At 73.9% G+C, this 113,828-nt stretch carries 101 protein-coding genes (1 of these 101 cut by a window edge); 52 read left to right on the forward strand and 49 right to left on the reverse strand.

The features are described from left to right. Nucleotides 1-153: 153 nt before the first annotated feature. Nucleotides 154-3,357, forward strand: a complete 3,204-nt coding sequence (locus ACFOVU_RS16045; protein ID WP_378534416.1) for a serine/threonine-protein kinase — start codon at nt 154-156, stop codon at nt 3,355-3,357. A gap of 25 nt (nt 3,358-3,382) precedes the next feature. On the opposite strand, the gene ACFOVU_RS16050 is transcribed toward ACFOVU_RS16045, so the two are convergent. The 10 genes from ACFOVU_RS16050 to ACFOVU_RS16095 form a co-directional block, all read right to left on the reverse strand. Beyond that, the gene (locus tag ACFOVU_RS16050) at nt 3,383-4,756 is read right to left on the reverse strand and encodes a DUF1254 domain-containing protein (RefSeq protein WP_378534418.1); all 1,374 of its coding nucleotides are present in this window, start codon (nt 4,754-4,756) and stop codon (nt 3,383-3,385) included. Nucleotides 4,757-4,926: 170 nt separating this feature from the next. Next, nucleotides 4,927-5,658, reverse strand: a complete 732-nt coding sequence (locus ACFOVU_RS16055; protein ID WP_378534921.1) for a hypothetical protein — start codon at nt 5,656-5,658, stop codon at nt 4,927-4,929. A gap of 490 nt (nt 5,659-6,148) precedes the next feature. Then, nucleotides 6,149-8,269, reverse strand: coding sequence for a 3-hydroxybutyrate oligomer hydrolase family protein (locus tag ACFOVU_RS16060; RefSeq protein ID WP_378534420.1), 2,121 nt, complete (start codon nt 8,267-8,269; stop codon nt 6,149-6,151). Between the two features lie 269 nt (nt 8,270-8,538). Beyond that, entirely contained in the window at nt 8,539-11,019 is a 2,481-nt protein-coding gene (locus ACFOVU_RS16065; protein ID WP_378534422.1) for a glycoside hydrolase family 2 protein, read from the reverse strand. A gap of 57 nt (nt 11,020-11,076) precedes the next feature. Continuing rightward, entirely contained in the window at nt 11,077-12,399 is a 1,323-nt protein-coding gene (locus tag ACFOVU_RS16070) for an RNA-guided endonuclease InsQ/TnpB family protein (RefSeq protein ID WP_378534424.1), read from the reverse strand. A 406-nt stretch (nt 12,400-12,805) separates the two neighbouring features. Beyond that, nucleotides 12,806-13,831 carry an NAD(P)-dependent oxidoreductase gene (locus tag ACFOVU_RS16075; RefSeq protein WP_378534426.1) on the reverse strand — a complete coding sequence of 342 codons (1,026 nt, stop codon included), beginning with the start codon at nt 13,829-13,831 and terminating at the stop codon, nt 12,806-12,808. Then, entirely contained in the window at nt 13,828-15,300 is a 1,473-nt protein-coding gene (locus tag ACFOVU_RS16080) for an FGGY family carbohydrate kinase (RefSeq protein WP_378534428.1), read from the reverse strand. Before ACFOVU_RS16080 ends, ACFOVU_RS16075 begins: the two co-directional genes overlap by 4 nt. A gap of 91 nt (nt 15,301-15,391) precedes the next feature. Then, complete coding sequence (locus tag ACFOVU_RS16085; RefSeq protein ID WP_378534430.1) at nt 15,392-16,195, reverse strand: DeoR/GlpR family DNA-binding transcription regulator; 804 nt, start codon at nt 16,193-16,195, stop codon at nt 15,392-15,394. A gap of 52 nt (nt 16,196-16,247) precedes the next feature. Next, on the reverse strand, nt 16,248-16,889 hold the full coding sequence (locus ACFOVU_RS16090; RefSeq protein WP_378534432.1) for a histidine phosphatase family protein: 642 nt from the start codon (nt 16,887-16,889) through the stop codon (nt 16,248-16,250). Beyond that, nucleotides 16,886-18,388: an FGGY-family carbohydrate kinase gene (locus ACFOVU_RS16095; protein WP_378534433.1), complete on the reverse strand. Its 1,503-nt coding sequence runs from the start codon at nt 18,386-18,388 to the stop codon at nt 16,886-16,888. The genes ACFOVU_RS16090 and ACFOVU_RS16095 overlap by 4 nt, the downstream gene beginning before the upstream one ends. 464 nt (nt 18,389-18,852) lie before the next feature. Between ACFOVU_RS16095 and ACFOVU_RS16100 the strand changes: the two genes are divergently transcribed. The 4 genes from ACFOVU_RS16100 to ACFOVU_RS16115 all read left to right on the forward strand — a co-directional run bounded on the left by ACFOVU_RS16100 (nt 18,853) and on the right by ACFOVU_RS16115 (nt 22,869). Then, nucleotides 18,853-19,776 (forward strand): carbohydrate ABC transporter permease, encoded by a 924-nt coding sequence (locus ACFOVU_RS16100; protein ID WP_378534435.1) that lies wholly within the window; start codon nt 18,853-18,855, stop codon nt 19,774-19,776. Then, a complete protein-coding gene (locus ACFOVU_RS16105; protein WP_378534437.1) occupies nt 19,773-20,684 on the forward strand; it encodes a carbohydrate ABC transporter permease in 912 nt (303 codons plus the stop codon). The genes ACFOVU_RS16100 and ACFOVU_RS16105 overlap by 4 nt, the downstream gene beginning before the upstream one ends. A gap of 68 nt (nt 20,685-20,752) precedes the next feature. Next, nucleotides 20,753-22,096 (forward strand): ABC transporter substrate-binding protein, encoded by a 1,344-nt coding sequence (locus ACFOVU_RS16110; RefSeq protein ID WP_378534439.1) that lies wholly within the window; start codon nt 20,753-20,755, stop codon nt 22,094-22,096. Nucleotides 22,097-22,173: 77 nt separating this feature from the next. Further along, nucleotides 22,174-22,869: a glycerophosphodiester phosphodiesterase gene (locus ACFOVU_RS16115; protein ID WP_378534441.1), complete on the forward strand. Its 696-nt coding sequence runs from the start codon at nt 22,174-22,176 to the stop codon at nt 22,867-22,869. A 63-nt stretch (nt 22,870-22,932) separates the two neighbouring features. Here the strand turns inward: ACFOVU_RS16115 and ACFOVU_RS16120 are convergent, their stop codons facing one another. The 3 genes from ACFOVU_RS16120 to ACFOVU_RS16130 are packed head-to-tail and all read right to left on the reverse strand — an operon-like array spanning nt 22,933 to nt 24,544. Next, a complete protein-coding gene (locus tag ACFOVU_RS16120) occupies nt 22,933-23,916 on the reverse strand; it encodes an NAD-dependent epimerase/dehydratase family protein (RefSeq protein ID WP_378534443.1) in 984 nt (327 codons plus the stop codon). After that, nucleotides 23,913-24,257: an FCD domain-containing protein gene (locus ACFOVU_RS16125; protein WP_378534897.1), complete on the reverse strand. Its 345-nt coding sequence runs from the start codon at nt 24,255-24,257 to the stop codon at nt 23,913-23,915. The genes ACFOVU_RS16120 and ACFOVU_RS16125 overlap by 4 nt, the downstream gene beginning before the upstream one ends. Further along, nucleotides 24,254-24,544 carry a hypothetical protein gene (locus ACFOVU_RS16130; RefSeq protein WP_378534923.1) on the reverse strand — a complete coding sequence of 97 codons (291 nt, stop codon included), beginning with the start codon at nt 24,542-24,544 and terminating at the stop codon, nt 24,254-24,256. The genes ACFOVU_RS16125 and ACFOVU_RS16130 overlap by 4 nt, the downstream gene beginning before the upstream one ends. A gap of 76 nt (nt 24,545-24,620) precedes the next feature. Between ACFOVU_RS16130 and ACFOVU_RS16135 the strand changes: the two genes are divergently transcribed. Continuing rightward, nucleotides 24,621-26,180 carry a BCCT family transporter gene (locus ACFOVU_RS16135; RefSeq protein WP_378534445.1) on the forward strand — a complete coding sequence of 520 codons (1,560 nt, stop codon included), beginning with the start codon at nt 24,621-24,623 and terminating at the stop codon, nt 26,178-26,180. A gap of 72 nt (nt 26,181-26,252) precedes the next feature. Here ACFOVU_RS16135 and aztD read toward each other — a convergent pair whose 3' ends face one another. From aztD to aztB, 4 genes are all read right to left on the reverse strand, one after another. Then, complete coding sequence (gene aztD, locus ACFOVU_RS16140) at nt 26,253-27,446, reverse strand: zinc metallochaperone AztD (protein ID WP_378534447.1); 1,194 nt, start codon at nt 27,444-27,446, stop codon at nt 26,253-26,255. 98 nt (nt 27,447-27,544) lie between these two features. Continuing rightward, nucleotides 27,545-28,507 carry a zinc ABC transporter substrate-binding protein AztC gene (gene aztC, locus ACFOVU_RS16145; protein WP_378534449.1) on the reverse strand — a complete coding sequence of 321 codons (963 nt, stop codon included), beginning with the start codon at nt 28,505-28,507 and terminating at the stop codon, nt 27,545-27,547. A gap of 5 nt (nt 28,508-28,512) precedes the next feature. Next, complete coding sequence (locus ACFOVU_RS16150; protein WP_378534451.1) at nt 28,513-29,751, reverse strand: ABC transporter; 1,239 nt, start codon at nt 29,749-29,751, stop codon at nt 28,513-28,515. Further along, nucleotides 29,748-30,638 carry a zinc ABC transporter permease AztB gene (gene aztB / locus ACFOVU_RS16155; RefSeq protein WP_378534452.1) on the reverse strand — a complete coding sequence of 297 codons (891 nt, stop codon included), beginning with the start codon at nt 30,636-30,638 and terminating at the stop codon, nt 29,748-29,750. The genes ACFOVU_RS16150 and aztB overlap by 4 nt, the downstream gene beginning before the upstream one ends. Before the next feature lie 78 nt (nt 30,639-30,716). Here aztB and aztA point away from each other — a divergent pair, with 78 nt between their 5' ends. Then, nucleotides 30,717-31,436: a zinc ABC transporter ATP-binding protein AztA gene (aztA, locus tag ACFOVU_RS16160; protein WP_378534454.1), complete on the forward strand. Its 720-nt coding sequence runs from the start codon at nt 30,717-30,719 to the stop codon at nt 31,434-31,436. Between the two features lie 101 nt (nt 31,437-31,537). Here aztA and ACFOVU_RS16165 read toward each other — a convergent pair whose 3' ends face one another. Then, complete coding sequence (locus ACFOVU_RS16165; protein ID WP_378534456.1) at nt 31,538-32,173, reverse strand: histone deacetylase; 636 nt, start codon at nt 32,171-32,173, stop codon at nt 31,538-31,540. A 27-nt stretch (nt 32,174-32,200) separates the two neighbouring features. Next, nucleotides 32,201-32,686, reverse strand: coding sequence for a GNAT family N-acetyltransferase (locus ACFOVU_RS16170; RefSeq protein ID WP_378534458.1), 486 nt, complete (start codon nt 32,684-32,686; stop codon nt 32,201-32,203). A 156-nt stretch (nt 32,687-32,842) separates the two neighbouring features. On the opposite strand from ACFOVU_RS16170, the gene ACFOVU_RS16175 reads away from it, so the two are divergent. After that, on the forward strand, nt 32,843-33,631 hold the full coding sequence (locus ACFOVU_RS16175; RefSeq protein ID WP_378534899.1) for an APH(3') family aminoglycoside O-phosphotransferase: 789 nt from the start codon (nt 32,843-32,845) through the stop codon (nt 33,629-33,631). 98 nt (nt 33,632-33,729) lie between these two features. Here the strand turns inward: ACFOVU_RS16175 and ACFOVU_RS16180 are convergent, their stop codons facing one another. Further along, nucleotides 33,730-34,290: a TIGR03086 family metal-binding protein gene (locus ACFOVU_RS16180; protein WP_378534460.1), complete on the reverse strand. Its 561-nt coding sequence runs from the start codon at nt 34,288-34,290 to the stop codon at nt 33,730-33,732. A gap of 381 nt (nt 34,291-34,671) precedes the next feature. Between ACFOVU_RS16180 and ACFOVU_RS16185 the strand changes: the two genes are divergently transcribed. The 3 genes from ACFOVU_RS16185 to ACFOVU_RS16195 all read left to right on the forward strand — a co-directional run bounded on the left by ACFOVU_RS16185 (nt 34,672) and on the right by ACFOVU_RS16195 (nt 38,903). Next, entirely contained in the window at nt 34,672-36,000 is a 1,329-nt protein-coding gene (locus tag ACFOVU_RS16185) for a sugar porter family MFS transporter (protein ID WP_378534901.1), read from the forward strand. Nucleotides 36,001-36,098: 98 nt separating this feature from the next. After that, nucleotides 36,099-36,602 (forward strand): glutathione peroxidase, encoded by a 504-nt coding sequence (locus ACFOVU_RS16190; protein ID WP_378534462.1) that lies wholly within the window; start codon nt 36,099-36,101, stop codon nt 36,600-36,602. 144 nt (nt 36,603-36,746) lie between these two features. Next, the gene (locus tag ACFOVU_RS16195) at nt 36,747-38,903 is read left to right on the forward strand and encodes a chorismate-binding protein (RefSeq protein ID WP_378534903.1); all 2,157 of its coding nucleotides are present in this window, start codon (nt 36,747-36,749) and stop codon (nt 38,901-38,903) included. 29 nt (nt 38,904-38,932) lie between these two features. Here the strand turns inward: ACFOVU_RS16195 and ACFOVU_RS16200 are convergent, their stop codons facing one another. Continuing rightward, nucleotides 38,933-39,187, reverse strand: a complete 255-nt coding sequence (locus tag ACFOVU_RS16200; RefSeq protein ID WP_378534464.1) for an aldo/keto reductase — start codon at nt 39,185-39,187, stop codon at nt 38,933-38,935. Between the two features lie 18 nt (nt 39,188-39,205). Then, nucleotides 39,206-40,402 carry an RNA-guided endonuclease InsQ/TnpB family protein gene (locus ACFOVU_RS16205; protein ID WP_378534466.1) on the reverse strand — a complete coding sequence of 399 codons (1,197 nt, stop codon included), beginning with the start codon at nt 40,400-40,402 and terminating at the stop codon, nt 39,206-39,208. A gap of 48 nt (nt 40,403-40,450) precedes the next feature. Between ACFOVU_RS16205 and ACFOVU_RS16210 the strand changes: the two genes are divergently transcribed. Next, nucleotides 40,451-40,639: a hypothetical protein gene (locus ACFOVU_RS16210; RefSeq protein ID WP_378534468.1), complete on the forward strand. Its 189-nt coding sequence runs from the start codon at nt 40,451-40,453 to the stop codon at nt 40,637-40,639. Nucleotides 40,640-40,692: 53 nt separating this feature from the next. On the opposite strand, the gene ACFOVU_RS16215 is transcribed toward ACFOVU_RS16210, so the two are convergent. The 5 genes from ACFOVU_RS16215 to edd all read right to left on the reverse strand — a co-directional run bounded on the left by ACFOVU_RS16215 (nt 40,693) and on the right by edd (nt 45,162). Further along, entirely contained in the window at nt 40,693-41,172 is a 480-nt protein-coding gene (locus ACFOVU_RS16215) for an SRPBCC family protein (protein ID WP_378534469.1), read from the reverse strand. After that, a complete protein-coding gene (locus ACFOVU_RS16220; RefSeq protein WP_378534471.1) occupies nt 41,169-41,543 on the reverse strand; it encodes an ArsR/SmtB family transcription factor in 375 nt (124 codons plus the stop codon). The genes ACFOVU_RS16215 and ACFOVU_RS16220 overlap by 4 nt, the downstream gene beginning before the upstream one ends. Nucleotides 41,544-41,696: 153 nt before the next feature. Further along, entirely contained in the window at nt 41,697-42,335 is a 639-nt protein-coding gene (gene eda, locus ACFOVU_RS16225; RefSeq protein ID WP_378534473.1) for a bifunctional 4-hydroxy-2-oxoglutarate aldolase/2-dehydro-3-deoxy-phosphogluconate aldolase, read from the reverse strand. Beyond that, on the reverse strand, nt 42,332-43,348 hold the full coding sequence (gene glk, locus ACFOVU_RS16230; protein WP_378534475.1) for a glucokinase: 1,017 nt from the start codon (nt 43,346-43,348) through the stop codon (nt 42,332-42,334). Before glk ends, eda begins: the two co-directional genes overlap by 4 nt. Next, nucleotides 43,345-45,162 carry a phosphogluconate dehydratase gene (edd, locus tag ACFOVU_RS16235; RefSeq protein WP_378534477.1) on the reverse strand — a complete coding sequence of 606 codons (1,818 nt, stop codon included), beginning with the start codon at nt 45,160-45,162 and terminating at the stop codon, nt 43,345-43,347. Before edd ends, glk begins: the two co-directional genes overlap by 4 nt. Before the next feature lie 240 nt (nt 45,163-45,402). On the opposite strand from edd, the gene ACFOVU_RS16240 reads away from it, so the two are divergent. After that, a complete protein-coding gene (locus ACFOVU_RS16240) occupies nt 45,403-46,593 on the forward strand; it encodes an ROK family transcriptional regulator (RefSeq protein WP_378534479.1) in 1,191 nt (396 codons plus the stop codon). 98 nt (nt 46,594-46,691) lie between these two features. Here ACFOVU_RS16240 and ACFOVU_RS16245 read toward each other — a convergent pair whose 3' ends face one another. From ACFOVU_RS16245 to ACFOVU_RS16265, 5 genes are all read right to left on the reverse strand, one after another. Then, nucleotides 46,692-46,952 (reverse strand): hypothetical protein, encoded by a 261-nt coding sequence (locus tag ACFOVU_RS16245; RefSeq protein WP_378534481.1) that lies wholly within the window; start codon nt 46,950-46,952, stop codon nt 46,692-46,694. Then, nucleotides 46,949-47,587 (reverse strand): hypothetical protein, encoded by a 639-nt coding sequence (locus ACFOVU_RS16250; protein WP_378534483.1) that lies wholly within the window; start codon nt 47,585-47,587, stop codon nt 46,949-46,951. The genes ACFOVU_RS16245 and ACFOVU_RS16250 overlap by 4 nt, the downstream gene beginning before the upstream one ends. A 91-nt stretch (nt 47,588-47,678) precedes the next feature. Beyond that, entirely contained in the window at nt 47,679-51,092 is a 3,414-nt protein-coding gene (locus ACFOVU_RS16255; RefSeq protein ID WP_378534485.1) for a DNA polymerase III subunit alpha, read from the reverse strand. A 256-nt stretch (nt 51,093-51,348) separates the two neighbouring features. After that, nucleotides 51,349-51,900 (reverse strand): flavoprotein, encoded by a 552-nt coding sequence (locus ACFOVU_RS16260; protein ID WP_378534487.1) that lies wholly within the window; start codon nt 51,898-51,900, stop codon nt 51,349-51,351. Nucleotides 51,901-52,018: 118 nt separating this feature from the next. Further along, nucleotides 52,019-52,990, reverse strand: coding sequence for an aldo/keto reductase (locus ACFOVU_RS16265; RefSeq protein ID WP_378534488.1), 972 nt, complete (start codon nt 52,988-52,990; stop codon nt 52,019-52,021). Nucleotides 52,991-53,099: 109 nt separating this feature from the next. On the opposite strand from ACFOVU_RS16265, the gene ACFOVU_RS16270 reads away from it, so the two are divergent. Next, entirely contained in the window at nt 53,100-53,681 is a 582-nt protein-coding gene (locus ACFOVU_RS16270; protein ID WP_378534490.1) for a TetR/AcrR family transcriptional regulator, read from the forward strand. 39 nt (nt 53,682-53,720) lie between these two features. Here the strand turns inward: ACFOVU_RS16270 and ACFOVU_RS16275 are convergent, their stop codons facing one another. Then, nucleotides 53,721-54,413 carry a metal-dependent transcriptional regulator gene (locus ACFOVU_RS16275; RefSeq protein ID WP_378534492.1) on the reverse strand — a complete coding sequence of 231 codons (693 nt, stop codon included), beginning with the start codon at nt 54,411-54,413 and terminating at the stop codon, nt 53,721-53,723. A gap of 608 nt (nt 54,414-55,021) precedes the next feature. On the opposite strand from ACFOVU_RS16275, the gene ACFOVU_RS16280 reads away from it, so the two are divergent. Continuing rightward, on the forward strand, nt 55,022-55,726 hold the full coding sequence (locus ACFOVU_RS16280; protein WP_378534494.1) for an alpha/beta fold hydrolase: 705 nt from the start codon (nt 55,022-55,024) through the stop codon (nt 55,724-55,726). Then, nucleotides 55,723-56,562, forward strand: a complete 840-nt coding sequence (locus tag ACFOVU_RS16285; protein ID WP_378534496.1) for a TIGR03619 family F420-dependent LLM class oxidoreductase — start codon at nt 55,723-55,725, stop codon at nt 56,560-56,562. The genes ACFOVU_RS16280 and ACFOVU_RS16285 overlap by 4 nt, the downstream gene beginning before the upstream one ends. 85 nt (nt 56,563-56,647) lie before the next feature. Here ACFOVU_RS16285 and ACFOVU_RS16290 read toward each other — a convergent pair whose 3' ends face one another. Then, nucleotides 56,648-57,283 (reverse strand): helix-turn-helix domain-containing protein, encoded by a 636-nt coding sequence (locus ACFOVU_RS16290; protein WP_378534498.1) that lies wholly within the window; start codon nt 57,281-57,283, stop codon nt 56,648-56,650. Nucleotides 57,284-57,749: 466 nt separating this feature from the next. Here ACFOVU_RS16290 and ACFOVU_RS16295 point away from each other — a divergent pair, with 466 nt between their 5' ends. Next, nucleotides 57,750-59,231 carry an NCS1 family nucleobase:cation symporter-1 gene (locus ACFOVU_RS16295; protein WP_378534500.1) on the forward strand — a complete coding sequence of 494 codons (1,482 nt, stop codon included), beginning with the start codon at nt 57,750-57,752 and terminating at the stop codon, nt 59,229-59,231. A gap of 88 nt (nt 59,232-59,319) precedes the next feature. Continuing rightward, nucleotides 59,320-59,967, forward strand: coding sequence for an aspartate/glutamate racemase family protein (locus ACFOVU_RS16300; protein WP_378534502.1), 648 nt, complete (start codon nt 59,320-59,322; stop codon nt 59,965-59,967). A 105-nt stretch (nt 59,968-60,072) separates the two neighbouring features. On the opposite strand, the gene ACFOVU_RS16305 is transcribed toward ACFOVU_RS16300, so the two are convergent. Further along, nucleotides 60,073-60,933, reverse strand: coding sequence for an IucA/IucC family C-terminal-domain containing protein (locus tag ACFOVU_RS16305; protein ID WP_378534504.1), 861 nt, complete (start codon nt 60,931-60,933; stop codon nt 60,073-60,075). A 163-nt stretch (nt 60,934-61,096) separates the two neighbouring features. Here ACFOVU_RS16305 and ACFOVU_RS16310 point away from each other — a divergent pair, with 163 nt between their 5' ends. Continuing rightward, complete coding sequence (locus ACFOVU_RS16310) at nt 61,097-63,397, forward strand: ATP-binding cassette domain-containing protein (protein ID WP_378534506.1); 2,301 nt, start codon at nt 61,097-61,099, stop codon at nt 63,395-63,397. Nucleotides 63,398-63,458: 61 nt separating this feature from the next. On the opposite strand, the gene ACFOVU_RS16315 is transcribed toward ACFOVU_RS16310, so the two are convergent. After that, nucleotides 63,459-63,635, reverse strand: coding sequence for a hypothetical protein (locus ACFOVU_RS16315; protein WP_378534508.1), 177 nt, complete (start codon nt 63,633-63,635; stop codon nt 63,459-63,461). Nucleotides 63,636-63,645: 10 nt separating this feature from the next. Between ACFOVU_RS16315 and ACFOVU_RS16320 the strand changes: the two genes are divergently transcribed. The 4 genes from ACFOVU_RS16320 (at nt 63,646) to ACFOVU_RS16335 (ending at nt 67,415) form a co-directional block, all read left to right on the forward strand. Continuing rightward, nucleotides 63,646-64,767, forward strand: a complete 1,122-nt coding sequence (locus ACFOVU_RS16320; RefSeq protein ID WP_378534510.1) for an RNA-guided endonuclease InsQ/TnpB family protein — start codon at nt 63,646-63,648, stop codon at nt 64,765-64,767. Between the two features lie 82 nt (nt 64,768-64,849). Continuing rightward, nucleotides 64,850-65,800, forward strand: coding sequence for a metal ABC transporter substrate-binding protein (locus ACFOVU_RS16325; protein ID WP_378534512.1), 951 nt, complete (start codon nt 64,850-64,852; stop codon nt 65,798-65,800). After that, entirely contained in the window at nt 65,797-66,555 is a 759-nt protein-coding gene (locus ACFOVU_RS16330; protein WP_378534514.1) for a metal ABC transporter ATP-binding protein, read from the forward strand. The genes ACFOVU_RS16325 and ACFOVU_RS16330 overlap by 4 nt, the downstream gene beginning before the upstream one ends. Beyond that, the gene (locus tag ACFOVU_RS16335) at nt 66,555-67,415 is read left to right on the forward strand and encodes a metal ABC transporter permease (RefSeq protein ID WP_378534516.1); all 861 of its coding nucleotides are present in this window, start codon (nt 66,555-66,557) and stop codon (nt 67,413-67,415) included. The genes ACFOVU_RS16330 and ACFOVU_RS16335 overlap by 1 nt, the downstream gene beginning before the upstream one ends. 77 nt (nt 67,416-67,492) lie before the next feature. On the opposite strand, the gene ACFOVU_RS16340 is transcribed toward ACFOVU_RS16335, so the two are convergent. Further along, the gene (locus tag ACFOVU_RS16340) at nt 67,493-67,858 is read right to left on the reverse strand and encodes a hypothetical protein (RefSeq protein WP_378534518.1); all 366 of its coding nucleotides are present in this window, start codon (nt 67,856-67,858) and stop codon (nt 67,493-67,495) included. A 192-nt stretch (nt 67,859-68,050) separates the two neighbouring features. Here ACFOVU_RS16340 and ACFOVU_RS16345 point away from each other — a divergent pair, with 192 nt between their 5' ends. Both ACFOVU_RS16345 and ACFOVU_RS16350 read left to right on the forward strand, forming a co-directional pair. Further along, entirely contained in the window at nt 68,051-68,821 is a 771-nt protein-coding gene (locus ACFOVU_RS16345) for a GntR family transcriptional regulator (protein WP_378534520.1), read from the forward strand. Next, nucleotides 68,818-69,249 carry an NUDIX domain-containing protein gene (locus tag ACFOVU_RS16350; protein WP_378534522.1) on the forward strand — a complete coding sequence of 144 codons (432 nt, stop codon included), beginning with the start codon at nt 68,818-68,820 and terminating at the stop codon, nt 69,247-69,249. The genes ACFOVU_RS16345 and ACFOVU_RS16350 overlap by 4 nt, the downstream gene beginning before the upstream one ends. Before the next feature lie 30 nt (nt 69,250-69,279). Here ACFOVU_RS16350 and ACFOVU_RS16355 read toward each other — a convergent pair whose 3' ends face one another. Next, entirely contained in the window at nt 69,280-71,538 is a 2,259-nt protein-coding gene (locus tag ACFOVU_RS16355; protein ID WP_378534524.1) for an APC family permease, read from the reverse strand. Between the two features lie 458 nt (nt 71,539-71,996). Between ACFOVU_RS16355 and ACFOVU_RS16360 the strand changes: the two genes are divergently transcribed. From ACFOVU_RS16360 to ACFOVU_RS16380, 5 genes are all read left to right on the forward strand, one after another. Next, entirely contained in the window at nt 71,997-72,890 is an 894-nt protein-coding gene (locus tag ACFOVU_RS16360) for an SDR family NAD(P)-dependent oxidoreductase (protein ID WP_378534526.1), read from the forward strand. A 152-nt stretch (nt 72,891-73,042) separates the two neighbouring features. After that, nucleotides 73,043-74,431 (forward strand): MFS transporter, encoded by a 1,389-nt coding sequence (locus ACFOVU_RS16365; protein ID WP_378534528.1) that lies wholly within the window; start codon nt 73,043-73,045, stop codon nt 74,429-74,431. Further along, nucleotides 74,428-76,563, forward strand: a complete 2,136-nt coding sequence (locus ACFOVU_RS16370) for a molybdopterin oxidoreductase family protein (RefSeq protein ID WP_378534530.1) — start codon at nt 74,428-74,430, stop codon at nt 76,561-76,563. Before ACFOVU_RS16365 ends, ACFOVU_RS16370 begins: the two co-directional genes overlap by 4 nt. After that, a complete protein-coding gene (locus tag ACFOVU_RS16375; RefSeq protein ID WP_378534531.1) occupies nt 76,560-77,993 on the forward strand; it encodes an FAD-dependent oxidoreductase in 1,434 nt (477 codons plus the stop codon). The genes ACFOVU_RS16370 and ACFOVU_RS16375 overlap by 4 nt, the downstream gene beginning before the upstream one ends. Nucleotides 77,994-78,139: 146 nt before the next feature. Beyond that, a complete protein-coding gene (locus ACFOVU_RS16380; protein ID WP_378534533.1) occupies nt 78,140-78,382 on the forward strand; it encodes a hypothetical protein in 243 nt (80 codons plus the stop codon). A 91-nt stretch (nt 78,383-78,473) separates the two neighbouring features. Here the strand turns inward: ACFOVU_RS16380 and ACFOVU_RS16385 are convergent, their stop codons facing one another. Beyond that, the gene (locus ACFOVU_RS16385; RefSeq protein ID WP_378534535.1) at nt 78,474-79,094 is read right to left on the reverse strand and encodes a pyridoxamine 5'-phosphate oxidase family protein; all 621 of its coding nucleotides are present in this window, start codon (nt 79,092-79,094) and stop codon (nt 78,474-78,476) included. Nucleotides 79,095-79,383: 289 nt separating this feature from the next. On the opposite strand from ACFOVU_RS16385, the gene nirB reads away from it, so the two are divergent. The 14 genes from nirB (at nt 79,384) to ACFOVU_RS16455 (ending at nt 97,790) form a co-directional block, all read left to right on the forward strand. Beyond that, a complete protein-coding gene (gene nirB / locus ACFOVU_RS16390; protein WP_378534537.1) occupies nt 79,384-81,906 on the forward strand; it encodes a nitrite reductase large subunit NirB in 2,523 nt (840 codons plus the stop codon). Then, on the forward strand, nt 81,903-82,298 hold the full coding sequence (gene nirD / locus ACFOVU_RS16395) for a nitrite reductase small subunit NirD (RefSeq protein ID WP_378534905.1): 396 nt from the start codon (nt 81,903-81,905) through the stop codon (nt 82,296-82,298). Before nirB ends, nirD begins: the two co-directional genes overlap by 4 nt. Beyond that, nucleotides 82,295-83,479, forward strand: coding sequence for a uroporphyrinogen-III synthase (locus ACFOVU_RS16400; protein WP_378534539.1), 1,185 nt, complete (start codon nt 82,295-82,297; stop codon nt 83,477-83,479). The genes nirD and ACFOVU_RS16400 overlap by 4 nt, the downstream gene beginning before the upstream one ends. A gap of 535 nt (nt 83,480-84,014) precedes the next feature. Further along, on the forward strand, nt 84,015-84,704 hold the full coding sequence (locus ACFOVU_RS16405; protein ID WP_378534541.1) for a sirohydrochlorin chelatase: 690 nt from the start codon (nt 84,015-84,017) through the stop codon (nt 84,702-84,704). A gap of 562 nt (nt 84,705-85,266) precedes the next feature. Further along, complete coding sequence (locus tag ACFOVU_RS16410) at nt 85,267-86,487, forward strand: dual specificity protein phosphatase family protein (protein ID WP_378534543.1); 1,221 nt, start codon at nt 85,267-85,269, stop codon at nt 86,485-86,487. Between the two features lie 369 nt (nt 86,488-86,856). Next, a complete protein-coding gene (locus ACFOVU_RS16415) occupies nt 86,857-87,864 on the forward strand; it encodes a TauD/TfdA family dioxygenase (protein WP_378534545.1) in 1,008 nt (335 codons plus the stop codon). Between the two features lie 164 nt (nt 87,865-88,028). Continuing rightward, nucleotides 88,029-88,166 carry a hypothetical protein gene (locus tag ACFOVU_RS16420; protein ID WP_378534546.1) on the forward strand — a complete coding sequence of 46 codons (138 nt, stop codon included), beginning with the start codon at nt 88,029-88,031 and terminating at the stop codon, nt 88,164-88,166. 360 nt (nt 88,167-88,526) lie between these two features. Beyond that, nucleotides 88,527-89,207 carry a septal ring lytic transglycosylase RlpA family protein gene (locus tag ACFOVU_RS16425; protein WP_378534548.1) on the forward strand — a complete coding sequence of 227 codons (681 nt, stop codon included), beginning with the start codon at nt 88,527-88,529 and terminating at the stop codon, nt 89,205-89,207. A 201-nt stretch (nt 89,208-89,408) separates the two neighbouring features. Next, nucleotides 89,409-92,990: a TM0106 family RecB-like putative nuclease gene (locus tag ACFOVU_RS16430; RefSeq protein ID WP_378534550.1), complete on the forward strand. Its 3,582-nt coding sequence runs from the start codon at nt 89,409-89,411 to the stop codon at nt 92,988-92,990. A 109-nt stretch (nt 92,991-93,099) separates the two neighbouring features. Further along, a complete protein-coding gene (locus ACFOVU_RS16435) occupies nt 93,100-93,729 on the forward strand; it encodes a hypothetical protein (protein ID WP_378534552.1) in 630 nt (209 codons plus the stop codon). 105 nt (nt 93,730-93,834) lie between these two features. Then, nucleotides 93,835-94,149 carry a hypothetical protein gene (locus ACFOVU_RS16440; RefSeq protein ID WP_378534554.1) on the forward strand — a complete coding sequence of 105 codons (315 nt, stop codon included), beginning with the start codon at nt 93,835-93,837 and terminating at the stop codon, nt 94,147-94,149. A gap of 83 nt (nt 94,150-94,232) precedes the next feature. After that, nucleotides 94,233-94,715, forward strand: coding sequence for a hypothetical protein (locus ACFOVU_RS16445; RefSeq protein WP_378534556.1), 483 nt, complete (start codon nt 94,233-94,235; stop codon nt 94,713-94,715). An 88-nt stretch (nt 94,716-94,803) separates the two neighbouring features. Beyond that, a complete protein-coding gene (locus ACFOVU_RS16450) occupies nt 94,804-96,003 on the forward strand; it encodes a site-specific integrase (protein ID WP_378534907.1) in 1,200 nt (399 codons plus the stop codon). A 137-nt stretch (nt 96,004-96,140) separates the two neighbouring features. Then, complete coding sequence (locus tag ACFOVU_RS16455; protein ID WP_378534557.1) at nt 96,141-97,790, forward strand: hypothetical protein; 1,650 nt, start codon at nt 96,141-96,143, stop codon at nt 97,788-97,790. A 303-nt stretch (nt 97,791-98,093) separates the two neighbouring features. On the opposite strand, the gene ACFOVU_RS16460 is transcribed toward ACFOVU_RS16455, so the two are convergent. Then, nucleotides 98,094-98,624: a hypothetical protein gene (locus ACFOVU_RS16460; RefSeq protein WP_378534559.1), complete on the reverse strand. Its 531-nt coding sequence runs from the start codon at nt 98,622-98,624 to the stop codon at nt 98,094-98,096. 226 nt (nt 98,625-98,850) lie between these two features. On the opposite strand from ACFOVU_RS16460, the gene ACFOVU_RS16465 reads away from it, so the two are divergent. Next, nucleotides 98,851-99,264, forward strand: a complete 414-nt coding sequence (locus tag ACFOVU_RS16465) for an ankyrin repeat domain-containing protein (protein ID WP_378534561.1) — start codon at nt 98,851-98,853, stop codon at nt 99,262-99,264. A gap of 354 nt (nt 99,265-99,618) precedes the next feature. After that, nucleotides 99,619-100,593 carry an EamA family transporter gene (locus ACFOVU_RS16470; protein WP_378534563.1) on the forward strand — a complete coding sequence of 325 codons (975 nt, stop codon included), beginning with the start codon at nt 99,619-99,621 and terminating at the stop codon, nt 100,591-100,593. 67 nt (nt 100,594-100,660) lie between these two features. Here ACFOVU_RS16470 and ACFOVU_RS16475 read toward each other — a convergent pair whose 3' ends face one another. Further along, on the reverse strand, nt 100,661-102,001 hold the full coding sequence (locus ACFOVU_RS16475) for an amino acid permease (RefSeq protein WP_378534909.1): 1,341 nt from the start codon (nt 101,999-102,001) through the stop codon (nt 100,661-100,663). Nucleotides 102,002-102,196: 195 nt separating this feature from the next. On the opposite strand from ACFOVU_RS16475, the gene ACFOVU_RS16480 reads away from it, so the two are divergent. The 4 genes from ACFOVU_RS16480 (at nt 102,197) to ACFOVU_RS16495 (ending at nt 105,681) form a co-directional block, all read left to right on the forward strand. Continuing rightward, nucleotides 102,197-102,883 (forward strand): DNA alkylation repair protein, encoded by a 687-nt coding sequence (locus ACFOVU_RS16480; protein WP_378534565.1) that lies wholly within the window; start codon nt 102,197-102,199, stop codon nt 102,881-102,883. 91 nt (nt 102,884-102,974) lie between these two features. Continuing rightward, complete coding sequence (locus tag ACFOVU_RS16485) at nt 102,975-104,216, forward strand: helix-turn-helix domain-containing protein (RefSeq protein WP_378534566.1); 1,242 nt, start codon at nt 102,975-102,977, stop codon at nt 104,214-104,216. Between the two features lie 57 nt (nt 104,217-104,273). Then, entirely contained in the window at nt 104,274-104,633 is a 360-nt protein-coding gene (locus tag ACFOVU_RS16490; RefSeq protein WP_378534568.1) for a hypothetical protein, read from the forward strand. 100 nt (nt 104,634-104,733) lie between these two features. Next, nucleotides 104,734-105,681, forward strand: coding sequence for an ATP-dependent DNA ligase (locus ACFOVU_RS16495; protein WP_378534911.1), 948 nt, complete (start codon nt 104,734-104,736; stop codon nt 105,679-105,681). A gap of 42 nt (nt 105,682-105,723) precedes the next feature. Here the strand turns inward: ACFOVU_RS16495 and ACFOVU_RS16500 are convergent, their stop codons facing one another. Then, nucleotides 105,724-106,323 (reverse strand): hypothetical protein, encoded by a 600-nt coding sequence (locus ACFOVU_RS16500; RefSeq protein WP_378534570.1) that lies wholly within the window; start codon nt 106,321-106,323, stop codon nt 105,724-105,726. 217 nt (nt 106,324-106,540) lie between these two features. Beyond that, entirely contained in the window at nt 106,541-107,116 is a 576-nt protein-coding gene (locus ACFOVU_RS16505; RefSeq protein WP_378534572.1) for a TetR/AcrR family transcriptional regulator, read from the reverse strand. A 104-nt stretch (nt 107,117-107,220) separates the two neighbouring features. Between ACFOVU_RS16505 and ACFOVU_RS16510 the strand changes: the two genes are divergently transcribed. After that, nucleotides 107,221-108,051, forward strand: a complete 831-nt coding sequence (locus ACFOVU_RS16510; RefSeq protein ID WP_378534574.1) for an oxidoreductase — start codon at nt 107,221-107,223, stop codon at nt 108,049-108,051. 257 nt (nt 108,052-108,308) lie between these two features. Here ACFOVU_RS16510 and ACFOVU_RS16515 read toward each other — a convergent pair whose 3' ends face one another. The 4 genes from ACFOVU_RS16515 to ACFOVU_RS16530 form a co-directional block, all read right to left on the reverse strand. Further along, nucleotides 108,309-108,641 (reverse strand): hypothetical protein, encoded by a 333-nt coding sequence (locus tag ACFOVU_RS16515; RefSeq protein ID WP_378534576.1) that lies wholly within the window; start codon nt 108,639-108,641, stop codon nt 108,309-108,311. Nucleotides 108,642-108,967: 326 nt separating this feature from the next. Then, complete coding sequence (locus ACFOVU_RS16520; protein ID WP_378534578.1) at nt 108,968-109,597, reverse strand: DJ-1/PfpI family protein; 630 nt, start codon at nt 109,595-109,597, stop codon at nt 108,968-108,970. A gap of 84 nt (nt 109,598-109,681) precedes the next feature. Further along, nucleotides 109,682-110,674 (reverse strand): GlxA family transcriptional regulator, encoded by a 993-nt coding sequence (locus ACFOVU_RS16525; protein WP_378534580.1) that lies wholly within the window; start codon nt 110,672-110,674, stop codon nt 109,682-109,684. Between the two features lie 194 nt (nt 110,675-110,868). Continuing rightward, a complete protein-coding gene (locus tag ACFOVU_RS16530; protein WP_378534582.1) occupies nt 110,869-111,657 on the reverse strand; it encodes a hypothetical protein in 789 nt (262 codons plus the stop codon). 328 nt (nt 111,658-111,985) lie between these two features. Here ACFOVU_RS16530 and ACFOVU_RS16535 point away from each other — a divergent pair, with 328 nt between their 5' ends. Further along, nucleotides 111,986-112,786: an SDR family NAD(P)-dependent oxidoreductase gene (locus ACFOVU_RS16535; protein WP_378534584.1), complete on the forward strand. Its 801-nt coding sequence runs from the start codon at nt 111,986-111,988 to the stop codon at nt 112,784-112,786. 167 nt (nt 112,787-112,953) lie between these two features. Here ACFOVU_RS16535 and ACFOVU_RS16540 read toward each other — a convergent pair whose 3' ends face one another. Beyond that, nucleotides 112,954-113,322, reverse strand: a complete 369-nt coding sequence (locus ACFOVU_RS16540; protein ID WP_378534586.1) for a hypothetical protein — start codon at nt 113,320-113,322, stop codon at nt 112,954-112,956. Between the two features lie 349 nt (nt 113,323-113,671). Continuing rightward, nucleotides 113,672-113,828 carry the final stretch of a TetR/AcrR family transcriptional regulator gene (locus tag ACFOVU_RS16545; RefSeq protein WP_378534587.1) on the reverse strand. It continues 449 nt past the right edge of the window, so only the last 157 of its 606 coding nucleotides appear in the window; its start codon lies beyond the right edge, outside the window; its stop codon occupies nt 113,672-113,674.

Below are 113,828 nucleotides of genomic sequence, written 5' to 3' on the forward strand. Positions count from 1 at the left end.
CGCCCCCGCGGGCGCCGCGCGCCCCCGTCACCTGCGGCGCTCCGGTCTTCCGGTGTGCGGCATGCGGTGCGCCATCCGGTATAACCGATAAGCCCCCGGTACGCTGGGCGGCTCGTCCCCAGGACCTTCGACGACATGCCGTGGAGCACCACGATGACAACCGATGGAGCCCGGCTGGCTCCCCTCGTCCTCGACGACCCCGTCGAGATCGGCGCCTTCCGCCTCATCGGACGCCTGGGAGCGGGCGGCATGGGCGTCGTCTACTTCGCCCGCGACGCGTCCGGCTACCCCGCTGCGGTCAAGACCGTCCGCGCCGAGTACGCCGCCGACCCCGGCTACCGGGCGCGCTTCGCCCGCGAGGTCGACCTCGCCAAACGGGTGCACGGACGCTGCATCGCTCCCCTGCTCGCGGCCGGGCCCGACGACGAGCGCCCCTGGCTCGCGGTCTCCTACGTCCCCGGCCCGACCCTGGGCTCCTACCTGGCCGAGCACGGACCGCTGCGCGGCGGCGACCTCACGGCGTTCGCCGCCGGCATGGCCGAAGCGCTCGCGGCGATCCACCGCGAAGGCATCGTCCACCGCGACCTCAAGCCCGAGAACGTCATCCTCTCGCCCGAGGGCCCCAAGGTGCTGGACTTCGGCATCGCCCAGGCGCTGGACGAGGTGTCCATGACGCGCATGGACGTCGTCGTGGGGACACCGGGGTGGATCAGCCCCGAGCGCTACGACGGCCACCGCGCCGGACCCGCGTCGGACATGTTCTGCTGGGGCGGGCTCGTGTCGATGGCCGCCAGCGGCCGCCCCCCGTTCGGCACCGGCCCCGTCGAGGTGCTGCGCTACCGCACGGTCAACGAAGAGGCCGACACGGCCGAAGACCACCTGCCCGAGGCGCTCCACGCCGTCGTCGCCCGCGCCCTGCACCGCGACCCCGCCGAGCGCCCCGACGCTGATGCGGCGTTCGCCGCCATCACCGGGGAGGCCGTCGACTCCGCCGCCCCCGCCGCCCAGGAGCACATGACGCGAGTCGCCACCCGCGTCATCGACGACGCATGGAGCGTGCCGGTCGCCGACACCGGCGCCGCCCTGCCCGCCGAACCGGTGCGCGCCACCTCGGCACGCCGCCCCATCACCTTCGCCGGGATGAGCGTGCACGAGCCTCGGGAGCTCGCCGTGCTGTTCCGCGAGCACAGCGCCCGCGCCGAGCAGTGGCTGCGCTCGGACGGCGCCGGCAAGCTCCGCGACTGGCTCGACGACATCGGCGACACCGTCTACGACCGCGACTACCTGCGCTCACTCGGCTCCGCCGAACAGGCCGGGGTGGCGCTCACCGCGTTCGCCGCCGGATACCTGCGCGACGAGGTCCCGCTGTACCGGGGGCGCGAGGTCAGCGCCGAAGGGCTGCGCCGCCTCGCCGCGGGCGGGCCGGGCGACCACCAGCTCCTCAGCGAGATCATCCTGAACGAGATCCCGCTCATCGCCGCCGCGCACCGCTGCGGCCACCCCGGCTGCGCCCAGCGCTGCGCGCGGCTGGAGAACATCGGGCTGCGCACCCGCCCCGTCGTCGACGCCGCGCTGTCCACAGCGGCCGGCCTGGGCCTGCGCCCGCCGCCGGCCGAGCGCGACCGCGCCGTGGCCGCCGCCATCGAGGTCGTCGACGAGCCCGCCCGCGGCCCCGCGGTCCAGGCCGTGCTGCGGGTCTGGAGTGCCGCGGCCGTACCGTGGTGGCGCCAGGTCGCGCTGCGCGCGCTGCGCGCCGACCCCGGCACCGAACAGGGCCGCAGCGACCTCGTCCTGGCCCGGCTGGCCGCGCCCTACGCCCACGCCGCGGCACCGGCGTGGCGCCGCCGCGCGCTGTCCCCGGGCAACTGGCTGGGCTCGGGAGCGCTCCGGGTGTTCGTGCTGTCGTTCCTGCTGTGGATCGCGGGCGCGACGGCATGGGCCGGTATCCTGCACCTCGGCGAGCTCCCGCAGCCCACCCACCCCGCCCACCCCGACGCATCGGAGTACGGGACCCTCCTCGCCCACCAGGCCGTCGTCTGGCCGGTGTTCCTGCTGATGGCCTTCGGGCTGGCCGCGCTGCCCGCACGGCGCAGAGCGGGCGCGGTCCTTGCCGGCTCGGCCATCGCGCTCATCTACGGCACCATGGCGCCGCTGCTGCCCGGCCTGCCGATCCTGCTCCCCGGCTTCATCGTGGGGCCGATGGTCGACGCGGTGACCGGCATGGGCGAGACCGGATGGGCGCCCCTGCTCATCGCAGGGCTGGCCGTGCCCGTGCTGTTCATCTGGCTGCTGGTGGCGCTGCCCCGCGACCGCGCACCCCGCATCGCCCCTCCGCTCCTGGCCGGCAGCGGCACCCTCGCCCGGACCGCCGCCGCCATCGTCGGCATCGGCCTGGCGGTCTGGCTGCCCCTGTGGTCGCTCACGCTGGTGGCGGCGGCACTGAACGAATTCGGCGCCGAGGCGACCGGTACGGCCGACGAGGTGCGCGAGGTCTTCTCGATGCTCAGCATGGCCGCCCTGCCCGCGGCGCTGGCCTACGGTGCGGTCGCCTACCTGCTGTGGCGGCCGATGGGCGGGCACCTCATCTACATCGGGGTGATCGGCGAGCTGATGCTGATGCCCGGGCTCGAATCCGCCTTCACGTCGGCCGGTATCTCGGGGCTCGGCGGGATCTCGGAGTGGCTGGCGCTGGAGCACCCGGTGGCGGCGACGTGGATCGGGCTGCTGCTGGTGCCCGGCTCCTACGCGTTCGCCGCCTGGCTGTGCGAGCGGCTGGCCTACCGCCGTGTCCGGACCACGGCCATGGTCGCCCCGGCCGCCTACCCGGGCTATGGCCACCCGACCCCGATGCCGCCGCACGCCACCCCCTACCCGGGGCCCGTGGCGGGGATGCCCCCTCACGCCACCCCGTACCCCGGTCACGTGGCGGGGCCGCAGGCCACGCCCTACCCGGGCCCGCCGGCGCCCGTCCCGGGGGCGTGGACCCCGCCGCCGCCCGGGTACCCGGTGCCCGGCCATCCGGTGCCCGGTCACCCGACCGGCGGCGCCGCTCCCCAGGGGCCCGGCCTGCCCCCGACCCGGATCCAGCCCGATCCGACCCGGGTCCAGGCGCCGCCCACGCGCGCCGACCCCGACGCCACCCGACTCGGCGTCGACCGCACCCGCATCCAGCCCGACGCCACATCGGCCGGCACCGGAACCGACCCCACCCGGGCGCAGCCGCCCGCCGACGCCGGCCCGACCGTCGTGCGCCCGCCCTCGGCCGACGACACCGCCACCCGGATCGTGCCGCCCCAGCCCGGCGCCGACGCGCCCACGCAGATCACGCCCGGTTCCGACACCCCGCCCCAGGGGTGACGGACCGGCCACCGCGGCCGGCCGGTCAGAAAGGGCGCGGCCGGCCCACGTGCCTGCCGCGGCGGTAGGGCCGCGTCGGGGTGAGGGCGGGCAGGCGGTAGCCGCCGTCCAGGACCGACGCGTGCGGCTGGTAGAGGCGGATCACCGGGCGGAAGGGGCCCTCGGGGGTGGGCAGCCAGTTGTCGGCCTCCAGGCCCGAGGGGCGGTCGTGCCGCAGGTGCAGGGTGAGCGACCCGTCACGCGCGGTGCGCAGCCCCGGGGTGCGGTCGCCGATCGAGTAGCGCTGGATGGGGTTGTCGACCAGGTGCCCCTCCGGCTCGGTGTAGACCGTGAGCGACCAGAACGCCTCGACCGGCGGCGGGACCTCGAACCGCAGCGTGTAGGGGTTGCGCCCGTCCAGCGGCAGGCCCTCGGAGTCGGTGAGCGTGTGGGCGTGGACCGACTCGTAGCCGTGGTTGCCCCACAGATCGGTGTGCGCGGCCACCGCGCGCACCAGGCGGGCGCGGTCGCGGTCGGCGATGCGCCACTGCGGGCCGTCGATGGTGCCCGGCCCCAGGAGCTCGCAGTTGTAGTCGAACAGGTGCAGACCCGATCGCCACGCCCCCGGTTCCTCACCCGGTGCGGGGCGGGTGGCCTCCTCCACGCGGCGCTGCCCGTCGCGCAGGCCCGCGCGCAGCACGGCGGCGCGCGTGGCATCGGGGGAGACGAACGGCGATCGGCTGTCGCACAGGCCGAGGGGGACGAACCGGCGCTCGTAGGCCTGATCGGACTTGGGCGGCGGGAACGCGGCCGTCCAGGTCCGCAGCCGCTCGAAGAACTCCAGGCCCGGCGCCACGCCCCGGGTGATCGGCGGGATCCCCTTCGGCCTGCTGTTGCCCCTCAGCGGGGTCAGGGTCAGGCGCTGCTGGAGGGCGGTCACGCGCGCCAGGTCCTCGTCGCCGTTGCAGGCGAACCTGCCCACGATGCTCGCGATCGCCGTCGGCGCCTCGATGACCTCGGTGCCTTCGGGCGGTTCCCCCTGCCATCCCGGTGGGACCAGGAGGTAGTCGGCTTCCCACGTGCCGGAGGCCCGCCGCCCGACGTAGGCGAAGCTGTTGGTCCAGGCGTCGACGAATTGCAGCACGTAGTAGGCGCCCCCGGTCGGGGGCACGTGCAGCTTCAGCGGGCCGCCCGAGAGGTCGAGCTGGGCGACGGAGTGGACGACGTCGTTGTTCACGGAGACGAAGGCGTCCTCGGGGCCGGTGAGGGTGCGGGCGTGGGCGAAGGTGTTGAACCGCGCGGGCGGCAGCGTGCCCACGCCGTCGCGGACCAGCCTCGTGACCTGCGTGAGGTCGAAGACCAGCGGAAAACCGTAAACATAGGCGTCGGCCGCCAGGTCCTGTAGCGCGCTCCTCGGCATCGTGTGGCTCCCGGTGTCGTGCCCGCTGCGGCTGCGCGATGCGGGCTACCCCCTCCCCACATTCGCAGCCGCAGCGCCCGCGGTCAGCCGACCGGAGCCCGTCTTGACGACACCTTTGGGCGTCTGTGACCCGGGGGGAGACCGCGGATGGCCCGCCCTGCGCCGCGTCGTCAGTAGTCGACCGGGAAGACGTCCTCAGGCCCTGTGGGGCGCCAGCCGGAGGAGGGGTCCGGGTTGGCCACGCCGCCGATATAGCTCGCCTCGTAGTCGTCCCACTCCGAGGCCCAGCCGCTGACCCAGAACGGTTCGCCGCCGGCGTCGATGACCTCGGTGGAGCGCCGGCCGTCGCCCGCCAGCACGTCGACCTCGATGCGGAACTCACAGGACCCGTCCAGCCGTCTCGCGTGCATCTCGAAGACGACGTCTTCGCCGGGGGCGAGGCGGTAGGTGTCCTCGGCGAAGTAGTCCTCGCCGGTGGGCTCGTCGTCGACCATCTTCTGGGCGAAGGGGTCGCTGGAGTCGAGGTCGAAGTAGACGACCTCCTTGCCGTCCAGTCCGGCGGAGGGGGAGTAGAAGAGGGTTCCGGTGGCCGGATCCGGCGAGCACTCCTTGGCGGCCCGCATCCCCATGATGCGCATCCCGTCGGGGTCGGCGCCTCGGAGGACGACCTCGATCCGGTTCGTCACCAGGTCCTGGAGGCCGTATCCGAACATCCGCTCGCGGTAGGCATCCTGGTCCTCGTAGAGGAGAGTGTCGAGTTCCGCGAGCTCGGCGTCGCCGAGGTGCACCGCTTCGCGGCCCACCCAGGTGTCGCCCTCGTTCGCGTGGAGCAGCTCGACCGAGGCGATGTCAAGGGGAGCGCCCCCGCTTTCCCCGTCCGGTGTCTCCCCCTGTGTCGACACCGAGGGAGAGGCGGTAGGGGAGGAGGAGGGGGCAGAGGGGATCACATAAGGCGCCAGTCGCATCTGCGTGAGGCCCGCGATGACCGGCCCGAGAATGACGGTGAAAACGATAACGGCCAGCGACGTCCACGAGATCGACCGCCACTTCCGGGCGGCGGATCCGCGAATTCGCCCTAGGAATACGCGGACGGCCGTCCGCGCCCGTCGCGTCGGCGGCGTCGCCCGTTCGGCCGGCCTCCGGAAAGGCCGACGATCGGGATCCGGATCTCTGTTCTTCTCCTCCGTCACATTGCCACCTCGGGTCCCAGGGGTGGGAGATTCGTATCGCCTACTCCGAATCCGCCATTCTATGCACGTAGGAAGATCGATTCATCGGCCGATTCCGGCCGCTGGAAGAACGCATTGGAAACGGCGACTGCGCATTAGCCGGCGGGTGATCGCAATGGTCGGCCGGTCCACCGGGCCTTCAGACCCGGGAGGAGGTCAGCCGTCAGTCGGGTACCCGGACCGAGGCGCCCCGGACGTCGATACGGTCGTCTGCCCCGGGGGAGGGGAGGATGGGCGGCACGTTGGCCTCGGTGAGTGCGGGTGCCTCGCCGGGGGCGCCGCCGCGGGGGACGGTGCGGATCACCTGGCTGGGCGGCAGGGGCCGGTCGTCGGCCAGGCGTGCCCACATCAGGTCGAGCGCCTGCTGGTAGTAGTAGCCCAGCGGCACGTAGCGGTTGTCGTACCCCGGCGCCGTGCTGTCGGAGTGGTGGGCGTGGGCGACCTCGATGTAGGACAGGCCGCCCCTCCCATGCTCGGCGCGGGCGTTCAGCCCCAGGTAGGGGCGGGAGCTGTGGTTGACCGGAACGCGAGTGTCGTCGCGGCCCTGCACGATGAGGGCGGGCTTGCCCTGGAGGTCGCCGTCGCGCCGGGTCTCGTCCAGCCCATCGGCGACGCGCTCGTTCCACGCCTGCTCGGCCGGGTCGGCGGCCGCGCCAGGGAAGGCCAGCCGGTAGGCGCACTGCTGGCCGTCGAGGTTGTAGTCGGGCCGCCCGTCGGGTCCGAGGGAGCGCCGGTCCTCGGCGGCGCCGCCGAGGGAGTCGTCGTCGATCAGGGTGCCCGGGGAGGGCGCCCTGCCGCCGCTGGTGGCGAACGCCATGGCGAGTTCGCCCGGGGTGTAGGGGGCGGGGCGGCCTGAGTCGTCGGTCCGGGCCCAGCTGTAGCCGCACAGCGCGTCGGAGGCCCGGGCGCGGGCGAAGCTCATCTCGTAGGAGACGGGGGTCTGGGGGTCGTAGTGCGACGGGTGGAGGTAGGACGACTCCGGCTGGAAGCCGGCCCGGACCAGCGCCTCCTGCGCGAGGCCGGGCAGTCCTTCGGGCCCGGCCCGGTCCGCGTCGTCGCGCGGGATCAGCCGCGGGTCGTCGCCCACGAGCGCGGAGCAGCGCCGCTGTGCGGTCTCGGGGTCGAAGGACGCATACCCCGGAGCAGAGGGCTCGGCGAGGGCTGCGCACGGCTGGAGGAGCGCGGCGAGGGAGCCGTACTGCACCAGGGGAAGGCCGGCGTCGGCGACCTCGCGCCCGCCCTGTTCGACGGTGATGCCGCGCAGGGGGTCCAGGTTCATCTGTGGCTCCGAGGCGACGACCGCGTCGATCAGCCCGTCCCGGTCGTCTTCGCCCGCGGCGATGGCCGCGCCGCCTCCGTTGGACACACCGGCCGCGATCACCGTGGTGGTGTCCGGGGTGTATCCGGCGGCGGGGGCGCCGTCGCCCCAGTCGCGGTTGAGCAGGGCGAGGGTGAGTTCCACGGAGCGCAGGACGTCGCGGCCCCAGGTGGCCTGCGGGTTCTGCCGGGAATGGGCCTGCTTGAAGGCGACCCGGTAGGGGCTCTGGGCATCGTAGTCCTGGCGTTCGGCGTCGCTCAGCCCGGAGGTGAAGGCCGCGGCATCGCCGATCTGCGCGGTGGTGCCGGTGGTGCCGTCGGCGGACATGACGGTGTCGGAGTGCAGGTCGTGGAAGCCCGGCCCCATCCCCTTGTCGGTGTAGGCGACGGCGCAGCCGCGGTGCAGCCCCCAGGCGCCGACGCTCCCGACGGCGTTGTAGACGTTGGCCAGCCCGGTGGCGGGCGCGGCGATGACACAGGGCCGCGCACGGTCGAACTCGGCGGGGACCTGCACGACGAAGCTCACGCTCTGCGCGCTGGTCCCGGCCACGGCGGTGTACTCGGTCCCGGTGACCTTGCCCTCGCCGGGTATCGCCGAGCCGTCGGGGCCGATGTTGGGCCCGTACAGGCGGCCGAGCCCGCCCCCGTCGTCGCCGGAGAGCCCTGCCGCCGCCCAGATCGTCCGCCGCCGGAGCTCGGCCGCGGTGGGGCGCTCGGGGTCGGCGATCGCCGGCGGTGTGGGGTGGCGCAGGCCGGAGAAGCCCAGACCGGCGGTGAGCAGGTCGTCGTCGTGCCCGTCATAGGTGCGGGCGGTCAGGTCGGTGATGTAGGCGGGCACACCGCTGTCGGCGGACACCGGGGGCGCGCCCCCGGCCGCCAGCGCGCCGGCCACGAGGGAGGCGGCGAGGACGAGCGGCACGGTGCCGCACCGGGCTGCGCGGCGGCGGGAGGAGGGGGATGGGGGCATGCTCGGGCCTCCGGTCGAAGGCGGGACTCCGTCGGGAAACTCGGGGGGAGTTCGTGTGGAGGGGGAGACCACCGGTGACGGGAGCGGTGCGGCAACGGTGGTACCCGAGGGCGGGTCGGGCGCTGGCGTGTTACGTGAGAGTTTCCGATGACCCGGGACGGCTGTCCAACATCAATCCGAGATAGATTCATGCCCCCTGCGCATTGATCGGGGTGTGCGGCCCCGACAGAGCCGCCGCCCGCTCCCCGGCGGCGCGTCCCGGCCGTCGCCTACGCGTGGTCGCCGATCGTGCGCAGGACGGGGAAGCTCGTGAGCGCGCCGTGGTCGAGCGGTTCCGGCGTGGTGATGCGGATGGTGCGGGTCTCGCCGGGCAGCAGGGTCTCCAGGCAGAGGTCGGCCTCGGCCTCGGGGTGCAGCCGGTCGGCGAACACGGCCAGGTCGCGCAGCAGGGTGCGGGCGGTGACGGTGACCTCGTGGCCCTCGGCGGTGTCGCGCACCGCCGCGTCGTAGGACGGGGCAGGGTGGCGCAGGTGGCGGTCCTCGGTGAAGAACCACAGGGCGCGCCGCCCCCCGGCATCGGCGACCAGGAACTCGGTGGCGGGGTCGGCCGATGTGAAGGCGGCGGGGAGCGCCACCGCCGCGGTGGCGCGCGCGGGCGCCTCCAGCTCCAGCACCGCCTCAAGGGCCTGTGCGCCGTCCGGCGACATCCGGCGCAGCCGAACCCGCGCCGCCCACGGCTCCGCGGAGTCGTTGACCGCGACCACCGTCAGCCCGCCGCCGCGGGGCTGGATGGTCAGCAGCCGGTCGGCGTAGGCCGCGCGCAGCGCGTACCACAGGGGTTTGCGGCGCTCCGCGGAGTCGACCGCCGACCACGAGGTCACCGGCCAGCAGTCGTTGAGCTGCCACACGATGGTGCCCATGCAGCGGGGCCGGTGGCTGCGCCAGTGCTCGATCCCGGTGCGGATGGCCCGCGCCTGGACGACCTGGGTCAGGTAGTGCCAGTCGTCGATGCCGGTGACGGCCCCGAAGTGCGTGGCCAGCCCTCGTTGCAGTTTCCCGTTGCCGTCCTGCGCCTTCTGGTGGTGCCGCACGCCGGGGGAGCCGGGGGCCAGGGGGGAGTCGTGCACCGCCGCGGTCAGCGTCGCCCACGCCGGCGGCGCCTGCCACCCGAACTCCGAGACGAACCGCGGCACGTGCTCGCGGTAGGTGGTGAAGTCGCGCCGGTTCCACTGCTCCCACAGGTGGACGCAGCCGTGGTCGTCGTCGAGGGAGTCGTGCTCCGGCCCGGTGGAGAACGGGGTGCCGGGCACGTAGGGCCGGGTGGGGTCGAGTTCGGCGACGACGGCGGGCAGCAGTTCCTCGTAGTAGTGCGCGCCCCAGGCCCGCCCGGCCAGGGCCTCCTCCCAGCCCCAGTGGTGGCGGCCCATGTAGTTCTCGTTGTTGCCGCACCACACGGCGAGGCTGGGGTGGGCCGCCAGCCGGGTCACGTTGTCGCGCGCCTCGGCCCCGACCTCGGCGCGGGTGCCGGCGTCCTCCGGGTAGGCGCCGCAGGCGAACAGGAAGTCCTGCCACACCAGCACGCCCTTGCGGTCGCACGCGGCGTAGAAGTCGTCGCTCTCGTAGATCCCGCCGCCCCAGACCCGCAGCAGGTCGATGCCGGCCCCGCGCGCCTGGGCCACCCGCCGCTCATAGCGTGCGGCGTCCACGCGCGTGGGGAAGCAGTCGTCGGGGATCCAGTTCGCGCCGCGGACGAACATCGGGGTGCCGTTGACCACCAGGGTGAACTCCGACCCGATGGCGTCGGCGCCCCGGCGCAGCTCGATGTCGCGGAACCCGATCTCGCGGCTCCAGGTGTCGAGCACCGCGCCGTCGCCGGTCTCCAGCCACACGTCCAGCCGCGACAGCGGCTGCGCGCCAAGGCTGTGCGGCCACCACAGCCGGGGGTCGGGGACGCGCAGCGCGACCGCCGCCTCGGCGTGCCCGTTGCCGTCGCCGGCGGGGGGCACCGGCACCGAGGCCTCCACGCCTTCGACCCGGGCGTGCAGCACGAGCGGGGCGCCGTCGGCATCCGATCCCGCGCGCGCCACCCCGGCCCGCACCTCCACGGTGCCCGCGCCGTCGGCGACGCCGACCAGCGGGCGCACCCCCGACAGGTGCGCGGTGTCCCACACGTGCAGGCCGCACCGCTTCCATAGCCCGGCGGTGACCAGCGCGGGCCCCCAGTCCCAGCCGAAGTTGCACGCCGTCTTGCGGATGAAGGTGTAGGGCTGGTCGTTGCCGCTGGAGGGGAGGTCGCCCAGCTCGGCGCGGCGGTCCTGGGCGTGCCGGATCGCCGAGCGGAACGTGATGGCGAGCGTGTTGCGGCCCTCGCGCAGCCGGGCGCCGACGTCGAACCGGTAGGCGCGGTGCATGTTGGCGGTCGCCGCCAGCGGCTCGCCGTTCAGGTCGATCTCGGCCACCGTGTCCAGGCCGGCGAAGACGAGTTCGGCGACCGCGTCGTCGGAGAACGCCGCCTCAGGGGCGTCGAAGGCGGTCGCATAGTGCCAGTCGGTGTGCCCGATCCAGGCGACGTCGTCCTCGTTGCGGTCGAGGTAGGGGTCGGGGATCAGCCCGGCGCGCAGCAGGTCGGTGTGCACGCAGCCGGGCACCGCCGCCGGCACGCCCTCGGCCAGCGCGGCGGCGATGCCGGGGGGCACCGCGGATTCACCCGAGGGGCGGACGGTCCAGCCGGAGTGCAGGTCGAACCACACGTGGAGGGGTCCTTTCGTCTTGACATCCTCCCCTTCCTGAAAGGGAGGGGATTCCAGCTACCAGCTCAATGCGAGCTGAAGTTGCTGAGGTTCACGGACGCTCGCGGGCTCGGGCCCGGTCATCCCTCCGGCACGGACCCGCCGGGGTCCGGGGCTCGCGCCCTGCCCTGCCGCGATGTTCTTGGAAGCGTTCAGGTCGGCGTTGCAGGTGAAACCACAGAAGGAACAGACGAAACGCGCTTGGCTCTCGCGCGAGTCCTTATCGATCCAACCGCAGTCGCTACAGCGCAGACTGGTATAAGCCGGGGGAACGTCCTCGACGCGCCCGCGTGCCTTGTGCCCGGTCCGCTGCCGCAGGAGTCCCCACCCCTGGGCCAGGATCGCCCGGTTCAGCCCCGCCTTCTGGGCGACCCGCCGGCCGGGCTCCTCCACCGTCCCGCGCGCGGAGGCGGTCATGTTCCGGATGCGCAGTCCCTCGAACCGGATGGTGTCGAACCCGAGCGCAAGGCGGGTGGAGGTCTTCTCCACCCAGTCCTTGCGCCGGTCGGCTTCCTTCCTCCGGTACCGGTTGGCTTTCGCGTTCTCGGCGGCGCGTTGCGGGCTGCCCTTGGCCGCTCGTGAGACGCGCCGTTCGTGCTTGCGGCGCTGCGCTTGTTCCTTCGCCGACAGCCCGGGGCAGTTCAGCATCTCACCGGTGGACAGGGCGGCGGTGATCGCCACACCCCGGTCCACGCCCACCACGGACGCGTCCGCCGGTCCCAGAACGGGATCGGGGACCACAGGGAAGGACACATGCCACTGGCCGTGACGGCAGGTGACCCGGAACGATTTCGCGTCGGGTAGGCCGGGGAGGCTGTTGCGGAACCTCACCCACCCGCACCCGGGGACACGGACCTGGGCCCAGGCCCGGTTCAGCTTCTGTACGGCCACGCGGCGGTGCATGACCTGCTTGCCCTTGGCGTTGAGCACGGGTTCACCGTCGGGACCGAACGCGGGAACGCGGCCGGTGCCGATGACCCGGAACCCCTCCCCGGCGCCCTTCCTGCGCCAGGTGGGGTAGCCGTGGGTGCCGTTGAGGAAGTTGGCCAGGGCCTGGTCGAAGTCCCTCAGGGCCTGCTGCTGGATCTCGGCGTTGCCCGAGGCCACCCACGCGAAGTAGCCGGCCTCCTCATCGCTCATGCCGGCGGTGTCGGTGCGGCGCACCTCGGTGAGCATCGCCGCCATACCCACGTACCGGGGCGGGCGCGCGATCCGGGATCCGCCCTTGCGGTAGGCGGAGGTGACCTCCAGAGCCAGGTTCCAGGCATGCCGGGCCTGCGCGCAGTGCCCCCACATGAGGGCTTCCTGCGCGCGGGTCGGATACAACCGGAACCGCGACATGCGGTCACTTTACCTGCACTTTGAGTGATCATGTGTAGGGGGTTGCGATCCGCCCCCCGGCGAAGTGAACGAACCGCTCAAGGCGGCGGAAGACCGCCCTGTGACCTCCGACCTCGATGCTCTGATCCGCAACCCCACGAGAAGGGGCGGGGCGACGAACCGCCCTGGGGGCGGTTCGTCGCCCTCGGAGCCACTGTGCGGCGGGCCGCATCCACCCCGGCCTAAAGGCCGGGGTCCCCTGCGGACATACCGATGGACCACCCGGCCCGCCGGGGGGACCGACGATGCTGAAGGGCTCAAGCCATCATCGGTACCCCGCCGTGTCCCGTCAACACCGTTTCCACTCGCGCGGTCACGCAGCGTCTCCATCGTGGTGGAGCATCCCGAGCGGGCCCGCCCCGGTGCCTCAGCTCGCTGCGGTGTCCACCAGGCCCGCGGGGGTGCGGCCCGCCAGGAAGTCGGCGACGGCCTCGGCCGCGAGGGTCGCGGCGCGTTGCGCCGTCTGGCGGGTGGCTCCCGCCAGGTGGGGGGTGAGGACGACGTTGGGGGAGGACCGCAGCGGGGAGTCCGCGGCCAAGGGCTCCTCGGGGAAGACGTCGAACCCGGCGGCGGCGAGGTGGCCGGAGGCCAGGGCCCCGGTCACCGCCCCGTAGTCCAGCAGGCCGCCGCGCGCGGTGTTCACCAGGACCGCGCCCCGGGGCAGGGCCGCGATCTCCGCCGCCCCGATGAGGCCGCGGGTGCCGGGGGTGAGGCGGGCGTGCAGGCTCAGGGCATCGGCGCGCGGCAGCAGCTCCGCCAGGGGGACCGGCTCGACGAAGGGGTCCATCGCAGCGGGGTCGGCGTAGGGGTCGGCCACCAGCACGTGCGCGTCGAAGGCGTGCAGGACCCGCGCGACCCGCCGCCCGATCGCCCCGTAGCCGACCAGCCCGACCGTCGCCCCGCCCAGCTCCCGGCCGCACTCCTCGAACGCGTACAGGTCGCTGCGCCACTCGCCCGCCACCACCCCGGCGTGGGTGCGCGGGATCGCCCGCATGGCCGCCAGCAGCAGCGCGACGGCGTGCTCGGCCGCGGCGACCGCGTTGCGCCCGGGGGTCGCGACGACCGCGATGCCCCGCTCGGCGGCGGCCGCGGTGTTGATGTTCACCGGTCCGCCGCGGCAGCACACGATCAGCTTGAGGGCGTCGGCCGCATCCAGCACCCGCTCGGTGAAGGGCCCCATCTGGGTTATGGCGACCTCGACACCGGGCAGCGCCGCGATCAGCTCGTCCTCGGCATCGGAGGCCTCGTCGACCTCGGCCACCCTCCCGAACGGGGTGAGCGGCCACGGCAGGGTGACCTCCGACAGCTCCAGGGGCGCGTCGACCCGGGCGCGCAGGGCGCCGGCCAGCAGCGAGTTGAGGACGAAATGGTCGCCCGCGGTGAGGACCTTCACCGGATCCGGTCTCCGTTCGTGGTGGGTGTGGCGTGCTCGGCGCTCCAGCGCTCGCGCGCCGCGGCCACACGGGTGAGGTAGTGGGCATAGCCCTCGTCGTAGAACGCGGCGAGTGCGGGGTCGGGGTCGTGGACGCGCGCGGTCGCGGTCCAGCCGTCGAGGTCGGCGGGGTGGCCCAGGGCGGCCATCGCGCCCAGCACCGCGCCGCGGGCGCCGACCTCGGCGCCCGGTGCGGCGTGCAGCGGCCGGCCCAGGACCGACGCGAAGATCGCCGCCCAGCCGTCGGTGCGCGCCCCGCCGCCGCACACCACGACCCGGCCCGTCCAGCCCGCCGCCTCCAGGCAGTGCCGGCCGGCGTAGGCGACCGCCTCGCACACCGCGCGCACCAGGTCGGCCGGTGAGGTGGCGAGGTCGATGCCGTCGAAGGAGCCGCGCGCCGCGGGCTCGACGAACGGGGCGCGCTCCCCGGCCGGCGACCAGAACGGCAGGGCGGTGACGCCGCGGGCGCCGGGCGGGCTCTGCGCGAGCAGATCCGACAGGTCCGCCGGGCGCGCCCCGACCAGGGCGAGGACCCGGTCCAGGGCGGCGGTGCCGACCATGGCGGGCATCGCCCGCAGCCAGCGCCCCGGTGTCCACGTGCCCAGGAGCAGCCCGGCGGGGACGCCGTCGGGGGCGGGGTCGGCGGTGACGACCTGGCAGGCCAGGGTGGTCCCGATCGTGATCAGCGCGTCGCCGGGCGCGACCACCCCGGCGCCCATCGCCGCCGCGGGCAGGTCGTAGGGCCCGCAGGAGACGGGCGTGCCCTCGGGCAGCGCGGTCAGGCCGCCGTCGGACAGTGGGGCCAGCGGGCCGTGGGCGGGGGCGACCGGCGCAAGGAGGCGGTCCCATCCGCCCAGGCCGCACGCCTCCAGGACGGCCGGGTCGTAGGCGCGGGTGCGCGGGTCCAGGAACGGCATGGAGGCGTCGGAGACGTCGGTGGCGCGCACCCCGGTCAGCCGCTGCATGACGACGTCCTTGCAGTAGCCGGCGGTGGCCGCCCGGCGCAGGGTCTCGGGCTCGGTTTCGGCGAGCGCGGCCAGCAGCGGCGCCGCCGCCCCGGGGAACACCATGCCGCCGCAGCGGGCGTAGACCTCGGCGGCGGTGCCGTCGGCCATCCAGCGGCGCACGACCGGGGTGGCGCGGGCGTCCATCCAGGAGATCGCGGGGCGCACCGCGTCGCCCGCCTCGTCGGTCAGCCACAGCCCGTCGCCCTGCGCGGTGATCCCGACGGCCCGCGGGGCGGTGCCGCCGGCGACCTCGGCCGCGACGCGGCCCACGCCCTGCACGATCTCCTCGACGTCGTGCTCGTAGTGGCCGGGGGAGGGGGTGCGCAGCCGGGTGGGCGAGGTGGCGACCGCGGTCTCGGTGCCGTCCTCGTCGAAGGCGACGGCCTTGGTGATGGTCGTTCCGATGTCGATGCCGACGAACATGCGGTGTCCTATCCGGCCGGTGGAACCTGGGGTGGGGTGGTGGGGAGGCGGGCGGGGCGCGCCCGCGGTGGGACGGGGGTGTCGGCGGAGGTCACAGGGGTGCGACCGCCACCTCGGCGCCGTGGTCGCGCAGCGCCCGCAGCCTGCTCTCGGGCGTGCGCTCGTCGACCACGATGAGGTCGAAGTCGCTGAGGGGGGCGAGCCGGTGCAGCGCGGTGCGTTCGAGCTTGCCGTGGTCCAGCAGCAGGACCGAGCGCCGGGCCGAGCGCATCATCGCGCGCTTGACGAGGACGATCTCCTGCTCCTGGTGGAAGGCGTGGGTGGGGGAGACGGCGGAGGTCGACGCGAAGAGCAGGTCGACCTGGAGCGCCTCGATGGCCTCGATGCAGGGCACGCCGAGGAAGGAGTCGTGGGAGCGGTGGTACTCCCCGCCCAGCGCCAGCAGCCGGATCTCCTCGGCCGCGCTGACCAGCTTGATGGCCTCCAGGAAGTTGGTCGCGACGGTCAGCGGGCCCGCATCGGGCAGCAGGCGGGCCAGCGCCAGCGTGGTGGTGGAGTCGTCCAGCATCACGGCCATGCCCGGTTCCACGAGGGTGCGCGCGTAGGCGGCGAGGGCCTGCTTCTCCGCCTGGGCGGTGCGCATCCGGTAGGCGACGTTGCTCTCGAACACGCTGGAGGGCTGCGCGCTGGCCCCGCCCCGGAATTTGCGCACGACCCCCTGGCGCTCCAGCTCGTCGAGGTCGCGGTGGACGGTCATCACGCTCACCCCGAACACCTCGGCCAGCTCCGCGGCCGGGACCGACCCCTGGTGCAGGATGTACTCGGCGACCTCCGCGCGCCTGCGGGCCGGCCGGGTGCGCTCGCCCGGCTCGGCGCCGCTCTCCTCCGCCGTCATCGTTCCTCCCTCGTTTCCTGCGCCGCGCTCCGCCCGTTCGCGCACCGCGGCCTCAGGTGAGAGTCTTCCGCTCCGCGGCGCCGGCTGCCACCGCGGCGGCCGGGGGGACGTTGTAGGCCTCCAGGGCGAGCCCGGCCTCGCCGGCCCGCAGCCGGACCAGGCCGGTGGAGTCGAGCTTGGGCAGCACCCGGCGGTAGCCGCGCAGCGGGGCGCCCATGACGTGGCAGACCAGCAGCCGCAGCAGCGTGTTGTGCGCGATGGCCAGCACCCGGCCGCCGTCGTGGGCGAGCGCGGTCTCCTGCACCCACGCGGCGGCGCGCGCGGCGGCCGCACGGGGGTCCTCCCCATCGGGGAAGGCGTGGGCGACCGGGTCCGCCCGGAACCGGGCGACGACCTGGGGGTCCAGCTCGTCCAGGGTGCGCCCCTCGGCGACGCCGAACGCGACCTCGCGGATCCGGTCGTCGGTGCGCGCGGTCAGGCCCGTGGCCTCGGCAACGGGCGCGGCCGTCTGGCGGGCGCGCAGCAGCGGGGAGCAGTACAGGGCGTCGGGCGCGAAGCCGGCCGCCCATTGCGCCAGGACGGCGGCCTGGCCGCGCCCGACGTCGTCGATGGGGACGTCGCTGGAGCCGGCGTAGCGGTTGTCGGCGTGCCAGGGGGTGCGCCCGTGGCGGGCCAGGACGACGGTGGTGCTCACGTGCGGCTCCGGTGGTCGTGTTCCCGGCCGGCGCCGGGGGTGAGGTGCGGGGGCAGGTAGCCCCGGCCGGTGAGTTCGGCCAGCATCCGCTGGTAGCCCTCGTCGGCGGCGGCGAGGCGGTCCGGGCGGGGGTCGACGGCCTCGCGCGTGCGCACCATGGCGCGCGCGGAGCGGCGCACCGACCCGCGCGCCGCGGCCAGCACCGCCATCCCGAACGCCGGCTCCGACTGCTCCGGCAGGCGCACCGGCATCCCCAGGACGTCGGCGCGGATCTGGGTCCACAGGCGGCTGCGGGCGCCGCCGCCGGTCAGCGAGACCGCCTCCACGCGTGCGCCCAGGCTGCGCAGGTGGTCCAGGCTCAGGCGCTCCACGTAGGCCACGCCGTAGAGCACCGCGAGGTGGCGCTCGGCGTCATCGGCGAAGGTCCCGGCCTCGAAGCCCTCGGCATCGGGGCGCAGGAACGGGAACCGCTCGCCCCGGCCGCGCAGCGGGTACAGCGGCGCCGGGACCCCGGTGCGGGCGGCGGCGAGCGCGTCCAGTTCCCGCGGGTCGCGGCCGGGGAAGCGGTCGGCGATCGCGCCCGCTCCGACGCTGGAGGCGCCGCCGGGCAGCCAGCCGCCATCGGGGTGGCGGTGGCTGTAGACCGCGCCGGAGGGGTCGTGCAGCAGGTCGTCGGTGACGCCCTTGAGGACCAGCGTGGTGCCCAGGACGGAGTTCCACTGGCCGGGCTCCAGCGCCCCGGCGGCGATCTGCGCCGCGCAGCCGTCGGTCATCCCGGCCACCACGGGGACGCCGGCGGGCAGCCCGGTGTGCTCCGCGCCCGCTGTGCCGATGCGGCCCAGCGTGGTCCCCGGGGCCACGACATCGGGCAGGACCTGCTCGGGGACGCCGAGCAGGTCCAGGACGGCGCCGGGCCAGCCGCCGTCGGCGGGGGAGTAGCCGGTCTTCAGCGCGTGGCTGGAGTCGGTGGCGACACGGTGCCCCACCAGCCGCGACACCAGGTGGTCGGGCTGGTGGGCCAGGCGGACGGCGCCGCCGCCGGCCCCGGGCAGGCCCGCGCGCAGCGCCCACACGAGCTTGGGCAGCGCCCACGAGGGCTGCATGGTGTAGCCCAGCCGGGCCCACGTCCGGGCGCCGGCGGCCTGCACTTCGGCGGCCTCGTCGCGGGCGCGGGCGTCGTCGTACATGAAGGCGGGGGTGAGCGGCCGGCCGGCATCGTCGGTGAGCAGGAAGGACCCGGAGGTGCCGCACACCGCGACGGCGGCGATGCGGCCGGGGCGCAGGCCGGCGACCGCGCTGCGGGAGGCGGCGCCCAGCGCCGTCCACCACGCGCCGGGGTCCTGCTCGTGGCGGCCCTGGGGGGTGCGGGTGCCGCGCAGCGGGGCGGTGCCGCTCGCGGCCACGTCCCCGTCTTCGGTGACGGCGAGGACGCGCACGCTCTGCGTCCCGATGTCGACGCCGACCCACACGCGTTCCCCGCCGGCCTCGTCCTTCAGCACACCCGCTCCGTCCCCTCCTCGACACCGATGACGCTACGACGCCCTACTTCTTAACAGAGAGAATGTGAAGTAATCAAGTGGTTAACACTCAAGGGCGACCGTTAAGGCGGCACGCACTGGGTGCGCGGGGCCCGGGCGTGCCCCGGGGAGCGGTCACAGGGTCCCGGGTGGCCTGCGACAACGGAGAACAGCCGTTGCCGGTGCTCCCGCGACCGCACTCCGCGCGGGTGGCGCGCGGGGTTCCGGACCCGGATTCCCCCGGTTTGGGGATCTTGTAGGCAACACAAGTCGGTGCTAACTTCACACCGCCCGAACAGACCTGCACCAACGGGCGCGTTGTGGCTGGCAGCGCGCCCCGACCGCCGACACCGCCGAGGAACCCCCATGAGCACGCAGCACCGGTCCACCCGGTCGGACGCCAGCGCCCCCGGGCGCGCCCCGGCCCGGCCACGCCAAGGCCGCCGATGAGCGCGGCCACGCCGCTCCCCGCCGCGCGCCCGCCGTCCCGGCGCCGGCGCGCACGCCGCGAGCACCTGCTCTTCCTGGCGTTCATCGCCCCGAACTTCATCGCCATCGGCGTCTTCGCCTACTGGCCGGTGCTCTACAACCTGTTCCTGAGCTTCACCGACTGGAACATGATCGCCCCCCGGCCCGGCTTCGCCGGGATCGGCAACTACGTCGCGACCGTCACCGACCCCGAGTTCCACCGGGTCCTGGGCATCACCGTCGTCTTCACCGCCGCGGTCACCGGCGGCAGCATCATCGCCGGGCTGGCGCTCGCGCTGCTGTTCGACCAGCCCCTCAAGGGCCGCGGCCTGGTGCGCACGGTCGCCTTCGCCCCCCACATCCTCTCCGGCGCCGCCGTCGCCACGGTCTGGCTGTTCATCTTCGACCCCGGCTACGGCCTGATGCGGGCCGTCCTGGACCCCCTCGGCGTCCCCTCGCCCGACTGGATGACGTCCTCGGACTGGGCGCTGCCCGGCCTGATCATCGTCTACCTGTGGAAGAACATCGGCTTCGCCGCGCTCATCTACCTCGCCGGCCTCCAGGCGCTGCCCAAGGACATCTACCACGCCGCCGCCATCGACGGCGCCGGCCCCTGGACGCTGCTGCGCCGCATCACCCTGCCGCTGCTCACCCCCATCACCTTCTTCGTGCTCATCACGACGGTGATCGGCACCTTCCAGGCGTTCGACGTCATCGCCGTCATGACCAACGGCGGACCGGCCGGCGCCACCACGATCCTCAGCTGGCAGATCTACGACCAGGGCTTCCGCGCCTTCGACGCCGGCCGCGCCGCGACGACCTCGATCGTCATGTTCCTCGTCCTGCTCCTGATGACAGGGCTACAGACCCGCTACCTGGAGAAAAGGGTGCACTACCGATGAGCGGCACCATCGTCGAACCGCGCAGCACCCCGGCGCCCGGAGCCCCCTCAGCGCGCCGCGCGGCACCCGCCGCCGGCCCGCGCGCCGTCCGCTCCGCCGCCACCTCCGTCAAGTACGTGCTGCTCATCGGCGCGGCGGCGATCTTCGTCGGACCGCTGCTGTGGCTCTTCACCACCGCGGTGAAGGCCCCCGACGAGATCTACACCTTCCCGCCGGTCTGGTGGCCGCAGTCCCCCTCCTGGGACAACTTCGCCCTGGCCTGGAACGCCGCCCCCTTCGACCGGTTCTTCCTCAACTCCGCGATCACCACCGTCGCCGGGACCGCCCTGAAGGTCCTCAACGCGGTCCTCACCGCCTACGCCTTCTCCTTCCTCGCTTTCCCCCGCAAGCAGTGGCTGTTCCTCGTGCTCCTGGGCGCGATGATGGTGCCCGGCCACGTCGTCCTGCTGCCGAACTTCCTCACCATCGCCAGCCTGGGCTGGGTCAACACCTACGCCGGCCTGATCCTGCCCGGCATCGGCTCGGTGTTCGCGACCTTCCTGCTGCGCCAGCACATGCTGACCATCCCCCGCGAGCTCATCGAGGCCGCGAAGGTCGACGGGGCCGGCCACCTGCGCATCCTCTTCGGCATCGTGCTCCCGGTGTCGCGGCCGATCCTGCTCACCGTCGTGATCATCACGGTGGTCGAGGAGTGGAACAACTTCATCTGGCCGCTCATCGTCACCAACTCCGACCACATGCGCACGCTGCCCATCGGCCTGATGATGCTCAAGAACCAGGAGACGGTGGCCAACTGGGGCACGATCATGGCCGGCACCGTCATGGTCATGGCGCCGATGCTGCTCATCTTCCTCATCGCCCAGCGCCACATCGTGGGCGGGCTCACCCAGGGCGCGGTGAAGGGGTGACGCCACCACAGCCGGCACCGCCACCGCCGCACCCCCGCCGCGCCGCCGACCACGAAAGGCCCACCACCATGGCGACCCTACGCGGCCTGGACCGCAGGCGCTTCCTGGGACTGTCCTCGGCCGCCGCCCTCGGCCTGGCCCTGTCCTCCTGCGGCTTCCGCCCCGCCGACGCCGTCTACGCCCAGCCCGCCGGGGAGCCCTCGCCGGAGTTCGCCGGCCGGCTCCGCGTCGTCCTGTGGCACACCTGGGGCGACGTCCCCGGGGAGGCGCTCGCCACCCTGGTCGCCCGCTTCAACGAGGAGCAGGACGACATCTACGTCGAAGCCCAGTTCCAGGGCACCTACGACGACAACGCCCAGAAGGTCGCCTCGGCCCTCGTCGCCCGCCAGGTGCCCGACATCGCCGTGTTCTCCGAGGTGACCTGGCCGCGGTTCTACCTCAACGACGCCCTCGAACCCCTCAACGGCTACTTCACCGACGGGTTCTCCGGCGACGTCTACAACGACCAGCTGTTCGACGAAGGCGTCCTGCGCGGCGAGAGCTGGTGGCTGCCCTTCGCCCGCAGCACCCCGATGTTCTACTACAACCGCGACCTCTTCGAGGCCGCCGGCCTGCCCGACCGCGCCCCCGAGACCTGGGACGAGATGCGCGAATGGGCACCCGAGCTGCACGCCCTCACCGCCTCCGGGCGGCCCCTGCGCACCCACGCCTACAACCAGATCGACGGCGACTGGATGTTCCAGGGCGCGGTGTGGCAATGGGGCGGCGCCTTCTCCGACGGGCTCGACCCCACCATCGACAGCGACGCCGTGATCGAGGCGGGCGAATGGCAGCGCCGCCTCGTCGCCGACGGCCACGCCTACATGGCCGCCAGCGCCCGGACCGACTTCACCAACGGCGTGGTGGCCACCATCCAGGAGTCCACCGGCGCCCTCGGCGGCATCACCGAAGGGGCCGGCTTCCGGGTCGGGGCGGGGTTCGTCCCCGCCCAGCTGGACTCGGGCGTGGCGACCGGGGGCGGCGGGATGTCGATCATGCGCAACGCCGCGGCCGAGCGCAAGGAGGCCGCCTTCGAGTTCCTGAAGTTCGCCGCCCGGCCGGAGAACTCCGCGTACTGGACCGTGACCACCGGCTACCTGCCCACCGTGAAGGCGGCCACGGAGGTCGACGAGCTGGCGCAGAAGATGGCCGACGACCCCAACTCCGCGGTGTCCATCGAACAGCTGCCCACCGCCCGCGCCACCGACGACATCCGCCGGTTCGGGCGCGGCGTCAACGTCGCCCTCTACGGTGGCCTTCAGCGCATCTGGGCCGACAACGAGCCCGCCGCCGACGTCTTCGCCGACGTGCAGCCGCGCGCCGAGGCCATCGCCGACCAGGTACGCGACCAGTACGAGGCCAAGGTCGCCTGACCCACGCCGCCCGCTGCCGCCGCCGCGGGCCGCCCGGCCGCCCGGCCGCCCGACGACACCCACGAGGAGCATCCGCCATGCCGCCCACCATCACCGGCCACCGCGGCGCGATGGGGCTGGAACCCGAGAACACCCTGCGCTCGTTCCGCCGCGCCGTCGCCGAGGGGTGCGACGAGATCGAACTCGACCTCCGCCTCTCCGCCGACGGCCACCTCGTGCTGCTCCACGACGCCGACCTCGCCCGTACCGGCGGGCCCGGCCACCCCATCGCCGACCTCACCCTGGCGCAGATCCGCGCGCTCGACCCCGACCCCGAGACACGCGTGCCCACCTTCGCCGAGGCGGTCGGCGCGATCCCCATCCGCATCCAGGCAGAGATCAAGGACCCCGCGGTGGCGCCGACGCTGGCCGGGCTGCTCAACGGCGACCCCGGGCTGGCGGCCCGGACCCTGGTGACCTCCTTCGACGCCGCCGTCCTGCGCGAGATGCGCTGGCTGCGGCCCGGAACCCCGGTCGGGCTGATCACCCACCGGGCACCGGCCACCGGCGCCGACCTGGTGGGCGCCGCCCGATCCGCCGGGGCCGGCACCGTGCTGTGCGGCATCACGGGGCTGACCCGCCACCACGTCGACGCCTGCCACGCCGCCGGGCTGCGGATCACCGCCTGGCCGGTCCCCGACCCGCAGCGCTTCGCCGACGTCGTGGCCATGGGGGTCGACGGCGTCACCACCGACAACCCTCACCTCCTCCGGGCCGCCCCGGACGCCGCCTGACCCGCGCGCCGCCGCGCCCACCACGGGGGCGTGTGCGGCGGCGCGCGCCCGGGAACGGGGCGCTCACCCGCGGAGGAAGGCCGCCTCCGCCTCGGGAGCGAGGCCGACCCGGGGGAGGTCCGGGCGCTGCGGCGGCACCCCGCCGATGCCCTGGAGCCACGCCCAGGTATCGGCCACGGTCTCCGCGACGGGGCGGCAGCGCAGGCCGGCCGCGACCGCCTTGGCGACGTCGCCCCGGTACATGGTGTCGTACAGCTCGCCGGGCGGCAGCCAGATCGGCAGGCCGGTCCAGGGCTCGATACCCGCCGCGAGGACCGCCTCCGGGTCGCTCCAGCGCAGCTCCGCCCCGCTGCCCGTGGCGCGCACGCAGGCCGCCAGCAGCCCGCCCATGGTCGTGTGGCCCGGCGGGCTCACGAGGTTGTACGGTCCGCCCCGCCCTGCGGCGACGGCGTCGGCCACCCACGCCGCGAGGTCGCGCACGTCGATGTACTGCAATTCCAGTTCCCTCGGGCCCGGAGCCAGTACCGGGCCGCCGCGCGCGATCCGCAGCAGCCACCACGGCAGCCGCCCGACGTTCTCCCCGGGGCCGATGATGAGGCCCGCGCGTACGGACAGCGCCCGCTCCCCGAACGCCTCCTCCGCCGCCAGTTCGCCGCCGCGCTTGGCCCGCGCGTAGTCCACGTCGCCGTCGCCGGGAGAGCCGTCCACCAGCGGGCCGTCCTCGGCGAGCCCGGCCGGCGCCGGATAGGCGTACACCGACCGGGAGGAGACGTAGGCATAGTGTCCCACCCGGCCGGACAGCAGCCGTGCCGTCTCCCGCACTGCGCTGGGCGCGCCCCACCACGTGTCGACCACCGCGTCCCACGTCCCCCGGGCCAGCGCGGCCCGCCCGCCCGATGCGGTGCGGTCGCCCTTCAGGTCGGTCACCTTGGGCGGCGCCGGATGGTGCCCCCGGTGGAAAACGGTGACCTCCCAGCCCCGGCCCAGCGCCTCGTCCGCGATGGCGCGCCCGACGAACTCGGTGCCGCCCAGTATCAGCAGTTTCATGGACCCACCCTGCCCGCTTCGCGCCCCGCCCGGTACCGCGTCCTGCTGCGGGCGAAATCGCCCACAGCAGAACGCGGCCGACGGTCCTTCTCGCGGATGCGGTCCACACCGAGCCGGTGCCCGGCGAGCAAGACCCTCAGCCGTCCGGGGCGGCGCAGCGATCCGGCCACGAGCAGGCGGTAGGCGGGCTGTTTCATCAGCTGCCGGTTGTGGGCGGTGGGGCGGGTGTTGTCAGCGCCCCGTACGATGAGGTCGTGGAACGCGTGGACCAGCCGCGCATACGCGTCGGCGTCCCGCGCATCGACCGCCGTTCGTGAGCGGTCGAGGTTCTCCTCGATCAGGCCGAGTCCGGCCCGCCCGCGCCCCTGCGGGCGGGCAGCCGCGCGCCCGGCCCTTCCAACACTTCCTTGAGCTGGAACAGCTCGACCACCTCGCGCCGGGAGGGGCGCCGCACGAGGGTGCCGACCCGCGGCCCGATCTCCACCACCCCCTCGACCTGGAGCTGCTCGAGTGCTTCGCGGATGGGGGGTGCGGCTCGTGCCGCGGACTTCGGCCGGCGCCACCTCCGACGGGGACGCGCCAGGCGGGTGGGCGCCGCCGATCCTTGACGCTGGACAATAGAAATCACGGTTCCCTGACATGCAAGAAATTGTGCTCTGCGCCACCATGGCGTGCGGTGTACGTCGCGACCGCGAGGTCGCCCGGTGAGCAGCGGCGACACCCCCGCCGAGAGACGCCTGGGAACGGTCTTCTGGGCCTCCCTGGCCCTCTCCTCGCTGTTCGTCGCCTGGGGCGTGCTCGCCCCCGGCCACCAGATGGCGACCATGAACGCGGCCCTCGACCAGATCACCCGCGGGTTCGGCTGGGCCTACCTGCTGCTGCCCCTCCTGCTGCTCCTCCTCCTCGCGGGCCTGGCGTTCAGCCGCTACGGCCGCATCCGGCTCGGCTCCGACGACGACCGGCCCGAGTTCGCCACCCACACCTGGATCGCCATGATCCTGTGCGCGGTCATGGGCATCGGCCTGGTCTCCTACGGCATCGCCGAGCCGATCTCGCACTTCGCGTCCCCGCCCCACGGCCTGGCCGAGGCGGGGACGCCGCAGGCGGCGGTCCGGGCGCTCCAGTACTCCTTCTACGACTGGGGGCTGCACGCCTGGGCGATCTTCGCGGTCTTCGGGCTGGGGCTGGGCTACTCGATGTACCGCAAGAAGCGCCCCGGCCTGGTCAGCGCCCTGTTCCGGCCACTGCTGGGCCGGCACGCCGACGGACCCGCCGGCAAGGCCATCGACATCTTCACGGTCTTCGCCACACTGTTCGGCACCACGACCTCGCTGGGGCTGGGCGCGCTCCAGATCGACAACGGCCTCAACCGGCTGCTGGGCACGCCCACCGGCACCGCCACCCAGGTGGTCATCGTCATCGCGGTGACCGCCGTGTTCAGCCTGTCGGCGGCCTCCGGCGTCCAGCGCGGCATCCGCTACATCAGCGAACTCAACCTGTCGGTCGCCCTGCTGCTCTTCGTGTTCGTGCTCTTCCTGGGACCGACCGCGTTCCTCGTCTCGCTCTTCCTGGAGTCCCTGGGCCAGTACGGCGACGAGTTCCTGCTGATGAGCCTGCGGGGGCCGGCCTTCGGCGACACCGCCTGGCTCCAGAGCTGGACCTACTTCATGATGGCCTGGTGGGTGTCCTGGGGCGCGTTCGTCGGCGTGTTCCTGGCCCGCATCTCACGCGGGCGCACGATCCGCCAGTTCATCCTGGTCGTCCTCGGGATGCCCAGCCTCGCGTTCTTCGCCTGGTTCTCCGTGTTCGGCGGCTCGGCCATCGAACTCGACCTCGACCACGGCACGGACATCGCGGGCGCCACGGCCGCCGACCTCAACAGCGCGTTCTTCGCCACCCTGGCCGAATTCCCGTTCCCCACGGTCACGGCCGCGCTGGTGGTGCTCCTGGCGGTCCTGTTCTTCGTCTCGGGCGCCGACGCCAACACCTACGTCCTGGGCATGCTCACCACGCGCGGCTCCATCCGGCCCAGGATCCCGATCCTGCTCCTGTGGGGCGCGATGACGGGCGCCCTGGCGATCATCCTGCTGCTGTCCGGCGGGCTCGCCGCCCTCCAGCAGACCGTCATCGTCGCCTCCGCCCCCTTCCTCGTCGTCATCGTCGGCGTGGTCGTGTGCCTGTGGCGCGACCTGAAGACCGAACCGGCGGACGCCTCCCTTCCCTCCGAGCCCGGATCTCACGGCACGCTGGAACGGACCACGTGACCAGGAACGCCCCAAGGCCCGGCACCCCCACGGGTGCCGGGCCCGTCGTTCATCGCGCGTCTCGGCCCAGGGTCAGCCGGCGACGACGCCGCTGAGCTCGTTGGGGGCCTCCGGCAGGGTCACCGTCTCGGTGACCTCGCGGGCGGCGATGTCGATCGCGAAGAGTTCCCGGGTGCCGGGGTCGGTGACGTAGGCGGTCCCGCCGCGGACGAAGATCGCCGGGCGCGGCTCCTGCCACTCCAGCGGCTCCTCCCACGCCCCGGTGACCTCGATGGTGTCGACGACCTCGGCCGCCTCGGGGTCGATCACGTGGATCCGGCCATCGGTGCCCAGCACCAGCGCCTCGCCCTCGGGGCCCCTGGCCAGCGAGCGGAAGGTGTAGCTGGTGCCCAGGTCCACCCGCTCCAGCTCGGCGGTCTCGGTGTCGATGAGCGTCACCTCCTCGGGCCGCTCCAGTTCGGCGTCGGCGTCCTGCTTGTAGTCGCCGAGCACGATCGGCGAGGACTCGGAGCCGGCCTGGTTGCCGATCCGCCCGTACTCCGTGGGGCTGTCGACCTTCTCGAACGCGCCGTCCCGGTAGATCACCACGCCGTCCTCGCAGCCGATCACCACGGCCTCGCCCTGGGCGGTGGCCTCCCCGTGCACGCCGGGGCACTCGTCGAAGCGGGCGACCTCCTCGCGGCCGGCGTCGAGCACCACCACCGACTCGCGTGTCTCCTCGTCCCCCTCGGTGACGACGAGCTCGCCGTTCTCCAGCTCGATCGCCACCCCGTGGTGCGGCTCGGGCGAGGTGAACGTCTCGGCCTCCGGCAGGCCGCCGCCCAGCTCCTGCGGGTCGAAGGAGATGACCTCCCCCGTGCCGTCGGCGAACAGGACGGTCCGGCCGGCGTGGCGGACCACGTGGCCGGGCTCGGCGCCGGGGAACTCGTCGCCGGTCAGCTCCGGGGCGGCGGCGTCCAGGACGCGGAACCCGGTGGAGGTCGAGACGAGGACGTGCCGGTCGTCTCCGGCGGGGTTGACCCGGTTGAAGCCGTCGAGCGCGATGTCCTCGGCGACCTCCAGCGTGGTGCCGTCCAGGACGTAGATCCCGCCGTCGTAGGTGGCGACGAGCGGGGAGTCGACGGTGGCCGGCGGCTGCCCGGTCTCCCCGTCCTGCCCGGCGCCGGCGCCCTCGGCGCCGCAGGCGCTCAGGGTGAGACCGGCGGCGACCAGTGCGGAGAGCGCCGCCGCCGTCCTGGCAGGCGCGGGGTGCGGTCTGGTGTTCATCTCGTGTTCCTCGTTCTCGATCTCTCATGCGGGGTGGTGGGGGCGGCCGCGGGAGGCCCCGGCGGCCGCCCCCGGGGGGGGCTTCCGGGGAGGGCTCCTCAGCCGCCGCTCAGGCCGTCGGCGATGGCGTCGGTGTTGGAGCGGACCATCTCCAGGTAGGTGGGGGCTCCGCCGTCCGCGTCGGTCAGGGACTCCGCGTGCAGGGCGACGACCTCGACGTGCACGCCGGCCTCGTCGGCGAGGACCTGCGCCAGCCGGTCGGGCTGAGCGGAGTCGGCGAAGATCGCCGGTACCCCAGCATCGCGGACCGAGCCGGCCAGCGACTCCAGGTCGGCGGCGCTGGGGGAGGCCAGGGTGGTCCCGCTGGGGACGACGGCGCCGATGACCTCGAAGCCGTAGCGCTGCGCGAAGTAGCCGAAGACGTGGTGGTCGGTGACCAGGCTGCGCCGGTCGGCGGGGATGGCGGCGACGCGCTCGGTGACCCAGGCGTCCAGCTCCTCGACGTCGCCGCGGTAGTCGGCGGCGTTGTCGCGGACCGCCTGGGCATCGACGCCGTCGACCTCGGCGATCACGCGTTCGGCGATGGCGTCCACGGCGGTGGCGACGCGCCGCGGGTCGGTCCAGAAGTGCGGGTCGGGCTCGCCGGCCATGTCGGCGGCGTCGTCGGGCGTGAAGGCGACGGGGTCGACCTCGTCGCCCACCGCCAGGGTGGCCACCCCGGCGTCCTCGGCGGCGTGCACGTTGCGCAGGACGCCCTCCTCCAGGCCGAGCCCGTTGTAGACCACGAGCGCGGAGCGCTCGATGAGCGCCGCCTCCTGGGCGGAGATCCCGAAGGAGTGGGGGTCGGCGCCGGGCTTCATCAGCACGGTCACGTCGGCCTGGTCGCCGACGATCTCGCGCGTGATGTCGCCGAGGATGTTGGTGGTGACGACCACGCCCTGCCGTTCGGGCCCGGTGGCCGCGCAGCCGGCCGCCGCCGCGAGCAGTCCCGCAGTGGCGGCGGCCGCCATGGTGAGCAGGGGCCGCGGCGTTCGCCGCGGGGGGTTCCTCCGGGTGGCCATCGGGCTCACCGTCCCGTCTCGACCATGTGGGTGGGCGAGAAGTCCAGGGGGAACTCGCGGGCCACGCGCAGGTCGTCGTTGTAGTCGATCTCGTAGACCGTGTCCGCGGCCGCGTCGTTGACGTAGGCGCGGGCGGTGTCGATCTGGATGGTCGTGCCGGTGCCGGTGCCGGTGCCGGGCCCGTCGAGCGGGCCGTCCAGCAGTTCGCTGCGGGCGGTCTGCTCGCCCGATCCGGTGTCGTAGGCGTGCAGGACGCCCTCGGGCGTCAGGGCCAGCAGCGGCGCGCCTTCTCCGACCGCGTTCGCGGCGACCACCGGGCCGGTGTCCACCCTTGTCAAGGAACCCGCCGTGACGTCGAGCACCCACACGCCGTCGTCCCCGGCGGGGGCGGCCAGCGTGGCGCTTCCGGGCCGTTGGGAGAAGACGCGTGCGCGCTCGTCCTCGGCGACGTCCCCGGGGTAGGCGATCTTCTCGCCGGTGAACGCGCCGTCCTCCTCGGCGACCACCAGGGCGCCGTCGGCGCAGCCGAAGACCGCTCCGCGGCGGGTGACACCGCGGCCGGCGGGGTCGGGGCAGGGCTCCTCGACCGTGCCGACCTGCTCGCCGGTGCGGTCGTGCACGGCGACGACATCGTCGCCGTCGCCCGTTCCCGGGACGAGGACGTGCCCGCCGTAGGGGACGGCCGCCGCCGCGGGGCCGGCGCCGGGCGCCTCGATCACCTCGGTGTCGCCGATGCCGCCCTCGGCCAGCCGCTCGCGGTCGAGGAGGCGGAGAGTGCCGCCGAAGGGCAGCGCGGTGACGGCGGTGTCGGCGGCCGCGCCGCCGGGCCGCGCGCCGTCCACGGCGCCGACCTCGCGCATCTCGGCGCGGTAGTAGTGGGAGTGGTCGCCGTGGTCCACGGTCCAGGCCCCGCTGTCGAACACCTGCACCGTCTCGCGGTCGGCGGCGGCGACGTAGGCGAACCTGCCGTCGCCGCTGAGGCCGCTGACCCCCTCGACCCGGCCGATCTCGGCGGTCTCCTCGGTGATCAGGTCCAGGATGTGCACCGATCCGGTGGCGCCGTCCGCCATGACCAGCCGCGACTGCGGTTCGGCGGTCTCCTCGGCGCCCTCGATGTAGCCGTGGGGGACGTCGTCCTGCTCCCCGGCGGCCTCATCGTGCGGATCGGCGGCGCATCCGGCGAGCAGGAGCGCCGCGACGATGGCCGCGACGGGGGCCGTGGACGTCTGCTTGTGCCATTTCACGCGTTGACCTCGATGTCTGTTGGTGCGGTGCCGGTGCCGGTGTCGGCTGTGGAGCGGGGAGCGGTGCGGGGGGTGCGTCCGCGCACGGCGGCGCCGAGCGCGGAGGCGAAGAACAGGGCCACGGCCACGGCGGCGATCGTGGCGCCGGCCGCGGTGCCGGTGTGCCATGACACGAGCAGGCCCAGCGCGGTCGCGGCGCTGCCAAGAACCGCGGAGCCGAGCATGATCAGCGGGATGCGCCCGACCCACAGCGCGACGGCCGCGGGCGGCGCTATGAGCAGCCCGAACACCAGCAGGGTCCCCACCACGTGGAAGGACGCCACGATCGCCAGCGTCGTCAGCCCGAGGAGGCACGCGTGCGCCGCGCGGGGGCGCAACCCCAGGGTGGCGGCCTTGCGCGGGTCGAACGCCAGCGCGACGAACGACCGGTGGCCCAGCGCCGCCACTGCGGCGGCGACCGCGAGCGCGACGGCGAGGTAGGCCAGGTCGCGGTCGCGGACCGCGAGGACGTCGCCGAAGAGGAAGCCGGTGAGGTCGACGGCGAAGGACCGGGAGTGGGAGACGATGATCACGCCGGTCGAGAGCATCCCGACGAACAGCAGCCCGATGCCGGTGTCCTGCGACAGCCGCGCCGAGCGGCCCAGCGCGGTGACCCCGACGGCCATCACGGCGGCGCTGACCGCGGCCCCGGCGGTCAGGCTGGCGCCCAGTATCGAGGCGAGCGCGACCCCCGGCAGCATCCCGTGCGACATCGCGTCGCCGAGGAAGGCCATGCCGCGCAGGACCACCCAGGTCCCGGCCAGGGCGCAGATGAGCGAGACGAGGACACCGCCCCACAACGCGCGCTGCACGAAGGAGACCGCGAACGGGTCGAGCAACCATTCCATGCCGGAATAGTACAATGATAATGATTTTCATTTTCACATGGGGTGGGGTGTGCTGTGGAGACTCAGGAGGATCCGGCCGTGGCGATCGACCGGCTGTCAGCGGGGTACGGGCGTCACCGGGTGCTGTGCGCGATCACGGCCCGCATCCCCGCGGCCCGGGTCACCGCGATCGTGGGGCCCAACGGATCGGGGAAGTCCACCCTGCTCGGGGCGGTCGCCGGGGTGGTCCCCGCGGCATCGGGAGCCGTACGGCGCCGCAGCGCGGTGGGCCCCGCCCTCGTGGTGCAGCGCAGCGCCGCCGCCGATGCGCTGCCCATCAGCGTGCGCGAGACCGTGGCCATGGGCCGCTGGGCGCACCGCGGCCCGTGGCGCCGGCTCACCCGCGACGACCGGGCGATCATCGACACCTGCATGGACCGGCTCGGCATCGGCCACCTCGCCGCGCGCCGCCTCGGCGCGCTCTCCGGCGGCGAGCGGCAGCGGGCGCTCGTCGCGCAGGGGCTCGCCCAGCAGGCCGATCTCCTGCTCCTCGACGAGCCGGACACCGGCCTGGACATCGAAGCGCAGCAGCGCATCTCCGATGCCCTCGACCACACCGTCCGTAAGGGGACCACCGTGGTCCACGCCACCCACGACCTCGCCGCCGCCCGGCGCGCCGACCACTGCGTCCTGCTGGCCGGGGGATGCGTGGTCGCCGAAGGGGCTCCGTCGGAGGTCCTGGCCCCCGCCTCCCTGGAACGGGTGTGGGGCATCGCGCGCACAGGGGAGGGGGACGGCCCGGACGGGACCGTCCTCTGAGCCCCGCATTCGGGAGAATTCGAACCTGCGTACCCTACGCTGTACAGGCGGGCGCTGTGTTCTTGTACAGAGCAGTACTGCCCGGTACCGGCTCGGCCCGGCTACGAACCGGCGAGAAGGGCCGCCACCTCTTCTCCGGTCCACGTCCCCGACGTACCCGGACGGGAAGCGAGGTAGGCGCCGGTCCGCTGGGCACTCCAGCCGTGGGTGGCGCGCAGGCCGGATCCGATCGTGCCGAGGTAGCGGGCGGAGGGGGAGGTGGCCTGCACCTCCGTACTCGGCGCGTGGCTGGTGAAGGTGAGGATCGGGTGGCCATCGAGGTCGCCGCGGTGAAGGAGGGTCTCGTAGCGGCCGGCCCCCAGAACGATGCGGCCCGTGCGCAGGACCTCGGCGAGGTCGTGGTCGGCGCCGGGCGCCTTGTACATCTCCTGGGCGGCGATGTCGGTGAACTGCTCGGCCGTCACCAGATAGGCGCACGCCGGTGTGGCACCCGGCAGCGCCGGGTCGTACAGCGCGAGCCCGCCGCCCCACATGCGCGAGGTGAACGCGAAGTGGACCCCGCCCGCCAGCCACAGGGCCCGCCGCTCGCGCGGGGGCGTGCGGTCGCGGCACCCGGGGTTGGCCCGCTTGCCTCCGGGCGGGACCCCGCCCGCGACGTAGCACGCGAAGCGGTCCGCGGACATGTTCGCCCCGTAGCTCGCGTACCAGACGAGGCCGGGGGTGGGGGGAGTGGTCATGGCGGCCTTCGGCGGTCGGTGCGGTGGTCAGCCCGCGGCGGGCTGCGGGTCGCCGGTCAGCGACCGCTCGAAGCAGACGCTCACCTCGGAGTCGGCATAGTGGCCGTAGCGCTCGATACGCCGGTACCCGCAGCGCTCGTACAGCCGTATCGACTCGCCCTGCGCCGACCCGGTCTCCAGGCGCATCACCGACGCACCCCGCTCCCGGGCGGCCTCCTCCAGCGCGCGCAGCAGGACCTGCCCCACGCGCCGCCCGCGCCAGGCCGGGACGACGTACATGCGCTTGAGCTCGAACGCGTCGTCATCGAGCGCGCGCAGCCCGCCGCAGCCGACGGCCTCGCCACTGCGGACATCGGTGGCGAGCAGGAAGAGGGCGGTGTCGCGCCCGGAGGGCTTGGGGCCCGCCTCGGTGTCGGCGCCGCCGTAGCGTTCGGCGACCTCGCGCTGCTGGTCCCGGCGCAGCCGCGCGCCTTCGGGGTGATCCCAGTCGACGTCATGGATCTCGATGTGCACGTGGCCGAGCGTATGCGACCGTGCCCCGCGGGGGAGGGGCGGGTGGCGCGTGCGTGCACGCCCTCGGTCGCCCCGGGCCGTCGCCGTGGGGCGGCCCGGTCCCACGGGAAAACGGCGCGCGGCCATGCCGCAGGCCGGACTATCGTTGGCCGGATGGTGGACTCCGTTGTCCGGCGGCTGCGCCGCCGCTTCCTGCTCTCCGACTGGACGCCGGTCACCAGCGGGGCATCCGGTGCGCGGGTCTGGCGGCTGGAGGGCCGCCGTCGCCTCTACGTGAAGGTCGATCCCGACCCCGCTGTGCTGCGGGCCGAGGCGGAGCGGTCGGCGTGGCTGGCCAAGGTGGGGATCGGCGCGCCCGGCACGGTCGAGATCGGCGAGCGCGACGGCGTGGGCTGGCTGGTCACCACGGCGGTGCCGGGGCGGCCGCTGGATGAGCCGTGGCCCGCTCACCTGCGCGCGCCGGCGGTGGCGGCGTTCGCCCGGTTCACGCGGCACCTGCACGACCTGCCGGTCGAGGAGTGCCCGTTCGACTGCGGCCTGGACGTCACCGTCCCGCAGGCGCGCGCGAACGTCGCCGCCGGGCGGGTCGACGCCGGCGACTTCGACGACGAGCGGCTGGGCCGGAGCCCCGAGGACGTCCTCGGGGAGCTGGAGCGGAGCGTCCCGGCGGCCGAGGACCGTGTGGTCTGCCACGGGGACCTGTGCCTGCCCAACGTCCTGGTCGACCCGGCCACGCTGGAGTGGACCGGGGTGGTCGATACCGGGCGGCTGGGTGTGGCCGACCGCCACATGGACCTGGCCCTGGCTTGCCGCAGCCTCTCCGATGCCGGGCTGAACGAGCAGTACGGCCCGCCGTTCGCCCGCGCGTTCCTGCACCACTACGGCGACCAGGCCGCGGATCCGGCGCGGATGGCGTTCTACCGGCTGCTGGACGAGTTCTTCTAGCCGCGGAGGGCCCCGGGTCTGGGGGCCGGCGGCCGGCGGGCGCCCGCCCAACGGGCGGGCGGTGCGGTGCGGGCGCGGTGGCCGTCGGTCGGCCGGTGTCAGGGGCGGCGTCCGGTGGAGGCCAGGAGCCGGCTCTGGGCGTCGGCGGTCTCGCCGACCGGGACGGGGTCGGCGAACATCGGGCCGCCGGAGATCCCCTGGTCCTGCCACCAGTCCAGCAGGGTTTCGGACAGGCGGGTGTCGAGCGTCTCGTCCTCGCCGATGCCGCGGCCGAGGTCCCAGGCGTGGACGGCCAGGTCGAAGGTCATCTGCCACAGATAGACCGACCCGGGGACATCGCCGAAGGAGAGGTGGACGGTGCGTTCGGTGGCGCCGGGCCGCAGCCATGCGGCGCGGGCGTCGCGGGCGGAGACCTCCCATGCGGAGATGGGGTCCTCGCCGAGGGGGTCGTCGGCGAAGTCGTCGCCGGCGTCCTCGATGCGGCCGCCGCTGAGGAGGTAGGGGACCCACAGCTGTTCGCCGACGATGTGGTCGACGAGGTCGCGCACGTCCCAGCTGATGCAGGGGGTGGGGTCGGGCCACTGGCCAGGCCGGATCGCGTGTACGCGGCGGTCGAATTCCTGCATGGCCTGGCCGTGCAGATCGAGCAGTTCCGACATGACCACTCCATTCGGGTGGGTTGCTGGTGACCGCGTCCCCTCTACCCGCGTGGGGTGGGTGGCAACCTTCCGGTGCAGGTGGGCGGTGTGTGCTGCTTCGCGGTGTGCGGTGGTGTGTGTGCCATGGCCGGTGGGCGGGTACGGCCGCCGACCGTAAATTCTTCCGCCCGATGTGCGCCCCGGTGGTGTCGCGCGCCGCTCGATCACTGCGCGTCATGATCATGGGAGCACCATTGTTCGCGGTGGCGGCCCGGTGGGGCCGGTGCCTGCGAGGACCCCGGCGAGGGAGACGACGACGTGGCAGAACCGGATCCGCACGCGGCCAGGACCGCGGGGGAGCTGAACATCGTCCATGTGACGCTGATCGCGGCGGCGGCCGCGATGGGCGGGTTCCTGTTCGGATACGACAGTGCCGTCATCAACGGTGCGGTGGACGCCGTCCAGCGGCATTTCGCGGTGGGGTCGGGGGTCACCGGGCTCACGGTGGCCGCTGCGCTGCTGGGTTCGGCCGTGGGTGCGGCCATCGCCGGCGGGCTGGCCGACCGGATCGGGCGTATCCGGGTCACGCGGATCGCCGGGGTGCTCTTCGCGGTCAGCGCCATCGGCTCGGCGCTGCCGTTCGCGATCTGGGACCTGGCGCTGTGGCGGGTCGTGGGCGGTATCGCGATCGGCATCGCCTCGGTGATCGCGCCGACCTACATCGCCGAGGTCTCGCCGCCGGCCTACCGGGGGCGGCTGGCGTCGTTGCAGCAGCTGGCCATCGTGCTGGGGATCGCGCTGTCGCAGCTGGTCAACTTCGCGATCGCCTCGGCCGCCAATGGCAGCGCGACCAATGACCTGGGGCCGCTGTCGGCGTGGCAGTGGATGCTGGGCGCGGCGGTCGTCCCGGCCGCGCTGTACATCGCGCTGAGTTTCACCATCCCCGAGTCGCCGCGCCACCTGGTGCGGGTGGGGCGCACGGACCAGGCGCGGCGGGTGCTGGCGGAGGTCGAGGGCGGCGACGTCGACCGGCGTATCCGGGAGATCCGGGAGGCGCTGGGCTCGGAGGTGCGTCCCCGGCTGGGCGACCTGCGGGGCCGGTGGGGGCTGCTGCCGATCGTGTGGATCGGTATGGCGCTGTCGGCGTTCCAGCAGTTGGTGGGGATCAACGTGATCTTCTACTACTCGTCGTCGCTGTGGCAGTCGGTGGGGGTGGACGAGAGCAATTCGCTGCTGCTGAGCCTGTTCACCTCGATCGTGAACATCGTGGGGACGTTCATCGCGATCGGGTTGGTCGACCGGATCGGCCGGCGGCCGCTGCTGCTGGTGGGGTCGGGTGGCATGGCGGTGGCGCTGGCGGTGACGGGGTTCGCGTTCAGCCATGCGCGGGTCGTGGGGGCGCAGGCGAGCCTGTCGTTCGGGTGGGGCGCGGTGGCGCTGACGTCGGCGAGCCTGTTCGTGCTGTTCTTCGCGCTGTCGTGGGGTGTGGTCACGTGGGTGCTGCTGGGGGAGATGTTCCCGCTGCGCATCCGGGCTGCGGCGATGGCGGTGGCCACCGCCACGCAGTGGATCGCGAACTGGCTGGTCACGGTGACGTTCCCGGCGCTGCGCGACTGGAGCCTGAGCGGGGCCTACGGCATCTACACGCTCTTCGCGGTGCTGTCGTTCGTGTTCGTGTGGCGGTTCATTTCGGAGACGAAGGGCCGGACGCTGGAGTCGATGGGGCGGTAGCGGGGGCGCCGCCGGGCGGCCGCGGGGTGGGAGTAGCCTCGCCCCGAGGGCGGCGGATGACGTCGCCGATGGGCCGAGTGAGAGCGATCCGGAGAACGATGAGCACCCTGTACGACATTGCGCTGACGACCCTGGCCGGCGATCCCGCCACGCTGGCCGACCACCGGGGCAAGGCGCTGCTGCTGGTCAATGTGGCCTCCAAGTGCGGGCTCACCCCCCAGTACGCGGGCCTCCAGCGGCTCCAGCAGCGCTTCGCGGGGCGGGGCTTCACGGTCCTGGGCTTCCCCTGCAACCAGTTCATGGGCCAGGAGCCGGGCAGTGCCGAGGAGATCCAGACGTTCTGCTCCACCACATATGGGGTGGACTTCCCGCTGTTCGAGAAGGTGGAGGTGAACGGTGCGGGCCGGCATCCGCTGTTCACGGAGCTGACCCGCAGCGCCGACGCCGAGGGCGAGGCCGGGGACGTCCAGTGGAACTTCGAGAAGTTCCTCGTCTCGCCCCAGGGTGAGGTCGTGGGCCGGTTCCGGCCGCGTACCGAGCCCGAGGCCGACGAGGTGGTGGCCGCGATCGAGGCGCAGCTGCCCCAGGGCGCCCCGGCGTAGGTCCCGCCCTTCCCGGCCGGGCCGCGCCGTGCCTGCGCTGAGGTGCGGTGGCGGCCGACCCCGGGTCCGTCGTGCCGTGGTGGCCGTGCCACAGTGGGGCGACCGGAGCGGGTCCGGGGGCCGGCGGGGCGGGAGGGCGACGCGGTGCGGGTGCTGCTGATCGACAACCACGACTCCTACACCTACAACCTCGCCCAGCTCATCGCCGGTGTGCTCGGGGCGGAGCCCGAGGTGGTGGCCAACGACGCGCCCGCGCTGGAGCGGGCCGCGGCGACCGGCCTGGCCGGGTTCGACGCGGTCGTGGTCTCCCCGGGGCCCGGGCGCCCGCAGCGCCCCCGCGACCTCGGCGCGGTCTCGCGCGTGCTCGCCGGCACGGACCTGCCGGTGCTGGGGGTGTGCCTGGGCCACCAGGCGATCGCGCACTTGGCGGGCGCCGCGGTGCATGCGGCGCCGGTGCCCCGGCACGGCCACCTCAGCCGGGTCCGCCACAGCGGTGGCGGGCTGTTCGCGGGCCTGCCGCAGGGCTTCACCGCGGTGCGCTACCACTCGCTGGCGGTCCCCGAGCCGCTGCCGGAGGCGCTGGAGGCCACCGCTTGGGCCGAGGACGGGGTGGTGATGGGGCTGGCCCACCGCGCTCTGCCGCGGTGGGGCGTGCAGTTCCACCCCGAGTCGGTCGCCACCGAGCACGGGGCGCGCCTCATCGCCAATTTCGGCGAGCTGGCCCGGCGGGCGGGGCGCGGTCGCCCGCGGGTGTCCGAAACCGGGGACGAGCGGGGCCGGCGCACCGTGTCCGAAACCGGAACAGCCGCCCTGGACCCCGAGGTGACCCCGTCTGACCTGCGAAGACGTGACGCGTCTGTGTCCGAAACCCCGGGCGGCGATCCGGGTCCGGATCCCGGGGCGCTCCGGTTCGCGACCCTGCCTTATGCCGTGGACACCGAACGCGCCTTCGCCCGGCTCCACGGCGCCAGCGCCTACGCGTTCTGGCTGGACAGCAGCCGGACGGCCGGCCCCACGGCGCGCTTCTCCTTCCTCGGCGACGCCCAGGGGCCCCGCGGCGAAGTGCTGACCTACCGGGCGGGCGAGGGCGCGGTGACCGTGGCCGCCGAGGGCGCGGCCGAGCGGCGCGAGAGCGGGAGCATTTTCGACGTCCTGCGGCGGCGTACCGCGGCCCGCCCCGGCCCCGCGCCGGCCGGGCTGCCGTTCGACTTCGCCGGCGGGTACGTGGGCTACTTCGGCTACGAGCTCAAGGCCGACCTGGGAGCGCCGGGCCGCCACCGCTCCGATGTGCCCGATGCGGTGTGGCTGCGCTGCGACCGCTTCGTCGCCGTCGACCACGCGGCGGGCCGCACCTATGCGGTGGCCGCCGACGGCGGCGCCGACGGCGAGGCCTGGATCGCGCAGACGCTGCGGGCGCTGGCCGCCCTGCCCCCGCTGCCGCCGGCCGGGGAGCCCGGCGGGGCGGACCCTGAGCCGCTGCTGGAGCGGCCGCGCGCGGGCTATGAGGCCGACGTCAAGGAGTGCCTGGGCCGCCTCGTGGAGGGGGAGAGCTACGAGATCTGCCTGACCACGCGGCTGCGGCTGCCCGCGCCCGACGATGACCTCGCCTACTACCGGCGGCTGCGCCGGGCCGCCCCCGCCCCCTATGGGGCGCTGCTGCGGCTGGGGGAGGCCGGGGTGTTCAGCGCCTCGCCGGAGCGGTTCCTGAGGGTGGGCGGCGACGGAAGTGCCGAGAGCCGGCCCATCAAGGGGACCGCGCCGCGCCACGGCGACCCGGAGGTGGACGCCCGGCGGGTGCGGGCGCTGCGGGAGGACGCCAAAACGCGGGCGGAGAACCTGATGATCGTGGACCTGGTCCGTAACGACCTGGGCCGGGTGTGCGAGGTGGGCGGGGTGGGGGTGCCGGGGCTGATGTTCACCGAGTCCCACGCCGGGGTGCACCAGCTGGTCTCCACGGTGCGCGGGCGGCTGCGCGGGGATGTGCACGCAATGGACGCCGTGGCCGCGTGCTTTCCGCCGGGGTCGATGACGGGTGCGCCCAAGGGGCGGACGATGGAGGTCATCGACGGGCTGGAGGTGTCGGCGCGCGGGGTGTACTCGGGTGCGCTGGGCTATGTGTCCTACAGCGGCGCGGCCGATCTCAGCGTCGTGATCCGCACCGCGGTGCGCTCGGGCGGCGTCCTGACGGTGGGCGCGGGCGGGGCGGTGGTGCTCGATTCCGACCCGGGCGAGGAGTACCGGGAGATGCTGCTGAAGGCCGCCGTGCCCCTCAGCGGGCTGCCGGGGCGTCCCGGCGGCTGAGCCCGCCTCCGCCCGGTTGCGCCCGGGTGTCATGCGGCCGGGCGGGCGGTGTCCTCCATCGGCGGGTTGAGCCGGGCGAAGCCCTCTTGGCGCCGGTACGGGAAGTACGGGTAGGGCGCGGTGGTGCGGCTGGCGGCGTCGAGGCGGGCCATGTGCTCGTCGGAGAGCATCCAGCCGATGGCGCCGAGGTTCTGGCGCAGCTGGTTCTCGTCGCGGGCGCCGATGATGACCGAGGCGACGGTGGGGCGCCGCAGCAGCCAGTTGGTGACTCCTCCACCCCGCAAAAAGGGGGTAGCTTCTCGCTATGCCGGTTGGGCTTCGCGACGGGCCAGCCCGGCCCGTAGAACGTTGGTGGCCGCCACTGTGTCGGCGTGGGCGCTGTGACCGCACGACTGACAGTGGAACTTCTCCTGTGTGGGCCGGTTCTGCTGGGCGGTGTGCCCGCATTCGGGGCACCGCCGGGAGGTGTTGCGGGGGTCCACGGCCATCACTTCCCGTCCGGCGCTCTCAGCCTTGGCGTTCAGGATCGCGAGGAACACCCCCCATCCGGCATCGGCTATCGAGCGGTTCAATCCCGCCTTGCCCGAGGCCCCGTTGGGTAGAAAGGCACCCGGTACGTTGGGGTCCGGCTTCGGGGCAGGAGCCCGGCTCATGTTGCGGATCTTGAGGTCTTCGTGCGCGATGAAGGCATGGTGCCGCACGAGGTCGAGCGCGGTCTTGTGGGCATGGTCGAGCCGTTGTCGGCGCACCTTGCGGTGCAGCTTTGCTACGTTCTCCACCGCCTTGCGGCGTCTCGTCGACCGGCTCTCGCAACAGCTGAGGGCCTGCTGAGCCGTAACGAGCTTTGCGGCAGCCTTGCGTCCGTGACGCGGGTTGGGTACAAACCCGCCGTCGGAGTCGGCGAGGAAATTGGCGATGCCCATATCGACCCCGATCGCGCTGGACGTCGGCGTCAGCGGCTCCGGCTCCCGCTCGGCTGTCACCATCACATACCAGCGGTGCCCTTCGCGCTTGACGCTGATCGTCCTGACCGTGCCGTTCACCGGCCGATGCCGGTGCACCCTGACGTGCCCGACACCCTGAAGGCGCACCCGGGCCACACGGTCATGCGGGGTGGAGTCCCAGCGGCAGCCGTCGCCATCCTTGGGGAACTCCACGGTGTCAAACCGGCCGACCCCGCGGTAGCGGGGATATCCGGGGGTTTCCCCAGTCTTGACGCGGCGGAAGAACGCCGCGAACGCCCTATCCAGCCGACGCAGTGTTGCCTGCTGGGAGGAGAACGACCAGCGGCCCTGGCACTCGGGGTCGAACGCCCGGATCTCCTTGAGCTGCGCAGACTGCTGCCCGTAGCGGATGGTGGTCTTGGAGGGGCGCTGATAGGCGTCGCGACGTTCCTGCAAGGCAGCGTTGTAGAGCGAGCAGTGGTCGCGCAACATTGCCGCCAGTACGGCCCTCTGGCTCATGGTGGGCCGCAGGAGGAACTTGTACGCGCGAATCATCCAGCACACCCCCTCCGAGTGAGTCAACGTTGACCATATCGGTGGTCCATGTCGCCGCGCTGGGAATCGCCCGATCCCCATGAGGTGGTCCGCGCGGGATCGGCCCCCCTGTACTACCGGCTGCTGACGACCGGCGCCCCGCTGGACGAGGCCGCGGCGGACCGCGCCGCCGAGGCCGCGGCGGCCGCAGCCCGCGCGGGGGCCTACCGGTCCGGCGGCGGGGACGCGCTCGGCTGAGCCCCGGTCCCCGGTCAGCGGACCGGGGCTCAGCCGGCGTGATGGGCCGCCGGTCAGCGGCCGGCGAGGACCTCGTCGAGGCGCTCGTAGCCCTCGGTGACGCCCTTCTCCATGTTGCTGCTGATCATGCCGTCGCGGGCCTCCATCGACGGGAAGGTGCTGTGGCCGGTGAGGCGGGTGCGGCCGCCGCCGAGGTCCTCCAAGGTCAGCGTCTGGATGCTGACGGAGTCGGGCACGCCCTCGTATTCGAAGGTCTGGATGATCGTCTCGTTGGGGCGGACGGTGTGGAAGACGCCGTTGAAGGCGTAGGACCCGCCGGAGCCGTCGCTGTGCACGTAGCGGTAGCGCCCGCCGGTGCGCACGTCGTAGGCCTCGATGTCCATGTCGTAGCCGTGGGGGCCCAGCCACTGCTTGACCAGGCCCGGGTCGGTGTGGGCGCGGAAGACGGCCTCGACCGGGGCGTCGAACTCGCGGGTGATCTCGATGAAGGGGACGCCCTCGGGGGCGGTGACGGTGACGGGGTTGGTGCTCATTGGTCTGTGTCTCCCATGGTGTCGAGCAGGGCGTCCAGGCGCCGGAATCTGCGTTCGTGGTCGAGCCGGTAGGTGTCGATCCAGGCGGTCAGCGACTCCAGCGCGCCCGGGTTCAGGTGGACGGGGCGGCGCTGGGCCTCGCGGGTGCGGGTGACCAGGCCTGCGTGTTCGAGGACCTGGATGTGCTTGGAGACCGCCTGCTTGGAGATGTCGAACGGGGCGGCGAGCTCGTTGACGGTGGCCGGTCCGGTGCTCAGGCGGGCGATGATCCGCCGGCGCACCGGGTCGGCGAGGGCGGCGAAGGCCCGGTCGAGCGCGTCGTCGCCGGATCCGCCGGTCGCGGGTTCAGGGGGTCCGGGCAGTTTATTCAACCTTCCCGTTGGTCAACCATCTCGTTGATTAAGAACTTATGCCGCTCCGCCGCTCGCGTCAACCCCTTCCGTCGGCGGGTCGACATCGCGTGCACACGGCAACGCCGCGGGCGCCCCCTCAATGGGGGCGCCCGCGGCGCGGTGGTGCTGGGGTCAGCCCGCCGGGCGCAGGGCGGCCGCCTCGGTGGCCAGGGCGGTGATGCGCGCCCAGTCGCCCGCGGCCAGGGCATCGCCGGGGGTGAGCCAGGTGCCGCCGACGCAGCCGACGTTGGGCAGCGCCAGGTAGTCGGGCGCGTTGGCGGGGGTGATGCCGCCGGTGGGGCAGAAGCGGGCCTGCGGCAGCGGCCCCGACAGCGACTTGAGCAGGGGGCGCCCGCCCGCGGCCTCGGCGGGGAAGAACTTCATGGCGGTCACGCCGGCCTCCAGCAGCGCCAGCGCCTCCGACGCGGTCGCCACCCCGGGCAGGAACGGCAGCCCGGTTGCGGCCATGGCCTCGCGCAACGTGGGGGTGCAGCCCGGGCTGACCAGGAACGCGGCGCCGGCCTTGGCGGCGTCGGCGGCCTGGGCGGGGGTGGTCACGGTGCCGGCGCCGACCACGGCCCCGGGCACCTCGGCGGCGATGCGCTCGATGGCGGGCAGCCCGGCCTCGGTGCGCAGGGTGACCTCGATGGCGGGCAGGCCGCCGGCGACCAGCGCGCGCGCCAGGGGGACCGCGGTCGCCGCGTCGTCCAGGACGACGACGGGGATGACCGGGGCCAGGGTGAACAGGTCGGCGCTGCTGCGGGGCTTCATGGGGTGGTCTCCAAGCACTGGTCGAGCCGGGCCGCCGTGCCGAGCAGCGCCGGGGTGGGCGCGGTGATCAGCACGGTGGCGATGTCCTTCACATAATCGGTCATCCGGTACTTCGATTCGAACCGGATCCGGAAATCGCTGCGCTGGAGGACCTCCGCGATCCGCGGCGCGATCCCCCCGCCCACGAACACGCCGCCCGTGGCGCCGAGGGTGAGCGCGCAGTCCCCGGCGAAGCCGCCCAGCAGCGCGCAGAACACCTCCAGCGTCAGCGCGCACAGCGGGTCCTCGTCGGCCGTGTCGCAGATCCGCTCCGCCGGCAGCGGCGCGGCCGCGGCGCCGCCGTGCACCCGGGCCAGGGCGCCGTGCAGCCGGGTCATCCCGGGGCCGGAGAGGACGCATTCGGCGGTGACGGTGCCCTGGCCGGCGCGCAGGGTGCGCAGCACCTCGATCTCGAGGTCGGTGGCCGGGCTCAGGCCGACGTGGCCGCCCTCGCCCGAGACCGGCACCCAGCCGCCGCCGGGGGCGGGCAGCAGCCCGGCGACGCCCAGGCCGGTGCCGGGCCCCAGCACCGCCATGGGGCGGCGGGCCGCGGGCGGGGGCCCGCCCAGGGCGAGCAGGTCGCCGCCGTCCAGGCGGGGCAGGGCCAGCGCCAGCGCCGCGAAGTCGTTGACCACCTCGATGTGCGCCAGCCCCAGCTCGCGGCGGGTGTCTTCGGCCGAGCAGTCCCAGCGGGCGTTGGTGAGCCGGATCCGGTCGCCCTCGACCGGCCCGGCCACCGCCACGCACGCCGCGCCGGGGCGGGCGCCGCCGGTGCGCTCCAGGTAGGTGCGGGCGGCCGAGGCGAGGTCGGGGTGGTCGGCGCACAGCAGGCGGCAGACGTCGCGCGGGCGCGCCCCGGGGGCGTCGACCAGGCCGAAGCGGGCGTTGGTGCCGCCGATGTCGGCCACGAGCCAGGGGCGGGAGCGCGCGGGCGCCGGGACGGCGGGCTGCGTCAGCGGGGGAGCGGCGGTCACCGGGCGGCCCCGAAGACCCCGGCGCCCTGCTCGGCCGGGCCGACCGCCCGGCGCAGGGCGGCGAACAGCTCGCGGCCGGTGCCCACCGCGGGCTCGGCGGCGGGGGCGGCGGGGGCGCGCTCCATGAGGTCGGGGGCCAGCACCTCCAGGGTGCCCGCTGTGGCGTCGAGGCGGATGGTGTCGCCGTCGCGCACCCGGGCCAGGGGGCCGCCCGCGGCGGCCTCGGGGGAGACGTGGATGGCGGCGGGCACCTTGCCCGAGGCGCCGGACATGCGTCCGTCGGTGACCAGGGCGACCCGGTGGCCGCGGTCCTGGAGGACGCCCAGGGGCGGGGTGAGCTTGTGCAGCTCGGGCATGCCGTTGGCCTGCGGCCCCTGGAAGCGGACCACGGCGACGAGGTCGGCGTCGAGCTCGCCGGCGTCGAAGGCGGCCTGGAGGCCGGCCTGGTCGTCGAAGACGCGGGCGGGGGCCTCGATGACGTGGCGTTCGGGGGCCACGGCCGAGACCTTGACGACGGCGCGGCCCAGGTTGCCGGCGACCATGCGCAGTCCGCCGTCGGGGGAGAAGGGGTCGTCTGCGGGGCGCAGAACGGCGGTGTCGGTGCTGGCCTTGGGTTCGTCGTCCCAGGCCAGGCCGGAGGGGCCCAGTTCGGGGCGGTGGCGGTAGCGGTCCAGGCCGGGGCCGGCGAGGGTGGCGACGTCGGCGTGGAGGAGCCCGCTGTCGAGGAGCTGGGCGATCAGGTAAGCGGTGCCCCCGGCGTCGTGGAAGCGGTTCACATCGGCCGCGCCGTTGGGGTACATGCGGGTCAGCAGCGGGACGGCCGTCGACAGGTCGGCGAAGTCGTCCCAGGTCAGCTCGATGCCCGCGGCCGCGGCGACGGCCACCAGGTGCAGGGTGTGGTTGGTGGAGCCGCCGGTAGCCAGCAGCGCCACCACGGCGTTGGCGATCGCGCGCTCGTCGACGACCTCGCCGATGGGCGTGTGGTGCTCGCCCAGGGCGGTCAATCCGGTGACGCGGCGCCCGGCCTCGGCGGTGAGAGCCTCGCGCAGCGGGGTGCCCGGCGGCACGAAGCTGGCGCCGGGCAGGTGCAGGCCCATGACCTCCATGAGCATCTGGTTGGAGTTGGCGGTGCCGTAGAAGGTGCAGGTGCCGGGGGCGTGGTAGGCGGCGGATTCGGCCTGGAGCAGTTCGGTGCGCCCGGCCTTGCCCTCGGCGAAGAGCTGGCGGACGCGGGCCTTGTCAGCGTTGGGCAGGCCCGAGGGCATGGGCCCGGCGGGGACGAACGCCACCGGCAGGTGGCCGAAGGACAGGGCCCCGATGAGCAGGCCGGGCACGATCTTGTCGCACACCCCCAGCATCAGGGCGCCGTCGAACATGTCGTGGGACAGGGCCAGGGCGGTGGACATGGCGATGACGTCGCGGCTGAACAGCGACAGCTCCATGCCCGCGCGGCCCTGGGTGATGCCGTCGCACATCGCAGGGACGCCGCCGGCGAACTGGGCGACGCCCCCGGCGCCGGCGACGGCCCGCTTGAGGATCGCGGGGTAGTCCTCCAGCGGCCGGTGGGCGGAGAGCATGTCGTTGTAGGCGGAGACGATGGCGATGTTGGGCTTGACGTCGGCGCTCAGCGCGAGCTTGTCGGCGGGTGCGCAGGCGGCGAAGCCGTGGGCGAGGTTGGCGCAGCCCAGCCCGGCGCGCGCCGGGCCTTCGGCGGCCGCGGCGCCGATGCGGTCCAGGTAGGCGGCGCGCGCGGTGGCGCTGCGCTCGGCGATGCGCCGGGTGACCTCGGCGAGGCGGGGGTGGAGGGTCGTCATCGGGGGTGCTCCTGTTCGTGCCGTGGGCGGGCGGGCGCCTGGGGTCGGGTGGGGGCGCCGGGGCGTGCCCGGGGGCCGGGCGGGTACTGCCGCGCCCGGACCGTGACACAGGGCACGTTGTGGACGTAAGGCAACATAGCGGCGGGTTCGGTCACATAACAAGCTCCACTTAAGGAGTATTTTTTACATAAGTCGTCCTGGTTCGTCCGCCGACCGCCCAGAAGCGTGTTTCAATGGGGCATGCCACGCCGCACCGCTCCCTCCCCCGGAGCCGTCTCCAGCGGCCACGTGCTGCGGCTCATCCGCACCGGCGACGCCGCCACCCGCACCGAGATCGGCCGCCGCACCGGCCTGTCCCGGCCCGCCGTGGCGCTGCGCGTCACCGAGCTGCTGGCCCACGGGCTGGTCACCGAGGATGCGACCGGCCCCTCCGGCGGCGGCCGGCCGCCCGCCCGGCTGGAGTTCAACGCCGACGCCGGCACCGTGCTCGCCGCGGTCCTGGGCTTCTCCCGCGGCCGGGCCGCCGTCTGCGACCTCGCCGGCCGCATCCTGGCCCAGGCCGACGGCGCGCCGCCCGTGGAGGAGGGGCCCGATGCCGTGCTGCCCTGGCTGCTCGACACCTGGGAGGAGCTGCTGCGCACCGCCGGGCGCACCGGCGCCGGGGTGCGCGGCGCCGGCATCGGCGTGCCCGGCACCGTGGAGTTCGCCGCCGGCCGCGCCCCGACCCCGCCCGTGCTCGCGGGCTGGGGCGGCGTGGAGATCCGGCCCCTGGTGGCCGCGCGCTTCGACGTCCCGGTGCTGCTGGACAACGACGTCAACGCCATGGCCCTGGGGGAGCACCGGGCCCGCCACCCCGGCGTCGGCGACCTGGTCTTCGTCAAGGCCTCCACCGGGATCGGCGCCGGCATCGTCTCCGGCGGCACCCTCCTGCGCGGCGCTCTGGGCGCCGCGGGCGAGATCGGGCACATCCCCGTCCGCGACGGCGGGGGCACGCCGTGCCGCTGCGGCAACACCGACTGCCTGGAGGCCGTGGCCGGCGGCCCCGCGCTGCTGGAGCGGCTGGCCGCCCAGGGCCGCGCGGTCGCCGGGGTCCCGGAGCTGGCCGCCCTGGCCCGGGGCGGCGACCCCGCGGCCGTCACCCTGGTGCGCGGCGCCGGCCGGCGCATCGGCGAGGTCCTGGCCGGGGCGGTCAATCTGCTCAACCCGGCCGTGATCGTGCTGGGCGGCGACCTCGCCCAGGCCTACGACCCCCTGGTGGCCGGGGTGCGCGAGGTGGTCTTCCACCGCTCCACCGCCCTGGCCACGCGACGGCTGCGCATCGTCCCCGGCCACACCGGCGGCGACGCCGGCCTACTGGGAGCGGCCGCGTTGGTCCTGGACCGCATCCTGTCCCCGGACGCGGTCGACGCCCACCTGGCGGCGGCCCGGTAGGCCCGGCCGGGGCGCGGCGTCCCGCCGGTGGGACCGGTGCGAGCCGGCGCGCCGGTGGCGGGTACGGTCGGCGGGCCCAGGTCCGCCGGGGGGACGGGTCAGGCGGAGCGGCGGCCGTGGTCGCGGCGGTAGCGGCGGCGGAACTCCGCCTTGAGGGCGGCGGCGCGGGCGGGGTCGCGCGGCGGGGTGCGGTGGTGCTCTGACGCGGGGACCGCGCGGGCGGCGTAGAAGTCGTAGTCGTCGTCGCCGGGGCTGAGGACGTCGGTGCCGCAGGCGAAGACCGGCGTGGAGGGGTCGGCGTAGCCGACCGCGACGTGGATGGTGCCGTCCGGGTACCGGACCGCGATCTCCGGCGTCATGCCATCACCCCGTAGTTGTCCTCGAAGTACCTGGTGACATCGTAGGCGAGTCCGGTGTCCCCGGCCAGCATGTCGTCGAGCACCTCGAAGCCGTCGGAGGCCGTGAGGGCGAACGCCTCGGCCCACCACTCGTGGCGCTTGTGCCAGTAGGGGTTCTCCAGCAGCGGCAGGCACGCCTTGTGCAGGTCGCGCCATTCGCGGGTCTCCGACATCATCTGGTCGGCGATGTCGAGGACGTGGCCGGTCTCGTGCAGGACCAGCGAGATCGACTCGTGCGGCAGGGATCCCAGGGCCATCACTCCGTAGCGGTAGATCCCGGCCAGCCGGTCGAAGGGCCGGGAGTGGGGGTCGTCGGGGTCGGTGCGCAGCCCGCGCAGGTGCCCCATGTGGTCCAGGTCGACGACGGAGCCCTCGCCGACGTAGATGCCGTCGACCTCGTCGGCCAGGCGTTCGGCCAGGTGGGAGGGGAGGTTGGCGAACCCGTCGATGATGTCGCGGACCGACTGCGGGGGGATCGTGCCCGCCGCCCACTGGCGGTGCAGGACGGCCTCCAGGCGGCCCACGTGCCGCCGCCCGTCGCCGGGGATGGGGATGACGTTCAGCGGGTGCGGACCGCATTCAACGCGTTTTCTCACTGGATGGACTGTAGAGGGACAAAAGGAGTGGTTTTCTCGCAACGGACGGGAAGTGACCCACGTCACTTCCGCCGCTCCGGGATCGGCCGCCTCAACGGCCCGAACTGCCCTGGCTGGCGTGCCACAGCTTGCGCGGCGCCCCCGCGGCGCCGGCCGGGGTGATGTCGGCGTAGGGGGACAGGGCGTAGCCGTTGGCGTAGCGGATCCGCGGCCCGCCGACCCCGGCCACCGCGGCGCGGCCGCCGTCCCCGCGCAGCCGCTCGCCCAGCGCCGCGGGCCCCTCCTCCCGACGGATCCGGGCCAGCTCCTCCAGGTCGTAGGCGTGGGTGGCGTTGACGGTCGCCAGCCCCGTCCCCGCCCGGCGCACCCGGCCGCGCGCGACCAGCAGCCAGGACCCGAACACGGTGGCCGCACAGCGGTCCTGCACCGATTCGAAGAAGGTCAGGTCCACCAGGCCCGTGGCGTCGTCCAGCGTGGTGAAGATGATGCGCTGGCCCGAGCGCACCGCCGGCGTCTGCGTGGCCACCTTCACCCCCACCACCAGCACCTCCGCCCCCGCCGGGACCCGGTGCAGGTCGCGGGCGCGCACCGCGCCGTGGGAGGCGGCCAGCTCGGCGAGCACCTCGGCGTGGCAGTCCAGCAGGTGCCGGGACGCGTCATAGCCCAGCACCTCCAGCTCGGCCTGCACCTCCTCGGCCACCGTCATCTCCGGCAGCGTGCCGCCGCGCACCTCGCCCACCTGCTCCAGGGCCATGGGCAGCTGCCCGCCCCCCAGCGCCCGGCGCCCGGCCCGCTCCAGGGCGCCGGCGCGCAGCAGCAGGTCGCGCCGGGTCGGGCCGGAGCCGATCCCGTACATCCGGTCGAAGGCCCCCACCAGCACCAGCCGGTCCAGCACGTCGCGGGAGGGGCGGGCCCGGGCGGCGAAGTCGCTCAGCGAGGCGAAGGGCCGCCCGGCCAGGACGGCGTCGACCTCGGCGTCGGTGATGCCCTTGACGTCGGCCAGCGCCGCCCGGACCCCCCACACCCCGTTCTCCAGGAGCTCGGCCCGCCATACCCGGTCGGAGGCGTTGACGTCGACCCCCAGCACCGGCACCCCGAACCGGCGGGCGTCGTCGATGATCGCCCGGCGCGGGTACATGCCCGGGTCGTGGGTGAGCAGCCCGGAGTAGAACGCCGCCGGGTGGTGCCGCTTCAGCCACGCCGACTGGTAGGTGGGCAGCGCGAACGCCGCCGCATGCGCCTTGCAGAACCCGAACGCGCCGAAGGCGGCGATGACCTCCCAGACCCGCTCCACCACATCGGCGGGGTGGCCGCAGTCGGCGGCCATGGCGGTGAACTCTTTGCGGACCCCCTCCTTGCCCTCGTCGCTGCTGAGCCGGCGCCGCATCTGCTCGGCCTCGTCGTGGCCGCAGCCGGTCATGGCGTGCAGCACCCGGATGACCTGCTCGTGGAAGATCACCACGCCGCCGGTCTCGGCGAGCGCGTCGCGCAGCGCGGGGGAGGGGTAGTCGGGTTCGCGCAGGCCGTCGCGGGCGGCGATGAAGGGGGTGACCATGTCGCTGTTGACCGGCCCCGGCCGGAACAGGGAGATGTCGACGATCAGGTCCTCCAGGCAGGCGGGGCGCAGCCGGCTGACCAGCTCGCGCTGGCCGGGCGACTCGATCTGGAAGCAGCCCAGCGTCCGCGAGGAGCGGATCATGGCGTAGGTGGCGGGGTCGCCGTGGGCCAGGGCGGAGGGGCCGGCGGAGCCGGGGTGCGGCGGCGCGCCGCCGCCCGAGGCGGGAGCGGTGGCGGTGGGGGTGTCGATGTCCACCCGGCCGCCGCCCGTGCGCTCGACCTCCGCCAGGGCGTGGGTCATGGCCGACTGCATGCGCACCCCGATGACGTCGAGCTTGATCAGCCCCATGTGCTCGACGTCGTCCTTGTCGAACTGCACCATGTCGTAGCCCACCCGGCTGGGCTCCAGCGGCGTGCGGTCGCGCAGGGAGGCGTCGGAGACGACGATCCCGCACGGGTGCATGGCGATGTGGCGGGGCAGCCCGTCGAGCCGCTCGGCCAGCCGGAACAGCGTCTGGGCCGAAGCGCCGTCGACCAGGCCGCCCGAGCGCAGCTCGGGCAGGTCGGCGCAGGCCGCGCGGATCTGGCGGGCGCGGATGTGCGGGAACGCCTTGGCCAGCACGTCGATCTCGTGCGGGGGGATGCCCATGACCGCGCCCACGTCGCGGATGGCGCTGCGGGCCCGGTAGGTCTCCATCATCGACACGCAGGCGGCGTCGGGGTAGGCGTCGAAGATCGCCTCGTAGGCGTCCAGCCGCCGGGCCGACTCCACGTCCAGGTCGATGTCGGGCAGGCCGGTGCGGCTATCGGACAGGAAGCGCTCCATCAGCAGCCCGTGGGCCATCGGGTCGATCGCCGAGATCCCGATGAGGTGGTTGACCAGGCTCCCCGCCCCCGACCCGCGGATGGAGCAGCGGATGCCCCGGCCGCGGATGCGCCCGGCGATGTCGGCCACGGTGAGGAAGTAGGCGGAGAACCCCTTGCGCTCGATGATCCCCAGCTCGTGGGCGAGCCGCGACCGCGCCGCCTGGTCGCGGGAGCGGCCCAGCCGGTCCAGCCCGTCCTTGCACGCCCGCCACAGCCGGTCGCGGGCGTCGGCGAACACGGGCAGGTGGGGGCGGTCCATGCCCAGGTCGGTGCCGGGGTCCAGGACACAGGAGGCGGCGAGGGCGCGGGTATGGGCCAGCAGCCGCCGCGCCGCGGTCGCATCGCCGCCGCAGATCCGCTCGGCGACCTCGGCCATCTCCGCCGTGCTCTTCAGGTGGGCCTGGGCGCCCGCGGGCGCGGGCGGCCCGCCCCCGCCGGGCAGCCAGCGCCGCGCCTCGTCGAGCACGCGGGCGACCTCGGCGTCGGCGGGGGCCGGGTAGCGGACGGCGTTGCCCAGGATGGCCAGGGTCCGGGCCTCGGCGGCCAGCCGCAGCAGGGCGGTGGCCTGCCGGTGCTCGCCGGGGCCGTAGTGGTCGACCAGCTCGACGGCGACCTCGGCGATGTGGCGCCAGCGCTCGAGCAGGCGGCGGGCGCGCTCGGGGCGGCGGTCGGCCGCGGCCCGGCCCACATCGGAGCCGGGCCCCAGCAGCACCACCAGCCCTTCGGCGTGGGCGGCGATCGTGTCGCGGGACACAGCGGGCACGCCCCGCGTCCCCGAGGCGTGGGCGGCGCTGATGAGCCGGCACAGGGAGGCCCAGCCCGTGCGGCCGCGGGCCAGGACGGTGACCCGGCCCCCTTCGGGGGCGGCCACGGCCAGGTCGGCGCCGAGGATCGGCTTGATGCCCGCCTCGCGGCAGGCGCGCACGTGGGCGACCGCGCCGTAGACACCGTCGCGGTCGGTCAGGGCCAGCATGTCCATGCCCTGGGCGGCGGCCCGCTCCACCAGCGCGGCGGGGCGCACGGTGCCGTGCCGCATCGAGGCGGAGGAGGCCACGCTCAGGTGCGCGAAGGCATCGGCCATCAGGCGCGGCCCTCCGGGCCCCGCGGCGGCATGCCGGCCGTCCCCATGTTCGTCCCCCCACCGCTCGCCGCGTGCGGCCAGGGCACGACGGCATGCGCCGAAAACCCGGGGAAGACAGGCCGAATTCGTACTTACGTACGAACACTACCGCACGGGTCGACCGGCGCGCACCCCTGACCTGGGGAGAGGCGGGACACGGGCGGGCGAGCCCCCGTGCCCCGCGGGAGGGTATCGGTCACCGCGCGGGGGCGTCCGCCTAGTCGGCGTACCCGTAGCCGCCGCCCACGGGGGCGTCGGGGCGGCCGGCGGCGGCCGTCTCCTCCAGGGCGGCGGTGACCTCGCTCCAGGAGGGCGGATGGGCGGCCCGGGCATCGTGCAGGACGGTGACGCGGGGGATGGCGCGCAGGGTGGCGACGCTGCGCCCGAACGCCGGGTGGCTCGCCAGGTCCGGCTTGCAGTGCGGCACCAGGAGCGTGGGCACCCCGAAGCCGAACATCTCGCACACCAGCCCGACCGCGAAGCCGTCGGCGATCCCGTTGGCGATCTTGTTGACGCTGGTGAAGGTCAGCGGGCAGGCCAGGACGGCGTCGGGCGGCGGAAGCGGGGCGCCGGTGCCGGGCATGCGGAACTCCACGCGCACGGGCTCACCGGTCAGCTCCGCCAGCTCGGCGGGGTCGTGGAAGCGGGTGCCCATGGGGGTGGACAGGACGCTCACCCGCCAGCCGGCGTCCTGCACCCCCCGCACCAGATCGGACACGGGTTCGCGGACCATGGCACCGGAGACGATCAGGTACAGGGTTTTCGCCATAGGGGAAGTCTAGGGACCCGGGGCAGGTCAGCGCGGGGTGAACGGCACATCCGGACAGATGCGGCCGGGCCGGAACCCCGCCCGCCGTCCTCGGGCGAGGCCCGGCCCATCCGCCGGGTCACCTCGACGTGCAGGCGCGCGAGAGCTCGTCGAGCCGGTCGCGCTCCCTGGCGGTCAGGGTGAGGTCCATCGCCCCGGCGCTCTCGGCCGCCTGGTGCGGCCTGGAGGCGCCGGGGATCACGATGACGGTGTCGCCGTAGAAGCCGACCAGCCAGTTGAGCGCCACCTGGGCGGGCGTGGCCCCGTGGGCGTCGCCGATGGCGCGCAGCTCGTCGATGAGTGGGGCCGTGCGGGCCAGCGCCTTCGGAGAGAACCCGCCTATCGCCCGCCGCGTCCGCGGAACGGCGGCGACGAGGCCGGGATCGGCGTGGAACTTGCCGGTGAGCAGGCCCGAGTGCAGCGGGCTGTAGGCGATCAGCGTGATGCCGAGCCGGCGTGCGGCCTCCAGGGTGCCGTCGCGCTCGATGTCGCGCTTCAGCAGGCTCACCTGGACCTGGTTGGACGCCAGTTCGATGCCCCGGGAGCGCAGGAGGTTGTGGGCCGCGGTCATCTGGCGGGCCGAGAAGTTGCTGACGCCCACCGCCCGGATCCGCCCGCTCTCCTTCAGGTCGGCCATCCGCCGCACCTGGGCCGGGATCGACGACAGGTTCCCGAAGGGCATGTGGATCTGGTGCAGGTCGATGGGGAAGCCCTGGAGGGCCTCCAGCCGTGCGCCGACCGTGTGCGTGATGCTGGCCGCCGTCCGCAGGAGCGGCAGCCACTTGGTGGCGATGGTGACGCCGCCCGGCTCGATTCCGCGCTGGGCCAGCGCGGTGGTCAGGGCCCGCTCGGAGCCGCCGCTGCCGTACAGCTCGGCGGTGTCGAACCAGTCGACCCCGCCGTCCAGTGCCGCGCCGACGATCGAGGTGGCCGTCGGCTGGTCGATGTGAGGGTAGAAGCCCGCTGTCAGCCCGCCGCCGGAGAGCTGCATGCAGCCAAGGCCGATGGGGGAGACCTCGATGCCGGTCCGGCCCAGTTGTCGCCTGTCCATCACGCACCGCCTTTACAGGGGTCGCCGGGAAATCCGCCGACTGAGACACGACTGTCTCGATCCTAGGCGTTGGTGTCAAGAGTTGAGACGACGCACTAGAGTGGCGGCCATGAACCCATCTCCGGCACTGAAGGACCGCATCGCCTCAGGGATCATCGCCACCGCGGCCACGGTCCTCGCCGAGCGCGGCGAGACGGCGAGCATGGCCGAGATCGCCGAGGCCGCCGGGGTCGGCCGGGCCACCCTCTACCGCTACTTCCCCAACCGCGAGGCCCTGCTCGCGGGCCTGGTCCAAGCGGCCTTCGACGACCTGTCCGCGCGCATCGCCGACGCCGACCTCGCATCGGTCCCGGTCCGCGAGGGCGTCGCCCGGGTGGCGCGCGCGTTCGTCACCGCGGGCGGCACCTACACCGCGGTGGTCAACCTCAGGCACTCCCGCGGCGGGCCCGGCATGCCGCCCCTGCCCGAGACCGACCGCCGCCTCGCCGAGCCCGTCCGCGCCCTGCTGCGCCGGGGCGCGGCCGACGGCACGCTGCGCGGCGACATGCCCGCCGAGGTGCTGTTCGAGATGTTCACCGCCCTGCTGGAACGGGCGATCTCCCAGGCGGCCGTGCAGGGGTGGGGGGCCGAGCACGCCAGCGCCGTGGTCACCGCCCTCTTCCTCGACGGCGCCGACGCGCCGTCGGAGTGAGGCCTGCCCCGGGGCCGCCGCCCGGGGCGGCGACGGGGCTCAGTCGATCGCCGGGGCGATCCACAGGGCGTCGGCGGCCACCAGGCCCAGCGCCTGGTCGCGCTGGTCGCCGGAGGAGCCCACGCGCACCACCAGCGACCCGCCGAAGGGCTGGCGCTCCACGACCTTGATGCGCATCCCGATGCCGATGCGCTGCTCGGCGAGGTAGCGCAGGAGGTCGGGGTCGGAGTCGTTGACGCGCACGATCACGCCGTTGGCGCCGGTCTCGGCCTCGGACAGCAGGCGGGTATCGCGCTCGACGACCTGGCCGTCGCGGGTGGGGATGGGGTCGCCGTGGGGGTCGACGACGGGATCGCCGAGGTGGTCGGCGATGCGGTCGACGAAGCGGTCGGAGACCACGTGCTCGAGGATCTCGGCCTCATCGTGCACTTCGTCCCAGGAGTAGCCCAGCGCCGCCACGAGGTAGGTCTCCAGGAGCCGGTGGCGCCGCAGGACCGCCAGGGCGGCCTTGGCGCCGGTGTCGGTGAGGCGGACATCGCCGTAGCGGCGGTGCTCCACCAGCCCGAGTTCGCCCAGCTTGCGCAGCATCCCGGAGACCGAGGAGTTGGACACCGACAGGCGTTCGGCCATGGCCGAAATGGTCACCGGCCCGGAGCCGCGTTCCTGGAGGTCGTAGATGACCTTCACGTAGTCCTCGACCGAGGTGGACGGCCGCTCCGAAGTACTCCCCATACCGGCTACGGTACCGCGGTCCACCCCCGCCACGTGCACCCCTCGCGGCGACATACCCCCGGTGAACAGGGGGATCGCGGCATCCGCCCGAGTCGTCCACAAGGGTCCCCTGACCGCCCGGGCGGTCCGCGCCCCCGCCCCGGCGCCCCGCCTCCGGCCCCCGCGAGCCCCCGGGCCTGCCCACCCCGCCCGCGCCGGGCGCGCCGGCCGCCCCGGAAACCCGCGCATACCGTCGTGACCAGCGACTTTCGGTCCAATCCGAAACTGATTGCCCGGGCGTGTGCCCTTCGGCCACCATGGGTGCTCCGGCGCCCGGGGGGCCACCCCCGCCGCCGGACACGGCGCCGACGGCGGCCCCGTGCGCACGCCGGTCCGAAGAACCTCCCGGGAGGGGTAGGGGAAGCGACCGCGCCGGCGCCCGGGGCGCCGTCATCGAGCACAGCGCCAGGCCGGGCGGTGCGGGGCCCACGTGGGCCGCCGGCACCGGCGAACCCCACGTGGCACCGCCCGGCACCCATCCCCACCACCCGGGTGCGCCCGCGCGCGGCCCGGGCGACACGCCACGCGCCTTGACCTTCACACCGGTGTGAAGCCCTAGCGTCCGAGCCATGACAACGACACACGACACCGGCGCCACCGCCCACCGGCCCCTGTCCTACTTGCGGCGCGGCCGGGGCCCCGGCCTGCTGCTCGCCCACGGCGCCACCGGCGGGACCGACGCCAACTACGGGGCGGTCATCGACGCCTTCGCCCGCCACCACACCGTGGTCGGGCCCGACTACCCCGGATCGGGGCGCACCCCGCGCTCGGCCACCCCGCTCACCCTCGACGGCCTGGCCGACGCGGTCGTGGCCGCCGCCGACGACGCCGGGGTGGCGACCTTCGCCCTCCACGGATACTCCCTGGGCGGCGCGGTCGCGATCCGCGCCGCGGTGCGCCACCCGGGGCGCGTCACCGCACTGGTCCTGGCCGCCGCCTTCGCCCACCCCAGCGAGGCCATGCACGCGCTCCTGCGCACGTGGCACGCCGACCTCGCCGCATCGGGCCCGGCGGGCGCCGCCGACCAGGTCGACCTCGGCCGGCGCGTCGACGTCCGCGACGACCTGCCGCGGATCGCCGTTCCCACGCTGGTGCTGGCCACCACCGCCGACGAGCTCGTCGCGCCCGGCCACTCCGCGGAGCTGGCGGCCGCGATCCCCGGTGCGCGCCGCGCCGACCTCGCCTCCGGCCACCACATCTGGGAGGACGCCCCCGAGGAGTGGGCCGCACAGGTGCTGGACTTCCTCGCGGCCAACGGGGGGCCGACGCGATGACCGCCACCGCCACACCCGTCCTCGACGCGGTCCTGCCCACCGAGAGCGCGACCCTGGACCCGTGGGCCGTGGTCGGCCTCGCCCGCAGGGCCGAAGAGCTGGGCTACCGCTCCGTCTGGCTGCCCGACCACCCGCTGCCCCCGCACGGCTACGGCAACGGCTACGGCGGCGCCCTGGAGCCGATGGTGCTGCTCACCGCGATCGCGGCGGCCACGGAGCGGATCGGCGTGGGCACGTCGGTGCTCATCCTGCCGCTGCGCGACCCGTTCCTGCTGGCCAAACAGGCCGCCACGCTCGACCGGCTGGCCCCCGGGCGGCTCACCCTGGGGGTGGGCACCGGGTGGGAGGCGCGCGAGTTCGCCGCCCTGGGCGCGGACTTCGCCGACCGCGGCGGGCGCACCGACGAGGCCCTGCGCCTCATCCGCCACCTGCACACCGCCGGGCGCGGCCCCTTCACCGGCGACCGGTACGGGTTCACGACCGGGGTCTTCGCGCCGGTGCCGGCCGCCCCCGTGCCGATCATGGTCGGCGGCACCTCCGCGCCCGCGCTGCGGCGCGCGGCGCGCCACGCCGACGTGTGGCAGGGCGTCGCGCTCGACCCTGACGGCTTCGCCGAGCGCGCCGCCGCCGTGCGGGAGATGGCCGGGCGCCCGATCGGCGCCGGGACCCGCACCGAGCTGCTCCCCGGCGGTTCGGCGGCCGAGGTGGCCGAGACCGTGCGGGCCTTCACCCGCGCCGGCGCCGACCACGTTGCGGTCTGGTTCGGCCCGGAGGAGGGCTTCGCCGGGCGCATGGCGGATCTGGCCCGGGAGGCGGGCATCGCCCCGGAGGGGTGAGGGTGTACCGGGCGGCCGTCCCAGTGGTCCCGTCCGCCGCCGCGATGTCAGCGGCGGCGGACGGGCCGCGGTGCATCGGCGGGCCTCAGCCGGCCAGGTTCATCCAGATCGCCACGGCGGGCACGGTGCCGTTGTTCGTGATGCGGTGCGGGGTGCCCGAGGAGAACGCGATGGAGTCGCCGGGGCCCAGCTCGTAGCTGTCGAACCCGACGTCGACCGTCAGCGCCCCGCTGACGACGTTGCCGATCTCGCGCCCGTTGTGCGCCACGAACTCCGCGTTCTGGCTGGAGCACGCCCCCGGCGGGTAGGTCGACTCGAACAGGTTGACGCCCGGTGTGGCCACCGGGGTCAGGCGCCGGTAGCGCACCCCGTGGCCCAGGGTGAGGGTGGCGGCCTCGCCGCTGCGCGCCACGACGACGCCGTCGTCGCCGGGCGGCGCGGCCGCGGCCGGAGCGGATGCGGATCCGGGGTGGTCGTCGCTGAACGCGGCGGTCACGGGTGCGTCCAGGGCGGACATAATCGCATAGAGGCGGGTGACCGAGGGGCGCATCTTGCCGCGCTCGATCTGGGAGAGCGCGCTCGGGCTGATGCCCAGCAGCCCGGCGACCTTGCGCAGCGACAGCCCGCGCTCCATGCGCAGCGCGCGGATCCGTGCGCCGAACTCCTGGCCGTCGAAGGGCGCGGCCGGTGCGGCGGGGGTGTCGGGAGGGGGCGGCGCCATGGTGCTGTCCATCCTAGCGGGGCGGATGCGCGGTTAACGGTGGCGCAACGTGAAGGAAACCATTAACATCTCGTTCAGTCATAGATTAACACCTCATTCTTCCCTCCGGATGATGCCGCACCCGCAGCGGCAGCAAGGGCTGGTGACCGATCATGACCCAACTTCCCCCGGCGCAAGCCCCGTCCTTCGGGGCGGGGAACGCAAGGTTGCAGTTGGACGCCCGGCACGGGTATGGTCCATCTCTACGCGGCGGGGCACGCCGAGTAGTCAAACGCCTGCGGAGCGCATGTAAGACCCTGCCGAGCCAGGGCGGTGCGTGATGAAACAGGAACCCGCCAGGGCCCGCATCACGCGGGCGGATGGAACCCCGGCCCTTCCAGGCCGGGAGGATGTCAGTCCACCTCCTCCTCCACCACCACCCGGGCCCACTCCGCCCGCGCCGGGCCCCCGGGTCGGCGCGGGCGGAGTGCCGCCCGGCTACGCGCCCGGCCTCTACAACAGCGACCTCTGCCCCACCCGCAAACGCACCTGGGGCACCTACAGCGTCTTCGCCCTCTGGATGGCCGACACCCACGCCATCAGCAACTACACCTTCGCCGCCGGCCTGTTCATCCTGGGCCTGGCCGCCTGGCAGGTCTTCGTCGCGCTCCTGGTGGGCATCACCCTCGTCTACATCGGGATGAACCTCATGGGCCACGCCGGCCACCGCACCGGCGTGCCCTTCCCGGTCCTGGCCCGTGTCAGCTTCGGCGTCCACGGCGCGAACATCCCCGCGCTCATCCGCGCCGTCATCGCCATCGCCTGGTACGGCATCCAGACCTGGCTGGCCTCGGTCGCCCTGGTCGTCCTCGCCGTGCAGAGCATGCCCGCGCTGGAGGCCTACACCCGAAACGACATCCTCGGGCTGTCCAGCCTGGGCTGGGCGGCGTTCCTGTTCATGTCCGCCCTGCAACTGGCGATCCTCAGCCGCGGCATGGAGACCATCCGCAAGGTGCAGGACTGGGCCACCGGGCCGATCGTGTGGATCGTCATGCTGTTCCTGGCCGGCTGGCTGCTCGTGCAGGCCGACTTCGACATCTCCCTCACCGAGGGCGCCGTGGTCATCCCGCCCGGCGAGCAGGCCCGCCACATGCTCGCCGCGGTCGGCCTGACCATCGCCACCTTCATGACCCTCATCCTCAACTACGGCGACTTCGCCCGGTTCACCACGAGCCACCGCGCCTACCGCCGCGGCAACCTGCTCGGCCTGCCGCTGAACTTCTCGCTGTTCGCCCTGGTGTCGGTGGTCACCACCGCCGGGACCATCGCCGTCTTCGGCGAGACCATCACCGAGCCCGTGGAGATCGTCGCGCGCATCGACAACGTGTGGGTGACCATCATCGGCGCCATCACCTTCATCGTCGCCACGGTCGGCATCAACATCGTGGCCAACTTCGTCAGCCCGGCCTACGACCTCGCCAACGTCGCGCCCCGGTACCTCACCTTCACCCGGGGCGGGATCATCAGCGCCGTCCTCGCCGTCCTCGTGCTGCCGTGGAACCTCTACTCCAACCCCTACGTGATCAACTACTTCCTCGGCGGCCTCGCCGCCTTCCTCGCCCCGCTCGTCGCGATCCTGCTGGTCGACTACTACCTCGTGCGGCGCGGCCACATCGTCCTCGACGACCTCTTCCGCGCCGAGCAGGGATCGTCCTACTACTACGTGCGTGGCTTCAACCCCGTGGCCCTCCAGGCGTTCCTGCCCGCAGCGGCGGTCTCCGCCGTCCTGGCCCTGGTCCCCGCCTTCTCCGCGGTCGCCCCGTTCTCCTGGGTGCTCGGCCTGCTCATCGGGGGACTCATCTACTACGCGCGCAGCCCGCGCCGCAGCGGGCCCATCCCCGACGCGATCATCCCCCCGGACCCCGCCGGCACCGCGCCCACGGGCCCGGGCACCGGTCCGGTCCGGTGACATCCGCCGCGGCCCACCCGTCCGGGCGGGCCGCGGCACCGCCCCGCCCCCGATCCGCACCGCCCCGGCACGGAACAAGGAGCACAGCGTGCGCATCCTCGTGGTCAACCCCAACCGCATCGCCGCCTGCACCCGGCTGATCCGCGACACCGCGCAGGCCGCGGCCGCTCCCGGCACCGAGATCACCGCCGTCCACCCCGACGACGGTCCCGTCGAACTCTCTGGCGACCGCGAGGTCCTGCTCAGCGCGATGGGCGTCCTCGCCCAAGTGGACCGGCACGCCGAGCGGGCCGACGCGGTCATCATGGCGGGCTTCGGCGAGCCCGGACGCGAGGCCGTGCGCGCCAGCACCCGCGCCCCCGTCTTCGACATTACCGAATGCGCCCCCGCTGTGGCCCTCACACTGGGCCGCGACTACGCCGTGGTCACCTCCACCCCGGCCGCGGTGCCCGTGGTGGAGGACCGGCTGCGCGCGCTCGGCCTCGGCGCCCGCTGCACCGGCACCCACGCCACCGGGCTGGGGGTGCCCGACATGGTCGCCCACCCCGCCGCTGCGCTGGAGACCGTCATCGCCACCGCCGCGTCCGCCGAGGGCGAGGTCGTGGTCCTCGGCTGCGGCGGCATGGCCGGCATGGCGGCAGAGGTCGCCCGCGCGACCGGCCGCCCCGTGGTCGAGGGCGTGGCCGCCGCGGTCACCCTCGCCCAGGCGACCGCGGCCGTTGTCCCCGTGCGCTGATCCCGCGCGTCCGGCGCCGCCCCGCTGCCTCCGCGCGCCGAGGCCGAGGGGACGTCGCCCGCACCCCGCGACCGCTCCGATCGCCCGGACGGCCCCGCGTCGGACCTACCGGCCCTGCGCGCGGGATCGCCGCGCCGACGGGAGAAGGGCGCAGTCGCCGCACATGCCCGCGCCCGGGAGCCGGTAGTAGAGGCAGCAGGTGGTGCGGGTGAACCCGTGGCCGGGCTCCGGGCCGAGGCGTCCCAGCCCGGCCAGTGGCGGGCGGGCCAGCAGGGCGGCGGCGAGGGCGCGGGCATCGGCGGCCAGAGCCGGGCGCGCCCGGGCGAGGGAGCCCACCGCGCCGGCCAGGGCCGAGGCGGCGTTGCCCCACAGCAGCCGCTCCGCCACCCTCACCTGCGCGCGCAGCGCGGCGCCGACGGGCCGCAGCACCCCTTCGAGTACCCGCGTCCTAACCAGGTCGGCCACCGTCTCCGGTGACGGGCCCTCCTGAGAGCCGGCGCCGTCCGGCCGCGGAGTGCGGTATGCGCCGGACCGGAGGGGTGTGCCGACCGTGGTGCCGTTGCCGTTGCCGTTGCGGTCCGCGGCAACAGGCAGCAGGGGCGTGCCCTCGCCCAAGGCGAAGACGAGCGGACCCCGCCGGTCGCGGCGCCAGCACAGCCCCGCGGGGTCGGGGACCCGGCCGTGCGCCAAGGCCGCGCCGATCACCGGCGACAGCAGCCGCGAGGCCAGCCCCTGGTAGAACAGCGACGCCGCCACGCGCCCCTCCACCTGCCCAGGGGTGCACCCTGAAGCCTCGGCGAGCGCGGCGCGGACCGTGGCCACCTCGCCGGCCAGCAGGTCCGCACGCCGCCCCAGCTCGCCCACCGGAAGCCAGCCCGGGCCCGCGCACTCCGGCGCGACCGCGAAGAACAGGTTGACCGCCGCGACATCGGCGAGCACCGCCCGCACCCCCGGATCGGCCACCATGGCGCCGCCCCTCCTCACCCCCGGCCCGAAGTCGCGGGCCGAACCTGACACGGACTGACAGGAACTCTGGTTAACGTCGCCTCCCGCGGGGCGCGACGGGGCGCTCCGCCCTGCCCACCGCGCGCCCATCCCGGGCGCCCCGACCACGGGAGTCCGCACCACCATGGCAGACCAGAGGGCCGCCGCCCACCGCGACAGCATCGTCATCACGGGCGCCCGGGAGAACAACCTGCGCGACGTGTGCCTGCGCATCCCCAAGGAGAAGATCGTCGTGTTCACGGGCGTCTCGGGATCGGGCAAGTCCTCCCTGGTGTTCGACACCGTCGCCGTGGAATCGCAGCGCCAGCTCAACGAGACCTTCACCTGGTTCATCCGCAACCGCATGCCCAAGCACGAGAAGCCCGACGCCGACGCGATCGAGAACCTCTCCGCCGCCATCGTCGTCGACCAGAAGCCCATCGGCGGCAACTCGCGCTCCACGGTGGGCACCATGACCGACATCTACGCGCTGATCCGGCTGCTGTTCTCCCGGCACGGCACCCCCAGCGCCGGCGGGGCGACCGCGTACTCGTTCAACGACCCCGCCGGCATGTGCACCGCCTGCGACGGGCTCGGCCGCACCAACCGGATCGATCTGGACGCGCTGCTGGACACCCGCCTGTCGCTCAACGGCGGCGCCATCCGGTTCCACCCCTTCGCCGTGGGCGGCTGGCAGTGGCGCACCTACGCCGGGTGCGACCGCTTCGACGCCGACAAGCCGCTCGCCGACTACACCGACGAGGAATGGCACACCCTGCTGCACGGCAAGGGCTTCATCGTCGAGATCACCACCGAGCGCCACCACAGCAAGATCGACTTCGAGGGGATCGTCCCCCGCTTCACCCGCCTCTACCTCAACCGCGACCTCAGCACGCTGGGCGACAAGACCCGCACCGCTGTCGAGCGCGTCGTCGCCCCGGCCCCCTGCCGCGACTGCGGCGGCGCGCGGCTCAACCCCGCCGCCCTGGCCACCCGCATCAACGGGCGCTCCATCGCCGACTACTCCGCCATGGAGGTCACCGACCTGCTCGCCGAGCTGGACCGCATCGACGCCCCCGTGGCCGCCCCGATCGTCGCCGCCGCGTCCACGGCACTGCGCCGCGTGGAGCGGATCGGCCTGGGCTACCTCAGCCTGGACCGCGAGACCGCCACGCTGTCGGGCGGGGAGTCCCAGCGGCTCAAGATGGTCCGGCACCTGGGGTCGGCCCTGACCGGCATGACGTATGTGTTCGACGAGCCCAGCGTGGGGCTGCACCCGCGCGACGTGCACCGGCTCAACGACCTGCTGGCCGAGCTGCGCGACAAGGGCAACACCGTGCTGGTCGTGGAGCACGACCGCGACGTCATCGCCGTCGCCGACCACGTGATCGACATCGGCCCGGGGGCCGGGGCCGACGGCGGCCGGATCGTCTACGAGGGGACGTTCGCCGGACTGGCCGCGGCCGCCACCCCGACCGGCGCCGCCCTGCGCGCGGTCTCGGGCGTGAAGTCCCCGGTGCGCACCCCCACCGGGTGGTACACCCTCGCCGGCGCCGACCGGCACAACCTCAAGGACATCACCGTGCGCTTCCCCACGGGCGTGCTCACGGCCGTCACCGGGGTCGCCGGATCGGGCAAGAGCACCCTGGTCTCCGACGTCTTCGTGGGCGAGCACCCCGATGCGGTGGTGGTGGACCAGTCCGCGATCGGCGCCTCGGCCCGCTCGTGCCCGGCGACCTACCTCGGGATCATGGACGAGATCCGGCGGATCTTCGCCAAGGAGAACGGGGTGGACGCCGGGCTGTTCAGCTTCAATTCGCGCGGGGCGTGCGCGCAGTGCCAGGGGCGCGGCGTCATCTACGTCGACCTCGCGTACATGGACCCGGTGACCATGACCTGCGGCGAGTGCGGCGGGCGCCGGTTCAAGGAGGCGGTACTGCGGCACACCGTGGGCGGGTGGTCGGTGGCCGACGTCCTCGACGCCACCGCCGGGCAGGTCCGAGACCTGTTCCCGCAGCCGCGCATCCGGCGCGGGCTCGACGCGCTGGGCGACGTCGGCCTGGGCTACCTGTCGCTGGGCCAGCCCCTGAGCTCGCTGTCGGGCGGGGAGCGCCAGCGCATCAAGCTCGCCACCGAGCTGCACGCCACCGGCGGCGTCTACGTCCTGGACGAGCCGACCACCGGGCTGCACATGGCCGACATCGGCACGCTGGTGGCGCTGCTGGACCGGCTGGTGGACGCCGGGAACACCGTGGTGGTGATCGAGCACGACCTCGACGTCGTCAAGCGCGCCGACTGGGTCATCGACCTGGGGCCCGACGGCGGCAGGAACGGTGGCGAGGTGGTGTTCGAGGGCACCCCGGCGCAGTTGCTGGGCGACGCGGGGTCGCTGACCGCCGAGTACCTGCGCCGCGACATCCGCCGCGCCGAGCCGGTCCCGGCCTGACCCGGCCCCGCGGGCTTCCCGGCAGGGGGCGCCCGAGCGCCGAACCGCAACGGCCCGTGCGTCAGGCGCTCCACACCAAGCGGGCGGCGGCCACGGCCGCCGCCTGGTACGGCGGCAGCGGCCCGCCTTCGGCGACCACCTCCAGCACACCCCACGGCTCCCGCCTGTCGACCGTCAGCCGTGAGGACAGGCCGCAGCGGGCGCTGAGGGGGTCGGCGTCGGCGGCCACCTCCTGCACCGCACCTGGCGTGAGCGATGAGGAGGCCGGCTATGTCGGGTGGGTGGCCTCGGGCAACGCCGAGATCCAGCAGCAGGCCCTGAGGGACCTCGACCAGGCGCTGGCCAACTTCTTCAACGGCACCCACGGATATCCGACCTGGCGCAGGAAGGGCGCCGGGGAGGGGTTCCGGGTCATCGGCACAGGCCGGGTCCCCGCCTTCGACTCTGACGGCGCACCCGTGCTCAACGCCAAGGGCAACCAGGTGATGCACCGCCGCGTGGCCGTGCAGAAGCTGAACCGCGCGTGGGCGCAGGTCAGGGTTCCCGGGTGCGGGTGGGTGAGGTTCCGCAACAGCCTCCCCGGCCTACCCGACGCGAAATCGTTCCGCGTTACTTACCGTCACGGCCAGTGGCATGTGTCCTTCCCTGTGGTCCCCGATCCCGTTCTGGGACCGGCGGACGGGTCCGTGGTGGGGGTGGATAGGGGTGTGGCGATCACCGCCGCCCTGTCCACCGGTGAGATGCTGAACTGCCCCGGGCTGTCGGCGAAGGAACAAGCGCAGCGCCGCAAGCACGAACGGCGCGCGTCACGAGCCAGGAGGGGCAGCACGCAACGGGCCGCCGAGAACGCGAAGGCCAACCGGTACCGGAGGAAGGAAGCGAACCGGCGCAAGGACTGGGTGGAGAAGACCTCGACCCGGCTGGCGCTCGGGTTCGACATTATCCGGTTCGAGGGCCTGCGCATCCGGAACATGACCGCCTCCGCACGCGGGACGGTGGAGGAACCCGGCAAGCAGGTGCGCCAGAAGGCAGGGCTCAACCGGGCGATCCTCGCCCAGGGGTGGGGACTCCTCCGGACGCGGACCGGACACAAAGCAGCCGGGCGCGTCGAAGACGTGCCCCCGGCTTACACCAGTCTGCGCTGTAGCGACTGCGGTTGGATCGATAAGAACTCGCGTCAGAGCCAAGCGCGGTTCGTCTGTTCCTCCTGCGGTTTCACCTGCAACGCCGACCTGAACGCTTCAAAGAACATCGCGGCAGGGCAGGGCGTCAGCCCCGGACCCCGGCGGGTCCGTGCCGGAGGGACGACCGGGCCCGAGCCCGCGAGTGTCCGTGAACCTCAGCAACGTCAGCTCGCATTGAGCTGGTAGCTGGAATCCCCTCCCTTCAGGGAGGGGAGGATGTCAAGTCCCGATATGGCCGGATCAGGATCGCCTATGGTAAATGTTGGGCGTGCCGAACATTAGAGATTGGTATCCACCACTCCGCTCTCTTCCGCCCCTGGCCGCGGCCGGCGCGCTGGTCGCCGCCACCGCCGCCTGCTCGGGCACGGCGTCCTCCACCGACGACGACGGCCGCCTCACCGTCCTCACCACGTTCACCGTCCTGGCCGACATGGCCCGCAACGTCGCCGGCGACCGCGTCGACGTGGAGTCCATCACCCGCGCCGGCGCCGAGATCCACGGCTACGAGCCCGCCCCCGACGACCTCGTCCGCGGCCAGGACGCCGACCTCATCCTGGAGAACGGCCTGGGCTTGGAGGGCTGGTTCGCCCAGTTCACCGAGCGCATCGACGCCCCCACCGCCACCCTCACCGAGGGCATCGAGACCATCCCCATCTCCTCGGGCGGCTACGAGGGCCGCGCCAACCCCCACGCCTGGATGTCGCCCGCCAACGCGGCCGTCTACGTCGACAACATCGCCGCCGCCCTCACCGACCTCGACCCCGAAGGCGCCGCCACCTACGAGGCCAACGCCGAGAGCTACCAGGCGGAGATCGCCGAGATCGGCGACTTCCTCGACGAGGAACTGGGCGACCTGCCCGAGGGCCACCGCGCCCTGGTCACCTGCGAAGGCGCCTTCTCCTACCTGGCCCGCGACACCGGCCTGACCGAGCAGTACCTGTGGCCCGTCAACGCCGACGCCCAGGGCACCCCGCAGCAGATCGCCGCGACCGTGGAGTTCGTCCGCGACAACGACGTCCCCGCCGTCTTCTGCGAGACCACCGTCAACGACGGCGCCCAGAACCAGGTCGCCGACGAGAGCGGGGCCGCCCGCGGCGGCGACCTCTACGTCGACTCGCTGTCGGAGCCCGACGGCCCCGTGCCCACCTACCTCGACCTGCTGCGCCACGACGCCGAGACCATCGTGGCCGGCCTCACCGGCGAGGGGGCGCAGGCATGAGCGCCGCCCCCGCTCCCGCGATCGAGGTCAGCGGGGTGACCGTCCGCTACGGCGACGTCCTCGCCCTCGACGGCGCCACCCTGGACGTCGCCCCCGGGCGCATCTGCGCGCTGCTCGGCACCAACGGATCCGGTAAGTCCACCCTGTTCAAGACCATCCTGGGCCTGGTGGCCGCCGAACGCGGCCGCGTGCGCATCCACGGCGGCCCGACCGAGGCGGCGCGCCGCACCGGCACCATCGGCTACGTCCCCCAGTCCGAGCAGGTGGACTGGGCCTTCCCAGTGCGCGTGGCCGACGTCGTCATGATGGGCCGCTACGGCCACATGGGCATCGGGCGCAGCCCGCGCCGCGCCGACCGCGACGCCGTCGCGCGCGCCCTGGAGCGCACCGGGCTCAGCGCCCTGGCCGGCCGCCAGATCGGGGCGCTCTCCGGCGGGCAGCGCAAGCGCGCGTTCGTGGCCCGGGGGATCGCCCAGGGCGCCGACGTGTTCCTGCTCGACGAGCCCTTCGCCGGGGTCGACAAGCGCTCCGAGGCCACCATCGTCGAGGTGCTGCGCGCGATGCGCGACGACGGTCACACCCTGCTGGTCTCCACCCACGACCTGGCGACCGTGCCGGACTTCTGCGACGACGCCGTGCTGCTCCAGCGCCGCGTGGTCGCCCAGGGCACCCCTGGCGAGGTGCTGACACCGGACCGGCTGATGGAGGCCTTCGGCGTGGCGCCCGCCGAGGCGCGGGCAGGGGAGGGGGCGTGATGGCGGTCGTCGAGTGGTTCACCGTGCCGTTCCAGTTCGACTTCATGCAGCGCGCACTGCTGGTCAGCGTCGTGGCCGGGGTGGTGTGCGCGGTGCTGTCGTGCTGGATGACGCTGATCGGCTGGTCGCTGCTGGGCGACGCGGTCTCCCACGCGGTCCTGCCCGGCGTGGTGCTCTCCTACATCTTCGGGTTCCCCCTGGCCCTGGGGGCGCTGGTGTTCGGCGCGGGCTCGGTCGCGCTCATCGGGGTGGTCAACCGCACCTCGCGGGTCAAGGAGGACGCGGCCATCGGGGTGGTGTTCACCGCGATGTTCGGGATCGGCGTGGTGCTGATCTCGCGGGTGCCCAGCGAGACCGACCTCATGCACATCCTGTTCGGCGACGTGCTGGGGGTCTCCGACTCCGCCATCGTCCAAGTGCTGGTGATGGCGACCGTGACCCTGTCGGTGGTGATGGTCAAGCACCGCGACCTCACCCTCTTCGCCTTCGACCGCGTGCACGCCCACACCATCGGGATCAGCCCGCGGCGCCTGGAGGCGCTGCTGCTGGGCCTGCTCTCGCTCACGGTGGTGATCGCCCTCCAGGCGGTGGGGATCATCCTGGTAGTGGCCATGGTGATCATCCCGGGCGCGACGGCCTACCTGCTCACCGACCGCTTCGAGCGGATGCTGCTGATCTCGGTGGCCGTGTCGGTGTCCGCGGCGGTCCTGGGCACCTACGCCAGCTTCCACCTCAACGTCGCCACGGGGGGCGCGATCGTGGTGTCCCAGGCGGCGGCGTTCGCCCTGGCCTACCTCTTCTCCCCCCGCCAGGGGGTGGTGACCCGTGCCTTCGCGCGCCGCCGAGCGGTGGTGACCTGACGGCCTGACGGCGGGATCACCGGTGACGCGGTGGCGGCTCGCTCTCGGGGCCGGAGCCGCCACCGCGCCGTACTGCTTCAGCGTGTCACCCGGCCCGATGCACTGAGCATGAGCGCGATTCTGGCGGCGAGGTCGAGCGCGGGTGTGCCTTCGGGGATCTCGTCGCAGGCCGACAGGGTCCAATGGGCCCCACGGTCGTCGCGCAGGTCCAGCTCCAGGGTGTAGCCGGTGGTGCGATTGCTGATCTCCAAGGTGCCGGGGTTCCGTCGGTCGGGCCGCCGCACCTCCAGTCCGGCGGCGGCGAGCAGAGCGGCCACGGCCTCGATGTGGCGATCGAACTGCTCCTCCGACAGCAACTCGGGCGCCTCATCGTCGATCGAGGTATCGACGCCACCCCAGTCGTAGGCGGCGATCGGCGACGACACGGTGTTGACTTCCGTCATCAGTGGTTCTCCCTCTCGGGGTAGGACGCCGCCCGCGAGCGATGAAGATCCCTCACGGGCGGCCCTCACCTGCGACTGTAGGAATTTATTGCATAAGCGTCAAGTCTTATGTCATAAGTCTCCTCGCCTGATGGTGCCCTCGTGGATACGGTGAGGGAGAGGTTTTCACATATGTCGGAAGGTGCCCCTGCCATGGCCGATCTTGAGCAGCCGCGAGCACGGTACAAGCAGGTTGCGGAGATGCTGCGAGATGCCATCAAGACGGGTGAGTACCCGGTGGGAACGACCCTCCCCAGCCAGCCCGAGCTCGCGCGTACCTACGGTCTCAATCAGAGTTCCATCAGCCGGGCCATGGCGATGCTCCAGGCCGAGGGGTGGATTCGCACCGAGCACGGCCGAGGCTCGGTGGTCTTGGAAGTACCGCGGGTCAAGCGCGTTCGACGGATCGACAAGGAGCACCGTTCGCAGCCCGGGGACAGCACATATGCGGACGAGATCACGAAGTCTGGACTGACGCCACGCACGCTATTGGTCCAGTGCGAATCCGTGATCCCTCCGTCTGACGTCGCGGAAGTCCTCCGGCTGAATGAAGGTGACGAGAGCTTGGTCCGTCAACGCCAGATGTTCGCCGATCATCGCCCTATCCAGATCGCTACCTCATACATCCCCATGGAGGTCGCCGGAAGCGTGGACATCGCCATGCCGGACACCGGTCCAACCGGTATGTATGCGCGGCTGGCAAACCGTGGATTCGGCCCCGTCCGATTCACAGAAGACATTGAGGTCCGCGGGGCCACGGAACCGGAAGCCACGTTCCTGGATATCGTGACGGGTCAGCCGGTCTTCGCTGTTATCCGCACCGCATTCGACGCCGAAGACCGTCCTGTGGAGGCATGCATCAACATCCTGGCAGCACTCCAGTGGCGCCTGAGCTACAGCTGGACACAGGAGCGTGATGCATGAGCAACGAGTCGCCCCTGCACAGTGTGAGCGTCACCGGGGTCGTCGTGCGCGACGATGCCAAGGTTTTGGTCATCCGTCGCGCCGACGACGGGCGCTGGGTGCCTCCCGGCGGTGTTCTCGAACTGGACGAGACCCCGGAGGCCGGCGTCGTCCGCGAAGTGCTGGAAGAGACCGGGATGAAGGTCGCCCCCGAGCGGCTTGTCGGTGTGTACAAGAACATGCGGCTCGGTGTCGTCTCCCTAGCGTTTCGCTGCCGTCCGCTCGCAGGTGACGTTCATCCGACCGAGGAGGCGACCGCCGTCGCCTGGATGACGCAGGAGGAAGCGGTCTCGGCTGCGCCGGAAGCGCGCGCCGTGCGCATCACCGACGCGTTCCGTGGTGACGGGCCCTTCGTTCGGGTGCACGACGGGGTATCCCTGCTCCCGTGAACACGCGTGCCCGCCGTCGGCCGCGACCTGCTACACGTGGAACGGCACCGTGGTGATGACGATCTTGGGCAGGTGGTGGAGGGCGCGGCGTAGGCGGGCGGCGAGGCGGTCGTGGAGGAGGTTGTGCCACCAGTGGCGGGCGATGACCTCGGGGATGATGACCGTGATCGTGAGGTCGCGGCGCTGGCGGTGCAGGGCCTCGATGTAGTTGACCAGCGGCGCGACCATGGCGCGGTAGGGCGAGACCACCACCTCCAGCGGCAGGTGGTCGCCCCACTGCGTCCAGTACCCGCGGAAGCGCTCGGCCTCCTCCTCGCTGGGGCTCAGGTGCAGGGCCAGCACCGGCTGCTGGAGCGAGGCGGCGTAGGCCAGGGCCCGCATGCTGGCCAGGTCGACGGTCTCGATCGGCACGACCGACAGGTGGTGGATCTCCGAGGGCATCTCCTCGTTCTCCTCCACCGTCCGGTGGTTGTCCTCCTCGATGCGGGCCAGCGCGTCGCGGGTGCTGGGCGAGCAGATGGTGCGCCGGGGCAGCTCCATCGCGTGGGGGTGCAGCCGCAGCGCGGCGCCGACGGAGTCGTAGTGGCGCCGGACCCGCAGCGCCAGCACGACTTGCAGCCCGACGATGAACACCGCCACCCACGCGCCTTCGGTGAACTTGGCGATCCCGGCGGTGAGCAGCACGATCGCCGACAGTGAGGCGCCGACGGCGTTGAACGCCAGGCTCTTGCGCCAGTGCGCGCCGCGCAGCCGCCACCAGTGCACCACCATCCCCGACTGCGACAGCGTGAACGCGAGGAAGACGCCGACCGCGTACAGGGGGATCAGGGACGTGGTCACGCCGCCGAACGCCGCGAAGATGACGGCGGCCACGACCGAGAGCAGGATGATCCCGTTGCTGAACGCCAGGCGGTCGCCCAGCCGCAGGAAGACCCGCGGCGCGTGGTTGTCGCGCGCCATCAGCGACAGCACGCGGGGGAAGTCGTTGTAGGCGGTGTTGGCCGCGAGGAGCAGGACCGCCGCCGTGGCCGCCTGCGTGAAGACGTACATCCAGCCGGTGCCGAAGGTGAGCCGAGCCAGCTGCGACAGCACCGTCTCGTGGCCGCTGCCGGAGGCGTGGGCGGCGCCGGGGACGACACCCGTCAGCTGGATCAGTGCGATCAGCCCCGCGAAGAGCGCGACGAGGATGCCGACCATCCACGTCAGCGTCGTGCGGGCGTTGCGCCACTCGGGGGACTTGAACGCCGGGACCGCGTTGGAGATCGCCTCCATGCCGGTCATCGCCGTGGATCCGGAGGCGAAGGCGCGCATCACCAGCAGCACCCCCACCCCCTGCGCGGCCTGCGCGTGCGGGGAGGGCGGCGGCGGGTGGGCCGACCCCCCGGGGCCCTGGATGAGGCCGACGATGATGAGCGCGAACATGGCGGCGATGAACGCGTAGGTCGGAGCGGCGAAGAGGACCCCGGCCTGGCGGATCCCGCGCAGGTTGCCGGCGAGCAGGATCGCGATGACGGCGACGCCCATCGGGACGGTGGCGGGGGCCAGAGCAGGGATGGCCGAGGTGATCGCCGCGACCCCGGCGGCGACCGACACGGCGACGGTGAGGATGTAGTCGGTCATCAGGCCCGCCGCCGCCACGAGCCCGGGCCTGCGCCCCAGGTTCTCGCTCGCGACGATGTAGGAGCCGCCGCCGTGGGGGTAGGCGCGGATCGTCTGGCGGTAGGACACCGCCACGGCGACCATCATGAACACGATGGCCGCGGCGATCGGCACCGTGAAGGCCAGCCCGGCGGCGCCGCCGAGGATGAGGACGGCCAGCATGGCCTCGGGCGCGTAGGCGACCGAGGAGAGGATGTCGGCGGAGAGCACCGGCAGCGCGACCAGCTTGCGCATCCGTTCGTGTATGAGCGCGGTGTTCTTCAGGGGTGCGCCCAGCAGGACCCGCCGTAGGCGATAGCCCGCCCGGCCCATCCGGGTCGGAGGCACGTCGGCCTCCTCGGCCGCTTCGGCCTCGTGCTGGGTGCCGCCGAGGCCGGTGACGCTGACCAGGCGGACGATGGGGGCCGGCCGGAGCTCGTGGCGGGCGGGGAAGCTGCCGAGATCGGGGTCGACGGGCAGCGCGCGGCGCCACACGCCGGGATCGCCCGACACCCGCCCCCACTCCTGCCCCAGGCTGCCGAGCACCCGGAGCTGGTCCGGGTCGAGAGCGGGCAGCGCGGCGGAGGGCCCCGGAGGGCCGGACGTCCGCTCACTCTCGCCCCCACCCGGGGATCGCGTCGTATCGGACATGTCACCCAGTGTCACCCATGGGGCGCCGTCGCGAGCGGACCGGCGCGGAGGAACCGCGGATGCGTGTCGGTTCTTGGTCGGCCGACGTGGCCGGTCCGGGGGTGGACTGGGGCGGGGGATGGGAGGCCGGGGTCCTTCCGCGGTCGTCCTCTCCGCGTGCCCGCGGCTCCTGCGCCCAGCCGTTTCCGTGACGGTGTGTGATCGGCCGGGGGTCGGGCGGGTGCGGCGGCGCCGACGTCCATGCTTCGGCGGTCCGGTCGGGCGATGGGCACGGTCAACGCGAAAGCAGGTTGACGTCGTCAACTTGGCGTGGTTATGTTGACGACGTCAACCGGACTCGCGGGCGGCACCGCGCGCGTTCCCGGATAGCCGGCTCGCGGGCCACAGCGCGCCCGGCCGGCCACGGCCGGAGCCCGCTCCGCCGCACCTCCCCCCACCCCGCAGGAAGGCAACCCACCATGGCCGACACCGCACGCCCCGCCGTCGTCACCGGATCCACCGCAGGCATCGGCGAGGCCATCGCCCGGCGCCTCGCCGCCGAAGACCGCCCCGTCGTCCTCGTCGGGCGCAGCGATGAGCGCCTGGCCGCGGCCCGGCGGCGCATCCTCGCCGCCGTCCCCGCCGCCCAGGTGCGCACCGAGCGCGCCGACCTCGCCCTCATGGCCGACGTTCGCGCCCTCGCCGACCTCCTGGTCCGCGGGCCGCTGCCCGAAGTCGTGGTCTCCAACGCCGCGCTCATGGCCCCGATCACCGAGACGACGCCCGAAGGCATCCAGCGGACGCTGGCCGCCAACCACCTCGCCCCCTACCTGCTCCTGCGCTCTCTGGTCCGCCCCTTGGAGGGCCGCACGGCGCGCTTCGTCGTGGTGGGGGCCGACCCGGGGGTGCTGACCCGCCTGCCCGTCGACCTGGACGACCTCGGCTTCGCCCGCCAGCGCCTCGGCCCCGTCCCGAGCTTCCGTCCGTTCCTCGCCTACGGCCAGACGAAGAACATGAACGCGATGTTCGTCTACGGCCTCGCCCGCCGGCTCACCGACGCCGGTATCACCGGCATCACCGTCAACGGCGCCCACCCGGGCATCATCAAGGACACCGAACTGGGCCGCGACTCCCGCGGCGCGCTGTGGCTCTTCCAGACACTGCTCGGCAACCTGGGCCGCAGGCCCGGACCCGACACCGGCGCCGACACCCCGGCGTGGCTGGCCTCCTCCGCCGACGTCGAAGGTGCCACCGGCCGCTTCTATGTCAAGCGCACGGCCGTCCCCACCGCCGCACACACCACCGACCCCGCCCGCTGCGACCGGCTCTGGGAGCACAGCGCCCGCCTCACCGGCCTGCCCACCGGCCTGTGAGCCCGCGCCGCCCACCCCTCCGGCGCGATCTCTCCGCAGGTCGCAGGGGGACGTGAGGGGTCCGTTGCGTGGGTGTTACGGCACGACACGCCACCGAAACCCCGGCTTCCTAACGTCGTCACCGACCCCACGTCGATGAGGAAGGCCGGGCCGTGACCTCCCCAACCGCGACACCGCACCGCACCACCGGGCGCTGGATCAGCCAGTGGGACCCCGAGGACCCGACCTTCTGGGAGCGCTCGGGGCGCCGGATCGCCAACCGCAACCTGTGGGCGTCGATCTTCGCCGAGCACCTGGGCTTCTCCATCTGGACCATCTGGTCGGTGCTCACCCTGTTCATGACCCCCGAGACCGGGTTCGACTACACCCCCGCGCAGAAGTTCCTGCTCGTGTCGGTGGTGACCCTGGTCGGCGCCGTCCTGCGGGTGCCCTACACCCTCGCCGTCCCCAAGTTCGGCGGCCGCAACTGGACCCTGGTGTCGGTGGCCGCCCTGCTCATCCCCACCGGCCTGGCGATCCTGCTCATTCAGCGCCCCGAAACGCCCTTCGCGGTGTTCGTGGTCCTCGCCGCGACGGCGGGCCTGGGCGGCGGCAACTTCTCCTCCTCCATGTCCAACATCAACGCGTTCTTCCCCGAGCGCAGCAAGGGCTGGGCGCTGGGCCTCAACGCCGGGGGCGGCAACATCGGGGTCCCCGTGGTGCAGCTGGTCGGCCTGGGGGTCATCGCGGTGCTGGGCGTGTCCTACGGGCACGTGCTCGCCGCGCTCTACATCCCCCTGCTCGCGGCCGCCTGCTGGGTGTCCTGGCGGCACATGGACAACCTGTCCGGGGCCCGCGCCGACATCGGGGCGCAGCTCGCCGCGGCGCGCGACCGCGACTTCTGGATCATGTCGTTCCTCTACATCGGCACCTTCGGCTCCTTCATCGGATTCGGCTTCGCCTTCGGGCTGCTCCTCCAGAACCAGTTCGACCGCACCCCCCTGGAGGCCGCGGCCGTCACCTTCATCGGCCCGCTGCTGGGCTCGCTGGTGCGCCCCGTGGGCGGCCTGCTCGCCGACCGGCTCGGCGGCGCCAAGGTGACCCTGTGGAACTTCGCCGCGATGGCCGCCGGCACCGGCGTCATCATCCTCGCCTCCACCCAGAACTCCCTGGCCCTGTTCACCACCGGGTTCATCGCCCTGTTCCTGCTCACCGGGGTCGGCAACGGGTCGACCTACAAGATGATCCCCGCGATCTACGCCGCCCGCGCCGCCGACATGGCCGATGCCGGCACCGCGGCCGCCGAGGCCACCGCCCACTTCAAGCGCGTCGCCGGGGCGGTCCTGGGCCTGGTCGGCGCCGTGGGCGCGCTCGGCGGCGTGGCGATCAACCTCGTCTTCCGCCAGTCCTTCGAGAGCTTCGGCGGCGCCACCCCCGCCTACGCGGCCTTCCTCGTCTTCTACCTGGTGTGCATGGCCGTCACCTACGCCGTCTACATGCGCCGGCCCGCGACCGCCACCGCCACCACCGCACCCGCCGCCCCGGCCGCCACCACGCGATGACCAGAACCCACTGCCCCTACTGCGCCCTCCAGTGCGCCATGCACCTCGAACCGGGTGCCGACGGCGCACTGGCGGCGCGGCCCGCCGCCTTCCCGACCAACCGCGGCGGGCTGTGCCGCAAGGGCTGGACCTCCGCGGAGCTGCTCGCCGCGCCCGACCGCATCACCACACCCCTGATGCGCACTGGGCGCGACACCGGCTTCACCGAGGTCGACTGGGACACCGCCCTGGACCACGTGGCCGGCCGCCTGCACGAGCTGCGCGCCGGCCACGGGCCCGACTCCGTCGCCGTCTTCGGCAGCGGGGGCCTCACCAACGAAAAGAGCTACCTGCTCGGCAAGTTCGCCCGCGTCGCCCTGGGCACCTCCCAGATCGACTACAACGGCCGGTTCTGCATGTCCTCGGCCGCCGCGGCCGGGATGCGCGCCTTCGGCCTGGACCGCGGGCTGCCCTTCCCGCTGACCGACCTCGGCGGCGCCGACGTCGTCCTGCTCGCCGGCGCCAACCCCGCCGAGACCATGCCGCCGATGATGGGCCACCTCAACGCCCCGCGCCTCGTCGTCGTCGACCCGCGCCGCTCGGCCACCGCCGAACAGGCCCTGGCCAACGGCGGCCTGCACCTGGCGCCCCGCCCCGGCACCGACATCCCCCTGGCACTGGGCCTGCTGCACGCCGCCCGCGCCCAAGGGCTGCTCGACCACGCCTACATCGACGCCCGCACCACCGGCTTCGACGACGCCTGGCGGCAGGCCGCCGCCTGGTGGCCCGAGCAGACCGAGCACGTCACCGGGGTGCCCGCCGGGCGGATCCGGGAGGCCGCCCGCCTGCTGGCCACCGCCGCCCGCGCCTACGTCCTCACCGGCCGCGGCGCCGAGCAGCACGCCACCGGCACCGACACCGCCGGCGCCTGGATCAACCTCGCCCTCGCCCTGGGCCTGCCCGGGCGCAACGGCTCCGGCTACGGGTGCATCACCGGCCAGGGCAACGGCCAGGGCGGGCGCGAGCACGGCCAAAAGGCCGACCAGCTCCCCGGCTACCGCAAGATCGACGACCCGCGCGCCCGCGCCCACGTCGCCGGGGTGTGGGGGATCGACCCCGGCGACCTGCCCGGCCCCGGCCGCAGCGCCTACGAACTCCTCGACGCCCTGGGGACTGAGGGCGGGCCCCGCGCGATGCTGCTCTTCGGCTCCAACCCCGCCGTTTCGGCGCCCGACTCCGGCCGTGTCCGAAACCGGCTCGCCGCCCTGGACCTGCTGGTCGTGGCCGACTTCGTGATGTCCGAAACCGCGCGCATGGCCGACGTCGTCTTTCCGGTCACCCAGTGGGCCGAAGAGGACGGCACCATGACCAACCTCGAAGGGCGCGTCCTGCGCCGCCGCGCCGCGGCCGCCCCGCCCGAGGGCGTCCGCACCGACCTGCGGCTCATCGGCGATCTCGCCGTGCGCCTGGGCCAGCCCGCCGACCGCTTCCCCACCGACCCCGGCGCGGTCCTGGCCGAGCTGCGCGCCGCCTCCGCCGGCGGCGCCGCCGACTACTCCGGGGTCACCGACGAGCGGCTGGCCGCCGGCGAGGAGCTGCACTGGCCCGTCCCCGCCGGGGCAGCGCCCACCCCGCGGCTCTTCCTTGACGCCTTCGCCCACCCCGACGGCCGTGCCCGCTTCGCCCCCGTCGCCCACCGGCCCCCGGCCGAGCCCACCGACGCCGCCTACCCCCTCATCGCCACCACCGGGCGGCTCATGGGCCACTACCAGTCCGGCGCCCAGACCCGGCGCATCCCCGAACTCGCCGCGGCCGAACCCGAGGCCTACGTCGAGGTCCACCCCGACACCGCCGCCCGCGCCGGCCTGGCCCACGGCGACCCGGCGCTGGTCACCTCGCGCCGCGGCACCACCCGCGCCCGCGTCCGCCACCGCGCCGACGCCCGCCGCGACACCGTCTTCCTGCCCTTCCACTACGGCGGCGAGCACGCCGCCAACAACATCACCAACCCCGCGCTCGACCCCACCAGCCGCATGCCCGAATTCAAGGTCAGCGCCGTCCGCCTCGAACCGGACGGCCTCGATCGCCAGGCAGGAGCCGTCCGCTCGGAACCGGACGTCCCCGCCCGCCCCGGACCCGGAGGTACAGCGTGAACCCCGCGCCCCGCCACGTCGTGCTGATCGGCAACGGGATGGTCGGCTCCCGCTTCGCCGACGAGGTCGCCCGCCGCGACCCCGCAGGCGAGCGCGTCCGGCTCACCGTGGCCGGGGCCGAGACGGACCCCGCCTACAACCGGGTCCTGCTGCCCGGGCTCGTCGCCGGCACCCACGCCCCCGACGACATCCGGCTGCCCTTCCCCGACGGCCCCGCCGTCACCCTGCGCACCGGCACCGCCGCCACCCACCTGGACACCGCCGCGCGCCGCGTCACCCTCGACGACGGCACCGCACTGCACTACGACGAACTCGTCCTGGCCACCGGCGCCCGCGCCGCCCTGCCCCCGCTCGACGGCGTCACCGCACCCGACGGCGCCCCCGCCGAAGGCGTCAGCGCCCTGCGCGACATGGCCGACACCCGCCGCGTCCTCGCGCTGACCCGGCCCGGGGCCCCGGTCGTCGTGCTGGGCGGCGGGGTGCTCGGCCTGGAAGCGGCACGGGCGCTGGTGGAGCGAGGGGCGCGCGTGTCACTCGTGGAATCCTCGCCGTGGATCATGCGCCGCCAGATCGACCGCCCGGCCGCCGAGATCCTCGCCCGCCGCTACGCGGCCATCGGGGTCGAGGTGCACTCCTGGCGCGTGGCCGCCCGCTGGATCCCCGGAACCGGCCTGGAGCTGGACGACGGGCGAGTGCTGGCCGGTGACGCCCTCGTCGTCACCGCCGGGGTGCGCGCCGAGACCGGGCTCGCCGAAGGCGCCGGTATCCCCGTCGACCGCGGGGTCCTCGTGGACGACCGCCTCACCAGCGGCGACCCGCGCGTGCACGCCATCGGCGACTGCGCCCAGCACACCGGCGGCGGCGCCGGGCTGGTCCAGCCCGGGTGGGAACAGGCCGCGATCCTTGCTGACCTGCTCACGGGGACCAATGTGGGCGCCCGCTACCACGGCGCCCGGCCGGTCACCCGGCTCAAAGCGGAGGGCATCGACCTCACCGCCCTCGGCGAGGCCGACGCGGAGGAGTCCGCCGAGACCGTCACCATCGCCGACCCCCACGGGGGCCGCTACGCCAAGCTGTCGGTGCGCGAGGGGAGGATCGCGGGCGCGGTCCTGCTCGGGTTCCCCGACTCGGCGTCGGCCATCGCCCAGATCTACGACGGCGACGCCCCCGTCCCCGACGACCGCCTGGCCCTGCTGATGGGCCAGCCCCAGGCAGATGCCGAGACGACCCCGGAGGCGGCCGACCCGCTGATCTGCCGCTGCAACGCGGTCGCCCGCAGCACCATCGAATCGGCGTGGCTGGACGGCAACCGCACCCGGGAGGCCATCGCCGGTACCACCCGTGCGACGACGGGGTGCGGGGGGTGCACGCGGGACGTCGACGCCCTGCTGTCACAGTGGGCGTCGACCACCCCTGCGAAGGTGCCGTGACCCGATGCCGTCCCTGCGCGGGAGGGCACCGGAGCGCGTGGTGGCCGCCGCCGAGGCCGGGCACCGGCCCGCGTCCGGTGACGTCTACACTCCGGTGAGTCGGGACGAACGGGCCGCGTGCGCTGCCCCTGAAAGTCGGTGGTGACGTGAGCGGCTTGGGGAGATGGAGCCTCGGGATCGGTGCGGGGCTCCTGGTCGTATCCGTGCTCTGCGTGGTGCTGGACCTGGTGCCGGTCGGGGTGATCGCGGGCATCCTGGGCCTGGTGGCGGTCGGCATGGCCGGTTATGACGTGGTCTACGAATGGCTGCACCGCGCCGAGCTGCGCCGCCGGGGGGCCAGGGCCGCGGCCAGGGCCGCCCGGGAACGCGAAGCGCGCGAGGGTCGCTGACCGCTCCGCCGGCCGCGCAACGGCGTGGACGGCCGGGGACACGCTCTGGGCCGATGCGTGGCGTGATGGGCCGGGCGACGGCGGCGGCCGGCTACGAACCGTGCGGTGCTTCCTGCGCCGGCCGGTCGTTGGCGGTGGCCGGCGTGGGCGTCCCCGCGAGCACGGGCATCCCCGGCAGCCCGTCGATGCTCTCCGCATTGCGGGTGCACCAGTAACCGGGAAAGCTGGCCTCGCCCTTGCGTTCGTGTTGGCGGTCGAGGAGGTCGCGGTCGCCCTTGAGGTCCATCAGCGGGACCGAGAAGCCGCAGGAGTCCGCGATCCGCTCCACGTCCACCACGATGACCGACCGCTGACCCACTGTCCGCTCCTTGGGGAACAGCGCGCGCAGTCCCGCGAACGTGTCGTCGGTGGACAAGACGACCCGGCCGCGGCCGTGGAGGCGGACGATCTTCGGCGGGCCGTCGAAGGCGCAGAACATCAGCACGATCCGGCCGTTCTCCCGCAGGTGGGCGATGGTCTCGGTGCCCGACCCCGTGTAGTCGAGGTAGGCCACCGTGGAACCGTCGACCACGGCGAACGTCCCCGCCATGCCTTTGGGCGACACGTTGATGTGCCCTCCGCCGTCCAAGGGCGCAGTCCCGACGAAGAACACCGGCTGGGCGAGGAGGAATCCGGCGAGCCCGGAGTCGATCGATTCATAGATCTTGCCCATGCCCGAAGTCTCCCACGCGGTCCCGTTCGCGCCATAGCCGTTTCCGGGCGCCTCGTGACCGGCGCCACCCCCTCCACCCCAGCGGCGACGAGGCCCATCCGCCCGTCTTCCCGCTGGCTGGAGCGTTTCACGCGCTTCTCACCTGCGGTGACAGCACAACGAAACACCGGCTTCATGTGCGGCTGACGGAGTGGAAACACCCCCCGGGTTGCCTGGACCCCACATAGGCCGCCGTACCAGTGCCCGTCCCGCCGCGGCATCGGAAGGGCAGCGAGGAGGAGCACGAGGTATGAGACAGCTCGTCGTCATCGGAAACGGCATGGTGGGCCACCGCCTCGTCGAAGCGGTGCGCGCCCGCGACGGTGCGGGCGCCTGGCACATCACCGTTCTCGGCGAGGAACCCCGCCCCGCCTATGACCGGGTGGCCCTGTCCTCCTACTTCGACGGCGCGACCGCCGACGACCTCAGCCTGCCCGACCTCGGCACCCACCCCCACGTGGACCTGCGCCTGGGCGAGACCGCGACCGCCATCGACCGCGACGCCCGCACCGTCACCACCGCCAGCGGCGCCGTCCTGGGCTACGACACCCTCGTCCTGGCCACCGGGTCGACCCCCTTCGTGCCGCCCGTGCCCGGCCGCGACCTCGCCGGCTGCCACGTCTACCGCACCATCGACGACCTGGACGCCATCACCGCCACCGCCGCGGGAACCACCGGAACGGGCGTCGTGATCGGCGGCGGACTGCTCGGCCTGGAGGCCGCCAACGCCCTGCGCCTGCTGGGCCTGCGCCCCCACGTCGTGGAGATGGCCCCCTGGCTCATGCCCCGCCAGGTCGACGAAGGCGGTGGCGCGCTGCTGGGCCGCCTCATCGACGAGACCGGCGTGACCGTGCACACCGAGGCCGGCCTCACCGCCATCGAACCCGGCGACACCCCCGGCGCCCTGCGCGTCCGCCTCGGCGACGACCACCACATCGACGCCGGCATCGTCGTGTTCTCCGTCGGCGTGCGCCCCCGCGACGAGCTCGCCCGCGCCGCCGGGCTGGAGCTGGGTCCCCGCGGCGGGGTCGCCGTCGACACCGCCTGCCGCACCAGCGACCCCTACATCCACGCCATCGGCGAGTGCGCCAGCACCGACGGCACCGTCTACGGCCTGGTCGCCCCCGGAAACGCCATGGCCGAGGTCGTCGCCGACCGCCTGGCCGGCGGCGACGCCGAGTTCACCGGCGCCGACACCTCCACCAAGCTCAAGCTCCTCGGCGTGGACGTCGCCAGCTTCGGCGACGCCGCCGCCACCGCCGAGGGCGCGCTGGAAGTCGTCGTCAACGACGCCCCCGGCCGCCGCTACGCCAAGCTCGTCGTCTCCGACGACGCCACCACCCTGCTGGGCGGCGTCCTGGTCGGTGACGCCACCGCCTACGCCGGGCTGCGCCCGCTGGTCGGCCGCGAGCTGCCCGGCGACCCGCTCGACCTCATCGCCCCCGCCCGCGGCGAGGGCGGGGGAGGAATCGGGGTCGGAGCGCTGCCCGCCGACGCCCAGATCTGCTCGTGCAACGCCGTCACCAAGGGCGCCATCCTCGACGCCATCGGCGACGGCGCCGACGACGTCCCCGCCGTGAAGTCCTGCACCCGCGCCGGCACGAGCTGCGGTTCGTGCGTGCCGATGCTCAAGACGCTGCTGGCCGAGGCCGGGGTCGAGCAGTCGACGGCGCTGTGCGAGCACTTCGCCCACTCCCGCGCCGAGCTCGTCGAGATCGTGCTCGCCACCGGCATCGCCACGTTCTCCGACCTCATCGCCCGCCACGGCACCGGGCGCGGCTGCGACATCTGCAAGCCCGCGGTCGCCTCCATCCTGGCCTCCCTGGGCGGCGGCCACATCCTCGACGGCGAGCAGGCCGCCCTCCAGGACACCAACGACCACTTCCTCGCCAACATCCAGCGCAACGGCACCTACTCGGTGGTGCCCCGGATCCCCGGCGGCGAGGTCACCCCCGAGAAGCTGATCGTCATCGGCGAGGTCGCCCGCGACTTCGGCCTCTACACCAAGATCACGGGCGGGCAGCGCATCGACCTGTTCGGCGCCCGCGTCGAGCAGCTGCCCGCGATCTGGGGGCGGCTGGTCGACGCCGGCTTCGAGTCCGGCCACGCCTACGGCAAGGCGCTGCGCACCGTGAAGTCGTGCGTGGGCACCACCTGGTGCCGCTACGGCGTGCAGGACTCGGTGGGGATGGCGATCGAGCTGGAGCTGCGCTACCGCGGCCTGCGCTCCCCGCACAAGCTCAAAGCGGGGGTGTCGGGGTGCGCCCGCGAGTGCGCCGAGGCCCGCGGCAAGGACTTCGGGGTCATCGCCACCGAAACCGGCTGGAACCTCTACGTCGGCGGCAACGGCGGGTTCACCCCGCGCCACGCGCGCCTGCTCGCCTCCGACCTCGACGGGCCCACGCTGATCCGCTACATCGACCGGTTCCTGATGTTCTACGTCCGCACCGCCGACCGGCTCCAGCGCACCGCCCCCTGGATCGAGGCGATGGACGGCGGCCTGGATCACCTGCGCGCCGTCATCGTCGACGACTCCCTGGGCATCGCCGCCGAGCTGGAGGCCGCCATGGAGCGCCACGTCGCCGACTACAGCGACGAGTGGCGCGGCGTCTTGGAGGACCCCCACAAGCTCGCCCGGTTCGTGTCGTTCGCCAACGCCCCCGAGGCGCCCGACCCCACCATCAGCTTCGAGGTCGAACGCGATCAGCCGGTCCCGGCCGGCCCCGTCGCCCTCGGACTGCCCGTCCGACGGCCCGACACCCTGGAGGTCTGACCGTGACCGTACGCACGCTGCCACCCCGCGCCGCCTCCACCGGCTCCACCGGCTGGATCACCGCCTGCCCCGCGGACCGGCTCACCCCCGAACGAGGCGTCGCCGTCCTGCTGCCCGACGGCGGCCAGGTCGCGCTGTTCCGCACCCACGACGGCGCCCTGCACGCCGTCGGCAACATCGACCCCTTCAGCGGCGCGGCTGTCATGTCCCGCGGGATCGTCGGCGACCGCGGCGGCGAGCCCACGGTCGCCTCGCCCATGCTCAAGCAGGTGTTCTCGCTGCGCACCGGTGCCTGCCTGGACGACCCGGCCGTGCGCCTGCCCACCTACGCGGCGCGGCTGAGCGACGGCGCCGCCGAGGTCCGCGTCGAAGCCGACGAGACATCGGCATGACCCCCGCCGCCGCCGTCCCCGCCGCACGCACCGCAGGGCCCGTCGGCACCGTGGCGCCGCTGGCCGGGTTCACCGTGGCCGTCACCGCCGCCCGCCGCGCCGACGAGCTGGCCGCGCTCCTGCGCCGCAAGGGCGCGGCGGTGACCTGCGCGCCGGCGCTGCGCATCGTCCCGCTCAGCGACGACCAGCGCCTGGCGTCGGTCTCGCGCGACCTCATCGCCCGCCCCGCCGACATCGTCGTGGCCACCACCGGCATCGGCTTCCGCGGCTGGGTGGAGGCCTGCGAGACGTGGGGGCTGGCCGAACCCCTGCTGGCCTCGCTCCAGGGCGCGCGGCTCATGGCGCGCGGGCCCAAGGCCAAGGGCGCGATCCGCGCCGCCGGGCTCAACGAGGAGTGGTCGCCGCCCTCGGAGTCCTCCGCCGAGGTCCTCGACCACCTGCTGGCCGCGGGGGTCGAGGGGCTGCGGGTGGCGGTCCAGCTCCACGGCGAGCCGCTGCCCGACTTCACCGCCGCCCTGCGCATGGCCGGCGCCGACGTGGTCGAGGTCCCCGTCTACCGGTGGACCGCGCCCGAGGACGTCGCCGCGCTGGACCGGCTCATCGACACCGTGATCGGCGGCGGCGTCGACGCGGTCACCTTCACCAGCGCTCCAGCAGCCGCGGGGCTGCTGGAGCGCGCCCGGGTCACCGGCGTGCGCGAGGGCCTGGTGGCGGCGCTGAGCGGCGACGTGGTCGCCATGTGCGTGGGGCCGGTGACCGCGGGCCCGCTGATGAACCTGGACATCCCGACCGTGTGGCCGACGCGCGCCCGCATCGGCGCCCTGGTCAAGCGGCTGTCGGAGGAGCTGCCCGAGCGTTTCCCCACCCTGCCCGTCGCCGGGCACCGGATGCGCCTGCGGGGCCAGGCGGTGCTGCTCGACGGCGTGGTCCGCCCGGTGTCCCCGGCGCTCATGCGCGTGCTGCGCGAGCTGGCCCGCCGCCCCGGGCAGGTGCGCGACCGCGCCGACCTGCTCGCCTGCCTGGGCGGCGACGCCGACGCCCACGCAGTGGAGACCGCGGTGGCGCGGCTGCGCACGGCCTTGGGCGACCCCAAGATCATCCAGACGGTCGTCAAGCGCGGCTACCGGCTGGCCCTCGACAACGGCGACTGCCCGCCGGACGACGAGCCGGCGGACCTGTGACCCCGCCCGGCCGGCTCCGGCCGGGCAGGCACCCGCCCGGGGCCCCGGCCGAGCCCCGGGACGGCTCGGCGGAACCCGCCGGGGCGGTGCCCGGGGACACCGGGAGCCCGGGATCCGGCCCCGCTGTGACCGCCCTCCCACCCGGGGAGGGTTCCGGCCTCGCCCGGCGGAGTCCGGAGCGCTTCGCCCGGAGGCGGTCCGTCGAGGCCCTGCCGTCGGAACGAGCCGGGGGTTCCTTCCGGCCCGCACCGCGGGCAGCGCGGGAACCGGCCCCGCCGTGACGAGCCCCTCCCACCCGGGAAGGGCTCCGGCGCCGCCCGGACGAGTCCGGAAGGCTCCTGCCCGGAGGCGATCCACCGAGGCCGCCGCCTTCGGAACGAGGCGGGTTCGTCCCGGACCGCGCCGCGGGCGGTCCGCTTCGCCGCCGACCACCCGTCCGACACACGCACGGCCGCTCCATCCGGCTCGCCGACGCCGGGCCCGCGAAGCGGCACCTCTCCGCACCGAGGCGCGGAGTATTCATGAGGGGGATGAGATGACGCCCACCCTGCTGCTGGCCGTCCACGGCACACGCGACCCGCGCGGCACCGCCGCTGCCCGGGCGCTCGCCCGCCGGGTCGCCCACCGCACCGGGGCGCCCGTGCGCCTGGGCTTCGCCGACGTGCGCGGCCCCGATGTCGGCGAAGCCGCGGCGGCCATCGACGGCCCCATCGTCGTGGTGCCGGCCTTCCTGGCCGCCGGCTACCACGTCGGCGTGGACATCCCCGCCCAGCTGGAGCGGGCCGGCCGCGCCGATGCTCTGCTGACCTCCGCCCTGGGCGGCGACGACCTGCTCATCGCCGCGGCCGCACACCGGCTGCACCAGGCCGGGTGGCGCCCCGGTGACGCCGTCGTCCTGGCCGCCGCCGGGTCCTCCGATTCCGGCGCCCTCGACCAGGTCGCCGACGCGGCCGGACGCCTGGGCCGCGTCCTGGGCACCCGGGTGCCGGCGGGCTACATCACCACCGCCACGCCGTCCGTCCCCGACGCGGTCGCCCGCGCCCGCCGCCACCCGGGCCAGCGGGTCGCGATCGCCTCCTGGCTCCTGGCCCCGGGCCTGTTCCACCGGCGCCTCGCCCAGGCCGGAGCCGACCTGGTCGCCGCCCCTCTGTGCCCCGACGACGGAGTCGTCGCCGCCGTCGCCGCCCGCTACCACGCCGCCGCCCTCACCACCGCCGCCACCTGACCGTGCGGCCGCGGCCGAGCACCGGCGATCGGTGCTTCCGGCTGTCACCGGGGACGTCGATGGGCCGCGCGGTTCGATCCAGGGGCAGAGCGCGGTGTGTGCCGTGTCCGTTCGCACGGGGCCCCGGCCGTCCCCCTCCGCCGTCCGCGGTGCCCGCGTGTCGGATCGCCGCCGTCGTTGCTGTCCGGATGATCGGGGGTGAGCCCGCGGCGCGCCACCGGGGGGGCGGACACCGTGGTGTGGGGGGTCCTGTGGGCGCTCGGGGGACGTGTGGGGCGTGCGGGTTCGGTGCGGAGGTGGCCGGAACCGGAAAATGGGAGGGATACAGCCTCTCTAGAGGGCATACCACAGGGACCGGCGGTCGATCCCGATGGGGGAGTCCGCCGTTCGCCCCGTCCCGGGGAAGGGGGCTCACGCGACTCGCCGCGGGGGTCCCTGACAACGCCGAACCGCCAGCTCGGAGTGCACCTTTGAGGTTTTCCGCCCGTCCACCGGCCGACGCCCGGCCCCCTGGTCCCGTCCCTTCCCCGGCCGATGCCGGGGGTCTCCTCGGAGGTGCCCGATGAACGCCCCCGAAACGACCAGGTCAGCCGCACCGACGTGGGACCGCGACGACCCCAGGTACGACCGTGCCGCCGGGGCCTGGGTGGGCGCCGCCGCTGCGGCGTGTATCGTCGGCGCCCCACCGGCGATGGCCGAAGAGCTGGCCGAGCCCGCCGGATCCGATACCGCAGCGGCCCGCCTGGGCCGCGTGCTGGCCGCCGCCCTGCGCGACCTCGACGGCCCCCGCGCCGACGGCGGCACGGGGCATGGACACCCCACCGGCGCACCCGGGAGTGGCACCTCCGGCGCATCCGGGAATGGCGCCACCGGGCGGGCGTGGGCCGCGGCGCTGCGCCGCACGGTCGCCACGGGGACGGTCACGGCCGTCGACGGTGCCGTGCCCGCGGAGTCCCCCATGGGCGCCGCCTGGCGGGCCGTGGTGTCCACCCCCGTCCCCGGGCTCGACCCCGCCGGACGGGTCTTCCCCTGCTCGCAGCTCGTCGAGGCCGTGTGGAACGCCTCGGCCGCGGGCGGGGACGCCGCCGCGATGTGCGCGGGGGCGCTCGCCGGGGCGCGCTGGGGTGTATCCGGGGTGCCGCTGGAGGCCCAGCGGCGGCTGGCCGACACCGTGTCCCCCCGGGCGCTGGTCACCCGGGGGGTGGTCCTGGCGCGCGGCAGCGACCCCGCCACCTGGCCCGAGGGAGAGGCCTACCATACGGGCGCCTCCGTCTACATCCGCACCGACTTCCACACCCCCCACCCCTACGACCCCGGCGTCGTCCTGGGCAACCTCGCCCACCTGCGCACCGGAGGCGACGTCGACGCGGTCGTCAGCCTCAACCGCATCAGCCCCACCGACGCCCCCGCCCGCATCCCCGCGCGCGACCGTGTGGAGGTGTGGCTCCACGACCGCGAGCAGGTCAACCCCAACCTGCACTTCGTGCTCGACGAGGCGGCCGGCGCGGTGGCGGCCCTGCGCGCCGAGGGCAAGCGGGTGCTCCTGCACTGCGCCGCCGGGCAGTCGCGCACCCCGGCGGTCGCCGCCCACTACGCCGCCCAGGCCTGCGGCGTCCCGGTGGTAGAGGCGCTGCGGCGGATCGTGCGCGCGGTGGGCGGCCACCTCAAGACCCCCGAGCTGGCCCAGGCCACCGCCGCCCTCAACGGCGTGCACCTGCCCGACCCGCTGCACGACATCTTCCCGGAGGGCCCGCCCCCGCTGCGCCCCCTCCCGCCCCCGTGAGCCGCGCCCGCGCGCCATCGGGAAGGCGGGCGCAGATCCGGGCTGAATCCCTTTTGATGCAGATGTCGCGAAAACGTCTGAGTTGCCCATGAGGTGACTTCTGCCGGGACGAATACCGCCGAACGACCTCATTTTATTACGAATGCAGGATAACGATCCGTCGATCGCGCGGGCAGCCGGATTCGGTGGCGCCCTTAGGGGTGATTCGAAGAACGGTGCGCGGATGTCGTTGATTACGGGTGTCCGCATCATCCGGGCTCACCAGGAAAACCTATCGCCGGGGATTGATGCGTTTCACCGCGCTGAGTATTTCCCGCACGATTCTTCGCGGATACGGTTATCGCTTAAGCGACCACGGGGGTTTCCGGAATGGGCGTCGTTTCAGGATACTCGTTGCCGGCCGAGGAGGCCGATGGACTGCGCGCGGCGGCCCGGGCTGCGCTGGCCGCCCAGGGCTCTCCCGCCGGGCATGAGTTCTACGAGGGGCTGGAAGAGCATCTCCATCGGGTGCCGGAATCGATTCGCACGGCTTTGAATGCGCTTCACGCATCCTCATCGGTGTGCGCGCTGCGGATCTCGGGAGTGCGCGTCGACCCCGATCGGTGCGGATCCACCCCGCTCTCCTGGCAGGAAGCCCTCGACGACGGCCGCCAGGACACGGAGGAGGCACAACTCGCGCTCTTGGCGGCCTGTTTGGGCGAGCCCTTCTCGTGGCCGACCATCCAGCGGGGCCGGATGGTACAGAACCTGGTCCCGGTCGAGAGCGATCGGGAGGCGCAGAGCGGTCATGGCTCGGTCGCCCTGGAATGGCACACCGAGGACGGCTTCCACCCGGACCGGTGCCGCTATCTGATGCTCCTCGGGATCAGGAACCCCGACCGGGTGCCGACCACCCTCGGCTGCGTCCACGACGTGCGGTTGACGGAGCGCGGCCGGGCCGTGCTCGGCGAGCGGCGCTTCCTGATCCGCCCGGACCCGGAGCATCTGCGCCAACTCGCCGAGTTCGCCCCCGAGAGCGCGATGCTCCGGCGAGCGCACGAGATGGATGAGAATCCGGAGCCGGTCGCCCTCCTCTTCGGCGATCCCGACACTCCCCACCTGCGAATCGACGCGCCCTACACGACTCCGCTGCCGGGCGATGACGAGGCCGCCGAGGCCCTGGCCGCGATCGTCGGCGAGCTCGGCCGCGCCCAGCGCGACGTGGTGGTCGGCGAGGGCGACGTGCTGATCGTGGACAACTACCGTGCCGTGCACGGTCGGCGCGCCTTCGAGCCACGGTTCGACGGGACGGACCGCTGGCTGAAGCGGATGAGCGTCGCCGGCGGCCCACCGCCCGGCGCGAGGCGGGCGGCCGGCGCGCGGACGCGGGCGCTGTGAGCGGACCGGTCGGCCGCTGCGCCGCGCCGTGCCCGTTCGCGGCCCCGAGGCCCCTGCCGCTCCTTTCACGATCGGCGGGTGGTTCCCGGTGGCGGTGGCCGCATCCGGACCTTGCTCCGCACGGGGCGGCCCTCCCAGAGTGGGGACGGACGAAAGGAGCCCGGATGACGAACCGTGCAGCGGCGAAGATGCGCCCGCTCGAAGAAGAGCCCGACGGCGACGTGCAGGCCCCTGAGAGCCCGGATGACGGCGATAACCCTCCGGCGGAGGAGCCCCCGGCCCGTCTGCGGGACGCCGCCTGAGAGCGCGTTCACCATCCGGCGGAGGCCCCCGGGGCGACCGCGCTGTGCCGCCGGCGCCGTCACGCACCGTTCGCCGACGCATGCACACTGTCGGTCAAAGGAGTGACAAGTTCCACAAAATGTTCGCCCCGGGTTCACGTGACCCGGACGTGATGCGTACCCTCGGTCGGGTCGGGCTGGACGGCGAATACCCGTTCTGACCTCCGCAGATACACCTCCGGCCTGTGCCGGCACCCGACCCGCGCGCCCCCGGCGCGCCGACGCCCCACCCCGTGCCCCGGGTGACCGGCACCGCCGAGCGGACCCGCCCCGCGGTCCGCGCAGCGGCACCACCTGTCCCCGTTCAAAGGACCTCACGTCGTGGGCAACCACCGGACCTCCCAGGCCCCCCTGCGCGACCGGCTCCGGAGCAAGCGCCTGATCATCGTCACCGCGGCCGCCGGCACCGTTCTCATCGCCGGCGGCACCGCCGGTGCCGCCGCCCTCAGCGGCGCCGCAGGACCCCCGGCCGCCGCCGTGGACGCCGCGCTTCCCTCACTGCCCGAGGCCCGCACCGCCGCGCCCGCCGAACCCGCGCCCGCACCCGGCGACGACCAGCGCCGGCAGGCCCGCGACGACCGCGAAGCCGCCGTCGGCGACGCCCAGCGCCCGCTGTCCGGCTCGGCCGCCGAGGAGCAGGAACAGGAGGAGCCCGCGGACACCTCCTCCGATTCCGGCGATGCGTCGGCCCCCGAGGACACCGCCCTCTCGCCCACCGGTGAGGGCGGCGCCTGCGAGGCGTCGATGTACAGCGAGCCCCAGCCCACCGCCAGCGGCGAGACCTTCGACCCCAGCGCCATGACCGCCGCCCACAAGACGCTGCCCATGGACACCATGGTCGAGGTCACCAACCCCGCCAACGGCGAGTCGGTCACGGTCCGCATCAACGACCGCGGCCCCTATGTCGACGGCCGCTGCCTGGACCTGTCCACCGCGTCCTTCGAGAAGATCGCCTCCGCCGACCAGGGCGTCGTCGACGTCGAGTGGCAGGTCGTGAGCTGATCCGCCGGCCCCTGGGCCGCCGAGATCCACCCCGCCCCCCTACGCCGCGCCCGACTCCCCGGACCCCTCTCCCGGGGAGCCGGGCGTGGCCTTTTCCCCGCCTTCCACCCCCTCACACGCCGCGCCCCCGCAGGACACGCGAACGTGTGTGCACCCCGTGGCACAATGCCCCCAGACCGACCACGGGGAAGGGAGGGACGCGTGTTCCGCAACGAGTCGGGGCGGGTCATCTCACCCACCGACCTCGTCGACGTGATGCAGTGCGACCACCGCAGCGCGCTCAAGACGGCCCTGGCCGACAGCCTCCCCGGCGCCCCCGCGCCCGGCGACATCGACCCCCTGGTCGCCCAGCACGGCGAGGCCCACGAACGCGCCGAACTCGACCGCCTGCGCGCCCTCTTCGGCGACGGCGTCGTCATTATCGACAACCCCGAACCCACCCACGCCGCCATGCGCGCGGCCGCCCACGCCACCGCCGAGGCCATGCGCGCCGGCGCCCCCGTCGTCTACCAGGGCTGCTTCTACGACCCCATCACCGAGGGCATCGCCTTCCACGGCCGCGCCGACTTCCTCATCAGCACCGCGGTCGACCCCGCCACCGGCGCCCGCCGCCCCGGCGACGGCCGCTACGAGCCCTGGGACACCAAGCTCGCCCGCCACCCCGGCCCCGCCGCCGTCCTCCAGCTCACCGCCTACGCCGAAGCACTGGGCCGCCGCGGTCCCGGCGAACCCGAGCACATGTACCTGCTCACCGGCGACCGCCGCACCCACGCCCACCGCGTCGCCGAGTTCCTGCCCATCCTCGCCACCGTGCGCGAGCGCCTCCTCGCGCGCCTGCACGGGCCCGCCGAGCTGCCCACCCCGCTGTGGGGCGAGCCCTGCTCGGCCTGCGAGGGATGCGGGTATGCCGCGCTGTGCGCCGAAGGCCGCTCCGCCGCCCGCCACCTCTCCCTGGTCGCCGGGATCCGCACCGACCAGGCGCGCAAACTCGCCGACGCCGGCATCACCACCATCGACGCCCTGGCCGGCGCCGCCGAGGACGACCGCCCCGACCTCCTGCCGCGCCACTCCTTCGCCCGGCTGCGCGACCAGGCCGCCCTCCAGGTCCGCCAGGACGCCACCCGCACCGAGCACAACCCCCAGGGCACCGTCATCGCCGAGGTCTACTCCGACGAGGGCCTGGCCGCCCTGCCCGAACCCGCCCCCGGCGACGTCTTCTTCGACATGGAGGGCTTCCCCTACTTCGACGGCGCCGACGGCCGCGGCCTGGAGTACCTGTTCGGCGCCGTCACCGAGGACGACCCCGCCGCCCCCGGCGCCGGCGCGGGGGAGGAGTTCCACGCGTTCTGGGCCCACGACCGCGCCCAGGAGAAGCGCGCCTTCGAGGACTTCGTCGACTTCGTCACCGCGCGCCTGGACGCCGACCCCGGCACCCACGTCTACCACTACGCCTCCTACGAGGTCGACCGCCTCAAGCTGCTGGCCGCCGCCTTCGGCACCCGCGAGACCGAGGTCGACGACCTCCTGCGCCACCGCCGCCTCGTCGACCTGTTCACGGTCGTCAAGAAGAGCCTGCGGGTCTCCCAGCGCTCCTACTCCATCAAGTACCTCGAACCCCTCTACCTGCCCGCCGGACGCTCCGGCGCCGTCACCACCGCCACCTCCAGCATCGACGCCTACGCCGAGTACCTCGCCGCCGCCGAGTCCGGCGACACCGAGCGCGCCGCCAAGGTGCTGTCCTCCATCGCCGACTACAACCGCGACGACTGCGTCTCCACCGCCCGCCTGCGCGACTGGCTCGAAGGCCTGCGCGACGGCAACGGGATCACCGCCCGCCCCCTGGGCCAGGGCGAACTCACCGCCGACGACGCCGACGAGCGCGCCGCCGAACGCCGCCGCCTCAAGGAGGAGAAGGAGGCGCGGCTGCGCGCCCTGACCGACCCCCTCCTCGCCGGCGTCGACACCGACCCCGCCCGGCGCACCCCCGGCGAGGACGCCCAGGCCCTCCTCGCCGCCCTCGCCGGCTACTACCGGCGCGAGGAGAACCCCTCCTGGTGGGACTACTTCCGCCGCCTGTCGGCCCCCATGGAGGAGCTGGAGGCCGACAACGACTGCCTGGTGCCCACACGCATCCTGCGCGGCGACTGGCAGGAGCCCACCGGCCGCCAGAAGAAGTCCCGCCGCGAACTCGAACTGCGCGCCGACCGCTCCCGCCCCCACCCCTTCAGCACCGGCGACTCCGTGCGCCTGCTCTACCCCGGCCCCCCGGGACAGCTGTCCGAGGCCGTCGACGCCACCGTCCTGGACGCCTCCGCCGACAAGGTCACCGTCGTCGAACTCGGCGCCCCCGGCGAGACCTACGCCCGCGCCCCCGCCGCCGTCCTGCCCGGCGCGCCCGTGCGCTCGGCACCCAAGGACGAGGCCCTGTGGTCCCTGGCCGAGCAGGTCATCGACGCCCTGCCCGACCTGCCGCCCCTGCCCGGCGTGGACGTGCTGCGCCGCACCCCGCCCCGCACCCGCGGCGCCGCCGGCCTGCCCGACCCCGCCGCCCACGGCGGCGACCTCGTGGCCACCGTCATCGAGGCCGTGGACCGCCTGGACTCCTCCTACCTCGCCGTCCAGGGCCCGCCCGGCGCCGGAAAGACCTACCTGGCCGCCCAGCTCATCACCCACCTCGTCGCCCAGGGCCGCAGCGTCGGCGTCTGCTCCACCAGCCACAAGGCCGTCGAGAACGTGCTGGCCGCGGCCGTGCAGCGGGCCCGGATCGCCGGGGTGGAGCTGCCCTGCGCCAAGCGCCCCGCGAACGCCAAGAAGCCCGACCCCAAGGCCGGCTGGGACCAGCCCAAGAGCCCCAAGGAGCTCGCCGCCTGGCGGGCCGGCCGTGAAGGCGGCCACCTCGTCGGCGGCACCGCCTGGAATTTCGCCAACGAGGCCTTCCGCGCCGACCCCGTCGACGTCCTCATCATCGACGAGGCCGGCCAGTTCGCCCTCGCCGACACCCTCGCCGTCTCCGCCGCCACCCGCGACCTCGTGCTGCTGGGCGACCCCCAGCAGCTCCCGCAGGTCGTCCAGGGCACCCACGGCGCCGGGGCCGCCGCCTCCGCCCTGGAGCACCTCGCCGGCGACGACGAGATCATCGACCCCTCGCGCGGCTACTTCCTGGACATGACCCGCCGCATGCACCCCGCCGTGTGCGAGCCGGTGTCGCTGCTGTCCTACCGCGGCCTGCTGCACGCCCACCCCAGCGCCGCCGAGCGGTCCATGAGCGGCGTCGACGCCGGCCTCTACCGCCTGCCCGTCGAGCACACCGGCCGCAGCACCCACAGCCCCGAGGAGGTCGCGGCGGTGGTCGACACCGCCACCCGCCTCATCGGCCGCGCCTTCCGCGAACCCGGCGCCAGCGCCGAGCGCGAGATCACCGGCGAGGACATCCTCGTCGTCGCCCCCTACAACCTCCAGGTCCGCGCGCTGCGCCGCGCCCTGGAGGACGCCGGGCTCGGCGAGGTGCGCGTGGGCACCGTCGACCGCTTCCAGGGCCAGGAGGCGCCCGCGGTCATCTGCTCGATGACCGTCTCCAGCGCCGCCGAGGCCGCCCGCGGCCTGGACTTCGTGCTCTCCCGCAACCGGCTCAACGTGGCGCTCTCCCGCGCCCAGGTCGTCGCCGCCCTGGTCTACTCCCCGCACCTGGTCACCGCCGCGCCGCGCAGCGTGGCCGAGCTGCGGGTCCTGGCCGGCTTCGCCGGCCTGTGCGCCCGGGCCCGCCCCTGGAGGGCGCCCGCCTGAGCCGGCGTGCCGCGCGCCACCAGGCATCGGCGCCGCGTTCCTCTTGATCAACGGGCGCGCGGGGAGTTGGATGGTCGTCATGGCATCCGTCGACCCCGACACTCCCCCCTTGTGCCCGAAAGTGATCCTCGAGGGCACGCGCCTGACCAAGAAGACCGACCTGGCCTTCGCGCTCAACGAACACCCCCGGGTGGTCGGGCCGCGCAAGTACCGCTACCACTCGCCGCTCATCTCCGGCGAATGGAGCGGCTTCACCAACCGGGCGTGGGGCCGGAGCCTGCTCGACTACGGCGATGCCGAAGAGGCCGCGGCACTTGAGGCCTACCGCACCTGGGTGCGGATGTTCGAGCTCCAGCGGTACTATTCGTGGATCGTGGACCGGTTCCATTTCTCCACGCAGGTGACCCAGGCGCGGCTGGGCCGCCAGGCGCACGACTTCGCGTGGCTGGAGGAGCGCCTCCGGCCGATCGGGTTCGCCGTCGTGCTGTGCACCCGCGCCGACTCCACCTTCCCCGCCGCCCGCGAGGACCGCCTCAAGATCTCCGGCAACCCCACCCAGTACGACGACCTCGACGTCTTCGTCAACGAGCAGTCCGACCTGCGCGAGGTCGCCTCCCGCAGCCGGCTGCCCGTCCTGGAGCTCGACGTCGCCGGGCGCGGCGTCGACCGCCTCGCCGACGAGGTCGCCGACTTCCTCCAGGAGCACGACCTGCTCCGCAGCACCGACCGACCCGACTGAAGGACCCTCCGGCACCGTGCCCGTTCCCCCCGATCACCGACCACCGCCCACCCGAGCCGCGCCCGCGGCGGCCTACTACACCGTTGGGAGAAGGTGCGTTCCCCGTTGACGCCGATTGAGAACGGAGACGACACCCGGCGCAACACCCGCCACCCCCGAGGGGTGCGGGTGACCGCCGCGCTGCTCTGCGCCGCCTCCCTGGTCCTGGGGCCGATCGGCTACGCCCAGGCGATCTCCTCCGACACCGGATCCGCCGCCGAATGGTTCACCCTGGGCTTCGGCGCGTCGGTGGGCCTGCCGCTGCTGGCCGCCGCCATCACCACCGTCGCCGGCGACCGCCGGGCCGCCCTGTGGTCGCTGGCCACCGTGGGCTGGCCCGTCGTCTACGTCGTCGTCATCCACCTCCTCGCCGCCGGGTGAACCGGGCACCGCTCCGCACCCCCTAGGGTGTGCGGACGGGCGGCCCGCGACCAGGGCCGCAGCGCCGCCGACCCGGAGGACCCGTGTCTCCCAAGAAGAAGAACCCCCGCAAGCCCAAGGCCGCCGCACCGGCGGCCGGAGGGCCCGCAGCGGGGGCCGCCGACCACCCGCCCGCCCCCGCCCCCGGCGGGCGCACGGTCAGCCGCACCCCGGTCGTCCTCGACGACCGCCGGCGCTGGCCGGTCGTGGTGTGGATCGCGCTCACGCTCGTCTGGGCCCTGGGCTCCCCGCTGTTCTTCCTCCTCTACCTCGCCGAAGGCTTCGCGCTGCTGGGCCAGGAGGAGGCCTCCGCCAGCTCCCTGCGCGTCACCGGCTCCTACCTGCTCGCGCTGCTGGTGTGCGCGCTGGTGGTCCCGCTGGCCGGGACCGTGGCCGCCGCGGTGCTGCGCCGCCGCATCGCCGCGATCCTCTTCGGCGTGGTGCTGGCCGGCTCCGGGGCCCTGCTGTTCACCATCGCCCCGCCCGGCGAGATCGCCGCGGCGCTGCGCGGCTCCTTCTTCGGCTAGAGCGCCCCGCTCGCCTCCGGCGCTGCGCCCGCCGCCCCGGTACCGCAATGCGCCATCATGGTCCACTGTGAGCGATGACGCCGATGTGATGGAGATCGTGCCCGCCGAGGTGCGCGACCGGCTGGCCGAAGGCGCCCACGGCGTCCTGGTCGACACCCGCGCCCTGGAGGACGTGCGCCGCCGGTTCGACGACGAGCAGGCCGCCGCCCTGGGGCGCTACCTCGCCTCCGCCCAGTCGCCCAACACCCTGCGCGCCTACCGCTCCGACTGGGTCGCCTTCGGCGCCTGGTGCCTGGCCGAGGGCCGCCGCTCCCTGCCCGCCGACCCCGTCGACGTCGCCGTCTACCTCGCCGCCGCCGCCGACACCCTGCGCGAGGGCGACCCCGCACGCTGGGCCCTGTCCCCCTCCACCCTGGAGCGCAAGGCCGCCGCCATCGCCGCCGTCCACGGCGCCCACGGCCTGGCCTCGCCCACCCGCGCCGACGTGGTGCGCATGACCCTGCGCGGCATCCGCCGGCGCCGCCGCGCCCGCCCCCAGCGCAAGCGCCCGGTGGTACTGGCCACACTGGAGGCGCTGCTGGAGGAGCGCCCCGCCCACGGCCACCCCACCGGGGCCGCCCGCCGCCGCGACGCCCTGCTGCTGCTCACCGGCTTCGCCGGGGCGCTGCGCCGCAGCGAGCTCGCCGCCCTCAGCCTCGACGACGTCACCGTGGACACCGACCCCCGCAGCGGCGACCCGCTGCTCATCGTCGGTCTGGGCGCGACAAAGACCGACCAGGAGGCGCGCCACGCCCAGCAGGTCGCGCTGCCCCGGGGGCGCCGGGCGCAGACCTGCCCGGTGTGCGCGTTCGCCGACTGGGCCGACCTGCTCCAGATCCACCACGACGGCGGCGCCCCCGCCGTGCGCGCCTTCCTGGAGGCCGAGCCCGCCCCAGAGGCGGCGCCCGCCCACCGCTGCCACACCTACACCGGGACCGGCCCGGCCGACGGCACCGGACGCCCGCTGTTCCCGCCCATCGACCGGCACGGCCGTATCGCCGACCGCCCCATGACCGGGCGCGCGGTCGCCGACCTCGTCAAGCGCTACGCCGAGCGCGCCGGCCTGGACGCCGACGCCTACAGCGGCCACTCCCTGCGCTCGGGCTTCGCCACCCAGGCGGCCCTGGGCGGCGCGGCCGACCGCGAGATCATGCGCCAGGGGCGCTGGACCAACCCCCGCACCGTCCACGGCTACATCCGCACCGCCGACCCCCTGGACGACAACGCGGTCACCCGCCTCGGGCTGTGAGGCCGCCCCCGGCGCGGCGATGACCGCGGAGCCCGGGCCGGAGTGCCGCCGCCACGGCGCGCGGCCGCCGCGGTGTGACGTTGCCCCACACGGTCCCTCGCGACCCGTTCCTGTCTGTTATGTGGCAAGATGCCGGAGTGATCGATGAGTTTCGCGCCGCTTTCCAGGAACTGATCGACGCCTCCGTCGCAACGGATCCGCACCAGTTCCCCTCGGCCGTCCACGCGGTCTACAACCTGGCCTCCCAGGTGCCCGTGGACGAGCGGGAACTCGCTCTGGAGGCGCTCGGTCCCATCCTGGCCGGCGGACACACCGCCCCCGGAATCACCGCCGACCTCGCCGTGGTCTGCGGCGCCTTCGTGGAGATGGGCTCCACCCCGGGCGACACCGGCGTCGAGGTCATGCGGCTGCTGCGCACCATGGGCCAGGGCGCGGCGGTCTTCCTCTACGCCTGGGAGCGCACCGGAGGCGGCACCCCTCCCGACCCCGATGAGGTCACCGCCGCCGCCGAGGAGCGCGTCGCCGCCGAACTCGGCGAGGCCGCCCCCACCGCCACCATGTGCTGGTGGACCATCCGCCGCTACGGCCTGGCCGCCAAGACCATGCTCAGCGAGCCCGGGGTGCGCGCGGCCATGCGCACCGACTCCGAGTTCAGCGCCGAGCTGGTCGCCATCTCCAACCAGCTCTCCAACGCCCTCACCGAGTTCGACGAGGTCCGGGCGCTGCTGCGGATGGCCGAGGCCACCTCGGCGGTCGTCCTCGACCGCGCCTCCCGGCGCGGCTTCCGCGTCCTCTTCGACGGCATCGGCGACAACTTCCAGCTGCACACCCTGCTGGCCGACGCCCTCATCGGCCCCGAGGGCCGCGGGCTGGCCGGCGAGCGCCCCGACCCCCGCTGGACCGCCTCCTTCCGCGACGCCGACCCCGACCCCGACGCCCGCGTCGTGCGCGGCTGGTGGAACCTCGTCGCCGCCGACGGCTCCTGGGTGTGGAACGAGGGCGTGCCCGCCGACATCCCCACTTCCGAGGGCGAGCACCTGCTCATCCTCGACGAGCAGCCCTACGCGCGCTCCTGGAGCGCCGGCCGCCGCCACCCGCACGTGCGCGGCTGGCTGGAGGTCGAGGCGGAGCTGTCGGCGGAGGAGGCGGAGCGCTGGTGGCAGCACACCGCGCCCTCGTCCCCGACCGGATCGGCGCCCGCCCTCGCACCGGCGGCGGACCCGCTCGGCCTGCCCGCCGCCCCGGTGGCGCCCGCCGACCCCTCCCCGGCCGATGCGCCGGTAGGCGCCCACCAGATGCACGACGCCGAGGACCGCGGCACCGGGCCTTCGGCCACCCAGCAGGTCTTCGGGTTCATCGACCCGCCCGCCACCGCCGCCTCCGAGCGGCCCGAGCCCGCCGTGGCCGAGGCGCCCGGCCCCGAGTCCCACGCGGGCCCGGGGGCGGCCGCCGCCTTCGGCGGCGACCGGGACGCCGTCGACGCTTCGCCGTTCGCCGATCCCCCTCCGCCCGCCGACCCGGCACCCGCGCCCTTTTTTCTCCCCGAGCGGGAGGCGCCCGAGCCCCAGGCGGTGCCCGTGGAGACGGCGGTGCCGGATCCGCTGAATGCGCCGGCCGCCGACGCGGGGGGCGCCGCCGACTTCGAGCCGCGGCCCGCCGCCGACGGGCCCGCCCGTGAGGCGGAGAAGGACGACGGGCCGCCCGCCACGCCGCCCGGGGCCGCGCTGCTGCCACCCCTTCCGCCGGGCGTCTCCGACAGTTCCGGCTGGGGACCGACCTGGCTCTAGCAGGTTCGCGGGCCGGTCACCCGGCTCCGTCTTCGCCGTGGGGCGCGTGGCCGCGCCCCACGGCGCCGTCGTAGGTACCGCAGGGCCCGGGCCGGCCAGGGGCGGGCCGGCGGGCTCCATGCGGTCCAGCGCAGGGCCGGGGGTTCGACGGGGGACTTCAGGGGCCGCACAGGGCCGGTGCGCCGCGGACGCGTCGCTCAGGCGCTCCGGCAGGGGCGGGGGCCGGGCTCCCGGCGTGAGGGGCGGGCGTGCGCGATGGCGGCCGCCGCGGCCCCACGTCAGAGGGGCGGGGTGCCCTCGCGCTCAGTCGACGGCGGTCGCGCCGCGCGGCTGCGGGGCGGTCGCGGCGTGGCGGGGCGCCCGGCCCGAGTCCTCGTAGTCCTCGTCGTAGAGGCCGTCGAAGTACTCCTCCTCGGTGACGGGGTCCCGGCGGCCCGTGCCGCTCCACCGCGCCCCGACGAACAGCGGGACCACCAGCACCAGGCTCAGCGGAAGGTAGAGCCCCAGCGACAGCAGCGTGAGCGCGCCCTCGCGGCCGGGGACCGAGGGGATGAGGCCCAGCAGCTCTGGGCGGAGCATCGCCACGGTGGTGATGCCGATGAGGCTGAGGCCGGCGATGCCCGGCACCAGTGGGGTCAGCCGGGGCGGGACCAGGGCCAGGCCCAGCAGCAGGGCCACGCCGCCCAGGACACCGAGCGTGACCAGCTCGCCGGTCGTGGGGATGCCGCCGGCGTCCTCGGCGGCCCGCACCAGGCGGGGCAGGACCCACCCGGTCGCCAGCATGACCACCGGGGCGAGCATCAGTCCAACAAGGAATCCGATGAAATGTCGCACGGGGGTGCTCCTCTCAGATCGAGCAAGCACCATAGCGACATTCTCCCCCAAATGGGCATCCCGGTCACTCCGGGTGCCGTCGCGCAGGGTGCCGACCGCACCGCGCGCGGCCACGCCTGCCTGCGCAGACGTTCGCGTCCGTCGGCCGGACGTGGTCCAGGACTCACCCACCGACCACCCACCGTAGCCGCGCACCGCGGGCCCGACGGGCTCTAACCTGGTCACCATGAGTGACGATGACCGGTCCCCGCGACCCGCCGACGACCCCGATCTCATCGAACTCGCCACCCGCCTCTTCGGCTACGCCCGCGCTGGCGACACCGCCGCCCTGGGCGCCTACCTCGACGCGGGCGTCCCCGCCGACCTCACCAACGACAAGGGCGACAGCCTCATCATGCTCGCCGCCTACCACGGCCACGCCGCAACGGTGGCCCGCCTGTGCGCGAGCGGCGCCGACGCCGACCGCCTCAATGACCGCGGGCAGTCCCCGCTGGCCGGAGCGGTCTTCAAGGGCGAGGACGATGTCGTGGCGGTCCTGCTGGACCACGGCGCCGACCCGGCGGCCGGAACCCCCTCGGCGATCGAGACCGCCCACATGTTCCACAAGACCCACTACCTGCGCCGCTTCTCCGCAGAATGACCCTGGGACCGGTTCTTCGGATCGTTCCGCGCTCGCGGCCACTGTGCCTGCTCCGCAGGCGCCGCATGCCGGCACAGCGGGGGCCTCGACGCCGTCTCTCTGTGCCTCGCGCGCGAACAGCGGCCTTCGCGGACCATCATGCGCCACCACGCCCGGACGGCCGCTCGTAGGTCCGAAAGCATCCAACACCCACGGCCCGGCCCTGCCCCCGGCCTGTGCGCCGCCGGACCGCCCCTCATCGCCATCCCCGCCGGTGCCGCGCGGGCGGGAGGCGGCGCGCTGTGACTCGGTGGCGGGTGGCTAAGCTCGCCCCCATGGCCCACATCCCATCATCGGCTCTCGCCGTGCGCATCAATGTCCGCGACTGACGGCGGCGGGCGGCACCGGGCCTCAGGGCTCGTGTTCGCCTGCGCCTCCGCGCTGGCCTTCGGTGGCTCGGGACCCTTCGCCCGCCCCCTCATCGACGCCGGGGTCGACCCCCTCCACGTCACCTGGCTCCGTGTCACCGGGGCGGCGCTGATCCTGCTCCCGGTGGCCATCCGCCACCGGCGCGTCCTGCGCACCCACCCCTGGCTCCTGCTCGCCTACGGCGTCTTCCCCATGGCCGGGGTCCAGGCGTTCTACTTCGCCTCGATCTCCCGCATCCCCGTGGGTGTGGCGCTGCTCATCGAGTTCCTCGGCCCCGTGCTCGTCCTGGGCTGGATCCGGGTCGTGCGCCGACAGCCGGTCTCGCGCGGCGCCACACTCGGCGTGATCCTTGCCGTCGCCGGGCTCGCCTGCCTCGTGGAGGTCTGGGCCGGCGTCCGACTCGACGCGCTGGGGCTCGCCCTGGCCCTGGGCGCAGCGGCCTGCCAGGCCGGGTACTTCCTCCTGGGCGATGCCGCGGGCGACCGGGTCGACCCCCTGGCGGTGATCTCCTACGGGGCGATCATCGCCGCCGCCCTGATCACCGTCATCGCCGCGCCCTGGAACCTGCCCTGGCACCTGCTGGCGGGCGAGGTGGAGATCGCGGGGCAGACCACCTCGGCGCTGGTGTCGGTGGCCTGGCTGGCCGTGGTCGCCACGGCCGTCGCCTACGGGCTCGGTGTCGTGGCGATCCGCAGGCTCTCTCCCGCGGTCGCCGGCGCGGTGGCCTACCTGGAGGTCGTCACGGCGATCGTGCTGGCGTGGCTGATGCTGGGCGAGGCGCTGAGCGTGCCGCAGATGATCGGCGCCGCGATCGTGGTCGCCGGGGCGTTCATCGCCCAGACCTCGGTCCCCGCCGCCGCCCCCGGCGGCGACCCCGCCCCGGTCTCCGGCACCGGGCCGTCAGCGCGCACCGGCGCCTGACCGCCCCCGCGCCGAACGCACGCGGGGCCGGGCGGTCCACGCCGCCCGGCCCCGCACACGCCCCGGCTCAGCCGGCGTCGACCGGGCGCTCGCTGACCGGGCTGCGGCCCAGCACCCGGCGCAGCTCATAGGCGATGAGGACCACCGCCACCGCCCCCAGCGTGGTCAGCAGCGGCCCCCGCTGCTCGGGGATGACCGCCATCGCCACCGCGACGGCGGCCAGGCCCACCAGCGTCGCCCAGCTCACGTAGGGGAACCCCCACATGCGGAACGTCAGCCGCCCGGGCTCCTCGCGGCGCAGCCGCCGCCCCATCACCAGGTGCGAGGCCATGATGGTCAGGAACAGCACCAGCAGGATCGCGCCGATCGAGGCGACCAGGAATGGGAACACCGTGTCGGGCCACAGGTAGTTGCCCAGCACCGACGCATAGCCCACCACCGTGCCCAGCAGGATCGAACGGGTGGGCACCCCGCGCCGGCCCACCTTCGCCAGCGCCCGCGGCGCGTCGCCCTGGAGGGTGAGCACGTGCAGCATCCGCGACGACGTGTAGATCGCCGCGTTGAGCACGCTCATCACCGCCACGAACACCACGATCTCCATGATCAGCGGCGCATAGGGCACCCCCACGGTGTCCATCACCGCCACGAACGGGCTGGCCACCACGTCGGCGGTGTTCCACGGCAGCACCGCCACCACCACCAGGATCGAGGCGATGTAGAACAGCGCGATCCGCCACAGCACGTTGGTGGTGGCCCGCGCCACCCCCCGCTCCGGCTCGTCGCTCTCGCCGGCCGCGATCGTCACGATCTCCACCCCGCCGAACGAGAACAGCACCACCACGACGGCGGCGAACACCGACACCCACCCGTTGGGGGCGAACCCGCCGTGGGCCCACAGGTTGTCGAGGGTCGCCCCCTCGCCGCCGGGCCACGCCCCGAACGCGTAGAGGACCCCCAGGACCAGGAACGCGACGATCGTGCCCACCTTGATCAGGGAGAACACGGTCTCGGTCTCGCCGAACACCCGCACCGATACGAGGTTGGCCGCCGTCATCACCACCACCAGCAGCAGCGACAGCAGCCACCCGGGGGCGTCGGGCACCCACGACGACAGGATCGCCGCCCCGGCCACGGCCTCGGCCGCCACCAGCACGCTGTAGAGCCACCAGTAGAGCCAGCCGATGGCGAAGCCCGCGCGCGGGCCCAGCGCCATGCGGGCGTAGTCGGAGAAGGAGCCGGCGGCGGGGCGGGCCACGACCATCTCGCCCAGCGCGCGCAGGGTGAGCAGGACCAGCGCACCGGCCACGGCATAGGAGACGACGGCGGCCGGGCCGGCCGCGGAGATGACGGCACCGGAGCCGATGAACAGCCCGGCACCGACCGATCCGCCGATGGCGATCATCGCCATGTGCCGGCGCCGCAGGCCGTGCGCCAGCCGCGTCGTAACGGGAGAAGAGTTGGGAACCGCCCCATCGGGCGGCATATCGTGCGAGGTCACGCCCACCGAGGATAGACGGTCCCCCCACCCCCGCGTCCGCCGGCCGTAGGTGTCCGGCATAAGCTGAATTCCGGGTTTTCGCACGTCATGGACGGGGGTTGGGCGGTGGCCGAGGGAACGCGAGCCGAGACGACGGCGGCCGAGGTGCTGGCCGAACTCGCCGAGCTGGAGGACCCGAAGGTACGCAGGGTCAACGAGAAGCACGGAGACGACCACGGTGTGAACCTGGGCAAGCTGCGCGCGCTCGCCAAGCGGCTGAAGACGCAGCCTGAACTCGCCCGCCGGCTCTGGGAGACCGGTGACACCGCGGCGCGGCTGGTGGCGATCCTGATCTGCCGCCCCAAGGCGTTCGAGCGCGACGAGCTGGACGCCATGCTGCGCGCGGCGCGCGTACCCAAGGTGCACGACTGGCTCGTCAACTACGTGGTGAAGAAGAGCGCGCACGCCGAGGAACTGCGCACCGCGTGGTCCGCCGACCCGGACCCGGTGGTCGCCAGCGCGGGGTGGGCGCTGACCGCCGAACGCGTGGCGAAGAAGCCCGAGGGCCTCGACCTCACCGGGCTGCTCGACGTCGTCGAGGCGGAGATGAGGGACGCCCCGGACCGTCTCCAGTGGGCGATGAACAACTGCCTGGCGCAGATCGGGATCGAGCACGCCGAACACCGCGGCCGCGCGATCGACATCGGTGAGCGCCTGGAGGTGCTCAAGGACTACCCGACGCCCCCGGGCTGCACGTCCCCGTTCGCCCCCATCTGGATCATGGAGCTGGTGCGCCGACGCGAGGGGGAGTAGAGGGGGTCTTGTCCACAGACCGCACCGCTCGCCCGCGCGCACGGGGACGTCCTGCCTATCCTGGAGGGCGACGCTTCAGGAAGGCGGGCCCATGCCACCAGACGCCACCCCCGAGCCGTTCGACGACCTCCCCTTCGGTCGGCGGCTCAAGCTGCTGCGGACACGGCGCGGACTGACCCGCGACTCCTTCGGCGGCCTGGTCGGCAAATCCGCCTCATGGGTCAAGTCCGTGGAGTCGGGACGCCTGGCCACGCCCAAGCTCTCCATCCTCCTGCGGATCGCCGAAATCCTGCGGGTCCGCGATCTCGCGCAGTTCACCGGAGACCAGTCGGTCGCGGTGGACCTGTTCACCGGCCCCGGGCACCCGCGGCTGCCCGCCGTGCGCGCCTCGATCAACGGCCTCCCGGCGCTCACCGCCAGGCAGGCGCCCCCGGTCGCGCACCTGCGTGCGCGACTCGACCGGGCATGGCGGGCCCGCCACTCCTCTCCCCACCACCGCGAGGCGCTGGGCCGCCTGCTCCCGGACCTGATCACCGACGCCCAGCTCGCCGCCCGCCAGGCCGAGCCGCGCGCCCAGCGCCGCGCCGCGCAAGCCGTCCTCGCCGAGGTCTACGCCCTCAGCCAGTTCTTCATCGCCTACCAGCCCGCCGCCGACCTGCTGTGGCGGGTCGCCGAACGCGGCATGGTCGCCGCCCAGGACTCCGGGGACGTCCACGCCATCGGCGTCTCCTCCTGGCTGATGGCCCAGGCCCACCGCGACGCGGGCGACTGGGACGCCGCCGACGCCGTCACCACCCAGACCGCGGCCGCGTTGGAGCCGCACGTCGCCGATGCCGGAACCCCGGCACGTGCGATGTGGGGTGCGCTCGCCTTCGAGTCCGCCTACACGGCCGCGCGCCGCGGGGAGACCGGGGTCGCCTGGGGGTACTGGGACACCGCGAACGCCGTCGCCGACCGCCTGCCCACGGCCTACTACCATCCGGTCACCTCGTTCTCGCAGGCGATCATGGGGGCGCACGCCGTCACGGTCGCCGTGGAGCTCAGGGCCGGCGGGGAGTCGGTGCGGCAGTCCGAGCGCGCCCCCGCCGGAGCGATCCCGTCCCGGCCCCGCCGCGCCCGCCATGAGATCGAGCAGGCCCGCGCCTACCACCTTGACGCCCGCCCTGAGGAGGCCATGAGCCTGCTCGAGCAGGCCCAGAAGGCCGCTCCGGAGACCATCCGTTACAACGGCTACGCGCGCCGCATCCTCGCCGAGGAGATGGACTCCCGCGACGCATCGCGACGGCACCGCGCGAGCGCGCTGTCCCACAAGATGGAGCTGCTCGCCTCCTGAGACGAGGGGGCACAGTTTGTGCCCTCCGAAGCGTGGCCGTGTATTTACCGTGCGTGCATGGACACGAACACCGACGAGTCCGAGATGCAGCGGCTCGCCACCGACTACGCGCGGGAGTGGCGGGTACGGCGCTCCTACGGCCCCGACGGCAAGCCTCGCGGATGGGTGGCGACCCGGCTCGTCGACGACGACCTCGCTCCCACCGTGTGCGCCGACACCCTCGCCGGGCTGGAGGAGCAGATGCGCTGCCCCGGCCCCCGCTACGGGCGCCACCTGTCCTCGGCGCAGCGTGCCGCGCTGCTGCGTGAACTCGCCGACCCGGCGGTGCCCATGCGGCCGCTGCCGACGGGACCAACGGACCCGGTCGACGAGGACGGCATCCCCGTCTCCTGGCACCACGCAGGCCCCCAGACCTGAGACCCGAGACCGGCCATCGGGACCCGCGGCCTGCGGACAACCGGCCCGACGTGGTCCGGGTAGGACGCCGGGATCGGGATAGTAGGCCCGCGTGGATCCGATGCTCGCGCGCGCCGTCGATGAGTTCCCCACCGGGGAGCACTGGCGCTATGAGCCCAAGTGGGACGGGTTCCGGTGCATCGCGTCCCGGGACCTGCGGACCTCGCTGTCGGCCAAGTCCGGTGCCCGGCTCGACGGGCACTTCCCCGAGCTCCACGAGGCCGTGCGCCTGGCGGCCCCGCCCGACACGACGATCGACGGCGAGATCGTGCGCTGGTCCGGCGAGAAGCTCGACTTCGACGCGCTCCTGCGCCGCAACTCCGCTTCCACCGGGCGGGCCAAGCACCTGGCCGAAGAGGAACCCTGCCACCTCATCGTCTTCGACCTGCTACGCGAGAAGGGCGCGGACCTGACACGGCGTCCGCTCTCCTACCGCCGCGAGCGGCTGGAGGAGATGTTCGCGTGGATCGTGGAACCCCTGCTGATGCTCGGCTGGCAGACGAGCAGCGCTGACGAGGCCATGCAGTGGTACGAGGAGATGGCGGGCATCGGCGTCGAGGGCCTGGTCGTCAAGGACGAGCGCAGGGTCTACCGGGCCGGCCGGCGCGACTGGCTCAAGTTCAAGCGCCGGGTGACCACGGAGGCGATCGTGGGCGGCGCCGTACCCCGGCCCGACGAGCCGCGGATGCTGGTGCTGGGGCGCTACGACGACGCGGGGGAGCTGCGGGTGGCCGGGCAGACCGTGGAGCTCACCCCGGCCCAGCGCGACGAGATCGCGCCGCTGCTCCAGCGGGCGGGCGACGACCACCCCTGGCCGGCCACCCTCGCACCGGCGCGGGGCGGCCGGGAGCGCCTGGAGTACCGGCGCGTCGAGCCAACCGTCGTGGTCGAGATCCAGCCCGACACCTCGACCACGGGGGTCCGCTGGCGCAACCCCGTGCGACTCACACGCGCCCGCCCCGACCTGCGCCCGGCCGAGGTCCCCCGCGGCCTGGACCTGGAGACCTGACCGGCCCGTGGCCGCCGGGCCTCCGGCGCGCACGACGCAGCGCTATACCGTCCCCTCCACGAAGGGCCGCAGCGCCTCGCGCAGTTGCGTCTCATCGACCGTCAGCACGATGGAGTCGGGGCCCAGCCGTGTCCTGAGGTAGCCGTCCGGGCACCCTCCCTCGGTGCCGGCCAGCGTGAACGCGCCCACCCGGTCCCCGGTGCGCGCCTCGCGGACGTGGAAGGTGTGGACCGCCTCCACCAGGGGGACTCCGACTCCGTGGAAGTCGCCGCGGAAGCACCTGCCGACCTCGTCGGCGGCCCGCACATAGCGGCAGACCGCCAATTGCACCACCGCGGGGTCGGGTTCGTCCCCCGACTCCGCCGAAGGGGATGCCAGCCACCCATGCGGGATCTCGGCCGCCGGGGAGGCCTCGTTCTTCCCGAGCCCCATCTTGTCGAAGCGCACCGGATGGGGTCCCGGGCCGCTGTAGGGCGGGGCGACATCGGTGTGGCGGGTGGGGCCGACCGCAGGATCGCCGGGGGACTCCGGGCACGGCGAGTAGGGCAGGCCCGTCAGTTCGTCGACGACCGTGCACCCGGTGAGGAGCACCACCGCTGCGGCGACCGGGAGCGTCGCCCACCGCAGAAACCAGGGGCCCACGACGCGCCTCCCGCCGTATGACGACCGCGGTCGCCCCCGAGTTTACGCACCACCGCGCTCATGGGGCATGAGCGATGACCTTCCGTGACCCGCATGTGGCTCTGTCGATCAGGCGACGGCAGTCGCGCGCCGCCAGGCACGGGTTCGCGGGTCGGCGCAGGCCGGCCTCGCCAGGCATGGGAGTAGACGAGCAACGGAACCCCGACGGCTTCGTTGTTCAGTTGTCGGTGGGACGGGGGTGGGTGGTCAGGCCGGGCAGGACCAGGGCCAGCCAGCGTGCCCGGGCGGCGGGTGAGCGGTCGGTCGGGATCGAGGAGAAGAGCAGGTAGAGGTCGCTGACGGTGACGTCGGGGTGGATGTCGCCGTCGGCCTGCCCGGCCTGGATGATTCGGGCGAGTGCCGCGCCGCTGCGGTCTTCGGCGCTGGTGTCGCCGAGATCGGCGCCGAGGGCGCGGGCGGCGGCTTTGGCGGCGTGGTTGCTGGCGGTGGACTCGATGACACGGGCGAGGAACCCGGTGATCTCCTCCAGCGCGCGGGCGCCTGAGTTGACGCGTTCGCAGGCGGCCTCGGCGTCCTCGGCGACCCGTGCGACGTATTCGGCGATGATGGCGGCGACCAGGTCGGTCTTGTTGGGGAAGTGCCGGTAGAGGGTCCCCACCGCAACTCCTGCCGTGGCGGCGATCTCGTCCATGCCGGCATCGGGCCCGTGCAGCGTGATCTGCTCACGCGCGGCGGCGATGATCTTCTTCCGGTTGCGGACCGCATCGGCGCGGGGCGGGCGGGTGTCGGACATGCCGGTCCTCCTCCGGTGGGCGAGTGTCGGCTTGCGCGAACATGAACCAGAGTTCATTATAAATGGTGAACCGTGGTTCATCTTATGTGAGGACACGACACCACATGACCGACACCACCGCCCTCGTCACCGGCGCCTCCTCCGGCATCGGCGAGGCCACCGCCCGCAAACTGCACGCGCTCGGCTACACCGTCTACGGCGCCGCCCGCCGCACCGGCCGCCTGGAGCAACTGGCGCATGACGGCATCCGGCCGCTGGCCATGGACGTCACCGACGAGCAGTCCACGCAGGCCGGGATCGACCACATCATCGCCGAGACCGGCCGGATCGACGTGCTGGTCAACAACGCCGGCTACGGCTCCTACGGCGCCATCGAGGACGTGCCCCAGGACGAGGCCCGCCGCCAGTTCGACGTCAACGTGTTCGGCGCCCTGCGCCTGGCCCAGCTCGTGCTGCCGCACATGCGCGCCCAGCACAGCGGAAGGATCATCAACATCTCCTCCATGGGCGGCAGGCTCCACACGCCCCTGGGCGGCTGGTACCACGGCACCAAGTTCGCCCTGGAAGCCCTCAGCGACTGCCTGCGCCTGGAAGTCGCGCCCTTCGGCATCGACGTGGTCGTGATCGAACCGGGCGGGATCGCGACCGAGTGGGGCTCCATCGCCGCCGACCACCTGAAGACGACCTCCGGCAGCGGCCCCTACGCCGACCAAGCCGACGCGGTGGCCTCCTCACTCGGCTCCGAGGCCACCGCGCGGCGCAGTTCCCCGCCTACGGTGATCGCCGACGCGATCGCCAGGGCCGCCACCGCCCGCCGGCCCCGGACCCGCTACGCCGTCGGCTTCGGCGCCAAGCCCCTGATCACGCTGCGCGGCATCCTGCCCGACCGCGCCTTCGACACGGTGATCAAGCGCGCCACCGGCATCCGCGCCTGAACCGCCCCGTCCCCCACGCCAGACCTCGGGCAGGGCCGACCATCGCGGCTTCGGTCCCCAGCACGATCAGCAGGTGGGACTTGCCGGTCCACGAGTCACCCATCAGGCAGAGCGGGCTGCCCTCTCGCGTCGACCAGCTCGGATGCGTGCAGCAGGACCTGGACCCTGCCCTCATCGCGTTCTTCGCAGGGCGACGGGGCCACCGGCGAGGAACCCGGGCCCGGCCGATACGGGGCCCGGCCGCGCGGCCCGGAGGGTCAGCCGCGTTCGCGGTGGATGCCGCGGGCGGCCGTTCCCGATGTGGTGGGCGGCGTCGCGGTGCGGGCCGCGGGGGCCGGTGCGCTCTCGACGTCCTCGGGCTCGCCCTGGGCGGGCAGGCGCAGTGTGGCCTGGGCCTCGTCCTGGGAGAGGACTCCGGCCAGCACCGCCGCCTTCAGCTCCTCGCGGGCGCGCAGGAAGTGCTGGCGGGGGCGGCCCGGCGGCCGGGTCAGCCGCTCCTGGCGCCACAGCGGCTTGAGCGCCAGATAGGCCTGGGCATCGGTGACCCGCCCACTGTCGAGTGCCGCCACCAGTTCCTCACACGCGTCCACGTCCAACGTCCCCTCGCACAGCCCTGCGCCCCGGGCGTCGTCAGTGCCCGCGCCCGCGCACGGTCCCCCTGAACACCGCCCACGTCAGGCCGTGGCGCGGCTAAATGATCTCCCGAACCTTAGCGCCCCTCACGGGTGGTCGAGCCCGCTTTCACCGAATCGCGGGCCAACGGTGGCCCATCCGTCACAATCGGACACCCGGCCGCCCGTCCCGCGGCCGGGTGAGAGGGCGCCCCGACCTGGCGCGGCGGCGGTCGACGCGCGCCGGCCATCGGACCGAGGGAGGGGAGAGGGGACGCCGGCGTGACGCGCAACAGCGGCGGCGCTCAGACCCCTGAGAGGATGCGGTCCAGCGCCTCGACCATCTCGGGTCCCGCCTCCTCCGAGGCGACGGGCGTGAACGGCGGCTCCGGGGCGTACTCGATGAACAGCTGGATCGCCCGCGCGGTCTCCAGCCCCCACAGCCGCTCCGCCAGGGTGAGCCCCATGTCGATCCCCGCCGACACCCCCGCGGCGGTGATGACGTCGCCGTCGACCACCACCCGGTCGGTGCTCACCTGGGCGCCCAGCCCGCCCAGGACGTCGCGCGCGCCCCAGTGGGTGGTGGCGGGGCGCCCCGTGAGGATTCCGGCCTTGGCCAGCAGCGTCGATCCGGTGCACACCGAGGTCGTCCAGGCAGCCGAGGGGTGGGCGGCGGCCAGCCAGTCCACGAGCTCGGTCTCCTCCTCCAGGGCGCGGGCGTAGCCCCCGCCCCCGGGGACGACGATCACGTCCGGGCGGGGCAGGTCGGAGAAGGCCGCGGTCGCCGTCACCTGGAACCCGGTGTCAGTGGCCAGCGGCCCGGGGCGGGTCGCCAGGTAGTGGCAGGTGACCTCGGGGTGGTGGGCGAGGACCTCGTGGGGGCCGGTCATGTCGAGCAGGGTCATGCCCGGGTACAGGGCGAAGGCGATGTCCATGGCGGATCCGTTCCGTTGTGGTCGTCGTGGTCGTCGGTCAGGCCGGGCGGGCGGTCGCGTCCGCCTGCGGGCGCGCGGCACCGCTCACGGCGGGGGAGGGGAGGGCGTGGAGGAGTGGAACCGGTCGCGGTAGGCGCCGGGCGGAACCCCGATCTCGCGCAGGAACGCGCGCCGCATCGTCTCGCCGGTGCCGAACCCGCACCTGCGCGCCACCTCCTCGACGCCGTCGGCGCCCGACTCCAGAAGGACCCGGGCCGCCTGCACCCGGGCGCGCTCGACATAGCGCCCCGGAGGCATGCCCACCTCGCGGGTGAAACGGCGGGCGAAGTGCCGCTCGCTCATCGCGGCCCGCCGCGCCAGCGCCGGCACGGTCAGGTCGCCGGCCGGGGCGGCGTCGATGTGGTCCAGTACCGCGCGCAGCGCCCCGTCGCCGACGCGCCGGGCCTGGGTCCAGGCGCTGAACTGCGACTGGCCCCCGGGGCGGCGCAGGAACACCACGAGCCACTTGCCGGCCATGCGCGCGACGTCGGCGCCGTGGTCGTCCTCGACCAGGGCGAGGGCCAGGTCGGTGCCGGCGCTGACCCCGGCGGAGGTCACCACGGGGCCGTCGCGGACGAAGATGGCGTCGGGGTCGACCCGCACCTCGGGGTGGGCTTGGGAGAGCTGCGGGCACAGCGCCCAGTGGGTGGTGGCCCGGCGGCCCTCCAGCAGCCCGGCCGCGGCCAGGATGAAGGACCCGGTGCACACCGAGGCGACGCGGTGCGCGCCCGCCGCCAGCCGGCGCAGGTGGTGCAGCAGGGCGGTGTCGCCGACGGCGTCCATGTAGCCCCAGCCGCCGGCCACCAGCAGGGTGTGCGGGGGAGTGGTGAGGGCGGCGAGGTCGGTGTCCACGCCCACGCGCACCCGCGAGGTGGTGGTGATGTCGCCCCCGCCCAGGGAGGCGATGCGCAGGCGGTAGCCCCCGCCCGTGAGCTGGCCGGCCGCGTCGAACACGTCGACGGGGCCGGCCATGTCGAGGAGCTGGACACCGTCGTAGACGACGATGACCACCTCGCGCGTCGCGCCGTTGGCCTCCATGCGGCAAGTATCGGAGCGGCGGTGGAGCGGCGGCAATGACGTGCACCCCACGGATCCGGACACGCGTCGTGTAGCGCCGATCCAGCGCGTTACACCGCTCTACAAAAATCTACTTCGTACAGGTGGCGGTTGTAGAGAATGCACACCAACTCGACAACGAATACCCAAATGGAGCGGCTACGCCGCACTCATCCTCACGGGTCCCCCTTCTCGCCGAGCTGGACGTCGACGTGGACGTGGTCCACGTGGCGCAGGATCTCGTTGTCAGGGTCGACGCCGATGGACGGGGGCTGGTAGCGGGCCCAGCCGCCCTGGGAGTCGCTGATGCTCCAGATGCGGTCGTCGAAGATGATGTTGGCGAGGTGGAACTGCTCGGCGTGGGCGACCAGCCAGTGGGCCAGCAGCCAGCCTTGCCGGCGGTTCTCCTCGCTGACGGGCCGGAAGAACACGTCGACGGCCGCGCCCAGGTAGTGGGCGGAGTCGGTGCCGTGTCCGGAGGTGAGGCCGCCGGGCTGGAACCCGCCCACGCTCTGCTCGCCGAAGGTGTCGGTCACGGCCGTGAGGACGGCCTCGGCGCGCGGCGTCAGGCCGCTGGCGGAGAATTCCTCCGATTCCAGGCCCTCGGTGGTGGCGGCGCGGCAGGTGAGGCTGGGGCCGGCGTCCTCGGGTGGCCCTTCGCGCAGCCGCTCCAACACCGCCGGGTCGATCCCGGAGGTGTCGGGGCCCTTGCCTCCGGCGGCCTCCAGGGCCACCGCCGTTGTCGCCCGCCGTGCGTCCTCCACCGACAGCCCCACCGAGGCGCCGTCCTCGCCGGTGCCGATGTGCACGGAGCACGGCGGATCGGGCCGGGCGACCGCTCGTTCTGGTTCGGTTCCGGTCCCGCTCAACGATCGGGACAACACCAGGTAGGCCCCTGCGGCGAGGACGATGACCGCCGCCACTGCAACCGCGAGCCTGCGTATGCGACCGGTGAGTGCGCTCATACTCCGGACGGTAGACACGCAGCTCACAGGGGCCAACGCGGCATTCCGGTCATGACGGAAGCCTGACTCATCCCTTGCGATATCTAACCTCACCCATACAGGTAGGGATTTTCCGGACACTTCGGGTCAACTGGGCGACAGGAGCCCTCGACGGCGGGGGCACGGGGGACGGTGGAGCCGACGTGACCGGGCGTGAGAGCGTGGCCGTGGTGGCGGCGCCCGGGGCGGTCGTGCTGGTGGTGCCGGGCACCGGTTCGGTGGTCGGTCTGGTCTGAGGGCGCGCGGGTGCGGCCCGGTGGCCGGCGGTGGTGAGGGAAGGTGCTGCGGGGTGCGTCGTTCATACGTGGTGACCGGTGGGGGCCGGGGCGTGGGCCGGGCGGTCGTGGAGCGGCTGGTGGGCGAGGGGGCCCACGTGGTGGCCGTGGAGAAGGACGGCGCGGCACTGGAGTGGATGGACGGCCACCCGGAGCGGGGGCGGCTCGTGGGGGTGGCGGGGGACGCCGGTGATGAGGCGGTGGCCGAGCGGGCCGCCGATCGCGCCGAGGAGCGGGGGCCGCTGGCGGGGTGGGTGAACAACGCCGCTGTCTTCCGGGATGCGTCGGTGCATTCCTCGCCGGCGGGGGAGGTCCTGGAGCTGATCGGGTTGAACCTCGCCCCCGCTGTGGTGGGGTGCGCGGTGGCCGTGCGGCGGTTCCTGGCGCAGGGCGGGCGGGGGGCGGTGGTGAACGTGTCGTCGCACCAGGCGCAGCGGGCGGTCCCCGGGTGTGTCCCCTATGTGACGGCCAAGGCGGGCGTGGAGGGGCTGACGCGCGCGCTGGCGGTGGAGTACGGGGCGCGCGGGGTGCGGGTGAACGCGGTGGCGCTGGGGTCGATCGCCACGGAGCGCTACGCGGAGTTCCTGGCGGGGCGTTCGCGGGCCGAGGCGGCGTCCATCGAGGCGGAGATGGGGCGGCTGCACCCGGTGGGCCGGGTGGGCCGGGTGGAGGAGGTCGCGGGGGCGGTGGCGTTCCTGCTGTCGGAGGAGGCCGGGTTCATCAACGGCGCGACGGTGCCGGTCGACGGCGGCCGGGGTGTGCTGGCGCGCGATCCGGAGTCCCATGACCTGCCGGGCGGGGACGGCGCGTCCTAGCCCGGGATAGGACGCCGGCGGGGCGTCGTGAGCCGGTGCCGTTGCCGGTGCGGGTGAGCGCGGGCCGGGCCGGTGGAGCGACGGCGGGGGGAGGGGCGGACGGCGCTGGGGCCGGGCCCTCCACGGGCCCGGCCCCAGCAGGGCGACGGTTCGGTCCGCGTCCGGTCCTAGGGGCGGACGAGGACGATGGAGTTGATGGGGGTCATGTTCTTGTCGATGTAGGAGTTGGGGCTGAGGAAGCCCTCGCAGCCGGTGCCGTTGTAGCCGGTGCAGGTGCGGGCGGTCGCGCCGCCGGTCTGGTTGTTGAAGACGTAGTGCTGGCCGACCATGTTGGTGAGGTTGTGGGCGCCGTAGGTGTAGAGGACGAGCTCGGGGCGGTCGTTGTTCCACCCGGCGTCCTGGGGGTAGACGCAGACGGCGCCTGAGGGACAGCCGCGCGTGTCCGCGGTTTGGGCGGCGCTGGCGCCGGCGGCGCCGATGGTGGTGAATGCTCCCACGGCGAACATGAGTACCGCGGCCTTGGCGATCTTTCGCATGATTCTCCCCGTTGTGAATTCGGTGCTTCGGCATGCGGAACAGCCCGGTCGGCCCCCGGCGTTGTGGGCTGATTGCTGCCGTCGCGGGAATTCTGTAGGAAACACCGCGGCGGGGCCATGTCATTCGGTCTGGGGCGAAAGTCCCTGGCTGGGCGCGGGTTTCGCGCGGGTGTTCGATGGCCGGAGGTGTTCTCGGGGATGCGAGATCGGGAATGCGATCGCGATCGTGCCGGTGGGGGAAGGGGCCGGTGGAATGGCCGTGCACAATGGCGGTGGGCCCTGTGGGAATGGTGTCGCGGAATGGGCGATGGTGCGCTGATCGCCGGATTCGGGTCGGATTGCGTGCGGGTCAGTCGGGCAGGAGGCGCTCGATGAGGGCCTGCCAGCCTTCGGCCAGGGGGTGGTTGTCGGTGGCGGGGTCGACGTCGCTCATCGTCAGGTACAGCATCAGCGGGCCTTCCAGGGCGCTGGTGAGCTGGACGGCGAGGCTGTCGACGTGCGGCAGG

The organism is Nocardiopsis sediminis, assembly GCF_042650565.1.
In the GTDB taxonomy this organism is placed as follows: Bacteria; Actinomycetota; Actinomycetes; order Streptosporangiales; family Streptosporangiaceae; genus Nocardiopsis_B; species Nocardiopsis_B sediminis.

What these genes read in the sequence shown, in the direction of transcription:
- ACFOVU_RS16110 (WP_378534439.1), top strand. Translation starts at nt 20,753, where the DNA reads ATGGCGACCCTACGCGGCCTGGACCGCAGGCGCTTCCTGGGACTGTCC.
- ACFOVU_RS16310 (WP_378534506.1), top strand. Translation starts at nt 61,097, where the DNA reads ATGGCAGACCAGAGGGCCGCCGCCCACCGCGACAGCATCGTCATCACG.
- ACFOVU_RS16340 (WP_378534518.1), bottom strand. Translation starts at nt 67,858, where the DNA reads ATGACGGAAGTCAACACCGTGTCGTCGCCGATCGCCGCCTACGACTGG.
- ACFOVU_RS16530 (WP_378534582.1), bottom strand. Translation starts at nt 111,657, where the DNA reads ATGAGCGCACTCACCGGTCGCATACGCAGGCTCGCGGTTGCAGTGGCG.
- ACFOVU_RS16405 (WP_378534541.1), top strand. Translation starts at nt 84,015, where the DNA reads ATGACGCCCACCCTGCTGCTGGCCGTCCACGGCACACGCGACCCGCGC.
- ACFOVU_RS16465 (WP_378534561.1), top strand. Translation starts at nt 98,851, where the DNA reads ATGAGTGACGATGACCGGTCCCCGCGACCCGCCGACGACCCCGATCTC.
- ACFOVU_RS16525 (WP_378534580.1), bottom strand. Translation starts at nt 110,674, where the DNA reads ATGGAGGCCAACGGCGCGACGCGCGAGGTGGTCATCGTCGTCTACGAC.
- ACFOVU_RS16270 (WP_378534490.1), top strand. Translation starts at nt 53,100, where the DNA reads ATGAACCCATCTCCGGCACTGAAGGACCGCATCGCCTCAGGGATCATC.
- ACFOVU_RS16190 (WP_378534462.1), top strand. Translation starts at nt 36,099, where the DNA reads ATGAGCACCCTGTACGACATTGCGCTGACGACCCTGGCCGGCGATCCC.
- ACFOVU_RS16305 (WP_378534504.1), bottom strand. Translation starts at nt 60,933, where the DNA reads ATGGTGGCCGATCCGGGGGTGCGGGCGGTGCTCGCCGATGTCGCGGCG.
- ACFOVU_RS16470 (WP_378534563.1), top strand. Translation starts at nt 99,619, where the DNA reads ATGTCCGCGACTGACGGCGGCGGGCGGCACCGGGCCTCAGGGCTCGTG.
- ACFOVU_RS16360 (WP_378534526.1), top strand. Translation starts at nt 71,997, where the DNA reads ATGGCCGACACCGCACGCCCCGCCGTCGTCACCGGATCCACCGCAGGC.
- ACFOVU_RS16345 (WP_378534520.1), top strand. Translation starts at nt 68,051, where the DNA reads ATGGCCGATCTTGAGCAGCCGCGAGCACGGTACAAGCAGGTTGCGGAG.
- ACFOVU_RS16355 (WP_378534524.1), bottom strand. Translation starts at nt 71,538, where the DNA reads ATGTCCGATACGACGCGATCCCCGGGTGGGGGCGAGAGTGAGCGGACG.
- ACFOVU_RS16540 (WP_378534586.1), bottom strand. Translation starts at nt 113,322, where the DNA reads ATGCGAAAGATCGCCAAGGCCGCGGTACTCATGTTCGCCGTGGGAGCA.
- nirB (WP_378534537.1), top strand. Translation starts at nt 79,384, where the DNA reads ATGAGACAGCTCGTCGTCATCGGAAACGGCATGGTGGGCCACCGCCTC.
- ACFOVU_RS16180 (WP_378534460.1), bottom strand. Translation starts at nt 34,290, where the DNA reads ATGTCGGAACTGCTCGATCTGCACGGCCAGGCCATGCAGGAATTCGAC.
- ACFOVU_RS16415 (WP_378534545.1), top strand. Translation starts at nt 86,857, where the DNA reads ATGGGCGTCGTTTCAGGATACTCGTTGCCGGCCGAGGAGGCCGATGGA.
- ACFOVU_RS16330 (WP_378534514.1), top strand. Translation starts at nt 65,797, where the DNA reads ATGAGCGCCGCCCCCGCTCCCGCGATCGAGGTCAGCGGGGTGACCGTC.
- ACFOVU_RS16070 (WP_378534424.1), bottom strand. Translation starts at nt 12,399, where the DNA reads ATGTCGCGGTTCCGGTTGTATCCGACCCGCGCGCAGGAAGCCCTCATG.
- ACFOVU_RS16410 (WP_378534543.1), top strand. Translation starts at nt 85,267, where the DNA reads ATGAACGCCCCCGAAACGACCAGGTCAGCCGCACCGACGTGGGACCGC.
- ACFOVU_RS16045 (WP_378534416.1), top strand. Translation starts at nt 154, where the DNA reads ATGACAACCGATGGAGCCCGGCTGGCTCCCCTCGTCCTCGACGACCCC.
- aztB (WP_378534452.1), bottom strand. Translation starts at nt 30,638, where the DNA reads ATGGAATGGTTGCTCGACCCGTTCGCGGTCTCCTTCGTGCAGCGCGCG.
- ACFOVU_RS16275 (WP_378534492.1), bottom strand. Translation starts at nt 54,413, where the DNA reads ATGGGGAGTACTTCGGAGCGGCCGTCCACCTCGGTCGAGGACTACGTG.
- ACFOVU_RS16185 (WP_378534901.1), top strand. Translation starts at nt 34,672, where the DNA reads ATGGGCGGGTTCCTGTTCGGATACGACAGTGCCGTCATCAACGGTGCG.
- ACFOVU_RS16165 (WP_378534456.1), bottom strand. Translation starts at nt 32,173, where the DNA reads ATGACCACTCCCCCCACCCCCGGCCTCGTCTGGTACGCGAGCTACGGG.
- ACFOVU_RS16210 (WP_378534468.1), top strand. Translation starts at nt 40,451, where the DNA reads ATGTCGCCGCGCTGGGAATCGCCCGATCCCCATGAGGTGGTCCGCGCG.
- ACFOVU_RS16260 (WP_378534487.1), bottom strand. Translation starts at nt 51,900, where the DNA reads ATGGCGAAAACCCTGTACCTGATCGTCTCCGGTGCCATGGTCCGCGAA.
- ACFOVU_RS16240 (WP_378534479.1), top strand. Translation starts at nt 45,403, where the DNA reads ATGCCACGCCGCACCGCTCCCTCCCCCGGAGCCGTCTCCAGCGGCCAC.
- ACFOVU_RS16335 (WP_378534516.1), top strand. Translation starts at nt 66,555, where the DNA reads ATGGCGGTCGTCGAGTGGTTCACCGTGCCGTTCCAGTTCGACTTCATG.
- ACFOVU_RS16420 (WP_378534546.1), top strand. Translation starts at nt 88,029, where the DNA reads ATGACGAACCGTGCAGCGGCGAAGATGCGCCCGCTCGAAGAAGAGCCC.
- ACFOVU_RS16100 (WP_378534435.1), top strand. Translation starts at nt 18,853, where the DNA reads ATGAGCGCGGCCACGCCGCTCCCCGCCGCGCGCCCGCCGTCCCGGCGC.
- ACFOVU_RS16265 (WP_378534488.1), bottom strand. Translation starts at nt 52,990, where the DNA reads ATGGACAGGCGACAACTGGGCCGGACCGGCATCGAGGTCTCCCCCATC.
- ACFOVU_RS16495 (WP_378534911.1), top strand. Translation starts at nt 104,734, where the DNA reads ATGCTCGCGCGCGCCGTCGATGAGTTCCCCACCGGGGAGCACTGGCGC.
- ACFOVU_RS16050 (WP_378534418.1), bottom strand. Translation starts at nt 4,756, where the DNA reads ATGCCGAGGAGCGCGCTACAGGACCTGGCGGCCGACGCCTATGTTTAC.
- ACFOVU_RS16490 (WP_378534568.1), top strand. Translation starts at nt 104,274, where the DNA reads ATGGACACGAACACCGACGAGTCCGAGATGCAGCGGCTCGCCACCGAC.
- ACFOVU_RS16510 (WP_378534574.1), top strand. Translation starts at nt 107,221, where the DNA reads ATGACCGACACCACCGCCCTCGTCACCGGCGCCTCCTCCGGCATCGGC.
- ACFOVU_RS16245 (WP_378534481.1), bottom strand. Translation starts at nt 46,952, where the DNA reads ATGACGCCGGAGATCGCGGTCCGGTACCCGGACGGCACCATCCACGTC.
- edd (WP_378534477.1), bottom strand. Translation starts at nt 45,162, where the DNA reads ATGACGACCCTCCACCCCCGCCTCGCCGAGGTCACCCGGCGCATCGCC.
- ACFOVU_RS16350 (WP_378534522.1), top strand. Translation starts at nt 68,818, where the DNA reads ATGAGCAACGAGTCGCCCCTGCACAGTGTGAGCGTCACCGGGGTCGTC.
- ACFOVU_RS16450 (WP_378534907.1), top strand. Translation starts at nt 94,804, where the DNA reads ATGGAGATCGTGCCCGCCGAGGTGCGCGACCGGCTGGCCGAAGGCGCC.
- ACFOVU_RS16370 (WP_378534530.1), top strand. Translation starts at nt 74,428, where the DNA reads ATGACCAGAACCCACTGCCCCTACTGCGCCCTCCAGTGCGCCATGCAC.
- aztC (WP_378534449.1), bottom strand. Translation starts at nt 28,507, where the DNA reads ATGGCCACCCGGAGGAACCCCCCGCGGCGAACGCCGCGGCCCCTGCTC.
- ACFOVU_RS16385 (WP_378534535.1), bottom strand. Translation starts at nt 79,094, where the DNA reads ATGGGCAAGATCTATGAATCGATCGACTCCGGGCTCGCCGGATTCCTC.
- ACFOVU_RS16505 (WP_378534572.1), bottom strand. Translation starts at nt 107,116, where the DNA reads ATGTCCGACACCCGCCCGCCCCGCGCCGATGCGGTCCGCAACCGGAAG.
- ACFOVU_RS16285 (WP_378534496.1), top strand. Translation starts at nt 55,723, where the DNA reads ATGACCGCCACCGCCACACCCGTCCTCGACGCGGTCCTGCCCACCGAG.
- ACFOVU_RS16115 (WP_378534441.1), top strand. Translation starts at nt 22,174, where the DNA reads ATGCCGCCCACCATCACCGGCCACCGCGGCGCGATGGGGCTGGAACCC.
- ACFOVU_RS16060 (WP_378534420.1), bottom strand. Translation starts at nt 8,269, where the DNA reads ATGCCCCCATCCCCCTCCTCCCGCCGCCGCGCAGCCCGGTGCGGCACC.
- ACFOVU_RS16205 (WP_378534466.1), bottom strand. Translation starts at nt 40,402, where the DNA reads ATGATTCGCGCGTACAAGTTCCTCCTGCGGCCCACCATGAGCCAGAGG.
- ACFOVU_RS16280 (WP_378534494.1), top strand. Translation starts at nt 55,022, where the DNA reads ATGACAACGACACACGACACCGGCGCCACCGCCCACCGGCCCCTGTCC.
- ACFOVU_RS16085 (WP_378534430.1), bottom strand. Translation starts at nt 16,195, where the DNA reads ATGACGGCGGAGGAGAGCGGCGCCGAGCCGGGCGAGCGCACCCGGCCG.
- ACFOVU_RS16290 (WP_378534498.1), bottom strand. Translation starts at nt 57,283, where the DNA reads ATGGCGCCGCCCCCTCCCGACACCCCCGCCGCACCGGCCGCGCCCTTC.
- ACFOVU_RS16080 (WP_378534428.1), bottom strand. Translation starts at nt 15,300, where the DNA reads ATGTTCGTCGGCATCGACATCGGAACGACCATCACCAAGGCCGTCGCC.
- ACFOVU_RS16120 (WP_378534443.1), bottom strand. Translation starts at nt 23,916, where the DNA reads ATGAAACTGCTGATACTGGGCGGCACCGAGTTCGTCGGGCGCGCCATC.
- ACFOVU_RS16485 (WP_378534566.1), top strand. Translation starts at nt 102,975, where the DNA reads ATGCCACCAGACGCCACCCCCGAGCCGTTCGACGACCTCCCCTTCGGT.
- ACFOVU_RS16105 (WP_378534437.1), top strand. Translation starts at nt 19,773, where the DNA reads ATGAGCGGCACCATCGTCGAACCGCGCAGCACCCCGGCGCCCGGAGCC.
- ACFOVU_RS16255 (WP_378534485.1), bottom strand. Translation starts at nt 51,092, where the DNA reads ATGGCCGATGCCTTCGCGCACCTGAGCGTGGCCTCCTCCGCCTCGATG.
- ACFOVU_RS16520 (WP_378534578.1), bottom strand. Translation starts at nt 109,597, where the DNA reads ATGGACATCGCCTTCGCCCTGTACCCGGGCATGACCCTGCTCGACATG.
- aztD (WP_378534447.1), bottom strand. Translation starts at nt 27,446, where the DNA reads ATGAACACCAGACCGCACCCCGCGCCTGCCAGGACGGCGGCGGCGCTC.
- ACFOVU_RS16475 (WP_378534909.1), bottom strand. Translation starts at nt 102,001, where the DNA reads ATGGCGATGATCGCCATCGGCGGATCGGTCGGTGCCGGGCTGTTCATC.
- ACFOVU_RS16215 (WP_378534469.1), bottom strand. Translation starts at nt 41,172, where the DNA reads ATGAGCACCAACCCCGTCACCGTCACCGCCCCCGAGGGCGTCCCCTTC.
- eda (WP_378534473.1), bottom strand. Translation starts at nt 42,335, where the DNA reads ATGAAGCCCCGCAGCAGCGCCGACCTGTTCACCCTGGCCCCGGTCATC.
- ACFOVU_RS16400 (WP_378534539.1), top strand. Translation starts at nt 82,295, where the DNA reads ATGACCCCCGCCGCCGCCGTCCCCGCCGCACGCACCGCAGGGCCCGTC.